The 115343-nt window shown below is 35.7% G+C and carries 98 protein-coding genes and 4 pseudogenes (1 of these 102 cut by a window edge); 32 read left to right on the top strand and 70 right to left on the bottom strand.

Going from position 1 to position 115343, the window contains the following annotated elements:
• On the bottom strand, window positions 1-1024 hold the 5' portion of the coding sequence (locus ACM26V_RS03290; RefSeq protein ID WP_416150037.1) for a right-handed parallel beta-helix repeat-containing protein. Its footprint begins 899 nt before the window's first position; only the first 1024 of its 1923 coding nucleotides appear in the window; its start codon is at window positions 1022-1024; the stop codon falls past the left edge of the window.
• A 120-nt stretch (window positions 1025-1144) separates the two neighbouring features.
• Between ACM26V_RS03290 and ACM26V_RS03285 the strand changes: the two genes are divergently transcribed.
• Complete coding sequence (locus ACM26V_RS03285; protein WP_416150036.1) at window positions 1145-1897, top strand: helix-turn-helix domain-containing protein; 753 nt, start codon at window positions 1145-1147, stop codon at window positions 1895-1897.
• A 121-nt stretch (window positions 1898-2018) separates the two neighbouring features.
• Complete coding sequence (locus ACM26V_RS03280) at window positions 2019-2483, top strand: hypothetical protein (protein ID WP_416150035.1); 465 nt, start codon at window positions 2019-2021, stop codon at window positions 2481-2483.
• 386 nt (window positions 2484-2869) lie between these two features.
• On the opposite strand, the gene ACM26V_RS03275 is transcribed toward ACM26V_RS03280, so the two are convergent.
• Both ACM26V_RS03275 and ACM26V_RS03270 read right to left on the bottom strand, forming a co-directional pair.
• Window positions 2870-6979, bottom strand: a complete 4110-nt coding sequence (locus ACM26V_RS03275; RefSeq protein ID WP_416150034.1) for an endo-1,4-beta-xylanase — start codon at window positions 6977-6979, stop codon at window positions 2870-2872.
• A gap of 373 nt (window positions 6980-7352) precedes the next feature.
• Window positions 7353-11546, bottom strand: coding sequence for an endo-1,4-beta-xylanase (locus tag ACM26V_RS03270; RefSeq protein ID WP_416150033.1), 4194 nt, complete (start codon window positions 11544-11546; stop codon window positions 7353-7355).
• Window positions 11547-11972: 426 nt separating this feature from the next.
• Here ACM26V_RS03270 and ACM26V_RS03265 point away from each other — a divergent pair, with 426 nt between their 5' ends.
• Together ACM26V_RS03265 and ACM26V_RS03260 are read left to right on the top strand one after the other, a co-directional pair.
• On the top strand, window positions 11973-12674 hold the full coding sequence (locus tag ACM26V_RS03265; protein WP_416150032.1) for a DUF1287 domain-containing protein: 702 nt from the start codon (window positions 11973-11975) through the stop codon (window positions 12672-12674).
• Between the two features lie 161 nt (window positions 12675-12835).
• Window positions 12836-14017, top strand: a complete 1182-nt coding sequence (locus tag ACM26V_RS03260; protein ID WP_416150031.1) for a DUF4317 domain-containing protein — start codon at window positions 12836-12838, stop codon at window positions 14015-14017.
• 152 nt (window positions 14018-14169) lie between these two features.
• Here the strand turns inward: ACM26V_RS03260 and ACM26V_RS03255 are convergent, their stop codons facing one another.
• Window positions 14170-16125, bottom strand: coding sequence for a DUF1565 domain-containing protein (locus ACM26V_RS03255; RefSeq protein WP_416150030.1), 1956 nt, complete (start codon window positions 16123-16125; stop codon window positions 14170-14172).
• A gap of 168 nt (window positions 16126-16293) precedes the next feature.
• Here ACM26V_RS03255 and ACM26V_RS03250 point away from each other — a divergent pair, with 168 nt between their 5' ends.
• Window positions 16294-16857, top strand: coding sequence for a hypothetical protein (locus ACM26V_RS03250; protein WP_416150029.1), 564 nt, complete (start codon window positions 16294-16296; stop codon window positions 16855-16857).
• 258 nt (window positions 16858-17115) lie between these two features.
• On the opposite strand, the gene hpaB is transcribed toward ACM26V_RS03250, so the two are convergent.
• The 10 genes from hpaB to ACM26V_RS03200 form a co-directional block, all read right to left on the bottom strand.
• The gene (gene hpaB / locus ACM26V_RS03245) at window positions 17116-18552 is read right to left on the bottom strand and encodes a 4-hydroxyphenylacetate 3-monooxygenase, oxygenase component (RefSeq protein ID WP_416150028.1); all 1437 of its coding nucleotides are present in this window, start codon (window positions 18550-18552) and stop codon (window positions 17116-17118) included.
• Between the two features lie 177 nt (window positions 18553-18729).
• A complete protein-coding gene (locus ACM26V_RS03240; protein WP_416150027.1) occupies window positions 18730-19017 on the bottom strand; it encodes a hypothetical protein in 288 nt (95 codons plus the stop codon).
• Window positions 19018-19127: 110 nt separating this feature from the next.
• The gene (locus tag ACM26V_RS03235; RefSeq protein ID WP_416150026.1) at window positions 19128-19460 is read right to left on the bottom strand and encodes an antibiotic biosynthesis monooxygenase family protein; all 333 of its coding nucleotides are present in this window, start codon (window positions 19458-19460) and stop codon (window positions 19128-19130) included.
• An 88-nt stretch (window positions 19461-19548) separates the two neighbouring features.
• A complete protein-coding gene (locus ACM26V_RS03230; protein ID WP_416150025.1) occupies window positions 19549-19938 on the bottom strand; it encodes a tautomerase family protein in 390 nt (129 codons plus the stop codon).
• 165 nt (window positions 19939-20103) lie between these two features.
• Window positions 20104-20346, bottom strand: a complete 243-nt coding sequence (locus ACM26V_RS03225) for a hypothetical protein (protein WP_416150024.1) — start codon at window positions 20344-20346, stop codon at window positions 20104-20106.
• 20 nt (window positions 20347-20366) lie between these two features.
• Window positions 20367-20810, bottom strand: a complete 444-nt coding sequence (locus ACM26V_RS03220; protein WP_416150023.1) for a GNAT family N-acetyltransferase — start codon at window positions 20808-20810, stop codon at window positions 20367-20369.
• Between the two features lie 86 nt (window positions 20811-20896).
• A complete protein-coding gene (locus tag ACM26V_RS03215; protein WP_416150022.1) occupies window positions 20897-21352 on the bottom strand; it encodes an SRPBCC family protein in 456 nt (151 codons plus the stop codon).
• Window positions 21353-21436: 84 nt separating this feature from the next.
• On the bottom strand, window positions 21437-22267 hold the full coding sequence (locus ACM26V_RS03210) for a GNAT family N-acetyltransferase (RefSeq protein ID WP_416150021.1): 831 nt from the start codon (window positions 22265-22267) through the stop codon (window positions 21437-21439).
• A 3-nt stretch (window positions 22268-22270) separates the two neighbouring features.
• Window positions 22271-22480: a histidine kinase gene (locus tag ACM26V_RS03205; protein WP_416150020.1), complete on the bottom strand. Its 210-nt coding sequence runs from the start codon at window positions 22478-22480 to the stop codon at window positions 22271-22273.
• Window positions 22481-22815: 335 nt separating this feature from the next.
• On the bottom strand, window positions 22816-23538 hold the full coding sequence (locus tag ACM26V_RS03200) for a hypothetical protein (protein WP_416150019.1): 723 nt from the start codon (window positions 23536-23538) through the stop codon (window positions 22816-22818).
• 406 nt (window positions 23539-23944) lie between these two features.
• Here ACM26V_RS03200 and ACM26V_RS03195 point away from each other — a divergent pair.
• Window positions 23945-24310, top strand: a pseudogene (locus ACM26V_RS03195) (DUF1829 domain-containing protein).
• 186 nt (window positions 24311-24496) lie between these two features.
• Here ACM26V_RS03195 and ACM26V_RS03190 read toward each other — a convergent pair.
• The 15 genes from ACM26V_RS03190 to ACM26V_RS03120 all read right to left on the bottom strand — a co-directional run bounded on the left by ACM26V_RS03190 (window position 24497) and on the right by ACM26V_RS03120 (window position 45158).
• Window positions 24497-27403, bottom strand: coding sequence for a type 2 lanthipeptide synthetase LanM family protein (locus tag ACM26V_RS03190; RefSeq protein ID WP_416150018.1), 2907 nt, complete (start codon window positions 27401-27403; stop codon window positions 24497-24499).
• Window positions 27404-27468: 65 nt separating this feature from the next.
• Window positions 27469-27639 carry a class II lanthipeptide, LchA2/BrtA2 family gene (locus tag ACM26V_RS03185; RefSeq protein WP_416150017.1) on the bottom strand — a complete coding sequence of 57 codons (171 nt, stop codon included), beginning with the start codon at window positions 27637-27639 and terminating at the stop codon, window positions 27469-27471.
• Window positions 27640-27684: 45 nt separating this feature from the next.
• On the bottom strand, window positions 27685-29814 hold the full coding sequence (locus ACM26V_RS03180) for a peptidase domain-containing ABC transporter (protein ID WP_416150016.1): 2130 nt from the start codon (window positions 29812-29814) through the stop codon (window positions 27685-27687).
• Between the two features lie 16 nt (window positions 29815-29830).
• The gene (locus ACM26V_RS03175) at window positions 29831-32989 is read right to left on the bottom strand and encodes a type 2 lanthipeptide synthetase LanM family protein (RefSeq protein ID WP_416150015.1); all 3159 of its coding nucleotides are present in this window, start codon (window positions 32987-32989) and stop codon (window positions 29831-29833) included.
• Between the two features lie 107 nt (window positions 32990-33096).
• Complete coding sequence (locus ACM26V_RS03170) at window positions 33097-33273, bottom strand: plantaricin C family lantibiotic (RefSeq protein WP_416150014.1); 177 nt, start codon at window positions 33271-33273, stop codon at window positions 33097-33099.
• 279 nt (window positions 33274-33552) lie between these two features.
• The gene (locus tag ACM26V_RS03165) at window positions 33553-34215 is read right to left on the bottom strand and encodes a response regulator (RefSeq protein WP_416150013.1); all 663 of its coding nucleotides are present in this window, start codon (window positions 34213-34215) and stop codon (window positions 33553-33555) included.
• Between the two features lie 218 nt (window positions 34216-34433).
• A complete protein-coding gene (locus ACM26V_RS03160) occupies window positions 34434-34628 on the bottom strand; it encodes a hypothetical protein (protein ID WP_416150012.1) in 195 nt (64 codons plus the stop codon).
• A 48-nt stretch (window positions 34629-34676) separates the two neighbouring features.
• Window positions 34677-35408 carry an ABC transporter permease gene (locus ACM26V_RS03155; protein ID WP_416150011.1) on the bottom strand — a complete coding sequence of 244 codons (732 nt, stop codon included), beginning with the start codon at window positions 35406-35408 and terminating at the stop codon, window positions 34677-34679.
• A complete protein-coding gene (locus tag ACM26V_RS03150; RefSeq protein ID WP_416150010.1) occupies window positions 35392-36318 on the bottom strand; it encodes an ABC transporter ATP-binding protein in 927 nt (308 codons plus the stop codon). Before ACM26V_RS03150 ends, ACM26V_RS03155 begins: the two co-directional genes overlap by 17 nt.
• A gap of 225 nt (window positions 36319-36543) precedes the next feature.
• On the bottom strand, window positions 36544-37866 hold the full coding sequence (locus ACM26V_RS03145) for an ATP-binding protein (RefSeq protein WP_416150009.1): 1323 nt from the start codon (window positions 37864-37866) through the stop codon (window positions 36544-36546).
• A gap of 20 nt (window positions 37867-37886) precedes the next feature.
• Window positions 37887-38561: a response regulator transcription factor gene (locus ACM26V_RS03140; RefSeq protein WP_416150008.1), complete on the bottom strand. Its 675-nt coding sequence runs from the start codon at window positions 38559-38561 to the stop codon at window positions 37887-37889.
• 321 nt (window positions 38562-38882) lie between these two features.
• A complete protein-coding gene (locus ACM26V_RS03135; RefSeq protein WP_416150007.1) occupies window positions 38883-40814 on the bottom strand; it encodes a fructose-1,6-bisphosphatase in 1932 nt (643 codons plus the stop codon).
• A 275-nt stretch (window positions 40815-41089) separates the two neighbouring features.
• The gene (locus tag ACM26V_RS03130) at window positions 41090-42529 is read right to left on the bottom strand and encodes a glycoside hydrolase family 32 protein (RefSeq protein ID WP_416150006.1); all 1440 of its coding nucleotides are present in this window, start codon (window positions 42527-42529) and stop codon (window positions 41090-41092) included.
• Between the two features lie 73 nt (window positions 42530-42602).
• Window positions 42603-44006 (bottom strand): sucrose-specific PTS transporter subunit IIBC, encoded by a 1404-nt coding sequence (locus tag ACM26V_RS03125; protein WP_416150005.1) that lies wholly within the window; start codon window positions 44004-44006, stop codon window positions 42603-42605.
• Between the two features lie 162 nt (window positions 44007-44168).
• Window positions 44169-45158, bottom strand: coding sequence for a LacI family DNA-binding transcriptional regulator (locus tag ACM26V_RS03120; RefSeq protein ID WP_416150004.1), 990 nt, complete (start codon window positions 45156-45158; stop codon window positions 44169-44171).
• 252 nt (window positions 45159-45410) lie between these two features.
• On the opposite strand from ACM26V_RS03120, the gene ACM26V_RS03115 reads away from it, so the two are divergent.
• Window positions 45411-46289, top strand: a complete 879-nt coding sequence (locus tag ACM26V_RS03115; RefSeq protein ID WP_416150003.1) for a vanadium-dependent haloperoxidase — start codon at window positions 45411-45413, stop codon at window positions 46287-46289.
• Between the two features lie 674 nt (window positions 46290-46963).
• On the top strand, window positions 46964-47419 hold the full coding sequence (locus ACM26V_RS03110; protein ID WP_416150002.1) for a YaiI/YqxD family protein: 456 nt from the start codon (window positions 46964-46966) through the stop codon (window positions 47417-47419).
• Between the two features lie 223 nt (window positions 47420-47642).
• Here ACM26V_RS03110 and ACM26V_RS03105 read toward each other — a convergent pair whose 3' ends face one another.
• From ACM26V_RS03105 to ACM26V_RS03080, 6 genes are all read right to left on the bottom strand, one after another.
• A complete protein-coding gene (locus ACM26V_RS03105) occupies window positions 47643-47891 on the bottom strand; it encodes a hypothetical protein (protein WP_416150001.1) in 249 nt (82 codons plus the stop codon).
• A 29-nt stretch (window positions 47892-47920) separates the two neighbouring features.
• Window positions 47921-48061, bottom strand: a complete 141-nt coding sequence (locus ACM26V_RS03100) for a hypothetical protein (RefSeq protein WP_416150000.1) — start codon at window positions 48059-48061, stop codon at window positions 47921-47923.
• 279 nt (window positions 48062-48340) lie between these two features.
• Window positions 48341-48748: a YecA family protein gene (locus tag ACM26V_RS03095; RefSeq protein ID WP_416149999.1), complete on the bottom strand. Its 408-nt coding sequence runs from the start codon at window positions 48746-48748 to the stop codon at window positions 48341-48343.
• A gap of 57 nt (window positions 48749-48805) precedes the next feature.
• Complete coding sequence (locus ACM26V_RS03090; RefSeq protein WP_416147931.1) at window positions 48806-50161, bottom strand: IS1182 family transposase; 1356 nt, start codon at window positions 50159-50161, stop codon at window positions 48806-48808.
• A gap of 123 nt (window positions 50162-50284) precedes the next feature.
• Window positions 50285-50440 carry a hypothetical protein gene (locus ACM26V_RS03085; protein WP_416149998.1) on the bottom strand — a complete coding sequence of 52 codons (156 nt, stop codon included), beginning with the start codon at window positions 50438-50440 and terminating at the stop codon, window positions 50285-50287.
• A gap of 403 nt (window positions 50441-50843) precedes the next feature.
• Window positions 50844-51560 (bottom strand): DUF421 domain-containing protein, encoded by a 717-nt coding sequence (locus ACM26V_RS03080; RefSeq protein WP_416149997.1) that lies wholly within the window; start codon window positions 51558-51560, stop codon window positions 50844-50846.
• A 222-nt stretch (window positions 51561-51782) separates the two neighbouring features.
• Between ACM26V_RS03080 and ACM26V_RS03075 the strand changes: the two genes are divergently transcribed.
• Entirely contained in the window at window positions 51783-52184 is a 402-nt protein-coding gene (locus ACM26V_RS03075; RefSeq protein WP_416149996.1) for a DoxX family protein, read from the top strand.
• Window positions 52185-52294: 110 nt separating this feature from the next.
• Here the strand turns inward: ACM26V_RS03075 and hprK are convergent, their stop codons facing one another.
• Together hprK and ACM26V_RS03065 are read right to left on the bottom strand one after the other, a co-directional pair.
• Window positions 52295-53218 (bottom strand): HPr(Ser) kinase/phosphatase, encoded by a 924-nt coding sequence (gene hprK, locus ACM26V_RS03070; protein WP_416149995.1) that lies wholly within the window; start codon window positions 53216-53218, stop codon window positions 52295-52297.
• A 593-nt stretch (window positions 53219-53811) separates the two neighbouring features.
• Window positions 53812-55317: a phytoene desaturase family protein gene (locus ACM26V_RS03065; RefSeq protein WP_416149994.1), complete on the bottom strand. Its 1506-nt coding sequence runs from the start codon at window positions 55315-55317 to the stop codon at window positions 53812-53814.
• 202 nt (window positions 55318-55519) lie between these two features.
• On the opposite strand from ACM26V_RS03065, the gene ACM26V_RS03060 reads away from it, so the two are divergent.
• Window positions 55520-56083 carry a PadR family transcriptional regulator gene (locus tag ACM26V_RS03060; protein ID WP_416149993.1) on the top strand — a complete coding sequence of 188 codons (564 nt, stop codon included), beginning with the start codon at window positions 55520-55522 and terminating at the stop codon, window positions 56081-56083.
• 123 nt (window positions 56084-56206) lie between these two features.
• Here ACM26V_RS03060 and ACM26V_RS03055 read toward each other — a convergent pair whose 3' ends face one another.
• The 3 genes from ACM26V_RS03055 to ACM26V_RS03045 form a co-directional block, all read right to left on the bottom strand.
• Entirely contained in the window at window positions 56207-57199 is a 993-nt protein-coding gene (locus ACM26V_RS03055; protein WP_416149992.1) for an LLM class flavin-dependent oxidoreductase, read from the bottom strand.
• A 123-nt stretch (window positions 57200-57322) separates the two neighbouring features.
• A complete protein-coding gene (locus ACM26V_RS03050) occupies window positions 57323-57913 on the bottom strand; it encodes a sugar O-acetyltransferase (protein ID WP_416149991.1) in 591 nt (196 codons plus the stop codon).
• A gap of 40 nt (window positions 57914-57953) precedes the next feature.
• Window positions 57954-58154: a YqaE/Pmp3 family membrane protein gene (locus tag ACM26V_RS03045; RefSeq protein WP_416149990.1), complete on the bottom strand. Its 201-nt coding sequence runs from the start codon at window positions 58152-58154 to the stop codon at window positions 57954-57956.
• Between the two features lie 244 nt (window positions 58155-58398).
• Here ACM26V_RS03045 and ACM26V_RS03040 point away from each other — a divergent pair, with 244 nt between their 5' ends.
• The 8 genes from ACM26V_RS03040 to spo0A all read left to right on the top strand — a co-directional run bounded on the left by ACM26V_RS03040 (window position 58399) and on the right by spo0A (window position 64016).
• Window positions 58399-58566 carry a hypothetical protein gene (locus ACM26V_RS03040; protein ID WP_416149989.1) on the top strand — a complete coding sequence of 56 codons (168 nt, stop codon included), beginning with the start codon at window positions 58399-58401 and terminating at the stop codon, window positions 58564-58566.
• Window positions 58567-58738: 172 nt separating this feature from the next.
• Window positions 58739-59926: an N-acetylglucosamine-6-phosphate deacetylase gene (gene nagA, locus ACM26V_RS03035; RefSeq protein WP_416149988.1), complete on the top strand. Its 1188-nt coding sequence runs from the start codon at window positions 58739-58741 to the stop codon at window positions 59924-59926.
• Between the two features lie 3 nt (window positions 59927-59929).
• Window positions 59930-60679: a glucosamine-6-phosphate deaminase gene (gene nagB, locus ACM26V_RS03030; protein WP_416149987.1), complete on the top strand. Its 750-nt coding sequence runs from the start codon at window positions 59930-59932 to the stop codon at window positions 60677-60679.
• Between the two features lie 45 nt (window positions 60680-60724).
• Window positions 60725-61450: a GntR family transcriptional regulator gene (locus ACM26V_RS03025; protein ID WP_416149986.1), complete on the top strand. Its 726-nt coding sequence runs from the start codon at window positions 60725-60727 to the stop codon at window positions 61448-61450.
• A gap of 22 nt (window positions 61451-61472) precedes the next feature.
• Window positions 61473-61994, top strand: coding sequence for an N-acetylmuramic acid 6-phosphate etherase (locus tag ACM26V_RS03020; RefSeq protein WP_416149985.1), 522 nt, complete (start codon window positions 61473-61475; stop codon window positions 61992-61994).
• A gap of 35 nt (window positions 61995-62029) precedes the next feature.
• Window positions 62030-62380 carry a hypothetical protein gene (locus tag ACM26V_RS03015; RefSeq protein ID WP_416149984.1) on the top strand — a complete coding sequence of 117 codons (351 nt, stop codon included), beginning with the start codon at window positions 62030-62032 and terminating at the stop codon, window positions 62378-62380.
• 318 nt (window positions 62381-62698) lie between these two features.
• A complete protein-coding gene (locus ACM26V_RS03010; protein WP_416149983.1) occupies window positions 62699-62902 on the top strand; it encodes a small, acid-soluble spore protein, alpha/beta type in 204 nt (67 codons plus the stop codon).
• A 322-nt stretch (window positions 62903-63224) separates the two neighbouring features.
• Window positions 63225-64016 (top strand): sporulation transcription factor Spo0A, encoded by a 792-nt coding sequence (spo0A, locus tag ACM26V_RS03005; protein ID WP_416151777.1) that lies wholly within the window; start codon window positions 63225-63227, stop codon window positions 64014-64016.
• Here spo0A and ACM26V_RS03000 read toward each other — a convergent pair.
• From ACM26V_RS03000 to ACM26V_RS02950, 11 genes and pseudogenes are all read right to left on the bottom strand, one after another.
• Window positions 64013-64156: a hypothetical protein gene (locus ACM26V_RS03000; RefSeq protein WP_416149982.1), complete on the bottom strand. Its 144-nt coding sequence runs from the start codon at window positions 64154-64156 to the stop codon at window positions 64013-64015. The genes spo0A and ACM26V_RS03000 overlap by 4 nt on opposite strands.
• A 28-nt stretch (window positions 64157-64184) precedes the next feature.
• Complete coding sequence (locus ACM26V_RS02995; RefSeq protein WP_416149981.1) at window positions 64185-65102, bottom strand: diguanylate cyclase domain-containing protein; 918 nt, start codon at window positions 65100-65102, stop codon at window positions 64185-64187.
• Between the two features lie 319 nt (window positions 65103-65421).
• Window positions 65422-66103: pseudogene (locus tag ACM26V_RS02990) on the bottom strand (ThuA domain-containing protein).
• Window positions 66104-66193: 90 nt separating this feature from the next.
• The gene (locus ACM26V_RS02985) at window positions 66194-67336 is read right to left on the bottom strand and encodes a glycerate kinase (RefSeq protein WP_416149980.1); all 1143 of its coding nucleotides are present in this window, start codon (window positions 67334-67336) and stop codon (window positions 66194-66196) included.
• 188 nt (window positions 67337-67524) lie between these two features.
• A complete protein-coding gene (locus ACM26V_RS02980) occupies window positions 67525-68409 on the bottom strand; it encodes an SGNH/GDSL hydrolase family protein (protein ID WP_416149979.1) in 885 nt (294 codons plus the stop codon).
• Between the two features lie 262 nt (window positions 68410-68671).
• Window positions 68672-72655: a glycosyl hydrolase 53 family protein gene (locus ACM26V_RS02975; RefSeq protein WP_416149978.1), complete on the bottom strand. Its 3984-nt coding sequence runs from the start codon at window positions 72653-72655 to the stop codon at window positions 68672-68674.
• 1044 nt (window positions 72656-73699) lie between these two features.
• Complete coding sequence (locus ACM26V_RS02970) at window positions 73700-74293, bottom strand: 3-dehydroquinate synthase II (RefSeq protein WP_416149977.1); 594 nt, start codon at window positions 74291-74293, stop codon at window positions 73700-73702.
• Window positions 74294-74608: 315 nt separating this feature from the next.
• Window positions 74609-75886, bottom strand: coding sequence for an MBL fold metallo-hydrolase (locus ACM26V_RS02965; protein ID WP_416149976.1), 1278 nt, complete (start codon window positions 75884-75886; stop codon window positions 74609-74611).
• A 27-nt stretch (window positions 75887-75913) separates the two neighbouring features.
• Window positions 75914-77557 (bottom strand): ABC transporter permease, encoded by a 1644-nt coding sequence (locus ACM26V_RS02960; RefSeq protein ID WP_416149975.1) that lies wholly within the window; start codon window positions 77555-77557, stop codon window positions 75914-75916.
• 24 nt (window positions 77558-77581) lie between these two features.
• Window positions 77582-78619, bottom strand: coding sequence for an ABC transporter substrate-binding protein (locus ACM26V_RS02955; protein WP_416149974.1), 1038 nt, complete (start codon window positions 78617-78619; stop codon window positions 77582-77584).
• On the bottom strand, window positions 78606-79742 hold the full coding sequence (locus ACM26V_RS02950) for an ABC transporter ATP-binding protein (RefSeq protein WP_416149973.1): 1137 nt from the start codon (window positions 79740-79742) through the stop codon (window positions 78606-78608). Before ACM26V_RS02950 ends, ACM26V_RS02955 begins: the two co-directional genes overlap by 14 nt.
• A 164-nt stretch (window positions 79743-79906) precedes the next feature.
• On the opposite strand from ACM26V_RS02950, the gene ACM26V_RS02945 reads away from it, so the two are divergent.
• Window positions 79907-80794 (top strand): LysR substrate-binding domain-containing protein, encoded by an 888-nt coding sequence (locus ACM26V_RS02945; protein WP_416149972.1) that lies wholly within the window; start codon window positions 79907-79909, stop codon window positions 80792-80794.
• 94 nt (window positions 80795-80888) lie between these two features.
• A complete protein-coding gene (locus tag ACM26V_RS02940) occupies window positions 80889-81404 on the top strand; it encodes a short-chain dehydrogenase (RefSeq protein WP_416149971.1) in 516 nt (171 codons plus the stop codon).
• Window positions 81405-81580: 176 nt separating this feature from the next.
• Here the strand turns inward: ACM26V_RS02940 and ACM26V_RS02935 are convergent, their stop codons facing one another.
• The gene (locus ACM26V_RS02935; RefSeq protein ID WP_416149970.1) at window positions 81581-82168 is read right to left on the bottom strand and encodes a GNAT family N-acetyltransferase; all 588 of its coding nucleotides are present in this window, start codon (window positions 82166-82168) and stop codon (window positions 81581-81583) included.
• Between the two features lie 258 nt (window positions 82169-82426).
• Here ACM26V_RS02935 and ACM26V_RS02930 point away from each other — a divergent pair.
• Window positions 82427-82567 (top strand): annotated as a pseudogene (locus ACM26V_RS02930) (IS5/IS1182 family transposase); the annotation flags it as partial.
• A gap of 463 nt (window positions 82568-83030) precedes the next feature.
• Here the strand turns inward: ACM26V_RS02930 and ACM26V_RS02925 are convergent.
• The 7 genes from ACM26V_RS02925 to ACM26V_RS02895 all read right to left on the bottom strand — a co-directional run bounded on the left by ACM26V_RS02925 (window position 83031) and on the right by ACM26V_RS02895 (window position 91723).
• Window positions 83031-83534, bottom strand: a complete 504-nt coding sequence (locus ACM26V_RS02925; protein ID WP_416149969.1) for a DsbA family oxidoreductase — start codon at window positions 83532-83534, stop codon at window positions 83031-83033.
• Window positions 83535-83751: 217 nt separating this feature from the next.
• Entirely contained in the window at window positions 83752-84633 is an 882-nt protein-coding gene (locus ACM26V_RS02920) for a YusW family protein (RefSeq protein ID WP_416149968.1), read from the bottom strand.
• 242 nt (window positions 84634-84875) lie between these two features.
• Window positions 84876-85700 carry a carbohydrate ABC transporter permease gene (locus ACM26V_RS02915; RefSeq protein WP_416149967.1) on the bottom strand — a complete coding sequence of 275 codons (825 nt, stop codon included), beginning with the start codon at window positions 85698-85700 and terminating at the stop codon, window positions 84876-84878.
• A complete protein-coding gene (locus ACM26V_RS02910; protein WP_416151776.1) occupies window positions 85693-86625 on the bottom strand; it encodes a carbohydrate ABC transporter permease in 933 nt (310 codons plus the stop codon). Before ACM26V_RS02910 ends, ACM26V_RS02915 begins: the two co-directional genes overlap by 8 nt.
• A 174-nt stretch (window positions 86626-86799) precedes the next feature.
• Complete coding sequence (locus ACM26V_RS02905; protein ID WP_416149966.1) at window positions 86800-88182, bottom strand: ABC transporter substrate-binding protein; 1383 nt, start codon at window positions 88180-88182, stop codon at window positions 86800-86802.
• A 189-nt stretch (window positions 88183-88371) separates the two neighbouring features.
• Window positions 88372-90159 (bottom strand): sensor histidine kinase, encoded by a 1788-nt coding sequence (locus ACM26V_RS02900; protein ID WP_416151775.1) that lies wholly within the window; start codon window positions 90157-90159, stop codon window positions 88372-88374.
• Between the two features lie 16 nt (window positions 90160-90175).
• Window positions 90176-91723: a response regulator transcription factor gene (locus ACM26V_RS02895; protein WP_416149965.1), complete on the bottom strand. Its 1548-nt coding sequence runs from the start codon at window positions 91721-91723 to the stop codon at window positions 90176-90178.
• Window positions 91724-91934: 211 nt separating this feature from the next.
• Here ACM26V_RS02895 and ACM26V_RS02890 point away from each other — a divergent pair, with 211 nt between their 5' ends.
• Both ACM26V_RS02890 and infC read left to right on the top strand, forming a co-directional pair.
• A complete protein-coding gene (locus ACM26V_RS02890; RefSeq protein WP_416149964.1) occupies window positions 91935-93266 on the top strand; it encodes an MFS transporter in 1332 nt (443 codons plus the stop codon).
• A 56-nt stretch (window positions 93267-93322) separates the two neighbouring features.
• Complete coding sequence (gene infC / locus ACM26V_RS02885) at window positions 93323-93796, top strand: translation initiation factor IF-3 (protein ID WP_416149963.1); 474 nt, start codon at window positions 93323-93325, stop codon at window positions 93794-93796.
• Window positions 93797-93975: 179 nt separating this feature from the next.
• Here the strand turns inward: infC and ACM26V_RS02880 are convergent, their stop codons facing one another.
• Window positions 93976-95487, bottom strand: coding sequence for a UDP-N-acetylmuramoyl-L-alanyl-D-glutamate--2,6-diaminopimelate ligase (locus tag ACM26V_RS02880; RefSeq protein WP_416149962.1), 1512 nt, complete (start codon window positions 95485-95487; stop codon window positions 93976-93978).
• Between the two features lie 195 nt (window positions 95488-95682).
• On the opposite strand from ACM26V_RS02880, the gene ACM26V_RS02875 reads away from it, so the two are divergent.
• On the top strand, window positions 95683-96924 hold the full coding sequence (locus tag ACM26V_RS02875; RefSeq protein ID WP_416149961.1) for a hemolysin family protein: 1242 nt from the start codon (window positions 95683-95685) through the stop codon (window positions 96922-96924).
• Between the two features lie 118 nt (window positions 96925-97042).
• Window positions 97043-97469 (top strand): annotated as a pseudogene (locus tag ACM26V_RS02870) (SDR family oxidoreductase); the annotation flags it as partial.
• An 81-nt stretch (window positions 97470-97550) separates the two neighbouring features.
• Here the strand turns inward: ACM26V_RS02870 and srtB are convergent.
• From srtB to isdC, 6 genes are all read right to left on the bottom strand, one after another.
• Entirely contained in the window at window positions 97551-98324 is a 774-nt protein-coding gene (srtB, locus tag ACM26V_RS02865) for a class B sortase (protein ID WP_416149960.1), read from the bottom strand.
• 14 nt (window positions 98325-98338) lie between these two features.
• Complete coding sequence (locus ACM26V_RS02860) at window positions 98339-99109, bottom strand: ABC transporter ATP-binding protein (RefSeq protein ID WP_416149959.1); 771 nt, start codon at window positions 99107-99109, stop codon at window positions 98339-98341.
• Entirely contained in the window at window positions 99099-100082 is a 984-nt protein-coding gene (locus tag ACM26V_RS02855; RefSeq protein ID WP_416149958.1) for a FecCD family ABC transporter permease, read from the bottom strand. Before ACM26V_RS02855 ends, ACM26V_RS02860 begins: the two co-directional genes overlap by 11 nt.
• Window positions 100083-100104: 22 nt before the next feature.
• Window positions 100105-101070 (bottom strand): heme ABC transporter substrate-binding protein IsdE, encoded by a 966-nt coding sequence (gene isdE, locus ACM26V_RS02850; protein WP_416149957.1) that lies wholly within the window; start codon window positions 101068-101070, stop codon window positions 100105-100107.
• Window positions 101071-101155: 85 nt separating this feature from the next.
• Window positions 101156-103273, bottom strand: coding sequence for an NEAT domain-containing protein (locus ACM26V_RS02845; RefSeq protein ID WP_416149956.1), 2118 nt, complete (start codon window positions 103271-103273; stop codon window positions 101156-101158).
• A gap of 40 nt (window positions 103274-103313) precedes the next feature.
• Window positions 103314-104039 (bottom strand): heme uptake protein IsdC, encoded by a 726-nt coding sequence (isdC, locus tag ACM26V_RS02840; protein ID WP_416149955.1) that lies wholly within the window; start codon window positions 104037-104039, stop codon window positions 103314-103316.
• 563 nt (window positions 104040-104602) lie between these two features.
• Between isdC and ACM26V_RS02835 the strand changes: the two genes are divergently transcribed.
• The 4 genes from ACM26V_RS02835 to isdG all read left to right on the top strand — a co-directional run bounded on the left by ACM26V_RS02835 (window position 104603) and on the right by isdG (window position 107814).
• Complete coding sequence (locus ACM26V_RS02835) at window positions 104603-105589, top strand: ABC transporter substrate-binding protein (RefSeq protein ID WP_416149954.1); 987 nt, start codon at window positions 104603-104605, stop codon at window positions 105587-105589.
• A 6-nt stretch (window positions 105590-105595) separates the two neighbouring features.
• The gene (locus ACM26V_RS02830; RefSeq protein WP_416149953.1) at window positions 105596-106594 is read left to right on the top strand and encodes a FecCD family ABC transporter permease; all 999 of its coding nucleotides are present in this window, start codon (window positions 105596-105598) and stop codon (window positions 106592-106594) included.
• Window positions 106594-107418 (top strand): ABC transporter ATP-binding protein, encoded by an 825-nt coding sequence (locus tag ACM26V_RS02825; protein WP_416149952.1) that lies wholly within the window; start codon window positions 106594-106596, stop codon window positions 107416-107418. Before ACM26V_RS02830 ends, ACM26V_RS02825 begins: the two co-directional genes overlap by 1 nt.
• 72 nt (window positions 107419-107490) lie before the next feature.
• Window positions 107491-107814: a heme oxygenase gene (gene isdG / locus ACM26V_RS02820; RefSeq protein WP_416149951.1), complete on the top strand. Its 324-nt coding sequence runs from the start codon at window positions 107491-107493 to the stop codon at window positions 107812-107814.
• 143 nt (window positions 107815-107957) lie between these two features.
• On the opposite strand, the gene ACM26V_RS02815 is transcribed toward isdG, so the two are convergent.
• On the bottom strand, window positions 107958-108800 hold the full coding sequence (locus ACM26V_RS02815; RefSeq protein ID WP_416149950.1) for a SurA N-terminal domain-containing protein: 843 nt from the start codon (window positions 108798-108800) through the stop codon (window positions 107958-107960).
• 514 nt (window positions 108801-109314) lie between these two features.
• Between ACM26V_RS02815 and ACM26V_RS02810 the strand changes: the two genes are divergently transcribed.
• Window positions 109315-110724 (top strand): sodium/glutamate symporter, encoded by a 1410-nt coding sequence (locus ACM26V_RS02810; protein WP_416149949.1) that lies wholly within the window; start codon window positions 109315-109317, stop codon window positions 110722-110724.
• A gap of 194 nt (window positions 110725-110918) precedes the next feature.
• Here ACM26V_RS02810 and ACM26V_RS02805 read toward each other — a convergent pair whose 3' ends face one another.
• Window positions 110919-111581: a ThuA domain-containing protein gene (locus ACM26V_RS02805; protein WP_416149948.1), complete on the bottom strand. Its 663-nt coding sequence runs from the start codon at window positions 111579-111581 to the stop codon at window positions 110919-110921.
• Between the two features lie 196 nt (window positions 111582-111777).
• On the opposite strand from ACM26V_RS02805, the gene ACM26V_RS02800 reads away from it, so the two are divergent.
• Window positions 111778-112227, top strand: a complete 450-nt coding sequence (locus ACM26V_RS02800; RefSeq protein ID WP_416149947.1) for a cupredoxin domain-containing protein — start codon at window positions 111778-111780, stop codon at window positions 112225-112227.
• Window positions 112228-112259: 32 nt separating this feature from the next.
• On the opposite strand, the gene gnd is transcribed toward ACM26V_RS02800, so the two are convergent.
• The gene (gnd, locus tag ACM26V_RS02795) at window positions 112260-113159 is read right to left on the bottom strand and encodes a phosphogluconate dehydrogenase (NAD(+)-dependent, decarboxylating) (RefSeq protein ID WP_416149946.1); all 900 of its coding nucleotides are present in this window, start codon (window positions 113157-113159) and stop codon (window positions 112260-112262) included.
• A 160-nt stretch (window positions 113160-113319) separates the two neighbouring features.
• Here gnd and ACM26V_RS02790 point away from each other — a divergent pair, with 160 nt between their 5' ends.
• Window positions 113320-114177, top strand: coding sequence for a MurR/RpiR family transcriptional regulator (locus ACM26V_RS02790; RefSeq protein ID WP_416149945.1), 858 nt, complete (start codon window positions 113320-113322; stop codon window positions 114175-114177).
• Between the two features lie 155 nt (window positions 114178-114332).
• Here the strand turns inward: ACM26V_RS02790 and ACM26V_RS02785 are convergent, their stop codons facing one another.
• Window positions 114333-115181, bottom strand: a complete 849-nt coding sequence (locus tag ACM26V_RS02785; RefSeq protein WP_416149944.1) for a SurA N-terminal domain-containing protein — start codon at window positions 115179-115181, stop codon at window positions 114333-114335.
• Window positions 115182-115343: the final 162 nt, after the last annotated feature.

The raw sequence follows: 115343 nt of genomic DNA, 5'->3' as shown, positions 1-115343 counted from the left end.
AAATGTGATTTTGATAGATTTCACTAAAAACACAGCCTAAATGACCGACAATCCCATTTTGCCCACAATCATAAATCTTATTGTTCCGAATAATATGAGAACCAATTTTTTCTTTCGTCCAACCAGCCTGTTTGGCAAGGAACACCGATTCCAATTGGTATTGATAGCCGGGCTTATCTTTCCGTTTCGTCCGGTAATTATCTCCCGTCGAAGCTTCCTTACCAATACTAATCGCACTACATTTGGAGTCATGAATAATATTATCCTCAATAATCCAACCTTTACTCCAATGAGGTCCAATTAATCCCGGCTGATCCGCTGTCGGAGGTGTCCATGGTGTTGCCGCTTGTGCCATTTCAAATCCTCTCACTGTCAGATAATTTATCCCAGTTTCTTCTGGATAAAACACACATTTACGGACATTTATTTCAACTAATTCTTCATTTGGATTAGTTCCCTGAAAATTAGCATAGATCGTTGTCTTTGATTCATCCACTTCAGCATACCAGACATATATAGATTGTTCTGGATTATGAGCAGGGACAACCTTTCTCGTCCAATGATCGAGAACTTCCGTTTGTCTAGTAGGGTTTAGTAATTGTTCAAATGTTTCTGCTTCATAAAACGACTTACCATTTAAATAAACATCGCCTAAATGTCTTCCTGGATTATGAACAACCCAATCTCCAAAAATTTCTTCTTTATATGGGTTATAGTCTCCGAAAAAATCGTTAGGCAATACCGTTTTCCACACAGTCCCTTCCACTTTCTGCCACTCTTCTATTTGTTCGGAACCTTTAATCACTACTTTTTCATTTTCTGCAGATTGATAAGTAATCCGTCTTATGTTGCTTAATCCCGTATGCTTCGGTTTTACCCATTCGCGATACTCCCCTTCATGGACAATAATCGTATCTCCTGCTACGGCGATAGACGCTGCCTGGTTAATCGTTAAAAACGGATGTTGTTTTGAACCTTCTCCTTGATCTGAGCCAGTTTTTGCTACGTGATATTCATAAGGCATATTACTTCCTCCTTCATACTTGAATCTATCTTCATTATAGGAGTTAATAATGGACCATTTCTATTCAAAATATAGTATAATTTAAGACAATATTCGTGTTTTTTATAGGAGGAGAAGCTTGTGGTATTTTTCGAACATCACGGAGTAGAAGAAAAAGAATCTTTTCACTATTTCACCTCAGTTAATAACAATTTTCCTCTTCATTTTCACCGAGCTTATGAACTGATTATTGTTAATGAAGGAGATTTATACATAACCATTGACCAAAAAGAATATGTCCTGACTAAACATGATGTGGCTTTTATTTTTAATAATCAAATACATGAATTTAAAACGATCGATCAATCCAATATTACCATTGTGCTTTTTTCACCTGAATTAATTGGCCATTTTTTTATGAACTATAAAGGCTATATCCCAGACAATAATGTTTTCCAATTAACTCATTTCCCCAACATGGATGCACTTGACGCTATTTATAAACAAAAGAGCTTTCTTTATGATATGTGTAGTCTCTTAGTCGATCATACTCAATTCAATCCAGTCGAGTACTCCACAAAAACAAAAGCTTTACATAACATCCTACTTTATGTCGATGGAAATTATGGTGATGATTGCTCGTTAAAAACTGTCGCAAAACATTTACAATACGATTACGCCTATTTATCAAAGGTTTTTGTGCAAATGGCTAACATGACCTTCACTGAATACCTGATACACTATCGCATTTCACAAGCATGTTATCAATTAAAAAATAGCCAGCAATCCATTGGCGAAATAGCACTGAATTGTGGCTATAATAACCTCCGATCGTTCAACCGTAATTTCAAAAGTATCACTAGCCACTCACCTAGTAAATATAGAAAGTTTTAGTGGGAGAGGTCCCTTGTCCCTCACTATCGACACAATTTTTTGAAACATTTCTATTCGACCAATCGTAACTTAGTTACACAAACGATCAGTGATTAGTAAAATTATAATGGAGATGGTACTTATGGCTGGGAAGCGTTACGAAGAGATCATGGAAATCATAAACGAATTGAAGAAAAACGATGATAAGAAACTTTCAAAGAAGTTGAATTTATATAAATGTGAACGCCTTATAAAAAGGTTAGATTCTTTTGCGACAGAGTGTAAAAAATGCGAATCCTATTTAATTGAATGTGAACAGCATTTTTTCCAGTTAAAAAATACGATGCATCAGCTTGAAACCTCACACATAAAACAACATAATCTGAAAATAAATCAAATCGTTACCCACTTACAGAAAGGACACAAATTAGTTGAGGAAGGGACTCACCTCAGCATTTATATGTCAATAGGAATGAGTCTAGGTGTGGTTTTTGGATTAACTCTTTTCGATAACATAGGAATTGGAATAGCATTTGGAATTAGTATTGGGGTAGCTATCGGAGCTGGATTAGACGCAGATGCGAAGAAAAAAGGACTAACAATTTAACTTTTCGATATGATCATAGAGCACATGACAATTAGTTCAACCATTACCTCCCAATGTTACTAACTTTAAATACGTCATCGGGTAAAGAATATTATTATCAATATAATTGCTATCCCTAACCACATGATAATAGATATATAACTCCTTTTTTTCGATTATTAATATTTTGAAACGATAAATTTAGTTACTCCACCAAAAAGGAAAGACATAATCATAATTGTCTAACCGTTCATTTCCGAACCTCCTCTTTATTACACTTTATAGAGAAACAATCACTGATAAACAAGTAGGGACAAGGGGCCTCCCCACGTCCCTTGTCCCTATTATTTGTCCCTAAAAGAAAAAGCTTCTAAAGCCAAATTTGGCCTTAGAAGCTTTTCTTTAGATTAATTCATTAGATGTTTACGACGATAAACTACTGCAAAAATGATAGCTCCAGCAAGTAGAGTGAGTAAACCAATCAACAGCATAGTAAAGTTATTTGTCGCTGTATCAGGTAGTGTTTCTCCACCCTTCTCGTAAGAAGCATCTCCAGTTCCGTCACCATTTCCAACGGGATCTGATGGCTCTGGATCTGTTGGATCTGTTGAATCTGGCTCTGATGGATCCACTTCAAATACTCCATATGTTGAGAACCCTGAAACAGTGATGCGAATAACCTCGTCATCAACGTCTCCAACAACTAATTCCCAACCATCAGCAGTATGGTAGTAAATATCTGGATTCTCAGCGTCATCATTAATGCCGAGCTCTAGAATAAATTCACCTTTATATTCTTCTTCGCCTTCTGGGAAATTCATAGTGACTGTGATTGCTTCACCAGCAGGAGTTAAAGCTTTACCATTTTTATCTTTCTCATCATTCGGTGTATAAGTTTCGACCATTATGTCAGTACCTGGTGGGATATCAGCCGGTATACCAATTGATGCTTTCAAACCTTCGATAACCAGTTTTGTCTCACCATAAAGCGTTACCCATTCACCAAGACTAACAACTGTTTCTCCATTAGTATCACTACCGTCTCCGGTTCCGGTTCCGTCATTTCCTGTCAATTCTCCAATTTGTGCGTTTAAGTCTTCAATATCACTAATTAACTCATTAATTTTATCTTGAAGATCTGCAAGCGTTGCACCTTGACCTTCTAATACTAATTCAAGATCTGCAATCTGTTGTTCTAATGAATCTACTTGTTCTTGGAGAGTTCCATTCTCTTCATGAAGTTCAGCAATTCTCTGATTTAATTCATCTACTAATTCTTGTAATTCACGAATTTGTCTCTGTTCCTCTGTTTCTGGATCAAGATCACTAACTAGTGTTAATTCCCCAAACACTGAAGGATCAGAGAAACCTTGACCTGAAAGATCGTTCCAAGCCATTACGCCACGTCGTTCGCCATTTTCCGCATCATTCACTTGGAAGTCAAAGCCAATTACATCTCCATCAACGGGTTCAATAGCGTACAATGGAATCTTCATTTCTACTGTATAATTTGTCCCGTTAACTGTAGTCGCAGATTCAACTCCGTCATAAGGACCGCCTGAACCTTCTGAAAATAAATTATTGAAGTTAACACGATATTGACCAAAGCCCTCATTAGTGGCATAACTTGCTTGTTTTGTATTGTTTTGGTCGAGGAACACTTCTACTGAGTCATGTTCCCATGGGTTAGCATTTGTATCATCTAGCTCAGAAGCTCCTACTTCAAGTAACACGTACAAAAACTCTTCATCCCACAAGACATGAGTATCTGCTGTTGCCGTTTGCCAAGCTTGTTGTGCACGGTTACCAGTCATAACAACTGCATCGTCCCAAACTGAATCAATTGCACCGTCAATAGTTGGTGCTTGATCGGTATATACTGCTTGACTCTGTCTTGCTGGGACATCCGTTTCTTCATAATCTTCTAGGTAACCAGGAGGATCGATCACTCCATAAAACGCTGGTTTAGCTTGAAGACGGCTATCAAAGATTAATGGGTTTTGTTCACTTCTCCAACTTTGCCCATCATCAAGACCCCAGAAGGTAACCCGGGAAATATGTTCGCTACGTTCTTTGTATATTTCAAAAACACTTGCATAAATATATGCTTGTCTATTTGCTTCTTCTTCTGTTAAAACATAGTTACTTCCAGCCATTACATCAAGTTCAGTCACCCCAATATCAACACCTAAACTAATAAAGCGATCCATTGATTGTTCAACATTAGCTGGATTCAAATTATTGTTATAGTGTGACTGCATACCAATACCTTCGATTAATAATTCATCTGTGTTGTTTTCAGTCTGATAAGTTTCATTAATATCTTTCACCATATAATACATGATTTGTGCTTTGTCTTGTAAATGATCATTATAATCATTATAGAACAAGGTGAAGTCAAGCCCCAAATCATCTCTTACTTCTTTTGCTTTCTCAAAAATAATTTGAATATAATCGTCGCCAATTACCTCAAGAGCACGCGTGCTACGTAAATGGTCTTTCCAATCTTCATAAGGCGCTCCTCTTACGACAATTGCTTCATTCAAAATATCCCAAGAAACAATATCATCGCCAAATTGCGCATAATTGGTAATAGCTGCTTCAATATATGTTTCTAGGCTATCAATTGCATCTTCTCGACTAATACCTTCCGGGAATAAAATATCATAGTTTGATTGAGAGTGCCAAGTGATCGCATGACCGTGAACCTTAAAGCCAGCATCAATTGAAGCTTGAACAAACTCATTTTGACCATCAAAGTTCAAGTTACCATCAGCATCATGAACATACTGAGGTTTCATTGCATTTTCAGCAGTTACTAAATTAAAGTGCTTTTGTAGTAACTCTAGTCGAACACCTTCTAATTCCCCCATTGTTATCGCATTACCAATTAAGAAATCACCTTCATAAACATCCTTAATTGATGGCAAATCTGGTTGAATGTTAATAGGTGCTGAATCTGTTCTCACAAAACTAAAATCATCAATATAAAAAGACTCGTTAGCATTGTCTGATTCTAAATAAACTGCTAAGTTACCACCACCAGAGCTACTAAAGTTGTAAGTCCCACTTAAATTAACCCACTCATCACTAGTAACTGTGCCCGAAGCAATATCCGGATAACTCGCACCATCACCAGATCCGATTTGCGCTTTTAATTGAACGTTTGCACTTGCTGGTTCTTTCATTCTCACCCATACAGAAACCTCATACTCACTTCCTAAATCAACATAGTCAAATACGTTAATCATAGGTCCATTCCATTCTTCAGTACGATTTTCTGTTAACAATGAATAGTTTCCATCTTCCGTGCGGTTAACACCTTCAACAATCGATAATTCTTCTTCACCGCCTCTTGCCTCGAAACCATTGAAATCTTCATGTAACGAAGTATCTTCAAAATCAATCATTTCGAAATTCTCAGCAGGTTCTGAATCATCTACGTCCTCGGGAGGTGCAATCATTTCGAACTTAATATTATCAAGGTAAAACTCAGAAGCAACCTTGCTAGACTCGAAATAAACGGCGATTTGTTCTTCCCCTATTCTTGCTTGATATTCCCCAGTGAATTCTGTCCATTCATCAGAAGTAATATCAACCTGGGCAAAGGTTGTATAATCCCCATTGTCTACTGTTGCTTTAAACACTTCGTTATCGTCAAAGTTCGCTGCTTTGGCATATCCTGTAACTCGGTATGTTGCTGTTGGATAAATAGATTCAGTTAATGTAACTCTGGCACCATGCCAATCTGCAGTTCGTCCTGTTACACTTAAACTATAATCCCCTGAATGACTTGCATCAGTTGTTCTTAAAATTGACGCGTCCCCATTAGAAGAAAAACCATCTGCATTATCTTCAAAATCAAAGAAAGCTATCTCATTAGGATCTAAATCTCCTACAGGCTCCTCTGGTTCAGGAGTTTCATCCACTTCATGTTTAGTAACTTTGAAGTTATCAATATAGAAGTCTGGTGCATCACCCTCGCCATCTGACTCAATATAGATAATTAGTTCAGTTGTCTCTTCATCATAAACGAAATTTTCATTTTCAAAAGTTGTCCAACCATCCGAACCAACTTCTTGATTTCCAATTATCCAAGGGTATTCATTATCAGTACCAGTATAAACATATTTAGAAGCAAGGCGAAGCATATCTAACCCTTCGCTCATTTGAACATCAAAGCTAAGTGTGTACGATTCTCCTCCTACCAATTGATCAGTTAAGTTCAGCGCTAAATTGGAGTTTCTATCATCACGATTAAAGAACTTAAGGGATTGTTCCCCAGTTGATGCTGCTTCATCTGTTGTTTCCACATCCGCTGCTGACGTCCAACCTAATGGTTCCCAGCCATTTGTATCTTCTGTTTCGAAATCATGATGTATAACAATATTCTCACTTACATCTGAATTCCCTTCTTCCGCAGCAGCACTTGCTGAGAAATTAATCAACCCAGGGGGTAACACCAACATCAAAACTAGTAATTTAATAATCGTTGACTTGAAACGCTTACTTTTCATGAAATAAATACCCTCCCTATTAATTATTATTCTGTTACTAAAAGTAAAACTACCTCCTTTTTAATAGTTTAACTGTACAATTTTAATATTATAAAACGCTTTCAATTTGCGGAACCCGACTTTCTTTATATTTACCCCTACAAACTATATTATTTAAAACGCTTTCACTACTTTTTTGTTTAATAGTCCCTCTATTAATAGAAATACTAAATTAAATATATCTATTTAACATCCTATTATTGATAATTTAAGTAAATTAATTCTATATTTAGAATATGATTGAAAGAGACGGAGGGACAGGTACCTTGTCCCTCCGTCCCACCAAAAAAGCTTCTAAAGCCAAATTGGCCTTAGAAGCTTTCTTTACATTACATTAGTTCATAAGTTTTTTGCGGCGATAAACTACTGCAAAGATGATAGCTCCAGCAAGTAGAGTGAGTAAACCAATCAACAGCATAGTAAAGTTATTTGTCGCTGTATTAGGTAGTGTTTCTCCACCATTCTCGTCAGAAGCAGATGTAGTATCACTACCCTCTCCAGTAGTGTCACTACCTTCTCCAGTAGTATCACTACCCTCTCCAGTAGTATCACTACCTTCTCCAGTAGTATCACTACCTTCTCCAGTAGTATCACTACCTTCTCCAGTAGTATCACTACCTTCTCCAGTAGTGTCACTGTCTTCTCCATTTTCAATATTGTTTATTTCTGTTTCAAGTTCTTCAATTAATTGCTGAAGAACTGCAACTTGTTCACTTAATTCTATACTATAATCTTCAAGGAATTGTAGTTGACTTTCTAACTCAGAAACCCTAGATCTTAATTCTTCCAATTCAGCTTCTGAAGCTGTTTCCAACTCTTGAATTCTCTCTTCTAATTCGTTAATTATTTGTTCAAGTTCTTCGATTAAGTCTAATGTATCTACTTCAAATACTCCATAAGTTGAGAATCCTGAAACAAGTACGCGAATAACTTCGCCATCAATGTCTCCACCAACAAAATCCCAAGCATCATCATTAAGGTAGAAAATACCTGGATTCTCAGCACCATCATTAATGCCGAGCTCTAGAACAAATTCGCCTTCATATTCTTCTTCTCCTTCTGGGAAGTTCATGGTGACTGTGATCAATTCACCAGCCGGAGTTAAAACTTTACCCGATGTATCTTTTTCTTCATTCGGTGTATAAGTTTCGACGATTACTTCAGTACCTGGTGGAATGTCAGCTGGTATACGAATTGATGCTTGCAAGCTTTCGATAACCAGTTTTGTCTCATCATTAAGCGTTACCGGTTCACCTAGATCTACCTCTGTTTCTTCGAAAATTTCTTCTTGTTCACTAACAAGAATCAATTCCCCAAACACTGAAGGATCAGAGAAACCTTGACCTGAAAGATCGCTCCAAGCCATTGCCCCGCGACGTGCACCATCTTCTGCATCGTTTACTTGGAAATCAAAGCCAAGGACATGACCGTCAACTGGTTCTATCGCATAGAGTGGAATCTTCATCTCTACTATATAATTTGTACCATTAACTGTAGTGGCACTTTCAACATCATCATAAGGACCACCAGCACCTGTTGTAAAGACATTATCGAAGTTAACTCGATATTGTCCAAAGCCTTCGTTTGTGGCATAACTTGTTTGTTTTGTATTCTGTTGATCTAAGAATACTTCTACCGAATCTTGTTCCCAAGGATCTTCATTCGTATTATCAAGCTCTGAAGGTGATACTTCAAAGAGTAGATAAAGGAATTCATCATCCCATAAAGAACGTGTGTTTGCTACAGCAGTTTGCCAAGCTTGTTGAGCACGATTCCCAGTCATAACAACTGCATCATCCCACACTGGATCAATTTCACCGTCAATTGTTGGTGCTTGATCGGTATATACTGCTTGACTCTGTCTTGCTGGAACATCCTCTTCTTCATAATTTTCTAGAAATCCAGAAGGATCGACAACAGCATAGTAAGCTTCTTTAGCTTGAAGACGATTATCAAAGATTAGTGGATTTTGATCACTTCTCCAACTTTGCCCATCATCTAGACCCCAGAACGTTACTCTTGAAATATGCTCGCTTCGTTCTTTGTATATTTCAAAAACACTAGCGTAAATATAAGCTTGTCTCATTTCTTCTTCTTCAGTTAAAACATAATCATCGCCAGCCATTACATCAAGTTCAGTCACCCCAATATCAACACCTAAACTAATAAAGCGATCCATTGATTGTTCAACATTAGCCGGGTTCAGATTATTGTTATAATGCGACTGCATTCCAACACCTTCGATTAATAATTCATCTGTGTTGTTTTCACTCTGATAAGTTTCATTAATATCTTTCACCATATAATACATGATTTGTGCTTTGTCTTGTAAATGATCATTGTAATCATTATAGAACATGGTGAAATCAAGACCCAAATCATCTCTTACTTCTTTTGCTTTCTCAAAAATAATTTGAATGTAATCCTCACCAATTACCTCAAGAGCTCGCGTATCACGTAAATGTTCTGTCCAATCTTCGTAAGATCCACCTCTTACCACAATTGCTTCATTTAATATATCCCAAGAAACAATATCATCGCCAAATTGTGCATAATTTGTGATAGCTGCTTCAATATATGTTTCTAAGCTATCAATAGCATCTTCTCGACTAATACCTTCCGGGAATAAAATATCATAGTTTGATTGTGAATGCCAAGTGATTGCATGACCGTGAACCTTAAAGCCAGCATCAATTGAAGTTTGAACAAACTCATTTTGACTATCAAAGTTCAAGTTACCTTCATCATCATAAAGATATTCTGGTTTCATTGCATTTTCAGCAGTTACTAAATTAAAGTGCTTTTGTAGTAACTCTAATCTAACACCTTCTAATTCATTCATAGTAATCGCATTACCAATTAAGAAATCATCCGCATAAACATCCTTAATTGGATCTAGATCATGTTGTATTTCAATTGCTGCTGATTCAGTATTCACAAAGCTAAAGTCATCGATGTAGAAAGATGCGGTTTCATCATCACTTTCTACATAAACAGATAAGTTACCCCCACCCATACTTGAATAGCGATACGTTCCGCTTAACTCTACCCAGTCTTCGTCTGTAACGGTTGCAGTTGCATTAGCAATGTTGTTATAACTTGCACCATCGCCATCACCTATTTGTGTTGAGAGTGATAACTCAGCACTGCTTGGTTCATCCATTTTCACCCAAACAGAAACCTCATATTCAGTACCTTGATCAACATAGTCAACCACATCAAGAGTTGGCCCATGCCAAGTATCTGCACGATTTTCAATTAATAATGAGTGGTTACCACCTTCAGTGTGATTCTCTCCATCTACAACAGTTAATTCCTCATCACCATTACGACCAGTAAAACCATTAAGTTCGCCGTTTTCAAAATCGATCGTTTCCATTACTTGAGCAGGATCTTCTGAATCTACTTCTTCATCAGGTGCTCCATTTTCATCGGCATCATCTGATGTCAGCTCAGCGATTGTCACATCTAGTAAATAATATGACAGTTCTACAGCTTCACCTGATGTTTGAAAACGAAGATGTTTATCAAGTTCGTCTCCAATTGTGCCTTCAGCAGTTACTGTAACTACTTCTTGATCAGCAATTGTACCTGCCTCATCAAAAGTATCATAGGCCTCATCAGCAATTTGATATGAACCCGCTACGTTAGCAGAATCATCGGTATAGAAATTTGCAGTTATTTCGTATGTTTTACCACTTTCTAAGTTTGCTGTTTCATATGGTAACGTTGGTGAGTTCCATTCACCAGTACGATCAGTTATATAAAATGCGTATAACTCATCACCGTCAATTGTTACATTTTCCACACTACCAGTTCCACCAGCTTGTGTTTCAAAACCATGGTCTTCATTTGAAAAGTCTGTTTCATAAACAACGTTATTTACTTCTTCATCAGATTCTTCATTTGATTCTTCGTTAGCTTCTTCATTTGATTCTTCAGTTTCTTCTGGTGTTTCTACATCTTCAGGTGTAACATCTTCAATTGTAATCCCAGTAACGTAAAATGATACTTCTTCACCCTCATCGTTTGATTGAATACGGATCGCATGATTTACATCTGTGTCTACGGTGAAGTCATCTGACACTGACGCTGTTTCTCCTGCAACCATATTAGCATTTAAATACAATTCATCATAACTATCAATATCTTGAACTAAATGAAGTGAACCTTCTGGAACATCTTCATCTTCATCGACGTATAGGTCCACACTTATATTATAAGTTCGACCGTTTTCCATGCCTGCTTCATCAAATGATAAATCAGCTGCATAATAAGTCTCAACACGGTCTGACACTTTGTATGCATTTACGTCTTCTCCATCAATATCAACAGTTGTTCTCTCACCTGTTCCATTATCAACAGTAAGATTGTGGTCATCATCACTAAAATCAGTATGATAGACAACGTTATCAGTTTCCCCATCTTCCGCAGCAGCAGTTGTTGAGAAATTCAACAACCCAGCGGGGAACACCAACATTAAAACTAGTAATTTAATAATAAATCCCTTTAATTGTTTCTTTTTCATAAAATAAATACCCTCCTATTAATTGTTATCCTGTTTTCCACTGAAAAAACTACCTCCTTTTCATTAATTTAACGATACAACTTCCACTATATAAAACGCTTTCACATAACATAACCCGACTTTCTTTAGATTCTCCCCCTATAAACTATACTAATTTAAGCGCTTTCAATTTTTTTGATTATTCATTTTACTATAAAATCATAGATTCCTAGACTCATAGATTTTGATCAAAAGTCCCTCTACCAATAGATTTCTCACATGAGATCTAGCTATAAAATAACCGATTATTGTTAATTATAATGTGGGTATTTTTTCTTTAGAGTGTAATGAGTTTATAAACGAAATTAAGTTAGATTTTATTGTAGTTTTGCCATATACTTTTCTTATAGTTGGAAAATACTTCAATTGACAGAAGGAGATATTTATATGAAACATAAAACTCGTTATATTTTCCTTATTTTATTCACTTTCGTTTTAGCATTTTTGTTTTTCTTTAAAGACGGAATTATCCTTGATTCTGTAGGAATTCATTTAGAAACACCTCTTGGGAAAACAGTTGAAGTTCCAAATACTTATTCCTTAGTAGACCAAAATCAAAACGGCATTCCGGATCCAATTGATATTGTCAATGCTGCTAGGCTCGAATCAGAACAGAAAACCAAATATAAAAGCGCCTACTACGCTGGTGGCTATCCTCCTGAGAACGAAGGGGTTTGTACGGATGTTATTTGGCGAGGTCTAACGAGTGCAGGCATTTCTTTGAAAGAGTTAATGGATGAGGATATTCATGCGAACACAGACTTGTATCCAAGAGTAAATGGGCAGCCGGACACTAATATTGATTTCCGACGCGTGCCAAATCAATATGTCTATTTTGAACGTTTTGCAGAGTCGTTAACGAAAGAATTAATCCCTGGTGACGTGGAGAATCTTAAAGAATGGCAACCTGGTGATATTGTTCTTTATTTGGATGGCTTCCATCACGTCGGTATTATTTCTGATAAGCGCGCGAAAGATGGTACGCCTTATTTGATTCACAATACCCGTCCATTTGCATCGGAAATTAAACTAACTTCCATAAGTACTCCAATTGCTGGTCATTACCGGTGGGACTATGACAGGAAATAGTAGATTAACCCTTTACCCTCTTTTTCCCTTGAAAAAATCCAGTTTCAATATATATTTGTAAGACAAAAATTTCAAAGTTTTTCTAACCACCCTTATGTTAAAATAAAAGAATCGTGCAAAAAATGACGGGAAATCAGTACAGCTTAAGGGTGGGAACAGAGATGAACAAAAAAGACATTGCACACTTCCGAAGACAATTTAAAGTAGATAATGAATTACTTAAAATTAAAGAAATATTTAATGTATATATTATGAAAGAATCTAGTGAAATTTATCATCATCAAAGTCAATACTTTGAAATGCTTGACCAAGACCAACAAGAGTTGTTTATGAATAATTTCAAGAAAATGCTTGGTGGTCAATTAGATGAGAAATTATTTAATTTAAAGTTTAAACGAGATGCTGAGAATAGCAGTCAACTTATTCTACATCAAGGACTACTTAGCGATGATGTGGACGGATGGAAAGAGTACATGCTTCAAATCGTTGAAAAAATTCTCCAGAACAAAGAATATGAGATGGATATTGTTATTACATTTATTCGTGGCGAATATAATAAGCCGATGAAACGACAAAGTGAAGGTTCTGAGGAGAGTGAACTAGATTCCGTTTATACGCATCCGTTTATTCTATCTAGTATTAATAAAACTGAGGATCCAAAGAAGGAATTACTTTTTGATTATGTAGAAAAAGAGTTTAAATATAATATTGTTGTAGATCCTGTTATCAATCTCCATGCTCCGGTCGGTGGGTTTCTGTTTCCTTGCTTTATTGATAATGCGGCAAATGTTAACCATATTCTCTATTCAGCAGGCAAGGCCAATGAACCTGATCACGGATTTATTGATGAAGTATTAAATGGCGAGGAAACGATGACAGCTATGGATGATAAAATTGTTTTTGAAGAAATCGTAAAAAATGTCACAGGGAATCAGCTTAATACTTCGACCCTCTCGAATGTCTATGAAGAAATTAACCGAGTGATCGAAGAAAATGAAGAGGAAGAATCACCAAAATTAGACTATAAAGACGTCGAACAGGTGTTAAAAGTGAGCGGCGTTAAAGATATCGATACGGAAAAGGTAGAGACGGCTTTCCAGCAAGTCATCGATGACGATAAGTATGAGATTAAAGCAAGTAGCATCATGCCGAAGTATAAATCAAAATCAATCAAAATTGACACGAAAGTAGCGAAGATAGCGATTAGTCCGCAAGATTTAAGTTACGTGCGACAAATAAACTATAGCGGCAAACGTTACCTTATGATTCAAGTGGAAGAAGATACGATGATTGATGGATTCACGATGATTGCTGAAGCTTTCGGCGAAGATAACGATCAATAGAAAAGATAACTGCCAGTATAATTAATATGGTCTTCAAATTTACGGGAGACCGTAGTAATTTCCAAGGCTATTTTGATTAATAATCACACACAAAGACTGTCGTGAGTGCACGACAGTCTAATGTATTATTTATGATTCTATTTCGAATGTTATTACCAAACTTTTATACGGTTTTTCCCTTTTTGTAAATCAACCAATGGCCCCAATGCACTTTTTTCTTCCTTTTGTTTTCCTAAGTAATCGACATCAACGGTCACTTCGCTCCCATCTGGATTTTCAAAGTTTGCATCAACTATTCGAACTCTCTCCAAGGATTGAGTCGAATGGATTTCTCCAAATAATTCTGCAAATTCTTCCGGAAGTACACAAGAAAGGTACACCTCATTTCCTTCCTCTATTATACGGAATTTCGGATTAAATTGATCCGCTATGATCTTTTCATTCTCTCGTTCAAAGGGTTCTGCCCCATTCAAGTAAGCATTATTGCTAATATAAACAGGTTGATCAGTATTTAAGTATATTTCTACATCGCCTGGTTTTTGATGTACTTTCTCCATGTATTCCTCTAATGAGGTTGTATAACCGTTGAAATGAGCAGTACCAACTCCTTCCTTCGAGTCATTTCGACCAGGAACAACCCCTTTTATCGATTCATCACCAATAAAAATATTATTGTAAAAGCGATCATCTCCCCCATGAACGACAGCAAATCCAGCTATCTGCGTGCTATGTGGCACATGATATGGTGTTGATCGATTAAGTACTTTACGATGTACCATTTTTCCAGAGATTAAATTGTTAATATACGCTCCTCCTTGAGCATAATTATCTAACGCATACTCAGAAGCTAATATGTTGTGATCTACAATATAAGGACCATGACTTACTTCTATATACATATCACGATTATTTCGATAATACAGATTTCTACTAATTCTTGTTCCTTGTGTCTGCCAATCCAACCATGTTCCTAATGAACAATCATGAACTCGATTATTGTTTATTTGCATATCAATTGCTGCGTGCAGCTTGATACCTGCTATCTCATGACCGTAGAACTCTCGTTTTAATGCAATATTATAAATATGATTATCACTTATTTCGCTAAAAATACAGCCCAGGTGACCGACAATCCCATTTTGACCACAATCATATATTGTATTTTTTCGGACAATATGTGACCCTACTTTTTCTTTACTCCAACCGGCTTGTTGAGCAAGAAAAACAGATTCTATCTGATAATGATATCCTGGCTTATCTTTTCGTTTTGTACTAAAGTTATTTCCAGTCGAAGCCTCTTTACCAATACTAATTCCACTGCATTTGGAGTCATGGATACAATTATTTTCAATGATCCATCCCTTACTCCAATGAGGCCCTAGTAATCCAGGCTGATCGGCTGTAGGTGGGGTCCATGGGGTTGCAGCCTGTGCCATCTCAAATCCTTTGACAGTAATATAATTAACCCCAGTTTCTTCTGGATAAAAACAACATTTGCGGACATTTATTTCTACTAATTCTTCATTTGGAATAGCTTCTTGAAAATTAGCATAAATCGTTGTCTTTGATTCATCCACTTCCGCAAACCAGACGTATTGTGTTTGTTCTGGACTATTTACAGGTACAATCTTTTTTGTCCAATTATCCAATACTTCCGTTTGTATATTAGGCTGTCGCAACTGTTCAAAATCTCCAACTTCATAAAAGGACATACCATTTAAATAAACATCTCCCAAATGCTTCTTATCTTTTGAGCTAAAAAGCCAATCGCCAAAAATTTCTTCTTTATAAGGATTAAAGTTTCCGAAAAATTCATTATGTAATACGATTTTCCATATGCTTTCTTCAACCGGTTTCCAGTCTTGAATGCGCTCAGAGCCTTTAATGACTACGTTTTCTCCTAAAGCTGCTTGATAAGTAATCCTTCTAGTATTGCTAAACCCTCCATTTTTAGGTTTCACCCATTCTCGATACTCACCCTCGTGGACTACAATCGCATCACCTGCTTCAGCAATTAAAGCTGCCTTGTTAATTGTTAAGAACGGACTATGTTTCGTCCCATCTCCAAAATCCGAACCAGTTTTTGCTACATGATATTCAACAGCCATTCTACTTCCTCCTAACAAAAGATCTGTCCTAATTATATTGGTAATCAACACTATTTTCCAATCAATTAATATCAATAATTCTTATCTAGATACGATATAGCGCATAAATAATAGCTTTATTCCGCAAAATATATATTGTAAACAGGTTTACTTTAGGAGGTTTTTTTTATGGATTATAACAAGTATTGGGAACTAATTTTTAATAAAAATGAAGAGTTAAATAATCTCTTCTCTTCTTACTGGCATGATTATTCTAATCTCGGTACTTGGCAATTTTGGACCGTTGTCTTTTTAATGATTTTCCCACTAATTCTACTTTACTTTACTGTTGACCGTAGTCGAATTTTCGAAGTGTTTTTCTTTGGATATACAGTACATATTCTGTGGAGTTATACAGATCTTGTTTTAGCGCGTCAAGGTTATTTTGTACATACTTATTTTCTTACGCCACTCTTGCCTTACGCATTAAACATGACCGCATCCGCATTACCGGTTGCTTTTTTACTTGTATATCAATATACTTCGAACACTAAGAAAAACTTCTATTTAATTATGCTAATATTATGTGCTGTGTTTGCATTTGGAATTGCAACTCTTGAGGAGTTTGTAGGACTGCTTAAGTTTGATAAAGGAATGAATCAATTTCACCTTTTCATGATTGATATAGCCATAGCTTTTGCAGCTTATTGGATGACAAAATTAGTTAAAAGCTATCGAGTACTGCATAGGTAATTGGTAATTGTAGGATAGGAAGAGATATAAAAAGTACCTGTCGCATAGCATATCAAATTGCTGCGCTTCAGGTACCATAAATTCTTGCATCATTTCACTAAAATATCAAGAATTAACTATATCTTTTTTTCTCAAATAAATACTGCACTCCGTATAATAAAACACTTGCACCTGCAATAGTATTAAGAAACAGAAACTTTGGAAAGTTTCCGTACGAATATTTAAGTAACTATATGAAAAAATACGCTACTTTCTCAGTTAATTTTGCTTAAGGAAATTCTTCACCAAGTTTACAGAACTCCCTCTTTCATAGCCGGTATATAAATCATTTGCAAGTCGAACAGGATCACCAAAAAAGAATCTTTCATATAATTTTTGTCGTGAACCAAAGGCACTCATTGATAAATCCCATGCCAATCGAAATAATTTCACCCTTTCATAACCACCCTGCTTTGCGGATCGTAAATGCTTATTTAAATCATCCTTTATCTCTGCTTGGAAGTCCCTTTCATTCGGAATAGCCACTAACCCACTTGCACTCATTAACTGAATAATTTCTATAAAACGCGGGTATATTCTTGGATAATAATTTACCGCTGCATACAACGGGTTAGGGTCTGGCTTCATACTTCCCCATTGATTTATTTTCGCGTTCCTTTCTGATTGGTACAAAAAGCCCTTCATTGCCTCTAATGCAATCGCCACTTCAGAGAATTTTTCTTTAATATGCTGGTATTCACTAATATTAATACTATTGATAATTAATTGTATCGTCCCAAGAATAAACTCCGTTTTGATGACATTTTTTGAAACAACTTGATGTGCTACATGTTCGAAAAAATAGCTTTGGCTATATAAAAAATTATTCACTAACAAATTACCATGCAAAAACACTCGATCCCATGGGACAAGTACATCTTCAAAAATTGCAATCCCATCCATTTCATCAAATCTAGAACCAAGTGGGTGATCATAATGAGAATTATTATAGACAAAAGATTCGCGACAAATAAATGTTAATCCTGGGGTATCACAAGGAATAGCAAATGCATAGGCAAAAGTATCATCACTTATGTTCGTACCGACTGGATAGACAAGAATCTCATCCGTCATCCCTGCTTGGGTTGCTAATATACGTGAACCATTTATAATTATTCCTTCGTTCGTTTCTTTAGTCATGCGTGCTGCTACGTTTTCACTATCCTCATCTTTTTTAGAACGGTCATTTTGGGGCTTCACAAAAACATGAGTTAAAGATAAATCATTTTCTCTAATGTATTCGAAATAGTTTTTTAGGTTTTCTGCACACTGATCATCTTCAACAGTAAAAATTTCAGATGCTGCATTAAGGAGCATCAAAATAGTATTCATATAATCTGGAGATCTCCCCATCATTCCAGCATGAGCTTTGGCCCATTCTTGAATCATCAGCCTTCTTTTCTCCAAATCTTCCTTGGTTTTCGGATCTAGAAAGGAGGTGCCGACACGATTTCCTGACTTCGGGGACAAGAAAGTCATCATATCTTTTAATTCTGGTTTATGTTGAAGGTCATATAGCTTAGCTTGGCTAGCCATTACACCTTTAAAAGCAGGGTGATCTGAAATATTTCCAGTTATGCGGTTCCCATCCAGCCAAATATTTGTATTTAATTTATTTATCCGCTCGATGTATTGCTTCCCAGTTGAAATACCCATAATATAAATTCTCCTTTTTCTAGAAAATTTCTATTATATATAAGTATGAGCCGAAAATAATTGTGTGCTTTTTCTATTTACAGCACTAACAAATTAGAAAAAATTGCCTCATCTAAAAACAATAAAAAGCTTTGTCCCCTAAAGACAAAACTTTTCTACAAACATCAACTTATTCGTTTAAATATTATCCATCCAATGAGCAATATCAGCTGATTCCGTATTGGTATAACGATTCGGCTGATCCGTAATGTTCACTAAAAAATAACTATCTTTTTTCTCGAAACAACTTGCTAAATACTTTACCAAAATGCTCATATCGTCGTCAGTCTTAATTAATTGAACGGAATTATGAATGAATTTAACATCATAAAGTTTAGCTAGTCTTTCATTTATACAATGAACTGTCTCCTCACTTACATTAGAACTGTATGAAAACAAATAAATTTTCCCTGTCAAACGTATCATCTCCTTTACTGCGACAACCTTGTTTCCGTACCATTTCGCTTTGCATCGAATGAAACTCTGACCAACATACTACTAACATACCCTTTTATTTATAAAATCAATAGTTTATTTTATGAAAACATTTCAAAAGAGTATTCACTTTCAACTTTACAAATCCGAACATTATAATTTTCATACCATTCTTTTCTTCCCTTATCTTGCGCTACTTTGTGGGCTGAATTTTTCTTCCAGCTTTTAATGTCATCTACAGATTTCCAATATGAAATAGTAATACCTAGCTGATTATCTCTTGAACTTTCAATACCTAAAAAACCTTGTTGTTTTGAAGCTAACTCTACCATTGCTTGTGCCATGTTTCCATATCCATTGTCGTCTTCCGTCCTTTGCGAAGTAAATATGACGGCGTAATATGGTGGCTGCGTTTTGTTTGCAATATCGTTCATTTACTAACCCCCCTAATTAATTTCTTCTCACTATTGCAACTCCGTTTGTTGAATAAACTAAAAAGGCGGTTTAATAACCGCCTCTTACTCATACATTAACTTTATAATTTAGGGCTAACTCATCCCCAGGGAATCCCCTTATTCCCCAATTATGTTTTGGCGTTTCAAAAATTGTAATTTCAACATCTTGAGGGGGTATATTCAATTCACTATTTATACGATCGAATAATAACTTCAGTAATTGTTTTTTAGCTTCAACTGTTCGACCTTCAAACATACTAATCTCAATTATGGTATATGCTTCTGTTCTTCCACTTGCAAAATAAAAATTTTCTTTGTCCATAGGGAAAAACCGATGAAATTTCTTTTCCAAGGGAAATTCAAGTGCTTCGACCATACACGAATGAATAACATTCGATAATGTTTCCTTAATTGGATTCAAACTATCCTTAACCCCATAAATTTTAATTTGTCCCAATCTCATCTCACCTTCCTCAACTAAACTAAACTCGGCTAACAATATACAATATTCTATAAAAAGATAATAATTCCTTCTTCGAGTCTTCTTCTCGTTAGCACAATAATATTTAGTATTCATATTAACAGAATTATCGAATAAAAGAGTAGGCGAAAATTCAATAAATTACAGTAAACCGAATAATACAATGTATAAACCATACTTAAAGGGAAATTCCACTGGATTTTTATTAAATCTTTCTTTTTTTATATCAAAACTAATTACAAAACATAAGGAACATATAAGAGAGAAAGTTATTATTTCTTTAATAGATAATAATTTGCTTATTATCCCTATGATAAGAACAATTATTACTAAAAGTCCTAAAATGTTTGCGATATAATACGGCTTAAACTTATATTGTTCCATGTTAACTCCTCCCTCTATATCTATCTATGTAAAATCATCTGGTCAGTTTCTACAAACCCTATTGATTGGTACAGCTTTTTTGCATTATTACTAGCTAATATCCGAATCGTATGAATTTCTTGTTTAGAAAACCAATCTAACACTTCTTCTGTTAACTTTCGTGCATGTCCTTGATTTCTAAATCTTGACTCGACGTACACATCACCAATAAATCCGTACTGTGTTTCTTTATAAAAACAGTATGGGATATCTTCTTTGATAAATCCCCCAGCACACGCAACAATGTCATTGTTGTGTTCAATGACGTAATGAATAGCTTTTCCTGTTTCGTACAAATCTTTGTAGGTATTCTCAACTTCCTGAATAAAATCTTCTCTTAAATTGTTTTCCATTCCAACCCCTTCGAACATCTTTAGTTTAAGTAAAGTTATTGCAGGAATATCTATTAAAGTCGCAGCTCGCATAAATTTACTCTCCTTCAAACCAGTTATAAATTTCTTTAATGTTCCTTTATTGCTAAAGAAAGCTGTTGTCAGTTCTTCCACTAATGCTATTCTTTATTTTCAGCAATTATTTTTAGTTCTTTAGCACGAGAAACTATAAACCTTCTCATGTATTTCTCCAAAAATAATTTGTCTGCCATCATTCCCAAAACGCCAAAAGGAGATTTGTATTTAAAAGTATCTATCATTAGCGTCCCTTCTGTATCTTCAACAAATTGATGTACATGAGTGAAAGAATTGAAAGCACCTTTCAGCATTATATCTACAAACTCGTTTGGCTTGTTCATATGTGTCACTTTAGCTGTAAGTCTTTGTTTAATGCCGAGATGAGTCGCTTCCCAAGTGACAATATCACCTTCTTCTAACAACCCTTCAGTAACCCCACCCACAGCTTTTTCATTAGTTTCAGCCGTAGTTTTAGTATGTATATCAACGTTCCTTGCAAGGTCAAAACAAACTTCCACAGGTGCTTTGACTAATTGCGTGTGTTTAATAGTAGGCATCTACATTCCCCTTTATTCAGAACGTATTTCATTATTTCTATATTTAAGTATCCTGCCATTACCACAATAAGATTGAAGTCAAAATTATTTAAACTTAAAGTCATACCCCTTATAATTAAATACATTTCTTAATCCAATTTTTTCTGCAACCGCAATTGATGGCTTATTAGACTCCATACAATCCCAATAAGGAATAAGATTGTCTTCCACACAATCTTCGACAAAAGTTAAGGCTACTTTTTGTGCTAACTTTTTTCCTTGATGCTCTTCTAAAGTTTCAATATCCATACAGTGAACATTATCAACTACAAAACTCGAAAAACAGACACTTACTATTTCATTTTCATAAACTACACAGTAACCAATGCCTTTATTAAAAAACATCTCAGGTGAAGACCAAAACTCCAATATCTTGGAACGTAAAAAATCAATATTCTTTATTGATTTATCTCTGTTTTCATAAAGTATTTCACTAAATTTGACAATATTATATTCTTCTGCAGTTGAATGTTCTAAGTTAGCTTTATAATCTTGTCTCTGCAATGTATAAACCTTCTGATTCCAACTTCCTAAATTACGGTTTTCAAAGACCTCTTTAATGGTCTCATCCCACTTATTGTGATAACCAATACCCTCAAACCAAGTTAATCCTACTTTTCTTGCTTCTGGTATGATTACTGTATCAATAAAAGAATTTAATTCGACATTGAACTCTTCGTTCCTTTCATTTCCAATAAAGAAAAAACCATCGTTATTACCTAACCAAATAACCCCCGAAGTAGGTGACTCAATATCATCTACAAAAATACGACCAGGATTTACCCCTTTGACTATTGCTTTCACTTCTAAATGACCTTGCTCATATAATAAATATGAACATTTATGGAATTCAGACTGTTTTAATTCTGAGATCATAAGCTAGCTCCTTCTCTGCTTAAATAAGATAGATAGTCCAATAACTGCTCCTATATCTGGGGCATACCTTTTGTTACCTTTTCTCTTTTCTAATACTGTAATCATCTTCCCAAGTATGACTAATATAATTAATGTGTTTACTACTATATTACTAAAGACGGAACTATTTGGATCATCAGTCATCATAACAATTAGCATTGGTATAAGTACCAAAAATACAGCGCTAAAATATAAAACCCATTTAAATTTAACCAATTTTATAGTTTCCCCCTCTAACAATTTCAGCTCTTCTAACTAGTTAGCGAAATGACAGTTTGTTCAATTTCCATTTAGTTAAACCCTACGAATATCCCCTAAAATATATTCCACTGAATCCTACAGCAGCATTATAACAGAAGCAACACTTCTACCATTAAAAATAATTAACTTCGTTTAATAATTTTTGCAACCACTAACACTATTAGAACTAATACAACTAATATCAATATTGAAATAATAATATTTCGAGTTAGTTTCGCCTCTCGAAAAGTTCATAACAATGATTAGTTCTATTTATTAAATCGATATGTAAAAACAATCCAGCAAATTAGCAAAATTGGTTCACTTTCATCGCTTACTTCACTAGAATGAAAACTTAACGAACGAATTCCCCCGATAAGGTCTCGGTCAACTTCTCCTATGGGTTCACCGTTTTTGACCAATTCTATACGCGATTGAATCGTTCTTGCACGAAATTCATAAACATTTCCACCGATTTCTATTAGCGTTTGCTCCAGTAACTTTTTTACATGTTCTGATTTTAGATCACTTCTGATTTCTGCTACATTTTTATCTTTTTCCCAAATTGTGTAACGTGCATTACCTTTCCAATTCTCATTACTAGTAACAGTAAAAGTACGCCCGTTTTTGAAATGAAACGTTAATTGCAAAAACCAAAGTCCTGGTGTATTCATTAAATCAGCGACAATTTTGTGATATTTTCTCGTGTAAAATCTGTTGTATGTAGCTACTAATTCCTCTCTTTGATAGATTCTTTTTTCTCCAGTGAACCATTTATCACTAAGTGACGTTGTCCATTGTTCTTTTGAATGTATTGGAGTATAAGCACCATCTTTACGTTTTTGGCTTATACTAATCCAAAGAAAAACTACTGAAGCTACCAAGAAGATATATGTAAGTTGAAGCTGATAGGATTCATATTCCCCTAGAATTAACCTTCTAAGAGCAATTCCAATTAATGCTACAAGGAAGAAAGCTATCATTTTTGTCATATTATTCCCCCATCCCTTAAAGTCCTTCTTGAGCTTTTCCTAACATAAGTTAAACAATCTATGTATTTTTTGGTTTTTTGATTTAAAGTAGTTTTTATTAATCACGCCTTTAATATCACTATATCTCCACCTCTATTTTAACATAAATATCCAAATTCCTTTACATATTAATTCCACTTCACATATTAAATCACAGTGAATTCAAATCGTTACTAAAAAAGGTGCAAGACTCCCAGTGTGGTAACGGAGCACTGGGGATCAGCACCTTGAATACGAATATTTCATTTTTTGTTGAAATATATGGAAAGGGAGGTGTTTTAAATGCCAAACCATGTCCATAATGTCACGAAAAACACGCCATGCTTCAAGCCATGCTTACAGTAGATGATATGTTTTTAACAATGAAATTAGGTATATAGATATCGTTACTTTTACTGGTAAAGGTGGTTTTAATTACAACTTTGATTTTGTTATTCCTAAATTTAAAGTTCACCCTGAAAGAATCATTAAATCCATCAACAGTCTCACTAGAGAAAAATCAGAATTGATAGTGTTTGCTTGGTAAGATACGAGAGATACAAGAAAATCAAACTCTATATTATATGCATTGATTAATGACTCGGAAAAGAAAGTGAGTAGAAATATTATCAGGACATTTTCTGAGTACCAAGTAAAACCTGTATTGTGTTCCGAGTGTAATCAATATTGTCTGCGTGATATCCAGTGCTTCGGTGTAACAAGTGCAGATATTTTCCTAATCAATTGTGAATAGCACACAAATTGTGCGCTATTCTTTTATGACCAAAACGATCTAGCTCCGTGTAATAGTACGATGCTTATGAAGATACTGGCTATAAAAGAGAATATTACCCATATCTTAGAGGGGGATATAATAATTCTTTTCTATTAGAACCCCTCCAAAAAACGGAAAATTACTCATATATCACCAATTTATTATTTAATCTAACAACATAACAGATGGAATAGTTCTATTCTTCAATCTTAATAATGTATATAATTGACCGGTTTTTCCTAGCATAAATCCTACACTAGAAAAGTCATTTTTAACGCCATTATTCCATCCTTTAGTTGTCATACTTTCAGTGTAATTAGTTAACCAATTACTGATCGTATGATTAATTTCATCCTGTCTTTCAACTAAAAAAGGTGCTTTTTTTACTTCATTTAAAATATCTATGTTTCCCATCGTTCCGTGACAAAGAGAGTTTCCTTGCATGTGGTCTTCCCCTTGTTGGATAGTTGTAATAAGTGCGTCGTGGATGTAGTTCACCTCACACAATGCTCCCATGTTTTGAAGAATTTTAACTCTTCCTAATAATATTCCGGCAGCACCATGACACCAAAAAGGCGTGGAAAAATTATTCGTGTTATTTCTATTGTCTGTCCAATTTTTTTCACTCTTAACAAAGAAAGTATCTTCAAAGTGGAGTGTCTTAGTAATAACATTTGCTATTTCAAATTTAACTTCCTCCGATGAAATCGTAGAATACTCGGACAGAGCATAACAAATTCCAGTAAGTCCATGAGAAAACCCAGCTAAAGCAGTATCTTCTAAGGAATCTGAATACCAAAATATATCATTATTTTGCATATTACTTTTTTTAATTAATGACTGATAGACTAAATAAGCTGTCTGCTTTATTATTAACAATCCATGCCTTTTATAAAGCATAGTAAGCACTTTTAAAACTCCCGCAAGTCCACCAATGAAATCTACCGTTTGCATACTCTCAAGGTTTTTAACTATTTTGTTGCAAAAGTCATCATAAATTACTAAAGCATCTTCCAAAGTAATCATATTTAATTCTCTTAGTTTTTCTGTATAGTATACATACGATCCCAGACCATAAAAAGCGGAAAAACTATTTTTCAAGGTACTATTATCTACTAGATTCTCAATGGACTGTTTCATATAGGTAATTTCATTATAAGGAACTTCATCAGATTCATAATAAAAGTAAGTTGCTAAATATAATACAATGCCTGCAAGACCATCATATAATCCGTAACTTAATGGGCCAGAAACCATTTGTCCAACTGGGCTGATTGATAATGAAATCCACTGAACATTATGGCCATAATGCAAACGTTCACTATAAATTTTCTCACTTTCTTTTATAATTAGATCATTCATATCTTTAACTAGTAATGAATTTTTATACTGCGAAGAAATTTCTGTTTTTACAAAACTATCATTATTAGTATTTGATGCTGATAATGACATATTAATTAAATTAATTTGATAAGTTAGATCTTTATTTGAAAGGTTTGAAATACGATCTTTTATTTCTTCTATTGGGCTTTTATCCAACAACTTACAATCAATAATTTCATTTTTACTATTATACAATTCTATTCCCTGAAAGAATGAATAAAAATATGGTATATCCCCTTTGTATAGATCTTCAATTTCATGTGGTACAAGTTCTCTAAAAGCATGAAATTCTCTGTAGGAATCACTAAAAAAAGAAAGTATTCTTTCTCTTTCTGAAGATAATTCTAGATACTTTGGGTGTAGTAAAGATTCTAAAAAACATGAATAAATATAAGTTGGCCTCATAACTATTCTCACAGGAAAATCTGGAAATCCATTCATTTCATTAATTACCTTTTGATAATTAACCTTAAAAAATTTGTATACATACTCAAAACCTTCAATAAAGTCTTTTTCAAAACCATGGATCCGCAAAATTTCTTTGTTATAAACGGGTAAGTTCGATCCTCTTTTCATTTTTGAACTTACTTTTTTAATTGAAAGAAAGTCTGTCTTTTCATTTAGTACTTTTTCTTTATCGTACGATTGTCCCTCTACATTTGAAAGAGCATATAAACTCATCATATTAGCTTCTTCTGGATACGTAGTGTGATTTAAGAAAAGTGATTTATAAACAGTACGGTTTAATGCATCCAAAAAATGTTTAGGTTGATTTTTTCCAGCACCTTGTTGGAAACTAAGATTTGGTTGGAATAATGTCTCTAGGTCAATTAAAATTGGATGTTTCCCATTCGCAATAATATTTTCGTAATGAAAATCGGACCCATGAAACATATATACAAATCCAAGATGCATTCCTAACTCCTTATAAAATCCTGGCCCTTCACATTTCCGTTCAAGAGGTAATGGCTTTATACATTCTTGCCAACCATAATCGCCATTGTCTATAGTTTTCGCTGCCTTCAACTCAGTGGAGCATTTTTCATTAAATAATAAAAGAATACTCTCATAAATACAATCTGCTGTTAAGGATCTTGGTTTATATACAATTTCACCTTTTTCACACGTAACAAACGCAACAGATTTACCATCACAATGTGTATCTCCCATGTCTATTGTTATTGCTACTAAATCCCCTAATTCATAACCTAATTTTTTTTCAATTAGTTGACTGTCTGCCTGGTAACTTAAAATTATTTTTATATGGTTAAAGAGATAATTTTCCTCAATAGAATCAATCAGTTGTTTTAATACAGGATATTTTAATAGGATATTCTGAATGTAGTCGGTCTCAGTTAGCCTGTCATTAAAAATATGATAATATTTTGAGTTATCAAAAGCATCATATTTATCAAATGTTTGATGGAATTCATATATTATAACTTTTGAACTTATCTCAACTATTTTATCTTTATAGTTTCTCAAGATCGACCCTAAGATAGTTTGTTTTTGAAGCATTTCATTGGAAACCATGTTTAATTCTCTATTGATTCGTTTTTTTAATTTAGAAACAAAGTAAGAAAAAAAGGGGATAAAAAAATCATCTTCATTAAACACATCAAGATCTGTTTGAACGTCCAATAGTGTCATTTCTTTACTTTTTCCTCGTACGAATCCTTTCACCTTCATTTTCTCCTCCTAAAAAAATAATCGGGTGTGAAATAAGCACACCCGATATTAAGTATTCTTCTGCTTTAGTCGTTACATGGTTTTACAATAGATGCACATCGGGTTGTAGGACACATAGCTGCAGAAATTGGGATTGTTACAGTCCAAGTAGCAGGTTTTACTTCATCTGCACCACCAGCAAGGTCCTTCAATTCAGTTTCAGATACTTCTTCAATTCCCTTGTTCATTTTCATCATTCTCACCCCCTTTCAGTAAATATTTTTTAGATTTATAGTAAGAATTCATATTAATTGTCTATTATTTGATGATTTTATTTGTAATAACATACCCTTTTTTAATTCATAGATTGATTCATAATCACTAATTGAATCTGTTCGATGTGTAATGGAAACTATTGTCATATCTCTTTTATACAAATTGACTAAAATTTCTTTTTCTGTTGCTTTGTCTAGATTGCTCGTCCCTTCATCTATTAAAAGAATCTTCGGCTCTTTTGCCAGTACTCTTGCTATAGCAATCCTCTGTCGTTGCCCTCCTGAAAGACTTACACCATTTTCACCAATCATAGTGTGATATCCCATTGGGAGTCGCTGAATATCTTCGTGAATACAAGAATCTTTAGCTGCTTGAATCGCGCATTCATCAGATATAGACTCATTATAATATTTTATATTATTCAAAATTGTTTCATTAAATAGGCTCAAGTCCTGAACGATGAAACCAATGTTTTCTCTTACCTGCATTAAATTAATATTCTCGATGTGATGGGTACCAAAGTAAAGAGATCCATTAGTGGCTGGGTAAAGACCTGCTATCAGTTTGAACAAGGTTGATTTACCACTTCCAGTTTTACCTATTAACGATATTTTCTCTTTAGGATGTATAACTAAATTAATATTCGAAAGAATATCCTCTCCATTGTCATAGCTAAAATGAACATGTTCGAAAGTAATATTATCAATTTCAGGATCAAAGAATGCGTTACTTTCAACGTTATTCTGTTCATCATCTTCTTGAAGAACATATTCAACACGGTCTACCATTTCTTCTACCATTTTGACAGATTCTAAGCTTCCTATAATTGACCCTAGAGGTGTCATAAATCGTCCCGCAATTGTCGCAAAAGCAACAATTGCACCAATTGTAAGGCCATTTTGTATTCCGATCCCTATACCAACAATGAGAACAAATAAAGGTAAAGACAAATTAATTGAATTAGACACACCACCTAGTAAAGATGATGTATTCATTCTTTTTGAAAAATGGCCAATTTGATCCTCAAATACCTGATTCATTTTAGTTTCAATAGATTTTGTGTCTCCCACTGTTTTTATAAATGTCATCGATCTTAGAATTTCAACTAACTGACTTTGGAAATTAGCTTGACTATTTACTTCTTGTTTTGTAAACACTTCGATTCTAGGTAACAAATACAATGTAAAAATTATTTGTAATCCAGCACCAATAAAAACAAGTAATGATAAAAGAGGAGAATAATAGAGCATAACTCCACAAAAAACAATTAATAAACTAATATCTAGAATCAAAGTAGAAGCTAGTCGTGAAATAATTTCTCTTATTACTGCTATATTATTAATCCTCGTTGCAATATCTCCTGAAGCATTTACTTCAAAAAATTTCATGGGCAAAGAAAATATTTTGTTAATAAATTGATTCGTTAAACTCTTGTTAATAAATACTTGTAATTTAATGATCCAAAACATTCTTAAAATTGATAGACCAAAAAATAGAAATGTAACAACTCCTCCTAATATAGCTAATAAATCTAACCTAATATTAGTCTGCTTATCTTCCATAAAGGAATCAATAACATATTGTGTGAGAAAAGGTGTAATTAAATTTAATAGTTGAAAAATGAATGATAATAGTACAATATATAAAAGTATTTTCTTTTCCTTTAATAGATACTTACCGATCTTATTTACTAAAGTGTCACTTTTTAATTTGGTAAGATCAATTTTTTCATTTTCTTTTTCTAATTTTATAGCAACTCCGCTATAGTCTCTTTCAAAATCAATAGCCACTATAGTTTTTCTTCCCGAAGCTGGATCAATTATTGTTATTGTTTCACCTTTTACTTTTTCAAGGATAACAAAATGATTTTTTTTCCAATGGACAATTAATGGACATTCTAGAGAGTTTTCTTCCATTTCCCTCAATAAATTAGGAATTTTATAAGCTTTAAGGCTGTATCCGTGAATGTCAACCATCTCTTTCAAGTAAAGTAAATTAGTACCTTCGCGTCCAATATGTTTTTTATCTTTTTTTAGCTTACTAGGATCAATTCTACAGCCTTCAATCCAACTCATGACCATAGCAACACAGATTAAGCCACAATCATAATTACTTTTTTGAAGCATCACTGGTATTTTTTGTTTTAACAATTTCATAATTTGCACCCTTTGCTTAAACTATTTTATCGAGTTTCAAACTTAAAATATTCGGCACTCGCTCGTCACACGCAAACAGCACTCCATAGATAATACCTGCCATCCCAACCATCATATTGGGGGTTTCAACTTCTCTACCTACACCACATTTGTAACCTGTTTTCTCTCCTTTTTGCAAACTCTCTAGTATTAAGTTTTGAGCAATTTCTATTACTTCAAATTGTTTTGTTTCACGTCCATATTCTATAAGAATAGCTGCATTTCCTATATCACCATGGCATAGACTGTGTTCTCTACCAAATCCATCATAAAATATATTTGCCTTAGCCATGTTTACATCTATTCCAGCTTGCCGAGAAATTTGCTTCTCATGAGAGCGTAAAAGTCCTAAACGACTGAGCAAAATTCCTGGTGATCCGTGACACCAGGCGGATGTTGCTACTTCATCAATGGGTTTTCTTCGATCAATCCAATTGTCCTTGATCATTTGATTATTCTCGTATTTCATTCCTTTTATTATGGCATCTGAAATTCTTCTATCCCTCAAATAGTCATTAATTAAAGAAAGAGAATATATAATTCCTGCATTTCCATGAGAAAAACCGGTTAATGGTTGTTCAGCAACACCAACCCACGATATTTCATCTTCATTAATGGTAATGGCATGATTCAAAATATGTTGACTACATATAGTTGCTGCTTTTAAAAAAGATTCATCTTCGGTCCATTTATAACAACTTATTAGAACTGCTATTGCTCCAGCTGAGCCTCCAATAATGTCAAATTCTTTGTCCTGTTCAATTAAATCTATAATTTTTTCGGTTAATTCTAAAGAAAGCTCTTTGTATTTTTTATGTTCTGTAACAATATAGAAATTCATAAGAACATAAATGATAGAAGACACACCTGAAAATGCTCCTATCGAAATTCTATTTTTCAAATCACCTGATAAATCTAAATTCTTGAATCTTACACTAATATCTTCTACTATTTCTGTCGCTATCTTAAAGTAGTTTTCCTTTTTAGTAACAATCCATAGAGAAAGATAAGTCATCCCCATGCCTGCTAAACCATCGTACAATGTATCTCCCATAGGCGTGAGGTTCCATTTAATCTCCTCGATTCCTACTGGAGTAGAATTCAGCCACGAATAATTGGGTCTCCCATCATTAGTACCTTTATAAGATTGAGAGTAAATACGATCAGCTAATTTTTCCGCAATTTCTATAAAATATTGTTTTGATTGAAAAGGTTTAATATAATCAATAGGGTTTTTAATTTTAAATTTTTTTAATTCCTTTTGTCTCTCATCTCCTGTTGATAACATTGACAAATCAATCACTTCGAGTTGGAAATCTAACTCTTCTCGACTCAACCCATTAATTTTATTTCGTACTAGTTCTAATGGAGAATCTTTAAAGTAATTGATTATTTCTTTATTTCTAGAAGTAGTCAAGTCATTAGAACAAATAGATAATTTAAAATAAGGGATATCATCATTTATCAAATCTTTGTATTCGTGTTTCGCTAATGGTTTATATCGCTCATTTGCTTTTATTTCATCCCAAATTTTGGCTAAGTAAATTTCTCGATCAATTGCATTATGGAGGAAGCGTGGATGTAAACTTAACTCAAGAAAAGATGAGTACTTAACAGTAGGTTTAGGAATAAATCGCACAATTACTGAATCTGCCCTATCATTAATAATTTTTATTATTTCATTAGAATAATTAGTAATAGCTTCAAATATCTGAGTGAAACCATCCTTAATTTCACTAACATAATCTTGCGCATAAACATATTTCCCGTTACACTTTGGATGATTCGATGAAGATTCCATGTCAACATATTCTCTTTCAATTTTCATAAAATCCGTATTTGGATTTTTTATTTGGGGAAGTTTTATAAATGATTGAACTTCCCCTTTACGCCCTATCCCACTAATATCCACATTTTTATCTCCAAAGAAAAATGGAAGTAACCCTAAGGTTCTTACAGATGAATTTAATTTTTGTTCAGCCTTTACATACGCGCTTTCTGTTTTAATCTTTAAATTCTCATAGGGAATATGGAATAAAGACTCTAAGTCTACCAAAACTGGATAACTACCGTTAGCAATAATATTTTCTGAGTGAAAATCTACAGCATTTAGTGCGTATAACAGCGCTATTTGTCCACCAATTCTCCGATAGAAATTTTTTATATCATCATTATTTTTACATTCTTTAAAATAGATAAATTCAACCCATCCATACTCTTTCCTACTTATTACTTTCGGAGAAATTATCCTATATTCACTATTACTAATTTTTCTATTTATTAAATCAACAATCTCATGATATAGAATATCAATATTTAGATTACGAGGTTTATAAATTAGTACAGTTTTTTCTAATATTACTTTCGCTACTTTCCTTCCATCAGAATGCGCGTCTCCTAATCCCATCTCTATTGTTTCAATTTTCTCCATCTCAAAATTATCCGCAATGGAATGCAAAATATCTTCTTTATCTTGGTCGTATCTAGTTAGTAATTCATTAATATTTTTTTTGAATTTTCTTGTTTCATTTGCAATTACTCGCAACAGTCCTGGATAGTAATTAAAGAAGCGATTTAAATAAGCAGGATCATTTAATAGGATTTGATTATAATGTTGAAACTTTTCTTCTTTTGTGTCTCCTTGTAAAGTTTTATTTTCACGATTTACATTTAAATCTAACACTAGTGTTCTATACGACATTTTTAAAATTTGTTTTTGAAATTGACTGGACACATCATTTAAAAAATTTGATTCATCTTTTATATTGTGTTTATTTGATTGGTAGGCTTTTGAAGAAGTGAGTTTCTTAATAAAATAAGACGAGGTTTTCAATGCAAAAGTATGAAAAAGAATGTCCTCTGATCGTTTCAGATGATTTATTTCTTGCAGTGAAATTTGTTGCTTTATATGTTGAAAAACACTTAGTTTAAAAGCATTATTATGTAAATTAGTAATATAAAGACGACGCACACTTTCAAGGGAGTTGATAGATAATACATTTTTCAAACTATCTTGTGCGAGTTTTATATCACCCTGATAAACAATGTTGATATTACGATCTAACAGAGTTGCTGCAACTTCTCTATTACCTTCTTTTTTTTCCGCACACCTTAAGATCTTTGTCATATTATCCATATATATCACTCCTTTTAGTTAGAAGTGGGGAGGATCTCCCCACTTAGTCTTTACTATTACTCGAAAGAGGTTGGTTATAATGTGTAAGAACATATACCTAATGCTTTCTAACACCAACACGTATGAGTTGGACAGATGCTACATTCCCAAGTAATCGTACAATATTTTCCATCATTACCTTGGGATATTCCTTGTGCTTCAGCTCCACCACTAACAAAATTCAAGGAGATTTCTTCCATTTCCTGTGTTACATCTCCAGCTATTGAATATAGTTTCTCTTCCATTTTCATCACCTCCTTTTAATATTTTCATTATTTTATATTTTATGTTAATTTAATAGTATTATAATTATAAAAACATGTCTCCGAAAAGGTTGTTTCGTTTTCCCGCAAATTTAACCGTAAATAACGAATTTTTTTGCGTGATGATATATTCTACCGATTTTTCACATAAATTATTGAAGAATAAATCATTGGTGGATTACATTAAACAACAAAAACAGCTTGATTTCGAAATTTCAAAATCAAGCTGTTTTAATGTATTTGTAACTTCCTGTTTTCTTACTAATAGCTAGGGATTTCTTGTAACGTAATTAATGCATACTTTTTAGCCTTACTCAAAGCTTCAGCTCTAGATCTCACTTCTAATTTACTGTAAATATCCGTTAGTGTATATTCTACTGATCGTTGACTAACTAGAAGTTTTTCTGCTATTTCATGGTTCGTTAACCCATCAGAAATAGATAAAATAATTCTTTGCTCTTTTTCACTTAATGTAATATCTCGTAAACCACTTCTTGTATTTAGTTTAACTTTTGGCTCCGTCCGTCTTAGTTGCTTAAATAACACTGTTGGAATTACTGTCTCTCCGCGTACAACACACTCAATAGTATTGACAAAAGATTCATAAGAAGCTTCTTTACTAATGAATCCACATACACCAGTTTCTATTAGCAAATTAAAGTGTATAGATATATCACCTTCAATGAATATTAATATTTTTTTATTTGGGTACTTCTTTAAAACTTGCTTTGATAACTCAAGACCATTTAAGTATGGCATGAATAGATTAAATATTATAACATCGGAATCATCTTCATCAATTCTCTCAATAACATTTCTACTGTCAGTCGTAATCTCTACTGACATTGTTTGATTTTTCTCCAATAGTAACTTTAGCCCTTCCACGACACATATTTGATTATTTACCAAAAGCACCTTAATCATGATATATTTCTCCTCATTTCCTATTGACTCAGTTTTAAATTACTGAAATCTATTAAATATAAGGTAAATACATTAAAATACATTTAACAAATATATTACAAAGGCTCTTCGGCGTTGGTAAAACATGACCTATTAGGACGGATAGCCCACCTACTAGTGTTTACACATCAAGAGTAATGATCATCACTCAATGTTCATTTTATATTTGACCTACGCTTCTAATCGCTGCCAATAAAGATAAATAGCGCAAAGCTAATAACATATACTATAAACAATCCGCCTACCCATTTTGATGATTTCCGTTTTTTATTCATCACACCTTCTTTTAAACCATAATTTAAAAGATTTGCAACAAACACAGCTAGTGCTCCTCCTAATGAAGCAATTGCAATGATAAACATGACTTTTTCCATAATAATCTCCCTTTCATTTATAATTTTTGTATTGCAAATCAGCAACTGTTAATTCATTCTCGTATTTCGCGAATATTTATATAGACCTAATAATGAGATAATGATATAAGCAAATAAGATGATAAAACCCCATACTTCAAGGTTCATGCTGTCATAGCCCATCGATGCATCATAAAATTGGATGCTTAATCGATAAATAAACGAAAAAGGGAATGCAATCGAAAAATCTGCTCCAAGCAATATCGTTGTAATGAAAATAAACGCCACACCTGCTATTACAACGCTAAGAATATTTCTAGTCATAAACACCAGTAACGCTGCTACTGGAATAATCAATAATGTTAAAGACGAGAAGAGGAATGATGTGAAAAATTTAGCAGGAATCATCATTTCTGCTTCGTTTCTAAATACTAAAATGAGTGTGACTAAATGAATGAAATGGTTCAATATTGATGTCCCAATCAGTAAAATAAAAGCAGCAATCATTTTAGCACCAATTAATTTAAAATTATCGAATGGGTAAGACATCCAGTTTAACGTCGTCCTGTTTTGAAATTCCGTGTAGAAAAAAAATCCAGTAAAAATAAAAACTAACGTAGGAAAAAGAATCGCATATTGATTAAATACAAAATAATAGTATTTATCTGCATTCATGTCACCTGACACGATGAGTGCTCCACCTGTGTTGATGACATATGGTAAAAGACTTACTATTAAAATGACATATACCATTTTCAATCGCTTTAATTTTATTAATTCATTTTTAAGAAGTAATTTCATAATCTTCCCTCTTTTCATCCAACAACTTCAAATACAAATCCTCTAAAGAAAGCTCGAAAACTTCCAATGTTACAATTGGAAGTTGCTGCTGATTTAGTAATTTTTTCATTTCGCTCGGTTGAGTGGAAGACACCAATTCAACTAAATCGTTTTCTTGATATATCTTTTGAGCGCTCAACTGTTTCAACTGTTCGCTTTTCAATGAAAAAGGTGTTATTAACTTATACAAGTAATGTGTTTCTTCTTTTGCATTCATCATCGTTTCAAAAATGATTTCACCGTTATTCATAAAGATAATGTCATCTGCCATCAACTCTATCTCATTAAGTAAATGACTGGAGATAATCACTGTCGTTCCTTTTTTATTTACTTCATTGATTAGCATTTCTCTTACTTCCTTTATTCCATGTGGATCTAACCCATTTGTAGGTTCATCTAGCAACAGAAGTTTTGGTTGATGTGATATCGCTCTAGCTACACCTAATCGTTGCTTCATGCCTAACGAAGTTTCTGAGAATAGTTTATCCTTATGCTTGAAAAGACCCACTGTTTTTAATAAAGAGTGTATATTTTCTCCTGATACATCTTCTTGTAAATATCTCATGTGAAGACGTAAATTTTCTGTTAACGTCAGGTTATCGTAAAAACCTGGAAATTCGATAATACTTCCAATTGAACGGATTAATTCTTTATCGGGATTGTTATATAAATTCTGATCTTCAAAAATGATTGACCCTGAATTGGGCTGAAACACTCCTAACATTACTTTAAGTAACGTGGTTTTACCGGCACCATTAGGTCCTAACAGACCATATATTTTCCCTTTTTTAATGGAGATATTTACATCGTTAATCACGCGTTTCTTTTTTATTTGCACATTAATATCTTTGACATGTACTATCGTATTCATGTCCCCTCACCTTCCCTTCAAGTGATTTCAATGTATTAAGTGTAAACAGACAAGGTTAAAACCAATGCTAATTCAAGGTTAAAATTAGGTTAAAAAATACATTCATGACGTTTGTCCAATTCGAACGAATCTGAATTACAAAAAGGACTTACCCAAAGAGTCGAAACTAATAACTCTTTGAATAAGCCCATAAATTCATTTTATTTTATAATAAAATACTTCACATTAATCTTCCATTGGAAAAATAGTAATTGTCGTACCTTTCAAATCATTCGTTACAGTTTTTTTCAAATTCATTTGCTTCAACATCATCTCTACGATTGACAAACCAATCTTTGCTCCAGTTCGCTTCGAATTCTTTATCATACCTGAACCATGATCGTGGATTTTCAATACAGTTAATCCGTTCTCTTTACACGTTTCAATCAATATATACTTCCCATCTCTGGCATGTCGCTGAACATTTTGAAACAGATTATCGAGGATTCTTCGTAACCATATTTCATCTATGTCCCAGTGGATGGGTTCGTTTAGCTGAACGTCGATTTCAAATTCCAATTCTTCAAATATCGAATACCAAGCTATGAATGAAGATCTCACCACAGCGACCACATCTGTTGTTTGCTTATTTAACGGGAGTTTCCCTTCACTAAGGACGGTATAGGAGGTTAAATTATCAATAAGTTCAGCCATGAAATCAACTTTTTGATTTATCACAATTACTGATTTTTTCGCCTCTTCGGTGAGCTGTAGTTGAATTAATTTATGGGTGTGACCGTTTATAATTGAAAGCGGTGTCCTTAAATCATGAGATAAACTAGAAATTAAGTTTTTTCGAATCGCTTCTTCACTTTTTTCTTTTTTATGACTTTCGTTTAATTGATCTACCATCTTGTTAAACGAATCTTCTAGTTGCCCAATTTCATCGTTTATTTGCACACTCATCTTGGAAGGAATCAATTGATTTTCATTTATTTCCATATTCATTTGTATTTTTACTAGTCTTTTTCGTAATTTATTGAAAAATACCCAGGAAATGAATACAAACAAAAACCAGATTAACCCCAAAGCAAAAAACCATACGAATGAATACCTTTCGCGAAGTACTTCCCACTCTGTGCCCATATATGATTGTGGTATTTGCAGCATCGCATATCCACTATTTTCACTTCCCTCTAAATATGAAAGCGTTGTGAAATACTGTTTCTTCTGGTTATTAGCACGCATATAGTCAATCGTTTCTGAAACGTTCCATTTCTCGTTTAGAGCTTCATTTTGGCCAATATAGGTAAGTACTTCTCCTTCATCACTTATCCAACGTACATGTGCTTCAGGATACTCGTCTATATTTTTCAAATAGGAACTAACATCATTAGTTGTCCGTCCTTCTATGGAATTGACGATGATTTCCCATTCTTCTTCTATCTCATCAGGATTATAAAACTCTTCCGACGTAAAGTTACCTACATGCGTAATCAACGAGTAATAGAGAAAATTAACTCCTAAGTATGACACCGGGAAAATAAAAATCGACAATAGAATAATCATAATATATTTCGTTGATAGTTTCACAGTTTCACCCTGTAACCCAGTCCACGAATCGTTTGAATAATTTTAGGCTCTTGAGGATTTTTCTCAATTTTTTGCCTTAAATAACGTATATGTACACTTATAGTTTTATCACCTTCAATATAAGGCTGATCCCAAACACTCGAATAAATTTGTTCTTTTGTTAAAATTTGATTTGCGTTTCTTAGTAAATAATGAAATATTTTATATTGCTTCTCTGTTAACATTATTTCTTGATTCGTTTCAGAATTGTAAATTTGATTAGCTTTTAGATCAATTTTTAAATGCTCAATACTAACTGTATTCATAGCTATTTTATCAAATCTTCGAAGCAAAATATCAACTCTAATTACCAGTTCTTGCGGGTGAAAAGGCTTCGTTAAATAATCATCAGCAAATTCTAATCCCTTTAGTTTATCCTCGATTGCCGTTCTAGCAGTTAAAATTAATATAGGAATACTGTTATTCTTTTCTTTGATTCTTTGTCCAACGGTAAATCCGTCCAGCCCTGGAAGCATAATATCAAGAATTACCATTTCCACTTCATTTAGATACTGATCAAATTGATTACCTGATTTTAACCAAGTCATTTTATAACCACAATCGAGCAAGTTTTGCTTCACTAACTGTCCAACCTCTTCGTCATCTTCAATATACAGAATATGGTTATTCAAACGATTACCTCCTACAATTCAAAGCAATTTGTTTAATTTTTGAATAGATTTATTGTTAGTTTTATCCAAATTATATAGGTAAATCGATAAAAAGGAAAGATTGGAATTACGGAAGCCTAACTCCCGTAAAGTAATTTCAACATGAATCTTGTATCTAAAAACATTAGCTCTGTTTGGGACAAAACAATGATCTAAGTAAAAGCAGAAAAGACCCCTGAATCCTAGAGGACATCTAGGTTAAAAGGCTTTTTCTATGCTTGGTCAAGGTTATTCGTCTTCATCTCGATTTTTCCCGAAAAGGCTTCGACCTTTGTTTGTGCTTTATTTCATGTAGCGATATTCCATCAGGTTTTTTAGCATGGCTACTTCCTGTAATAATTCTTCTCCGACGTTGGTTTCTAGTACTTTCTTTCTGACGAGTTCTTTATCTACTAATCTTTTTACGGATAAGACATCTGTTCCGTGTTGTAGCACGTCTTCTTTAGAGTGGAAATGTTGATGGGCGACGAGTTGCATGCCGTAAGAATTATATAAGAGAGTGTATCCGGCTATGCCTGTTGATGATTGATATGCTTTGGAGAAGCTTCCATCAATGACGATCATTTTGCCATTTGCTTTGATTGGATTTTCTCCGTTTATTTCTTGGATCGGTGTGTGGCCGTTTATGATGTGACCTTGATCTGGATTTAGATCAAATTCTGTTAGGATGTTGCGGCAGGTTTCTTCCTTTTCGCGTAAATGGTAGTATGGGTTCTTTCTCTCTTCATGGGCTTGTTTGTCTTTGATGAAGTACCTTTCAAAGGTTGTCATTTCTCTTTTACCAAAGAGGGAGGAATATTCTCCTGTCCATAGGTACCAGACCATATCAGTTGCGAGATCGTCTGTCTCTTCTGGCTTCGCAAAGGATTGGCGTAAATAATGTTCGAAAATATCAAATAAGTCACGGCCTGCATAAGTTTTATTTTCAATCTCCATTTTTTCCATTTTTCCATTCTCATCTATTGGGATGCAGCCATGTATTAATAAGTTCCCGTTATATTTTAAATAAAGATTGCCTTTTTTCATGAGAAAATTCATATGTCTGGCTAACTTTTCTGAATGTTGGACAGAAAATAACAGTTTGTCTATAACTTTCTGTTCTTCGTCTAATAATTGATCGGGGTGTATCGGATCAACTGTTGCAAAGCACGTATTTTCTAATTTGTATGTCTTACCTTTAATTGTTATTTCATTTTTGTCGTGATCGACTTTCTCAAGCAACAGCCTGCCTGACATATTAAAGTATGGTCGTCTCTTAATAATTGGGCTTTCTAGTTTGAACTGAATTATTGCAATCGCTTGATGAATTTTCGTGATTTGATCATATTCGTTATCTGATACGGAATCGTGTGATTGACTTTTTGGCATGAAAGCGGGATTGCTCTGATAATATTTCTCCGCGAGATTGAGAAGTGGTCGTAGATTTATGCCATATACATCTTCAATAATATCAAGGTTATCGTACCTTGCGCAGATACGGATAATATTTGCTAGACATACTTTAGATCCCGCAAAGGCACCTAACCATAATACATCATGATTTCCCCATTGAATATCTACGGAATGATAATTGATGAGAGCATCCATAATTTTGTCTGGTTCGGGTCCGCGATCATAAATATCCCCGACGACATGGAGGTGGTCAACAACCAATCGTTGTGTCGTATAACTTAGACCGATAATGAGTTTATCAGCTTGGCCGAGGGAAATGAGTTGCTGGACTATTTTTGAATAATACTGCTTTTTATTTGTAAATTCCTCCGTTTTGTAGAGGAGTTCTTCGACAATATATACGAATTGTTTCGGCAATGCTTTTCGTAATTTCGAGCGAGAATATTTGAAGGAAGCAAAGGATACCAACTTTATCATCTGTTCAATGATCTCTGAATACCATTCGTTTAGTTCTTGCTTACTATTAAAACTATTTTTGATTAACTGTAATTTTTCTTCTGGATAATACACTAAAGTAGCGAATTCCGTTATTTCTTTTTCAGAGAATTCGTCTATAAAAAGGTCTTTGATTTTCTCTTTTACATTGCCTGAACCATTTCTTAGAACATGTTGAAAGGATTGATATTCTCCGTGTAAGTCGCTGACAAAATGTTCTGTTCCCTTTGGGAGATTGAGGATTGCTTCAAGATTAATAATTTCCGTTGCAACTTCTTCTTCACTATCATACTTTTGAGCGAGTATATCTAACAGTTTTGTGTTCAAAGTGGTAGAATCCCCTTTCTGGCTCAGGTTATATTATTTGATAATTCTAAAGGTTCTAGTCTGTTTTCATGAATAAGAGATAAATTCGCGGAATTTTCTTTTAACTATTACAATAATATTAACATAAATCCTAACTGTTTTTAGAGCCCTCTGAAAATACATTAGATAGTTTCAATTCTATCCTGATGTGATACGGAAATTTGCGCACTTCTTACTTATAAAATACGTAAAAGGCACTCTAAGAAAATAGAGTGCCTTTCCATGAGAGATGAAGTTTAAAAGCAGATAGATTGACTGATTTCCCATTTTTTAATATTGAGAGATACTTCTCCTTTAGAGTGAAACAAGATCTCCCCATCATTTTTCTCTGAGAAAAATCGGGAACTGAATACCTCTTCTCCTCCATTGATAAATATTTCTACCGTAGATAAGTCGATAAATATATTCAACGAATAAATATCTTCTAATTTACATTTTCGAACTTCATCTGATTGAGTTTGAAAGTTCTTTCTAGTTAAAGAGAATATCTTTGTTTTTGAATCGAAATCAATTTGAATCGCATTGGAAATTCTCATGCTAAATACATCAGACTTATTCGTTAAAATATCTATTATCAATTCAATCGATTGTCCTGAGACACCTTTAAAATCCCGTGAATTATTGAAGATAGAAACGTGTTCATAGTGAACCTCATTTGTTCTTAATTTTTCCAATTCTTTTACTGGTTTTTGATATAACTTCCCTTCAAATAACGTCAATTCTCTAGGGAGTGTCATCGCATGAATCCAGCCATCATGTATCGTTGGATGATGTTCTTCACTTTCATCAGGCATTCCCATCCATGCGATTAATATCCTTTGTCCATTCGCACCAATGGTAGTCTGGGGAGCATAAAATTCAAACCCTCTATCGAGCTCTCTAAAATCACCATGGCAATACTGTTTCGTTTGATAATCCATTTCTCCAATGAAATAGCCGGACTGAAATAAATTATGATAGTCATCGCCTTTTGGCTCAAGACCTTGGGGCGAGACAATTAAGACATCTTTTCCACTTAACGAAAAGAGATCCGGACACTCCCACATATAGCCAAAATCCCCCAATCCGTTCATATGGGATCCAGCAATTGCTCCGTGGTGTTCCCAATCTGTTAGATTTGTAGAACTGAATAAAGCAACTTTTCCTGTTTTCGTTTCACTTTGCGCACCAACGACCATATACCACGTATCTTCTTTCTTCCAGACTTTAGGGTCTCTAAAATGTGCTGTATATCCTGCTGGGAGATGCAAAACCGGCCCTTTTTTATCAAATGTCATACCATCTTTTGATATTGCCATACACTGATACGTTTCTCTATCTCCGATTTCATTTAAAACATTTCCAGTATACAACACAATTAAATTGCCTTCGTGCTCAATTGCACTGCCTGAATAGCAACCATTGCAATCAAACCAATCTTCAGGAGCAAGAACGGCGTTTTCATGCTTCCATTCAAATAAGTTTTCTGAAGTGAAATGTCCCCAATATTTCGTCGCATGTACTGTTTTATTCGGATTCCATTGATAGAATGTGTGGTACTTCCCTACATAGTATATAAATCCATTCGGATCATTCATCAATCCAAATGGAGGTGTCATGTGGAACTTCGGTCTAAATCGATCTACTGGCTTTCCGTTTGCTTTATCATGATTGTTTTGTGGCATATCACCATTCATACTAAAACCCTTTCCGTTGTAAAGTGACATGTGGAATGATCCGATTACCTGGATCATTCCACATGGTTACATTTTATTTTTTAGCCTTTACTTTATCATTGTCGTTATAGCCAAACATCCACGTTAATGAAAACGCAACAGCAACGGCAATGAGATTTACTAGAATGTACAAGAATAGCTGTTCATTCAAATAAAGTAATGTTCCTGGAATCACTGTAATCGCCATCCCGGTTCCAGAAAGATTCATGATCGAAGCGAAGAATCCACCGACTCCCCCACCTATTAGTCCCATAATAAAAGGTTTTCCGTAGCGGAGATTTACACCAAAGATAGCTGGTTCCGTAATGCCTAGAAATGCGGATAGGGAAGAAGGTAATGCTAAAGCTTTTAATTTCTTTGACTTTGTTTTTAATCCTACCGCTAAAGCAGCTCCCCCTTGCGCAGCAACAGATGCTGTAATAATCGCATTATAAGGGTTAGAGCCAAATGATTCCAAAAGTCGAATTTCCATCATGCTAAATACATGATGCACACCTGTAATGACAATAATCTGATTGAAGAAACCTATTAAAAGTCCGGCTAAACCTAGTGGCCAGTCAAGTACAGTAACTGTACCTGTTAAGATCATATTTTCAACACCTTGTAGAATTGGACCTAGCACAAAGAGAGCGAGTGAGATCATAATTAATAGTGTTAATAAAGGTGTTACGATTAAATCCAATGCTTCAGGCACTTTATTTCTAATCCATTTCTCGACTTTAGCACCGATGAGCCCTGCGATAAATGCAGGTAGGACGGAACCTTGATAGCCCAAAACAGGCAATATACCAAAGAACATTAACGGTTCCGCATCCCCACCTGCGATATCCCATGCATTTGGTAATGCCGGGCTTACTAGCATCAAGCCTAATACAAGTCCAATAATCGGACTGCCACCAAAAACTCGGAAGGCTGACCAGGCAACTAATGCTGGTAGAAAGACAAAGGCCGTATCTGTTAAAACTTCAGTAAAAAGTAAAAAATTACTTGAAATATCATCTGGCGTCATGCCAAAGATCGCTAGGATCCTTTCTTGCATAACCAATCCTCTTAAACCCATGAATAAACCTGTGGCAACTAACGCTGGAATAATCGGCACAAACACATCTCCGAATGTACGGATCGCCCGTTGAAACTTACTCCCCTGTTTTTTTCCTTCTTCCTTTAGTTCTTCTTTAGAAGATTCAGAAGCCCCCAAATTTACCATTTCCGCAAAAATTTTGTTTACGGTTCCAGTACCCAAGATGATCTGGTACTGTCCGGAGTTATAAAATGCTCCTTTGACTTTTTCTGTATCTTCTACTCGTTCTTGGTCAACCTTTTCCTTATCTTTGACCATTATTCGAAGCCTCGTAGCACAATGAGCAACGGAACTAATGTTTTCTTCGCCACCTACTGCCTCAATGAGTTCTTTTGCAATTTGTGAATTAACTGACAATATAATCCATCCTTTCTGTTCTCTGTAATCCATTACAGATAATTAAAAATAAAAACCTTATTTAACAATGTTTTATATCAGTAATCGATTACAGATATTGTGTAAAAAAATAAAGCTATTAGGGCTTTAAGTTTTTCTGTAATCGATTACAATGTATTTTTATCATACACTATCTCTTTCAATTAATCTATAGTTTAAGATAATTTTATTATTTTCTATATTTTTATTTTTTATTTTGTTAATGATTAATTGAGCTGCTTCTCTTCCTGCTTCTTCATTGTTGAAATCGACAGTAGTTAAACTTGGTTCCACAAATTCCCCCAATTCAGACGCACCTATGCCGACAATTGCTAAATCTTTAGGAATGGAATAATTATTTTTCTTTAAATACCTCATCGCTCCAATAGCGAGTCTATCAGTCACTGCAAAGACAGCTGTTGGCTTTGATAAGGAATGATTCATAATAGATTTCATGGCTTCATCACCAAATGTCATGTCAAAAGATCCTGTTTTTATCCAATTTTCATCAATAGGAAGTGAGAATTCTTTCATCGTATCAAGGTAGCCTTTTTTCCTCTCATAACCTACAGCAACGTCTTTTTCATCGACACCTATAAATGCTATTTTTTTGTGTCCTTTATTGATTAGATATGAGGTAAGTCCTTTCGCGACTTCATAATTATGATAAGTAACAAAAGATTCGTCTGGAAATTTTTGCCCAATTGCAACAAAAGGAATAGTTAATTTTTTTACTTCCTCTAACAATTCCGTACTAGTATTTGTTGCATTTAGTATTATTCCTTCGACTTGACGACTTTTAAATAATTTTAGAAATTTAATTTCATTTAATAGGTTTAAATCACTCGTCGCTAATATGATCTGATAACCTGAAGATGCTAGCGTTTCATTGATTCCATTTACTATTCTACTGGCCGTTTCTGTACTAATTTTGGGTAAGATAACCCCTATGACTTTTGATTGTTTTGTTCTTAAAGCTTTTGCGTGTTCGCTAGGAACATATTGATGTTCATCAACGATTTTCATCACTTTTTCTCTAACTTCATCACTTACATATTCCGCATTATTTATCACTCGTGAAACAGTAGCACCTGATACATTAGCTAATTTCGCAATTTCCTTTATTGTTATCATAGAAAACTCTCCTAAGATCGATTATTTATTGTAGAGCTTCGATGTAGTTATTTCCTTACTTCATTAATAGATTTACACTCATTTTATACTAAAACACTTAAGTAATAAATGAAAATGGGTTTGAGTTTTAGAAAATCACTATATTTTTATGGAAAAAGCGACTCTTTTCCTCTTTCTACTTCAAATTGTCCAATTATTGAACCATGCCGCAGTTGTTAACATATAATAATTAAAAACTGGAGGTTGGAGACATTGAAAAGGGATTATTTAAAATGGTCTAAAACTATTTCTGCTGGTGAGTCCTATCCACCGAAAAATCCGGTTTCACCTTTTGCAGGTTCTTGGTCATTATTTTTCCTTAAGCGTGACAATGATGGTGCTTTTACTGACCCTAAAGGGAAGAAATTGCGATTTCCGATTAAGAACCCTCGTACAATTAATTTTGAAAAGGAATTAACAATAGTCCAACATGCACTTGAAAATCTTACTCCTATACAAAAAAAGATTGCAATTTACTATGGTACAGGTGTCCCAACGAAACAGTGGAGTCCTGTTATTGATCGTTTAATTGACACGTATGGAGTGAATCCTCCCTACAGTGCACGAATATTAGCCAATGTTCAAGGTGCTATAAATGATACGATGGTTGTCGTTTGGCATTTTAAATACCTTTGGGATGTAGCGAGACCGAATCAATACGATCAGTCCCTCAGAACTTTGATCTGTACACCGAATTTCCCATCATATCCATCTGGTCACGCATCGATGTCAGCTTGTGCAGAAGTTATTTTAAGTTACTATTTCCCAAAGGAAGCTAAAAAGCTTAGAAAAATATCAAAGGATGATGCGAATGGGCGTTTATATAGTGGCGTTCACTTTCCAATAGACAATCGATCAGGAGCTGAACTTGGGTGGTACATTGGAAATGTCATTGTTCAACATTTGAATACACAAGAAGATTGTAACAAAGATCGAATCGATAAAGCTCAAAGTACTTTTTTAAATGCGGATATTTTCCCGAATAATTACGAACAATTTATTCCTTACAACTTCACAGGAAAATGCCCTTCTCTTTTGTTAGAAGATACCAAGGAATCAAATAATGTTCCTAAGCCTTTACTACTTCTTTAGCAAGCCTGATTTTAGGATAAGTTTGACATCGTTCTCCTTCAAGACTTGTCGGCGAAATGGAGTGGCTGGATAGTTTATATGTGGAAGAAAATTAGGTGAATAGATGTTATAATAAAACTCTGAATCTAATTAGGATACAGAGTTTTTGGCTACTTAATGAGTACCCCCTTTTGTTCAGAAAGTAGCTTGTATAACGTATTTTCGGATACTTATAGCATTGGAGATAAGCTAGAATCGTTAAATCTTATAAATTCTTTTGTCAGAGGGTGATAACATAATGCCTTGTGATCTGTCTGCCCTCTAAATTGAAGTGACACACCAAAGCAAATAATTTGAATAAAATAAAACGTCTTATAATCGAGCTGCAAGTCATATCCTCCTTTGTATCATTATATTCTCGTAAAACTGGTTCCCGATACGATTTGTTTTATTACACATGTTAAAATTGTTTTAGAAGCAGTCTTAAATACATATGTCTAATTTAACCATAATAAAGCTAATTCTTACAATCACTGTTGATGTGTTATAGGTTTTTTCAACCATAGAGTTCTCAATATACATAAAATAGGAAGCAGAAGAACCTTCCCTCTGCTTCTAATTTTGATAAAAATTAGCGGATCAAATACAATAAGGTTAAAGTTCGGAATCATTCTAGGTTGAGGTGGGGTATGGTTATGAAGATTTACGTTGATGCTGATGCATGTCCTGTTAAGGATATTGCTATAGCTGTCGCAAAGGATGCTGGAATTCCTCTGTTTCTTGTGAAGAGTTATGCTCATTTTTCTATTGCTGATGAGCCGGAGGGAGTGAAAACTGTATACGTTGATACGGGAGCAGAGGCTGCCGATTATAAAATTATCCAGATGGCCCGAAGTGGCGATATGATCATTACACAAGACTATGGGCTAGCTTCACTTGGGTTAGCCAAAGGATGTCGGGTAATCCATCATACTGGGTTTGCGTATACGAGTGAAAACATCGATCAGCTTCTCGATTCAAGGTACCTGAGTGCAATGGCGAGAAAAAGTGGCCAACGAACGAAAGGACCAAAAGCTTTTACACAAGAGGAAAAAGAGATATTCGAAAAACTTATGAGAGAAGTTGTTGAGAAGGATAGTTCATCTATTTGATAAATTCTACATATTGCAAAAAGGAAGTAGATGTATTCTAACGGGGGTGATTGATAGTGAGAAATCTATCATTCACAAACGGTATCGCATCTTCTTTAACAAACATTTCGTCATTAATTTAACTTAAAAAGTAGCAACTGAATTAGTCAGTTGCTACTTTTAGACTTTTTCAATGTTTTATGACATTAAAAGTCCAGACGTTAAATTCTGCACTTTGTTCTTCCTATTGCCAGCTTGATTTATAATAATATTCGTTAAAATTGGAATTAGTCGGACATAATGCAACGATAGGCAAATCATTTATCGTTTTTAGCATATTTGTTAATAACCCTTGACCACGATACATTTCGCTTATCGCAAATTGGTATAAAAACATTTTGTTTTGTACTAATTCACCGATTTTGTTGTGACCACAAGAAAAATTTTCTCTATCCACTTCCAACATTGTTTCTTTAAAATGGCTATTTTTCATTCGGTTCAAATATTTGCTCATCCACCTTGTTAAAACGTTTTTCCAGTAACATCTTCTATTAGTTGCTGCATGATACAAAAACCTGCATTAGAATAGTTGAATTCTTGACCGTCTTCTAGCAATGCGATACTTAAACCTAGCACATTATAAAATTTCATTCGTACTTCCATGTCGCTGTTCTTTAACTCCATATTATTTTCCCAATTAATAACATACATATAATTACACTCGAATGTATGTTCTGTTGTGCGTATTTAGATAAAATAAACATGATGAAGTTCACTTAATTAATTAAGTATAACCATAGAGAGTTTTATTTTCTTTTTAAAAAATTAGTTCGCTTGATATTAAGCGAGCTTCCATTACTAGTGAGTATATTATTGTATATAAATAGGTGATTATTTGGAAATGGAAGCAAAGGAACTGTCTCTGCGCTTCTTTGCTTCCTGTTATTTTTTTAGGCAACATTTTTTGTATTTTATACCGCTGCCGCATGAGCATGGGGCGTTACGGCCTATTTTTTTATAATTGCTCATATTTACCACATTAGATTCTTGTCTGTCAGTTTTATAATGCTTCTCGCTTAATGGCAGTAAATGTTTCTTTTCTTCCTCGAAAACTACTTTAGGTGTATGTCCTTTCAATATCCACATATGCGTGTTATTTTGCAGGTTTGTTACCTCTGCCATTAATTCTTCTACAAATTTCTTTGATGGGAACTCCACAATACTTTGCAAGTAGTTCAAGATCATTGTCGGCGGCGAACCCATCACAATAATCCCTACACAAGACTGTGAAATGTCGTCTACTTCATTTTTTGTTAAATCATAATGATATGAATCAATTTCATAATTCACCTTTTTAAAAATTCAAAGACCTGCAGAATTTTAATAATGTCGTTTTTAAAAATTTCTTTAAGCAGCTTGTTGCTGATTTAACAGTAAATTGATACGATCACTTGCTAATTTTGATGCATTATAAATAAGCGTGACGATGTCAAAATGAACTTTTGCGCGTTTTCCCGTTCGATAACGTACATTGTCTAGTTGATAATATTCCTTTAGATAAGCATTGACGCGTTCTACTGCTGAGCGGCGTTTGGATAGATGTTTCCATGCTTTTGAACCACGTGCTGGTGCTGTATATTTTCGGAGGTCTGTCGTGATTTTTACTTTATAAACCTTTTGGCAAATGCCTTCGTTAGCTAAAGGACAGTCGCTACATTCTTTTGGACTTGTGTATTTCAACGTTTCATACTTGGCATCAAAACTATCATAACGATAGGAATGTTCCCTAAAACAGGTTGGGGCAAAGTGTTTATCAAACCCGATGGGTTCTGCTTCATTTTTCTTATTATAAGCAATCACAGATTGGTTTCCCATTCGATGAACTTGTTCATAAATAGGGGCGTAGTCATAGCCTGCGTCCATTGTCTGGTAGGCCAAAGAAGGCAAGGATAGGCATTCATCCACTCCCTTTAATAAAGGAATAGCTGCTTTTCCATCATTCAAACTGCCAGAAGAAAAAAGGGACTGTAAAATGTATTGACTGGATGTACCAACAGCTAAGTGACCTTTGTAGCCGTACCAAAAGACATTTTTTCCTTCGCTGTTCTTCTTTACACCCCATTTAGGGTCTTGAGGAACTTCCGAACGTAACTCATGTAAAGGAACATCCAACTGAGCTTCTATTTTCTTTTCGAAAAGTGGAAGATTTGCTTCCTTTTCTGCTTGTTCCATCAGCCATTGTTCTCGCTCGTCTTTACGTTTGCGCCCACGCTTGTTAGGTTCTGCTTTTGGCTTTTCTTCTTTTGGTGGTGCTTGATCACGTGCTTCAAAATGGGTGGCGTCAATAGCGACCGTGTCATCCATAATAAAGCCTTCCGCCATGGCTTGAAGAACAACTTTCTCTTGTGATTCCTCTAAAACAATAGAGTCATCCAGTTTCGTTATAAGTCGTGAATAGGCAGCTTCAGAGGGAGTATTGTCAGACACAAGAAAACCACAATTCAACTTAAATATAAAGTCATCATTCAAACGTTTTATTAAGTCCTTCATCGTTGGAATGCGCTCAACGATTCGTACAAACATAGAAATAACCATTGCCGCATAATTCAGCTCTACGGGTGCACCAAGTCGGGATTTTTTGGTTATTTCATCGTGGATCGCATCTAAATCTATCGCTGAAATAATCGATTCATAACGTTGGGTAGGTTCCATCTCATATAAGTCTTGAATGCTAAATAAGCTCGTTTGTCGTATAATGGCCATAGGGAGTATTTCCTCCAGTCTTTTTGGTTGTTTTGGTCAACCACCATTATACAGGACTTGGGGAGGTACTTCCTTTTTTGTGTCTCAAACTCCTTGGGACGCAAGGGCTCTAAATTATGAAATTCACTCATATTGAAGAAAATTTATGAATTTATTTAAAGCTGGAGTTTTCTCAATATAACCTTCGACCCCAGCTCGTAGTAGCTGTTTTCTTGTGAAATGACGATACTCGATGTCTTTTCTGCTTCTTTGATCATCAACAAGTTTCTGCTTCTCCATCAAAATCCTTAAAGAAAGTTCCGTTGCCAATTCTGCTTTTTTTAGCGAGCTAATTCCATTAACTCATGTTTTGTCAGTTTGGTAAGGATAGTGGATAAATTGCATGGAAGGTCCGTTTTTTCCATGCCTACTTCTCTGTATTTTCTTGCATTCGCCGACTATCTTCCTTTACTTGATCTAGAACATACAGAAGTGTTCTTTTCGTTTCATCATCCATTTTTGATAACCTCATTTCTACGTCCTATGTTCATTCCTTTTCATAATATAATATGTTTGGTCAATCAGAAACATGTTAGTTTTTGTTACTAATTGTTACCTTACGAAGATTTAGAACCTGAGAACAGTGGGTAATACTCGCAATAAATTAGACTTTTCTAGGATTGCCGAACCCCTTTGCTACTTTTCAAAGGGCACTTACGTCGAAGTGTTTAACGAATGGATGATGATAAAGGTGAACATATAGCGGTGCTCCACTGGTCCATTCTGCAAATAATAAGTGTGTGACATCGAGACCCTGATCGTTTAAAAAAGTTTGTAACTTTTCCTTTGATACAGGTGTTTGTTGAATATTTTCTTCTACCCATTCACCATCCGTAATGATTGTCATTGGTAATGTCACATCTGTTGGGAGTTTATTTAAGTCTCTTTTATTAACGGATTGATAGATGCTTTTTTTCAATACGTTCACGGTCCCATTTGCTTCAAGAATCGCATACTCGACTTCTTGCATGGAAAATACATTTTTGTCTCGTAATAAATGTTGCAATTGATCGAGATCTAGTTTTGTTTTCTTTAATTGATTACGGTCAATAATGCCTCCTCGAATAACAATAGACGGAGTACCTTCTAGTATACCTCTACTTTTCTTAAATTTCTGTGTGATCACCTCAATAATCATGATCAACGTGCCCCACACAAATACCGCATACAATACGTAATTCAAGCCTATTTCTTTGTCATAAATAGCATTTCCAACTAATTCGCCAAGCACGAGTCCTGAAATAAAATCAAACGGTGTTAGTTGGGTTATCTGCGTTTTTCCTAGGAGTTTAGTTAATACCAATAAAGCAATAAATCCAATAAGAAGTTCGCTTGTTAACGCATAAAAATCTGTATTCATTGTATTACCTACCTTCCAATCAGCTATAGTAGGTAGGTTTCTCTGATTGGAGATAATTATTAATGTAGATTAATGAACTTTATTTCGACGCTGGTGACACCTCTTCACCAAATATTCATTATAAATAGAAGCATGAGATGCCTCCGCTTGCTTTTTTGGTATATTTTCGTTGGATATGTGCAGAATGGAGATGATTTTATCGTTAGCAGGGAGGTTGTTTAGATGAGAAAAACTGAAGTTGGTTTGTTTATTGTTCGAGTCGTATTAGGGATGACGTTTTTATTTCATGGGTTGAATAAATTTCAAAATGGCCTTGGTAACATTGCAGACTATTTTGTTAGTCTTGGTCTACCTGGATTTTTAGCATACGTCGTTTGTGTAATTGAGTTTTTCGGTGGAATTGCTATGGTTATTGGGATAGGAACAAGAGTTGTTAGTGTGCTATTTTCAATAGTCATGTTGGGAGCTATTTTCACAGTGAAAATATCACAGGGGTTTATAGGTGGACTTGAATTAGATGTGATTTTACTAGCTGTTTCAATCCAATTAGCGTTAAGCGGTAGTACTTTTTTATCGCTAAATCAATATATCATCGATTCGAAAAAATCAATGTTCAGTGCTTAGAATCCCATTAAGACAGGCATTAACACAATATAAAAAGTGAGACACAAATAGTTTGTTCTTGTGCTTCCGTCGCTTGTGAATGGAAGCACAAGAACCGTCCCTCTGCTTCTTTATTCGGGGTCTAGGTTTTCGATTCTACTCATGAATTCTTCTGCTGCGCTGTAACCTTGCATTTTTAGAATCCAATTATGTACGGCTGCTTCAATTAAGCCCGCGATATCTCGTCCTGCTTGGACTTGTATTTCAATCGTAGGTATCCGAACACCACTGTACTCTGTATACTGTAGTTCATGTTCCAACTCGTTATTTAAGTCATCTTTTTCCCATTTCGTCAAATTAATATCGAGTGCAATTCGTGTTTCATCTTGAAATGCTTTTCTCCCGTATAGGCGAACAACATTCAACAATCCGATACTACGGAGAGCGAGAAATTCCTTTGTCTTTTCATCATGAGTACCTAGAAGCGTATTTGGACTGAGTTTCTTTAAGACAACAACATCGTCAGCAACTAAACGATGCCCTCGACCTATTAATGTATGGGCCGTTTCGCTTTTTCCTACTCCTGAATCCCCACGAACCAAGATTCCGATGCCAGATACATTAAGACAAACACCATGAACTGAAATTTCCGGTGCTAATTTTTTTGACAAAAAAGAACTTAACTTTGTAATAAATTCTGAAGTCGGTTCCTTTTTGTTTGTAATTAACAGTGGGATTTTTTCTTCAATACAATAGTGCGTTAAGTATGTAAGCCCTTCTTCTTCAGCTGTTACGATAAAACAAGGCGGGTGATAATGGACAATATTCCCAATTCTTGTTTCACGTTCTTCTTTATCTAACTTATGTAAATATGTAATTTCTTTTGTTCCTAATATTTGCACACGCTCCGTCGGGAAAAAATCAAAATACCCAACAAATTCAAGACCCGGTCGATGTACTTTTGATTGCGATATTGTTTTGTTTAAGTGGTCTTCCCCAGCCAATACTTTCAATGAAAATTTTTGCACGATGTTTTCTACTGTAATATTTTTCACTTTTATCTACCTTTCATTTTTCCATATTTAAAATTCACCAATACATTTTATGATAGCGCATTCATTTTAATATCTTCTATAGTTCGAAATATTTCAATCTGACTATTGTCGACTCAAATAAATCAACCTACTTAACATAGATTAACATACATTAAGACGTTTGGGTTTTTTCTTGATAAAAAAGGCAGTTTACTAAAAATATTTAGTTCTGATCATGGGTAAGAGCAAAATTAACTATAAATTAGAGGATAAAGACTCTGAATCAGAAGCGCTAAACAAGCGTGTGTTTAAATTAGAATCATCTTATGAATAATTAATTAATCGTTAAAGTCTTTGCTGGATATCTTATAATGTGATCTGACTCGAAAGCTAAAGAAAACAGCAGTCAAGATAATTATCGATTATTACCATTTATATTTATGAGAACACTCCAGGAAAATGTAATGGACAAAATTGAAGGTTGACTCAAGAAAAGAGTTTCTTTCTTGAGTCAACCTTTTATATGTTCAGTTTACATTAGTTCCGCTCCTGCAAGTTTTGTAGATTTATAACAATTTCTATCCGGCCTCTTATAATTTAAAGTTGGATTTCACTTACAGTTTTCGGATCTTCTTGTTGATTCGATTGGCTTCTATCACCCCTGATGTAGCTACACCTTGAAATCCTCCTCCAGGTTGTGTCCATGCCCCGACAAGTGATAAGTGGTCAATGGTTGTATCGTTAGCAAGTCGATTTCGTCCTGCTTGTTCGACGGTTTGCGCGAAACCGTATACGGCTCCTTTTGGGTTCTTTGTATACTTTTCCATCGTATATGGTGTGCCGAGTTCGGTTACTTCAATAACGTTCTTTAATCCTGGGTAATAGTTTTCTAGACGGTTTATGAGCATCGCTGTTACGTCGCGCTTTTGTTGTTCGTAAGCTTCTTTATCCGCTGGCCAGTTGTCGATAAAATCAATAAATGTCATGCAAAGGACGCCTTTATCCTGCTTATTTAAGCTAGCATCCATAGCGGAGTAGTTTGTTATACCAATGTTTACAGCATCAAATTTTCCCTGTTGAATGTTTTCGTAATCTTTGAGGTGATCCATCTCTTCTACTATGATGATATCTTCGTCCTCCATTCCAACTTGACTTGGAAGGACTTTAAGTCCTATATAGAGTTGTGTAAGGGATGATCCTATATCTAATCCATCTATTTTTTCTAGCATCTCATCAACTTTTCGACTCTTTTTCATTAACTTTCTGAATGTTACATCGGGACTTGCATTAGAAATTATCCAGTTCGCTTTATAATCTCCTTTTGTCGTACTTAAGCCGACAGCCTTATTCTTAGCAACGATAATTTCATTCACGTTCGTATTTACAACTATCTTACCTCCTGATTTTGTGATCTTTTCTGCTAGGGAATCGGAAAGGGCTTGAGCACCACCTTTAATGTAATAAGTCCCTTCGAGGTGAAAACCAATCCAGGGGATAAAAAAATAAAGTGCGGAAAGTTTTTCTGAGGGTAAACCATAGTATGGCCATAATGTAGTGAAAAATTGAATGAATTGCTCATTTTGAACATGATTGGCGATAATTTCTTTTGTTGTTTTGCTTGACCATTGTATATATTTCCCTATCTTAAAAGGGAACATCAAAGCTTTTTTCCAAGAAGGGATGGATTGGTTTTGCAGAAATGACATTGTCTTTTCAAATGTATTGATTTCATTAAACATTAGTTTAATACCCCTCTCTTCATCTGGGAACATCGCTATTAACATAGTTTGATATTCGTTGACATCTTGGGGAATATGAATTTTCTCACCGTTCCAAATCACTGTGTATGGATGATCTTTTTTAAGTGGAACGATGGAATCTTCCACGCCGGTGTTTATCAGCAGTTGATGAAAAGTGCCCCCATCCTCTATACCTCCAACTCCATGAAGGGAGACATCAAATGTAAATGGACCCTTTCGATGATAATTCGTCGCATAGCCGCCAGGACGGTTATGTTGCTCAAACACGGCAACCTTATATCCCAATGAAGACAACCTCGCACCACTAAAAAGACCTCCAAGTCCTGCACCAACAATAAGTACGTCATACTTCGTAGTCATTCCTTCCACTCCTTTTATATATTTAAAAAATATATATTTAATTAATATATTAATGCGTTATAATAATAAAATCAAGGATTTAATTGGATAACATTTGAATTTTTAGCCAATTACCCTCTAAATATCAAGATTTTTTGACAATCACGAAGAAAAACATATATTATTAAAATATATAAAGTTATAAAATAGAAGGTGATGGGAAATGGCAAAGGATAATCGTAGCTTATACGCACTACTTGGCTTTTTAACACTTGGACCAAATTCAGGTTATGATATAAAAAAAACAATTGAGGAAAGTATAGGTTATTTTTGGAATGAAAATTATGGTCAGATTTATCCGAATTTCAAGTTATTATATGAACAAGGGCTCGTAACAATGGAGCTGGAGGAACAAGATGGAAAACCTGATCGAAAAGTGTACTCGATTACGGAAGATGGAAAAGACAAACTTGTAGCGTGGCTATCTGAACCTGTGGATTATCCCCAAAATGAACGGAAGAATGAGTTACTTTTAAAGCTCTTCTTTGGTCGAAGTGTAGCGGTTGATACGAACATTGCTCATCTAAAAACATATAAAAACCGTATGCAGTCATTGCTAGAGATCTACCAAGAGGTCGAAAAAAACATTCATTCAAAATATGAAGATGAACCAAATAAAACCTATTGGCTTATCACTTTAAGTAATGGCAAGCATTGGGCGCGCAGTATGATCGATTGGTCCAACGAATCGATTGTGACATTAACCAATGAAATGGAGCAAGATTAAAGAAGTCCTAAGGATTTATTTCAAAACAACAAAAGACGACATGAACTTGATAAATTCAAGTTCATGTCGCCTTTATTTTTTAAGATTATGGCAGGAAAGTATAGTGTTTCACTCTAATTAGTCTTAAAATAATTCCCGTGCTAATAAGCGGTACACATTTAAGCGTTTCTCTTGTGTATGGGGAATGCTACAAATCATCGCTTCATCAAATCCATATTGTTCCTGTTCTTCGCGTAACAACGTGGCTACTTCTTTTGCGGATCCGACTAAATGAAGCTTACGATTTTCTTTGATCCTCATACGGTCCATTTCTGTTAAGGAATAATCTTGTGCCTCTTCCGGCGAGATAAGTTTGCCTATCTGTCCTTTCATTAAAAGTAAACGCGAAATGTCTTGCGGGAGTGCTTCAAATTCTGCTTCTTCTTTTGTTTCAGCAGTTGTCACCATAAACGACACATTAATTTGCGGCTTTTCCATTAATGATGTTGGTTGAAAATTATCTTTGTATTTATCTAATATTTCTTTCGTCATTTCCCCATTGAAAAACTGTGCAAATGAGTAACCTACACCCATACGCCCAGCTTTAACAGCACTGTTCCCACTTGATCCTAATAGCCAAGCTTCTGGTAAAACAATTTGTGAAGGAGTTGCCTGCGTTTTGTTATACAAGCTATCTTCTGGTACTTCATCACTAATCAACTTCATAGCTGTATCAAATTTCTCATACATATTATTTAGCATCGGCTGGCGACCTTCGGATAAGGCATAAATCGTATGATTATCGCCTCCCGGAGCACGTCCGACGCCAAAGTCAATCCTTCCAGGAGAAAATGCACTTAACGTTTTAAACACTTCGGCTAATTTTAACAGCGAATAATGCATCATCATCACGCCGCCAGTACCAAGCCGGATTTTTTTTGTTTTTGCCGCCAAATGAGCTACTGTCACTTCTGGTGCGGAACTTGCAAAAGCATCTGTTCCATGGTGCTCTGCCATCCACATTCGATGGTAGCCCAATTCATCTGTTAAAACCGCTAATTCTTCAGCATTTTTTAAAGCAGTTGCTGCAGTATTTCCTTTAGTAACAGGTGCTTGATCTAGCACACTTAATTTCATAATATGTAACTTCCCTTCCTTAAACAATAAAGATAATAGGATGTTTCGACACCCGACATATTATCCTTATGCTAAGGTTTATTACTTATTATCGTCAATATTTATGCTTATACGGAATTTGGGTCACTCATCATATCCTGTCTGATCGTCAACTGTTATTTCTCGAATAACTTTGCATGGGACACCCGCGGCTATCACATTTGCAGGCATACTCTTCGTCACGACACTTCCTGCCCCAATAACCGTGTTATCTCCGATCGATACGCCTTGATTGATATGCACGCCTGCCCCTAGCCACACATGATTACCAATGGACACCGGCTTTGCATAACATCCGCCAGCGACTCTTTCTTTCGGATCAATGGCGTGATTAGACGTATAAATTCCAACACGAGGTCCGAATAAAACGTTGTTTCCGATCGTAATTTCTCCGCCATCTAACATGACGCAATCAAAATTAGCATAGAAATCATCACCAATCGTAATATTAAAGCCAAATTCACATCGAAAAGACGATTCGAAATGAGGGTTTTTACCTGTTTTTTTTAAGAAAGATCGTAAAATTTCTTCTCTTTCATTTTGTGGTCTTCCGAAGCTTTGATTGTATTCATTCGTATGTAAAACGGTTTTTTCCCGCTCTTTAATTAGTTCTGGTGTTAAATCATTGTACATTTTTGCTGATAACATGTTTTGTTTTTGCTCTTCTAAAGTCATAAGATTCCCCTTAGATACTTATTTACGTCCAATGTCCCTGTTATTTTTTATTATTTTTCCGCTTTTCTTGTCTTTCCATTCGCTCTTCATTTTTCTTATCGTTAACAACTAGGATTGCATGCATCGCTCCCGGTGACCATAAAAGTAATGTAAGTAGAATATTAAGATAACCTTGTGAACGTGTTCCCAACTTAAATACTGCCACTGGTGGTAAAAATAGTGCTAATAAATATATCTTCATGTGTCATTCCCCTCATCTCTCTTCCTCTAGTTTACCAAAAAGAGCATTCTTTCTGCAAAGAAATCAGCAAAGGAACCTCGTTGGTAACGATAACCTTGTTTAATCCAAATAGTAAAGCTAAAACTAATGAATGTTTGAAGTGATCATTTGTCATTTCGAATATTTTTACAAACTTCGTCGCTGGGATTAACTGAATCATTCAGGGTTCTATTTTCGATTACAAATATTTAAAGGTGGTGTTCATATGATGGGTATGAAAAGAAAAAATAAGGGAAATGGAAATACTGTCATGATGTCAATGGTTGGCTTAGGTGTGGGAGCCGCTGCATACGGACTCATGAGGGGACGTAATAATAACGGGAATAATATGATGAATTCCGCTCAAAAAGCTTTTAACCAGATGAGGGATTAAGTAACGATTGCGGAGTTTAAGGACAGCTTATCTTGTGGATAAGCTGTCCTTTTTTAAAAAGCTACATCTTCAACTGGACTAGACAACTATATTTATTAATGCTATTATATGTGCATGAAGCTGATTTCCTTTTTATTTCATATGAGTACTTATACAGAGGTGGTCTTAACCAATGACAGAAAATAATTTGATAATTACAAATGCGTCGATATATACAGAAGATCGCATTATTGATAAAGCGTATATAAAAACTTCAAATGGATTTATATCTGATATAGGTTATGTAAATGACCTTTCCTCGCTCGATGGATTTCACCATATAGATCTACCAGACAATCACAAAATTATTCCTGGTATGATCGATATTCACACACATGGAGCAAATGGTGCGGATACGATGGATGCAACAATAGAAGCTTTGCAAACAATGGCTTCGTCTGTTGCAAAAGAAGGAACGACTAGCTTTTTAGCTACAACGATGACACAAAAGCAAGACTGTATTGAAAAAGCATTGAGTAATGCCAGTAATTATATAAAAAATCACCAACAACGAGGTCAAGCAGAGATTGTCGGGATACATTTAGAAGGACCATTTTTGAACAGAGCAAAAGCCGGAGCTCAACCAATAAATCAGATCGTTGAACCTAGCCTAGAGCTGTTTAAAAAATGGCAAGCCTTGGCTAATAATCATATCAAATTGGTGACATTAGCACCTGAACAGCCGGGCGCTACGCAGCTTATCAACTATCTAAAAGTAAACAACATTATTGCTTCAATAGGCCATTCAAATGCAACATTTGAACAAGTAGAAGTCGCTATTGCCAAAGGTCTTTCTCATGTTACTCACTTATATAACCAAATGAGAGAACTGCATCATCGTGAGATAGGCGTAGTTGGTGCTGCATTGCTGAAAGATGAGTTGATGGTAGAAATTATTAGCGACGGAATTCACACAAGCCCTGAAGCAGTAAACTTAGCATTTCGTTCAAAAACATCCGAAAGGCTTGTGTTAATTACGGACTCTATGCGAGCAAAATGTTTAAAGAATGGTACATACGATTTAGGTGGTCAGCAAGTATCTGTTAAGGATGGGAAAGCCATTCTCAAAGACGGTACATTAGCTGGGAGCTTATTAACGATGGGAGATGCATTTAAAAACATCATCGAATTCACTAATTGCTCAATAGAAGATGCGATTAATATGTCTTCTTCAAATCCAGCGAAAGAATTAGGAGTTTATGATCGAAAAGGAAGTCTTGCGATTGGGAAAGATGCCGATGTTGTCGTTTTAGATAAGTTCAATAATATAACGCACACAATATGTCAAGGACAACTTGCCTTCCAGAAAGGGGGAAATTGAAAATTGAAAATTATAACTGCGAAAAATTATAAAGATATGAGCCATCTTGTTGCAAATATTATCATTCAACGTATACGCGATCATTCCGAATTAACACTTGGGTTAGCAACTGGTGGCACCCCTATTGAAACATACAAGTATTTAATAGAAGATCATCAGCAAAACAACACATCTTACCAAAACGTATGTACATTTAATTTAGACGAATACATTGGGATTGAACCAACTGATCATAACAGCTACCATTTTTATATGCAGTCTAACCTTTTTGATCATATAGATATACCAACAAGACAAACTCATATCCCTAATGGAAAAGCCAAGGGTATAATCGCAGAGTGCGAAGCATACGAAGCCAAGATACAAAGCAAAGATGGGATTGATTTACAACTACTTGGTATCGGTACAAATGGTCATATAGGATTCAATGAACCTGGCACATCATTTGATACGTCGACACAAGTCGTTCAATTAGCAGATGCTACCCGCCAAGCAAATGCGAGGTATTTTAAAAGTGTAGAAAAAGTACCAAAAAAAGCAATTACAATGGGAATCGGTACGATAATGAAAAGTAAAGAAATATTACTTTTAGTATCAGGGAAAAACAAAAGAAAAGCGTTAGAGAGATTAATCAATGGTGAAATTGATCCGATTTTTCCTGCTTCTATTCTCAATCACCATCCAAGCGTTACAGTTGTTGCAGATCATGATGCACTACAAAATACAGTTGTACCATCATCAATCCTTCTATAAAATAAATAATAAAGATGTTTTGAATAGTGGAAGGAGAAAAATAATATGATTGATAAAAAATCCCCTATACCTATATATCATCAGTTAGAAGAATATATTAAGCAATTAATTGAAAGTGGCCAATTAATTCCTGGTGATGTTCTTCCTTCTGAACGAGAATATTCAGAAATGTATGGGATTAGTAGGATGACCGTCAGGCAAGCAATGACAAACCTTGTAAATGACCGCTTCCTTTTTCGAGTAAAAGGTAAAGGTACTTTCGTTATGGAGAAAAAGATCGAACAAGATCTTCAAGGGTTAACAAGCTTCTCAGAGGAAATGAATGCTAGAGGAATGAAAGCAAGCAGTAAATTAATTTCGTTTAATATAATGCCCGCCCCTCTCAAACTCGCAAATTTATTAGGTATCAAAGAACATGATCAGATCTATGAAGTAGTAAGAATTCGTATAGCTGAAGAAATTCCTATGGCACTAGAGAGAACTTATATCTCAGTTAATTTAGTACAAGGGTTAACGAATGAAATTGTTCAGAATTCGTTGTATAAATATATAGAAGATACACTTCAAATGAAGATTGCTGATGCAACACAAGTAATTGAAGCATCTATTGCAAACGAACAAGAAATTAAATACCTTGAAATTCCTGAACAGTCGCCAATTATGATTATGGAGCGGAGTTCACGGTTAGAAAATCAAACGGTATTTGAAGTGGTGAGATCATCATATCGTGCAGACAGATACAAGTTCATGATTGATCTAAAAAGATTTTAATCTCTTTAATTGGAGCTGAAAAATGTCTAAATCCAATATTACAGAATCCGTCAACCTAAATAGCTTAGCAATTGATGAAATGGAATCAATCAATATTGTCTCTCTCATGTTAGAAGAAGATAAAGCTATTCATCATGCTATCAAGCAAGCGTTACCTTATATCGCTGAAGCAGTTGATTTGATTGTTGAACAGTGGAAATTAGGCGCACGAGTATTTGTAGTAGGTGCAGGGACAAGTGGCAGAATTGGTGTACTCGATTCAATCGAATTAGGGCCTACATTTTCTATTGCGGAGAACCGATGGATAGGCTTAGTTGCCGGTGGGAATGAAGCAATGAGTCGTCCTCTAGAGCAACACGAGGACGATAAAAATCTGGTAATAAATGAATTAAGAAGCTATTCTTTCAATGAAAAAGATGTCGTTATTGGTGTTAGCGCAAGTGGTACAACCCCTTATTCCGTATCAGCAATCACGTATGCAAAAGAGTTAGGTGCTACTACGATCTCACTCAGTTGTAACCCCGATACTATTTCTTACAATTAAGTGATTGTGGGATCGAGATTGTCACAGGTCCTGAAGTGATTCGAGGATCGACTAGATTAAAAGCAGGCACAGCGCAAAAAATCACAATTAATATGATATCCACGGCCACCATGGTCCGATTAGGAAAGGTTTATCAAAACGAAATGGTGAATATGCAATTGATTAATAAGAAACTAGTAAAGCGTGCTGAACAAACTTTAATGGACATTGTTAACATATCAAGTGATGAAGCAAAAGAATTAATGACTAAAAGCAATCATGATTTAAAGGTAGCTATTTTCATAAGTGTCACACAAGCAGAACTCACTCAAGCGATAAGCTATCTTGAGGAAAAAGAGGGACACTTAAAAAAAGCAATTGCAGCTTACTTTAAGGACAATAGTTAGTTTGTTGTATTGTAGAATTGTAATGTGTAGTGATTCATGTATTGCCTTCATTTTTAAAAAACGTGCCGAATATTCTACTGACTGTCTTTCCTATTCCCCTACCTCGAGAAAATTATCTCTATAAAATTTCTAACTAATTGCAGGTTTACATCATTGAAAGGTAAAATTTTCTGTATCAAATTTTATTTTCAGACATGATATTAAGGGACAAGTTATGGTAGCTTTATCATGTAAAACATGGAAGTAACTTTTTTGCACATATTCCTGTTTGTTTTAACTCAAGATATGGGTTACTACAGAGAAAAGGAGGTTATAGAAATGGCTAACAACAATAGCTCGAACCAATTAGTAGTTCCAGGTGTACAACAGGCTTTGGATCAAATGAAGTATGAAATAGCACAAGAATTTGGTGTTGAATTAAGCGCCGATGCAACATCTCGTTCAAATGGATCTGTTGGCGGCGAGATTACAAAACGATTAGTTCAAATGGCTGAGCAACAAATGAGTGGCGTTCAAAAATAATTGTAAAATCACCTCCATGAAATAAATAACTTGGCTTAGAAGCGAGATATTGTCTCGCTTCTTTATTTTTCATAGCCTTCAACCTGTTCGAATTACGGTTTCTATACTGACAACCCACCCCAACATTCTCAAATATTCGTTTTATTTAAATTATCTAATCGAATTAAGTCGAAATATAGAGTATTATCGACTAATCAATAGATATCTAAAGTTAATATCAAATAAATCATCAATATAGAAGGTATTCATGATTCACTGTCGAATAAGACAAAGAGAAAGGCTTACTATACTATTTCTAATGATGATAGGGGAGAAAATGATGTTGGAAAAATTGAGAGTATGTATTGCAGATGATAATCGGGAACTGGTGGATTTAGTTGGAGATATAATTGAAACTCAAGTTGACATGGATGTGGTTGGAAAGGCGTTTAATGGACAAGAGTGTTTGCAATTAGTGGAAGATGTTCAACCAGATGTCCTTATCCTTGATATTATCATGCCTCGGCTAGATGGACTCGCCGTTTTAGAAAAATTAAATGAACTAAAATTAAAAACGAAGCCTAATATTATTATGCTAACGGCTTTTGAGCAAGAAACGATTACGCAAAAGGCGATGGATTTAGGGGCTTCATATTATTTGTTAAAACCATTTGATATGGATACATTAATGAACAAAGTTCGAGATGTATCTGGTCATTCGAAACCTTATATCAGAAGTCATTCGATATCGGCTACCAATAAGAAAGAAAATCACCTGATGAACCTTGATGCTAGTATTACAAGTATCATTCAAGAGATTGGTATTCCACCTCATATAAAAGGATATATGTACTTAAGAGAGGGAATTATGCAAGTGTATAAAGATATTGAATTGCTAGGGGCGATTACGAAGGTACTTTATCCACAAATAGCAAAGCACTTTAATACCACAGCAAGCAGAGTAGAACGGGCTATTCGTCATGCAATAGAAGTAGCGTGGAGCAGAGGGAACATTGATGCGATATCCAAAATGTTTGGATACACAGTAAGTGTGTCCAAATCGAAACCTACCAATTCAGAATTTATTGCGCTGATAGCAGATAAATTACGGATTGAGCATGAGGTTACAATTTAGTTAATAAGCGTTCCTCCAAGTTTTCCAAAAATATATTTCAACGTATCATTAAGAAAGAAAGCCGTAAAAAACTGCTTCTGAATTAAGTCTTCAGAGGCAGTTTTTTTACGGACAAGGACCATCAAATAGCCACGTTGCATAATTTAAATTTGTTCCTTCATAATAAGACTAATCTTCTATAGATGTAAAGCAAAATCTATTCTTCCCAAGTTTCTTTGCCTGATACATAGCTATATCTGCTTCCCTTAATAATGATGAAAGATCTGATTGAGAATATGAATAATTCGTAACCCCTATGCTCGCTGAAATACTTACTTCATTATTAAAGTTATCCCAATTGGCCAAACTCTTTAAAAGATCAGTTACTTTCCCTTCTATCTTTTTATTGTTTGTTAAATGAGGATAAATCAAAACAAATTCATCACCACCTAATCGAAAGGCAACATCATCTGTTTCAAGGTTTCTTTTAATTTTTAGCGCAACTTCTTTAAGAAGATTGTCCCCTACTTGATGTCCATATTTGTCATTCACTTTTTTAAATCCATCTAAATCCAACAATACTAAAGTTCCTTCTTCGTCGATATCTTCAAAACAATCAAATAAGTAACTTCTGCTATATAACTCTGTCAGGGAATCCATTTTCACTTTTCTTTCCAATTCCAGAACATAAGAGTATAGATTTGCGAACTTTTCAAGCTCGTTAATATCTTTTTGATTAAAATTCCTTACCTTATTATCCAATGCACATAATGTTCCATACATTTCTCCATTTTGATAAAAAATAGGAACTCCTATATAAGCATGAATGTTTAAATCCTTTGTAAGCGGTAATAAACAAGTAAACGGATGGTTAGTCGTATCATTAATAATTAATGGTTCTTGCTTACCAAAAAATATTTGCTGGCAGTAGGATTCATTTATATCCATTGATTTACCTTCTGAAAATTGAAGGTCTAGCCCATTATCCAATGTATTTATTAACGAAAAACTGCTTTCTGTTGTTTTTGCTATGAACATAAATTTACTTTTTAGGATTAAATTCATTAATTCCAGTAAGTCATTCCCTGCTGTGAATATTTTACTCATGATAATCTCCACCTTCTTATAATAATTATACTACAGTTATCATTTCACATCACTGGAAGCGCAGGGACGGTTCTTGTGCTTCCTTGTATCCAGATCGTGAAACTTTGTCTATTATACTGCAGTCTACCATAAATACAAAAGAAGAAAGGTGGATGAACAATGAATCCTAGCGAAGCACAACTACAAAGAACTGACGAGCCATGTGAACACAGTCTATTAGTAGATATCGCGAGAGTATCAGCTTAATCTTCAGTTTCAAAAACACTATTACAGTGAAAAGAAGCAAGAAGAACCGATACGGTTACCTTGTCCCCTATTTTCATTTCTGTTTAATCTCTTCTAAAGGTTCTGCATTTCCATAAACGGGATAGTCCCCCATCACTGGCGCCACCCATTTAATCCCAGTAGTTATCACGCGCTGAATTTCCGGGTTATAGTAGGTGGGATACGTTTCATGTCCTGGGCGGAAGTAAAAAACTTTTCCATTTCCTCGGAAATAGGTACAGCCACTTCTGAACACTTCTCCCCCTTCGAACCAACTTAGAAATACGAGCTGATCTGGTGCTGGAATGTCAAAGTGTTCACCATACATTTCTTCTTTTTCCAACGTAATATACTCACCCAAACCTTCTGCAATCAGATGTGTTGGATCAACCACCCAAAGTCGTTCTTTTTCATCTGCTTCACGCCACTTTAAGTCACATGAAGTTCCCATTAACTTTTTGAAAATTTTAGAGAAGTGGCCAGAATGGAGGATAATTAAACCCATCCTTTCCGACACTCGCTTATGTACTTTTTCAACAATGAGATCCTCTACTTCATCATGAGCCTGATGTCCCCACCAAAGCAGAACATCTGTTGATGCTAACACGTCATCTGTCAGGCCATGCTGCGGTTCATCCAAAGTAGCCGTTCTCACTTCATATTCCTTCAGGGTACACCTCTCTAACCTTTTCGTCAGTTTGCTCATGCCTATTTTCATTCCATACCGTTACTTTCATTTCATCACATCCTACTCGGAATTATTTATCTAGTTGATCGGAAACTCCTAATACTTAGTTTAAACTATCTTGAAGCTTTATCATATTTGCTTACTTCTTTATGTCCTTCCTTAAATTTATAGCAAGTAAACACCCTACATAATAAGAAGTTTGTTCCAACCATTTTTCCGTGTTCACCATGGCTTCATCTACCATCACCGGTCTTTCAATGATTGAGAAAAATGCGTCGAAATACGGGGATAAGGTTTGATAATTTTCTGCGAGGCTACCTGATATGATAATGACAGGTTTGTTATATTTCTTTGCAATCTTTGCAAGATAGACGGGTGCTTTTCCGTGAATTGTTTGCTCGTCTGTTTTTCCTTCGCCAGTAATAAGGACATCGCAGTTCTGAATACTTTTTTCAATTTGAAGTGAATCAGCAATGATTTCAGCACCTGATTGTAGTTCAGCCCCTAATAGTAATAAACCAAATCCAAGCCCACCAGCTGCCCCAGACCCTTCGCTATTTTTAAGGTGCTCTCCATGTGCAAACAGAGATGCAAAGTACTCTAGGGAATGATCTAGTTTTAATGCCATTTCTTGTGTCGCGCCTTTTTGCGGACCAAAAACAACAGATGCTCCCCTTGGGCCACATAAAGGGTTATCAACGTCAGAAGCAATAATGATCGTGGTGTCTTTCAATCGATGATCTAGTGATGCTAATTTTACTTCTAAGATTGATTGCATATCTTTCACCGTGGCTTGATTTATCTGTTTATTCCGTGAGAGGAGGAATTCGGCCCCTAGTGCTTCGAGCATACCTAACCCTGCATCGTTAGTAGCGCTCCCTCCAAGACCAATAATGAATTTTCGTACTCCTTGATTTAGTCCATATAAGATCGCTTGTCCCAATCCATAACTTGATGTGTTCATTGGATTTTTCTCATCAGCGGTCAGTAATGGTAAACCGATCATAGCGGCGCTTTCAATAATCGCTAAGTTCTCCTCTTTAACAATCGCCATTTCTGCCTGGCGATTACGAAGCAGTGGGTCTTTAGCGGTGATCTTATGAATGTCTCCCTTCAGTCGATAAAGGAAGGCATCCATTGTTCCCTCCCCTCCATCTGCCATAGGAAAAACAGTTGTTTTTACGCATGGAATAGCCTGAGTGATACCTTTATTAATTATTTCTCCTACATGAATCGAACTAAGGCTTCCTTTGTATGAGTCAGGTGCTATGACAATATTCATCAATAAACCACTCCTTATTTCTCCGTAAAAATTGTGAAATCCCAGGTAATAACCTACTAGGTTCAGAGTGCAGTTTCTAGCACTATGATGATTGTCTACAATCCATTTATTTCATAAAATAAATACCGCTTTTTTTATGATACGAACTAATAAACGGAAGCACAAGAACCGTCCCTCTGCTTCCGTTTTTATTCTGGTATTTGGACGTAGTAACTGTTTTGTGGTTCTGGTTTGCTTAAAAAATCGGAGAGGTTAGTATGAGATACCACAATAGCTTTTTCCATCGCGTGCCCTCTTAATTCTCTTTGTTTATACGTCTCTAATGCTTCAAGTCCTATATCTGCAAGCTTTCTCTGTCCCGCTAATGTTGGATGGATGTCTGGGTTATTTCCTCCATCAATCACATAGTTTGCTTGATTTGTACCGAATGCTTGATAAGCGTCAGCAAGAAGGATATTCTTTTCTGTTACATTTAACTCTGCAACATACTCATTAAAAATCTGGTTGATGCCTGGCAGAACATCGATTGCTACATCATGGATTGGATTAGTTTTCTGGAACGGGTTATAAATATTATAAATAATAACCGGCGCATCTGTTTGATCTCGAATTTTCAAAATTATACCTTTAATATTAGCAAATACATCATTCTCTTCTACTTCTTCATAAAAATAATCCTCAAATGATTTATTATCATCAATTAATGTTAATATCCATGCTGAAAATAATGAATCAATCAAATCGTTACTTCCAATATTAAGCGTAATATAATCTGCATTTCCAATTGCCTGACTGTATTTATCACTTTCAAGGGCAGCCAGCATATCTTCTGTTTTCCAACCTGGAACTGTGAGGTTTGGGACTCGAATATCCGCATCTAATCCTATGAGCGATGGATAGGCATATCCAGATGGCGAAAGATTATCATCACCAAGGTTGAAGCCATATGGAATAGAATCACCTAAAGCTACAAGTACCTCCCTTGTATTTTCATTCTCATAATTGCCTGATACATTTGCAGAAAATATTGTTACTGCTAATAATAAAATGGAAGATCGGAAAAGTAGTTTCATACCTTGCACTTCCTTTATTTTTAATTCTAAGCTTGGTGATTTATAAGAACATGGAAACACGGATGGAATTTGTCTTCTATAATACATTCAATAAAGTGTTTGTTTATTCCTTTAATTAGAAAAGATTCCTGGTGTATTTTTACAGGAAGAAAAGTCGCAGTTTCTTTCTTTTATTTAATTCAGATCGACTGAATTAATGCAGCAAAACAATTAAAAACCCATTAGCCGGTTAATCTGGCTAATGGATTTAATTTTATAAATTTTAATTTAATTGAGCTTTCTTTCTACGGATCATGATGAAACTACCAACTATCCCAATAACTAGTAATAAAGCTCCTGCAATTAACCAGTTAAATTGATTTGTTGCAGTATCTGGTAATTTCTCACCGCCCGATTCTTCTTCGTCAGACTTTCCATCTGTTTCTTGGTCGGTTTTTTCGTCTGTCTCGTTGATTGTTTCTCCTTCAAATTCTTCCCCATTAGGAGTTTCTGGTGAAGAAGGCGTATCTGAATCCACTACTTCCAGAGCATCAATTGCCGCTTGCAAGGATAATATAGCTTCTGTTAAATTTTCATCTGAATCAAGTGATGCTAACGCCTCTTCTGCTGCTTTAAGTGCTGCTTGCAATTCTTCAAAAGACGATTCAGTAAGTCCATCACTAGATATCTCTTTCCCTTTTTCGATTAAATCTTCTAATTCCTTCTTATCAATCACTTCAGGATCGGGATCCTCTGGAGTAATTTCATCTTCAGAAGCAATTTCAAAAACGCCATAGATACTGAAATGGCTGACTTCCGCTACTACCTCACCCGTTTCTTTATCGTATGAGATAGGAGTAATTCGATCTCGTTTTACTCCATCACTATCTATAAATACTACTTTTAAATCATTCCAATTTGAAATCTCTGTAGGATCAACCATAAAAGTTAGTGTTACTGGTGTTCCAAATTGAATATTCTCACCATTTGAAGTAAAAGTAATGTCGTATAATTCACTTAAACTATCAGGTAGAGAGGATGAAATGGATTCTGAAACATCGCCAAAATTAATAGTAATATCTGAATCTGTTTTTAAATTCGAGACTGGAATTACCATTTTTACATTGTTACGCTTTAATTCTAAAGAAGACCCGTCTTTTAATTGATCAAGTACTTCTTTTTTTAGAACAGTAGTCTTTATATCTTTTTTAGTTTTGTACAAGTTGTCTACTAATTCTAATTCAACTATATCACTTACTACCGTTTCTTCGGGTGATTCATAATCACCTACACGATATAAATAAAAATCATCTAACGTACCCCAGGCACCTGGACTAGCTGTGATATTCGCACCTATCGTAATCGTTCCATCTAGAATTAGAACGTCTTCTATTGTAGGGTTGTTCCATTCTGTCCAACCTCTTACTGAAGTGTCTACTCTATAGTAATCTTCATTGGTTTCAGCATGAAGATACATGTCTGACTCACCTGCATCCCCACCTTGAAGGAACATAGACACGTTATAATATCCCGGTTCTAAGTCCGTAATCGTCTGCTGGACGTTGAAATCAACTCCGACACCTGAGTAAAAGTGTAGTGAATAATCACCTGTTCGTGAATCCGCACGATTTTGCACTACCGATGCATGATCCGCTCCACGAGTGATCTCCCACATACTTGTATCACTTTCTTCAAAACTTGGATTTTTCACAAAATTTTCAGATTCAATTGAAAGGTTTGCTGTTACAGTGTGTTCTCCTTCAACCTCACCAATGATTTGATATGTTCCTTCGCCGGATTCTATCGCTTGTTGAAGTGCTGCGTCATCCCATGTGACTGACACGTCCGCTTCACTTCGATCATTGAAAATTGCTGTAACCGTATCAGGTAAAGTAATTTCTTCACCAAGAGTAACACTTACAGACACATTATTAACTTGGTCGATTTTCACTTCTGAAGCAACAGCCCCTGTATCGACATAATTAAACACATTTAATGATGCTAATGGATATCCTTGAAAATCAAACAATGCTTGATTATCTACTGCAGTTCCTCCATACCACTCACCAGCATCTTCTGGATCGTATGCTGCTGCATAACTTGTTGCCCAACCAGATCCGAATTCTTCCCACATCTGCATTCTTTCTTCTTGCGTTTTGTCATAACCTACTGGAATCCAGGCCGGCTCCCAATAAAAGACACCAATTCCTGCATCACCAACATTTGCAACTGCTTCAAATGTATCTCTAACAGCATTAGCTTGACCTTGAACCGTGATCGGATAATTCAGCGTTTGACCTGAATCTTGCGGTGCTGTGTTTCCATGGCCATCACCATTTTCATCTGTATACGTGTAAGATACTTCTGCAACCATCACTTCTTTATCATACGTATCAGCTATATTTTTCAAAACTGACGTTAAATTATCTAATGTCCCATGCCAGAACGGATAATAAGAACTAGCAAATACATCGTAATCTACGTCGTAGTTATCTAAGTTTTCCGCAATAGTTGCATATCTTCCAGAAGATTCTGGATTCGTAAAATGCAAAGCAATTAATATATCTTCGTCTATCTCTCTTACTGCTCTACTTCCTTCACTAAATAATGCAGACATCCTTTCCCAACCACTTTCACCTGCCACCGCATTATTTGTTTCATTTCCTACCTGGACCATTCCCACGTCAACGCCAGCATTTATGATATCTTGTAAACTACTTTTCGTGAAGTCATATAAAGCATCTTGTTTTTCTTCAAGACTCAAACCTTCCCAAGCTTTTGGCGCTTGTTGTTTAGCCGGGTCTGCCCAAAAGTCGGAATAATGGTAGTTTACTAGCAGTTTCATTCCGTTTTCAGTCGCCCTTTCTCCCATTTTAATTGCTTTAGCGACATCGTTATTTCCACCACCATAACCATTTCCTTCTGCATCATAAGGGTCATTCCATACACGGGCACGAACATAATTAACTCCCGCATCTGCTAAAGTTTTAAAAATATCTTGTTCTTGTCCATCTTCATTATAAAAATTCACGCCGCTCTCTTCTAGAGAAATTATACTAGAAATATCAACACCTTTAATAAAATCTTCATCAAGTCCATCTACTCTTTGAACAAAAATATCAGATTCAATTGGTTCAGGTACTTCTACTTCCGGCTCGTCGACAGGTTCTTCCTCAGGCTCTTCCACCTCTGAACCATCCCGTGAAACTAAACGAAAGCTATCTAAATTACCCCAAGCACTTGGCTCACCAGTTACTGTTGCTCCTACTTGAAATTCGGATGCGTCTTCGTCAACAACAAACTGTAGGGTAATCGTTTGCCAATCTTCCCAACCAGTTGTTGCTACTGCTTCTGCGGTAGTTGATCCTGCAAATAATTCTACATTTCCTGCTTCACTATTTTCACCACCCATTGAGCTAGCAGTTAATTCGTAGCTTCCAGCAGGAAGTTCTGCAATTGTTTGAGTTAAGTTAAAGGATTGACTCTCACTTGCATCATCCTCAATAAAATAGTTAACAGAATAACTCCCCTCATAAGCATCTCCATGAGCTGAATTAATCGCAACCTGTTCATAATCTATGTCAGTAACTTCCCATGAGCCATCATCATAAAAATCTGTCTCAAATCCACCATTTGTCAAGAGATTCCCCTCTGATTCAACTGGTTCTGTTGGCTCTGTTGGTTCATCTGGTTCTACTGGTTCAGAATCATCTAGTTTTACTAAGCTAAAGCTATCTAAATAACCCCAAGCACCTGGCTCACCTGTTACTGTTGCTCCAACTTGAAATTCGGAAGTGTTTTCGTCAACAGCGAACTCTAGGCTAAGCTTTTCCCAATTTTCATCTCCTGTTGTCGCTATTACATCTGCGGTGTTTGATCCCGCAAATAGTTCCACATTTCCAGCTTCATCATCTGCCCCACCCATTGAACTAGCAGTTAATTCATAGCTGCCAGCAGGAAGTTCTGCAATTGTTTGAGTTACGTTGAATGATTGACTATCTTCCCCATTGTCGTCAATCCAATAATTTAAGGAATGACTACCTTCATTAGCCGCATTATCAGAATAATTTATCGAGACACTTTCCCAAACTACATCAGGAAAACCCCATGATTCATCTTCAAAAAAGTTAGTCTCAAATCCACCATTCGTCAGGAGATTATCCTCCGACTCGGCTGCCAAACTACTTCCATGATTGACATTAAATACACTAAAAATCATTGCAAAAGTTAATAGTAACGCTAAATACTTTCTAGATCTTTGCACCATCTCTCACCTCTTCTTTAAGTTTTATTAATCTTAAATGTAAGCGTTGCAACGGCTTGTCTATTAATTTACTATATTTCGAGTGAAAGTCAATCCTTATAAAATGTATATATTTTTATATTTTTATTAATATGACGTTAGTATTATTTTAAATTATCATTTTTCACAAAAGACATATTCTATCACAGATGCTTCCAAAACCTCTATAAAACAGTTTTATTTAGAGTTTATATAATTCTAAACAGTAAAATTACTTACACATTGTGCAAATACAAATATTTACTATTATGATATTTAAGTAGAATATTTTTATATTTTTTTATAAAATTAATTTAAATATGGAAGCATAGGGACGGTTCTTCTGCTTCCTCTCACTCCACTTTTTATTTTTTAAGGAAGTAAAAAAAGCACAGAAAATGACCGAAGTCATTGTTCTGAACTTTTTTCAATTCCAGGCTTTCAAAAGGTTCTTTTCACATCAATTTTATCTTTAAAAGAGGTGTAATTTCGGGATCTCTACCGGGTACTAGCTGTGTCCAATGGTAAAAAACCAAATTCTGCGGTAAGCAAGTACTTGAACTCCCTTCTCCTTCGAATGAAATCCAAAGCGTATTCGTGATGTAGCATTCTTTCCTGTGGATTGCGAAGTCATGAAAAATCACCTCTGCTGTTATTTTAGGAAAGTTTCTTTCTTAATTTCTGTTTTTCAATTAAGGACAATGTCCAGACAGAGCTATGACACAATCAATATCTATTAGAATTTAACTCACCACTGTAATAAATCGTTTCTGTAATGATTAGGAATTTCAGCTACGATTGGTCCACGCCAAATTCCGGGTACATTTAATCATTCTCAACAATATCTGGTACATAAACGTCCACTTTTTCATGGTATCTATTTCTGGAACTTATCACACAGGATTTTCTTAAAAATAACACTAGCTTTTAAGCAAGTAAAACTAACCTCAGAGCCCTCCTATCTAATGGAAATAGTTCTGAGGTAACTTTCGTAAAACTATAGACCGAACAGGCGGACGGACTTAATCACTATTTTTCAATAATTTCTTCCGTTATTTTCTCGCCTAGGTGTCGACCTGGGGTGTCTTCGATACATGCAATACGGTCGCCTAGTTTTAAGTCTAAAATCGGTGTTTCACCTTTGGTTTCTTCAACTAAGTGCACACTTGTTGATTTTTGCAGTGTTGCAGAAGTGATTGAATATCCATTTTTACACTCGATTCTTATAAAAGGTCTCTTTTCAATTTTGACTCGACCTACAGGGATATTTCTGTCGCTTTGCTCATCCGTGACGATTAATTTACTTCCTGGTTCAATTTCGTGTAAATACATCGTTTGGTCATTTTGGTGTAAATACTGATGGTAAGATCCACAATTTATTCGAAATGGTCGTGGAGGATAACCATCAGATTCACGGTTTTCTGAGAGTACTTTAATATAACCATGTCCAGTATTACCGACGTATAAACCGTCACTTTGATTTAGAATATCAACGAAATCTATACATACTCGCATGCCTTCGCCAATTTCCTTAATATCCGTTATTTCTAAAAATACCATTGACTGCTCTTTAGTTAATTGTGATTTATTTCCCATTTTATGTATCGTTTCCTTTCCGATCATTTTTACTAAACCTAGAATAACACATATCGACACGCGTAGAGATATTGTTATTTAAAATGTAAGATGATATGCGGAAAGGTTTGCTGCTGAACGAGGCAAAGAGGAAGCAGAAGAACCGTCCCTACGCTTCCTGCTTTTTCTCTCTGTTTGTTTTGACAGAAAAAAGCCAGGCCATCATTGATGGCCTGGTAAATCCGATATATATGTAATGAAAGGGGGGAATCACTACATTATGAAGCTGGAGTCTGTTATTTTGTTGGTATAGTTATACTATAAATGATGATTGTTAAGAGAGTTTGATAGTATTGTAAAGTTTCAATTACACTGATTATTTTTTCGAATATTATGCTCAAAGGACGGAACAGTAATCGTATCTCCTGTATTCATCAGTTTAATCTTTGTTACGTTATCAATAGCTTTTCTCATTGCTTTTATTTGTTTATTTAATCCGTGAGTAAACACGGTTATTTGTGGATGAAGCTTTTTTATCATCTGTTTCGATTCATACAAACTTGGGTGCACTTTATATCTTACTTGTTGATACGAAACGGAATCTAGCTTTTGAGATAATGCGATAATTTCTTTTTGTTTTGGACCCGTTGTGATGACTGTCACAGGTGTGTGATGTTGTTGATTCAACCAAGTAATAATTTGTTCTTCAGAACAGAACCCGATAAAAGGATCTGGTATCTCGATCCATTGATCGACATTTGTGACTCTAAAGTCAGATAAAACACGTTTCATGTTTTCCGCTGATTCGGGTCGGAGCCACTCGGTATTTCCCATCAAAACATTTGTGTGATTCATCAGTTCTTGATCAACAACTAGTCGAACTGCCACTTCTTTCTTAAATGCTTCCCCGATGAATTTCATTAAATCTTGCGTTTTCCCCGAAAGAGGCCCTTGAAAAATAACTGTCGTCTTTTGTTGCATCGCTTTTTGTACGGTTGTACGTATTGTGTGTAAATTGTCGGCTTGTGAGTGAGTTGAGTCGGCGTATGCTCCATCTAATATTGCCAAATCAATCGATAGATTTGGCGGTTCTTCGATCATTAGTAAGTCAGATTCATAGGAATAGTCTCCTGAAAAGAATACATGTTTGCTTTGAAAGCGAAATACATACCAAACGGAACCGACCGTGTGTCCGCTCATCCCAAACATGTAATCGAGGTTGTCTATTTCACGTGACGGGTTCCATGTTTTTCGGGAATCTTTAGTGATCGTCACAAACCTTAAATCATTTATATGGTGACGTTCATATGGGACGACTTGCTGGGTCTGCTTTTGAAAGTCAGTCCATTTTTCGATCGTTTGTATCGCCTGGTTAATTGTTTCTGTTGTTGCATAGATGTTACCTTTATAGCCTAATTTAGCTAACATCGGTAAAGCCGCTACATGATCTTCATGTGCATGGGTTATAAAAACGGCGTCAATTTTTTTAACTATCGCTTCCGTTAACATTGGGTACGTTTCATCTGTAGTCATCCCACTTTTCATGACGCCAGCATCGATCAAAATTGTTTGTTTTTCGAACTGTAGTAAGAAACAGGATCGACCATATTCACCTGCTCCTCCTAAAAATGTGACTTTCATAACATCAACCTCTATTATTATAAGTTTTCATCTTCGATATTTTTGTGAACGGTTTTTCATTTGCTCGACAACGATTAACACCATCGTCGTGAATCCGACTGAAACTAGTGCCATCGACATCCCTAGTGCAACCGTCCCTTGTTCAAATTCTGCGTAAATAAATGTTGCAGATGTATGCATATTCGGCGGTCTTAATATCAAAGATCCTACTAATTCCCGCATTGAAATTGTGAATGTCATAATCCATCCTGCTAAGATACCAGGAAGTATCAACGGGATCAATACTGTACGAACCATGTACGTTTGACTAGCTCCACTCATCTTTGCCGCTTGAAAAAGGGAGTCACCTAGCTGGCCATAGATAGCTTTAATATTCTGCACGGTGAACGGTAAATATAAAATGACATAGGTTAATACAAGCATCACCCATGTATTATAAACAGGTGCCGGGTTCCACCTTGAATTCCAAAATAAGATCAAACCTACGACCACGACAATTCCTGGTACCGTATTTGGCGCTAGACTTAAAAAGTCAATGCTTTGTTCTGTTTTACCTCGTTTTTTCTTGATGATAATTGACACCCAAATGCCTATAATTACAGCAACAGTTGCCGCTATTGCAGCTAGCCAAATGCTATTCCACAATGCTCCTCGTCCACTTCCACTAAATAGTTCGACCAGATGTTTCAACGTTAAATTCGAAAAAGCTAATCCATCTCCTTGAATGTTAAGAAAGGCCGTTAAGACAACAGAAAAATATGGAATACCAATCGCGAGTCCAAGGATAATTACTAAATATATCCAAGCAAATACTTTCTTTTTTCCTAAAGGGATAAATGCTTTCGTTTGACCTTTTCCTGAAACAACCTTATCGTGTCTGCGGCTAACAAACCATTGTTGGAGATACCAAATCATCATGCTGACACTTAACAGCATCGTAGATAAAATTGCTGCTGTTCCAAAGTCGATCGGCCACGTGGAGGCGTGTTTGTGAATTTCAGATGTTAGTACATAGTAACCAATTCGATTCCCCAAAGTTACTGGAGTGCCAAATTCCCCTAACGTTTTGACGAAAACGAGTAGTGCCCCCATGCTATACCCGGAGATAAATAATGGGATAACGATTCGCTTCATGCGATAATAAAAACTCCCACCGTGAATAATACCTGCTTCTTCTAACCTGCCACCGATGTTCGCCAAGTTGTTCTTCATAATCAAATAAATAAATGGGAATAGGTGGAGACTCATCACTAACACCATACCAAAATATGAAAAAAACAAAGGCGTCACGGGTGCTAAAAATGGAAATAGTTGTTCTGCATACCCATTTGGTTGCATGGATAATATCCACCCCATCGCACCGATATAAGGAGGGGTCATAAATGGAATGATTAACACAATGTCAATCCAACGATGCTTTCCCAGTTCTGTTCGAGCCATGAAAAAAGCAAGGGGCGCCGAGATCAACGACGATAATGTTACAACCCCTAGGCCTAATAAAATCGAATTCGTTAAAATTTCAATATTTTGTTCTTCAAGTAAGATTCGAAATGGTGCAAATCCTGCAAAACTTCCATCTGGAGAAACACTTCGTAAGATTACTAAAAATAGTGGGATAAAAACTAAAATACCTAATACGGCAAAAGCCGCCACTTTATTTAATGATGACATGGAAAACCGACGAATTTTCATGACTTATCGAACAATCTCCAAGAAACGTTCTAATATATCTTCATTGTGTTCTTCCAAGTAACTCCACTCGAAATCAAGTTGCGGAATATCTTCTACGCCAGCACGAATTTCATGAGGTTGTATATCTACACGAGAAGGCAATAAATAGGCATCAGCAACAATTTCTTGCCCTTGATCAGACAAAATGAAATCAATATATTGCTGAGCGGAATCAATATTTTCAGCACTTTCAAGAATAAATGCTGGTCTAGGTGTGATCATTGTTCCACTTTCAGGAAAAATCAAATCGACGGGCTCTCCTTGTTCCATATTGTTATAAACCATGTAATCGACTCCTGCCATCACCATCGTATTGGCACCTGTAATAACTGTTTGTAGTGCTGGATTATTTGCACCTTCAAGGGTCAATCCATTACCAGCTAATTGCTCAAGTAGTTCCCAGCCATCGTCCCCTTCTTGGTTAATAAATGCAGCGACAAAATCTCTAGCTGTTCCTGATTGCGTTGGATCTGGGACAGCTAATTGATCTGAGAAACGCGCTTCAGTTAAGTCACTCCAATCTTCTGGTAGATCCTCTAGAAGTTCAGTATTGTAACTCAACCCTAATGCGGAAGCACTAAACCCATAATAATGAAAGTCATCATCAAACCAACCGTCATGTAATGAATCGGCATACTCGGACTCATAAGCGAGTGTCATTCCTCTGTCTTTATACTCCAATGCGGGTGGAAGCGATGCAAGAACAACTACATCTGCAATCGGGTTATCTTCCTCTGCCTGAAGACGACCTAAAACGTCACCTGTCGTTCCTTGAAACATGTCCACTTCCACACCCGTTTCTTCCTCAAAAGCATCAACTAATTGTTCCGCCATTCCTCCTGGCCCTGATGAATAAATGGTCAACTCCCCTGTCTCTGCTTGATCGGTTTGATTATTTCCACTAGCTTCTGCCTCTTCTTCAGACTCTTGACCACATGCTGATAATAATAGTGCTATTGATATACCTGACATAACTAATCCTTTAGCTTTAAGCTGTTTCATGTTTTATTCCTCCTTGTTTTTGAGAAAACGTCGGTTTCGTGCTCCCTTGTTGATGTTGCGTTTGGATAATATGGATCGATCTTGTGTTGATTTCAAAATAGATTTCTTTTCCAATTTCCAAGCGATTCGGTGAATAAGCAAACAGCGATTCATCACTCCCATCTATCTTGAACGTCACTTCATATCGCTCTCCTAAAAAACTAACAGTTTCAATAAAGCCTTTTAATCCTGTCTCGATTTCATTTGTTGACAATTTAATTTGTTCCGGTCTTATGATCACTGTTATCCACTCATTTTCAAGAATCGATTCGGTTAATTGTGGTATAGGTAATTGAACGAGGTGATTCATTTTCAAATAACTTACATTTCTATATGTTTTGAATTGCCCATTTAATAACCTTCCTTTTCCAACAAACGAAGCAACGGTATCATTAATCGGTTCTGCGTAAACCTCCTCCGGTGTCGCTGCCTGCATCTTTTCTCCTGCATGCAATACAACGACCCGATCTGACATCGCCATTGCTTCATTTTGATCATGTGTGACATACAACGCAGTCATATTCAATTTTTTCACCAAGTGCTGTAATAGAATTCTCATCTCATCACGCAAGGACGCATCGAGTGCACTTAATGGTTCATCCAATAGAATAATAGATGGATCACTGGCAATTGCTCTTGCAATCGCAACACGCTGTTGCTGCCCTCCTGATAGTTGATGAGGATAGCGCTCCGCATGATCGGATAATTGCACATTTTCTAACGCTTCGATAACTTTTTCTTTTAATCCTCGCTTTTTACCTGTTGCCTTTAAGCTGTAAGCAACATTTTCAAATACGGTCATATGCGGCCAAAGCGCGAAGTCTTGGAAAACCATGCCGATATTCCTTTTTTGCGGTGCTTTATTAACATGATCTTTTTTAGAGAACACTACTTGATCCCCAAAGCTAATTTCACCCTGGTCAGGTTCTTCTAGACCAGCTATCATCCGTAGCAAGGTTGTTTTTCCACAACCAGAAGGACCTAGTAAACTAACAAATTCTCCAGCATGTATTGTGAAATCAAACGGATGCAAAGCTTTTAATTTTCCAAATGACTTTTCAATAGCGGTTATCACAATATTCAAGGCTCAACCTCCTCTCAATACTTATTACAGTTCTAACTTTAAAGCAGTAATGTTAAGCAAAAATTAAGCTAGAATTAACATTGCATCAATATTTTCTATGTATAATCAATATCGACATAGATTTTATCTATAATTGATGGGTACAATAGAGCAGGAGGAACGAGATGAATTTAAAACAACTCGAAATCTTTTATCATTATAGTGACAGTAGAAACGTCACAAAAGTAGCTGAAATATTAGGGCTTAAACAGCCTACTGTCTCGTTTCATTTGAAAAAATTAGAGACTTCCTTAGGAGTAAAACTCTATGAGAGGAAACGAGAAAAAATAGTTTTAACAGCAGCGGGTCAGACGTTAAATTATTATGCAACTGAAATTTTAGGTTTAATGTCAGAAACTAATAGAGTCATGAAAGATTACCAATCGTTCCATAAAGGAGAGCTATTGATCGGTGCGAGTAATGTACCAGCAAATTACTTGCTCCCAAAAGTGTTAACACCTTTTGTAAATGAGTTCCCTCAAGTACGTGTCGACTTACATATTGAAACAGCGCCAAAAGTAATTGAGTTGATTATACTGAAGGAAATTGATTTAGGAATTATTTCAGAACAAGGGTTTCAACATGAGCAAGTAAATGTCAAACGGCTAGTAAAAGATAATCTTGTTTTTGTTATGCCTAATCAAGGTGGGAATTCTAATATAAAAGAGGTGAGCGAAGAAAAACTGCAAAAAGAGCCACTTATTTTACACAAAAGAGGTTCAACGAGAGAAATGGTTGATAAGTGGGCGGAGGAGAATCATTTTTCACTTAACATCAAAATGGAGTTAACAAATATTGAGGCAATCAGAAGAATGGTCATCATGGGAACTGGATGCTCGATTTTATCGAAGAAAGCGATTGAAAATGAAATCGCACGTGAAGAATTGGTTTGTTTTGATATTCCTAGCTTAGAAAAAAATCGATGCCTATCTCTCATTTACAGAAAGGATCGACCAATCACTCCGTTATTACAGCATTTTATTACAAATTTATATACTTATATGAATGAATAAGTTATTCTAAAAATAAATATGGATGGTTAGAAGTAATATTTTCTTTTTAGGAGGTGATATTATCAAGCATGCATTAGTTATAGGTGGTACAGGCATGTTATCTAAGGTTTCATTATGGTTAGTGAATGAAGGCTATCACGTATCGGTCATTGGACGTACACCTGAACATATGAAACAATTAATAAGTGCTTCAAAAGAATCAGTTCGTATTACTCCATTGCTTGTAGATTACATAAAGGAAAGTGAATTGAGAGAACAACTGAAAATGACTATAGAAAAAAACGGTCCAGTTGATTTAGTTGTAGCTTGGATACATTCAGTTGGAAAGAACGTTTTAGCTGTGATCTCACAAGAGCTCTCATCTGATAATCTTCCATGGAAATTATTCCATGTGTTAGGTAGCAGTTCAAATTTAAAAGATATAAAGAATAAAGTAACTGTACCAAGCAACTGTCTCTATAGACAAGTGCAATTAGGATTCATTATTGAAAAAGATAATTCTAGATGGCTAACTCACGAAGAAATTTGTTATGGAGTTATTGAAGCGATCTCTAATGAAAGATTTGTGACCATTGTTGGAACGCTATTTCCATGGGGAAAACGACCATAAATCTAAAAGATAGGATTAAAATTATCAGGTTCACTTCGTGGAGAGGAAATGTGTAAAAATATAGATTAAATATAAAGTTAAAGTAGAGCTTTACTACTAAATATGCTTAAAAAAAGCGAGGATTCCCTTACTTTGTCATCTTGATATTGACTAAGGAATTTGGGGAAATACCTTGTTCAAATAAATTCTTTAAAAATATACTGCTTAATTGCGTGCCACTCTGAATGGATAATACTAAAGTATGCATCATCTCTACTTACTCCAAAAGCATCTATATAATTGGCTCTAAAAACACCTTCTTTTGTTGCACCTAACTTTTTGATTGCTTTTTGAGAGCGAATATTTCTGACATCTGCACTAAATTGAACTCTTCTAAATCCGATATCTTCAAAGGCGTATTTTAATAATTCGAATTTACAAGCCTTGTTTAAACCTTTTCCTCTAAAAGGCTCACCATACCATGTCCATCCAATTTCTAATCGTTTATTATTAAATTGAAGATTCCCGTACCTTGTTGAACCGGCTACTTCATTCGTTCTTTTATCAATTACTATAAAAGGATAGGAATTTTGCAAATTTCTTTGATTTGCAGTATCAATAAGGTAATTTTGAAATTCTTCCTCACTCTTACATTCGACTGTATAATATATTTCCTCATCGTAAATGATTTTTCTCAATTGCTCATCATACATCTCATCAAACGGAACCAGTTTTACAAGATGATTTTCTAATATGATGTTTTTATCATAAAATTCATCCTTCATTTTATTTCGCCCCTTTCTTCTCCCTCTACCATCATCTAATTACTTTTTTTCATTTATATCTGAGTCAATTTCATAATTCAGAGCCCTTGTGGCCCAATAGATTTAAGAGACAAAAAAAGGAGTACCTCCCCAACTGTCGAATTTAGTAAGTAGCGAACAAACTAATTTGACTGGAGGGAAGACTCCTATGTCCATTTTACGACAAGAGAGCCTACTAAGTATAGATGTTTTATACGATTTAAAACCTACCCAACGTTATTTCAACTAAACAATATACGATACCGAACAGGAGAAAGAGCGAAAGTTCATTTTGACTTTACTACACTTGTTTACAATGCCATGAAACTCGCAGGATTACGACTGAAAACAAAGAGAAGCCAAGGACAGAAAGCTGCTTAAAGGTATACAAAATTTTTGATCGTTGATGTTGAAAATCTGTGAGACGCCTGCAGGAAAAGCAATAGCTGAAGATCCATCGGGGCGGTTTCCCCCGATTAGCTGAAGCATTGCCTGCGGCAAGCGAGCAAGTTTTCAACTATCAACACTAGCTTTTAAAGTGACGATTTTTTAAAAGAGTACTCTTGATATTCTGCGCTTCTGACTTTATTCAGAAAATGCATTATGAAATTGACTCATCTATATCCCTTTTATGATTTTAACATATAATGACAAAAATAGTTTTGTTCTATTATCTGAAGTAAAATCGGTAGACCATACTATGCATTTATTTTAACTTGCATATTTCTTCTCATTTTATTTCACACAAATCACTATAAAAGTTGCAACCCAAACCAATCTAATAAATCTTTATTCAATAAAAAACATCTAACAAATGAACATGCATTTGTTAGACGTTTTTTATTTATGCTTCTTCGCCTATTAGTTTTAAAAGTGACTTATAGGTTTGCGCTCCCAATACTCCTTTTGTTCCTGAAATAAAGCAAGGAACAGCGGTAACACCATGGCGTTGAGCTTCTTCCATTTCACTTACTACTTGTTGTTCGTACTCTCGAGATTCTAATGCGGTTCTAAACGCTCGTGGGTCAAGACCGATATTCTCAGCAATTTTCACGAGGGTATCGATGTCATTGATCGTTTTCTCTTGTTGAAAGTGCGCCTTAAAAACAGCGTCATGGTATTCATTATCAAGCCCTTGCTTCTCAGCGAATTTCGCACCTTCTAATGCGTGTCGAGAATGCTTGCTTTTATCATTCCACTTCATTTCTAATCCATATTGTTCTGACATCCGTTTCACATTTGCTTTCGCTTGTTCGTAATATTCAGGTGAGTGAGACGGTGTCTCTACTCCCTCTGGTCTTAACTCAAAAGACTTCCACTCTACTTCGATATCATGATCCTTGGCCACCTGGTCAAGTGGGACTTTCCCGATGAAACAGAATGGTCACAAGAAATCTGAGTACACGGTGATTTTCTTTGTCATATTTATTTCCTCCTAGTCGAATTCGATCTTTGTCAACTTCCCATTATAATAGCATTATTTGAATTCACTTGAAAGAAATGAGCTCTTGCATCGATTGAAAATGGAAGCAGGAGAACCGTCCCCCTGCTTCCATTGCTTTTCACTATTCCACGTCATGCTTGAATTTTACTGTCTCTCCATTTTCATATTCTACGTCAATATCAAAGTCTTTCACATCGCTCTCGTCAATATCTAGTGCGAGTAGAACTTCTTGCTTCATCTCTTGAATCGAACGGTCCGTCGTGATAGAAATTTCACCTAGTAATGCTTCAATCTCTGATAATGCTTCTGAACCTTCGATCTCTATTCCATCTCCTCGTTCAATCTCTGCTTCTTGATCATCCGCATCATACTCATATTTCCAGTCATCTCCATTAAAGAAGTCGATATCGATATCTAACTCACGAACATTTCCTAAATCTCCGTTTCCGCCAGATTCATGGTCAAATTCTATCGCTTCTCCACTATCGTACTTCATTTCTAAATCAAAATCCTCTACTTCTTCGATTGATACATCAAGAACAGACAAGACTTCTTCCTTCATTTCCATCAATGGACGATCCTTTGTTATATTAATTTCTGTTAAGATTTCTTCAATTTCTAAACGAGCATCTGCTCCAAGGATTGCCTCTTCTCCATCACGTTCGATCTCCATGTCTTCTTCGTCATCACGCTCATATTCAAATTCCCATTCTTCTCCATTTAAAAATTCGACATGTAAATCAAATTCATACACATCACCTTGCATTGTTGTTTCCTCACTTGAATCATTTTGCGATTCAGATTCAGAGATCTGATTATCCGCATTGTCCTCATCATTGCCATCGTTATTCGACTCATCTTCCGGTAATTCATTTTGATTGTTACCATTTTCTGCTCCAGTATTGATTTCTGCTCCAGTATTGGAACTATTCTCGTTCATTTCACCTGCTCCACATGCTGATAAAAGCAAGATAGATGTTAATCCTATTACTATTCTTTTCATATTTATCATTCCTTTCTATTTCCTATAGTTACATATTACCCGCTTTAAATGAACCTAACATTAACATTAGATTAGAATTTGATGAGAATGGACGGTTCCTTTCTCCTACTTGATTTAATTGCTTTTGCAGTCATTCAATCAAGTTGATTACGTCTATGTTTGTCGGTAAGCTTGGGAAGCAGAAGAACCGTCCCCGCGCTTCTTAGGAAGCGCGGGGACGGTTCTTTTGCTTCTTAATTTTTTTACTTGATCGATCCCATCATTCCTGCAACAAAGTGCTTTTGCATCAAGAAAAAGATTAATGCAGTAGGTAACGTTGCGATAACGATTGCTGACATAATCACTCCGAAATCAGGAGTATAACTAGATCCTAAGTTTGAAATAAGCAATGGAATCGTTTGGTTCTCTGGTGACTGAAGAACGACTAACGGCCATAAATAATTGTTCCAACTGAGCATAAACGTTATAATTGCCGCTGCTGCATACGTCGTCTTCATCGTCGGTACGTAAATTCGAAGGAAAACTCCTAACTCCGTTAAACCGTCAATCCTGCCCGCTTCGATCATCTCCCTAGGAAACATTTTTGTGCTTTGCCTAAAGAAAAATATTAAGAAAGCCGTTGTCAATGTTGGGAAGATAACAGCTGGGATCGTATCAATGCCTATTCCAGGAAACACTTGAGAAATCTGCCCGAACATTCGAAATAACGGGACCATCAATGCAGCGAATGGAATCATCATCGATAAGAGCAAAATATTAAAGACAATATCTTTTGCTCTACTGCGGAAAATTTCAAAGCCATACCCTGCTAATGAAGCTATAAAAAGAGATAAGACAGTTGTCGTTATCGATATTTTTGCCGAATTCATCAAGGCAGGAACAAGGTCAACGGTTTCTAGTAACGTCTGAAAGTTTTCCCACAAATGCGTGCCCGGCAATAATCGTCCTTGCGTTACATCGACTGACTTGTTCGTAGCACTAATAACCATCCAGAAAAACGGAAAAATCGAAACGATCGAAATAATTGATAGGATGAGGTATATAAAAAATCGTTTCATCTTAGCCATTATTATCACCTGCCACTTTAAATTGAAGGATCGAAAAGAAGACGATTAAAATAACGATCGCATATGAAACAGTTGCTGCATACCCAAAGTCCGGCGTATATTGAAATGAAATGTTATAAATGTATTGAGAAATTGTTAACGTCGCATTCCCCGGTCCGCCACTAGTAATATTCATGACTTCATCAAACAACTGCAGGGTCCCGATCGTCGAAATGATCGATGTAAATAATATAATCGGCTTCAGCATAGGAATCGTAATTTTGAAAAATTGCTGTAAAGCCGAGGCACCATCAATTTTTGCCGCTTCATAAATCGAATAATCTATGTTTTGCAACGCGGATAGATAAAATATCATATTATATCCTGTCCAGCGCCAAGTTATTGCAATAATAATCGTGATTTTTGCCCAAAACGGATCTGTCAGCCACCCAATCGGGTTAGAAATAATCGAAAAATTCAACAGCATCAAGTTTATCAAGCCATCTGTGCCAAACATATATTTAAAAATGACGGCATAAGCAACTAAAGATGTCACACACGGTAAAAAGATGGCAGTTCGAAACCAACCTCTCATCTTCAACTTCTTATCATTCAAAAGCACGGATATAATTAAAGCGAGTACTATCATGACAGGTACTTGAACCAAAAGATATATAACTGTATTTTTTAAAGATGTTAAGAAAGTCGTATCACTAAATAAGCGTATATAGTTATCAATTCCAACATATTCGAGGTTTGTTCCAGCTCCAGATTGAAAAGACAAGATTAGAGCTTGAACCATTGGATAAAAATAAAAGATTGAAATTAACAAGACGGATAAGAGTACAAACGACCATCCAATAAGTCCATTTTTAACCCGATGATTCAACCTTGTTTTTTTCGGCTGATAGCTCTTGATTGGTTTTTCTGATTCAGTCTGTCCCATGTTCTTTGCTGTTTCCACCTGAAGACACTCCTTTCTATCTAAAAATAAAAGAGCTCGAGACCAACTCGTCAGCACCCGTCAGATCGTTTCCCTTCTGAGTTCAAGGCGAAGCGAGCATGTTCTCGAGGCTCCTTCATTTATAAGTTTGCAAAAAGATTGGTAGTATATTGATCGCTAGTTTACTTGTGCTTCCGCGTTCTGTTGAGCGTCTTCTAACACTTGATCAACTTCTTGCCCATTAAGATAATTTTGCATCGCTTCCACGAGAACGTCCTCAATGGCATACGTATGCAAACCGTAGTTTACTTGAGGTATTTCCTCATACCATTCTGCGAAATCAGCCAAGATTGTCTGACCGCCAAAGAACTCATCTTCAACTTGATACGCATCCCCTTCCGAAGCTGGTAAATACGTACCCATAGCTCCTATTTCAGTAATGAAGTCTTGATATAGATCCACATTAGATCCAAAAGTTTTTGCTAAGAAATCAGCCGCGTCTTCTTTCCCTTCGATGTCAAGAACGTACCAAGAACTCCCACCTAAGTTCGATGCATTCACAGAACCTTCCACACCAGGTAAAGTTGGGAGAGGTGCTACCGCCCAGTTTCCTGACTGAGATTCTTCCGCTTTTACAGAAGCTGTAATCCAGTTTCCTGTAGGTACTGATGCAACATCACCACTATTAAATCCTGCTAAGAATTGGCTCCAGTCAGAAACAACTCTTGCTAAGTCCTCATCGAGAAGTTCTTTGTATATTTCAAATGCAACATGAAGCGCTTCGTTGTTAGCTAGGTCAGGAGTAGTCCCATCCTCTTCAACGTACCAAGAACCACTCGTTTGTATCATTAAACGAATGATACCCAGGTCATTTGGATCCAAGGTGAGCATCTGATTTCCAGTCGCCTCTTTAACCTCTTTTCCAATCTCAATGTACTCGTTCCAATCAATATCTTGTAGGTCATCAATACTGTAGCCTGCTTCTTCTAAATAATCAGTTCTTACAAACAATCCTGTAACACCTGTATCAAATGGTAGTGCATAGTTTTCACCGTCTAAACTTGTTGGTGAAATTTTATAATCAGCAAAATCATCTACCTCAAACGAACCAGTTAATGGATAGAAAGATCCAGGGTAAGCCTGAAGAAAACTTTGCGCCCGATAATCTTCAATTAATACAATATTCGGTAAGCCACTCGTAGTACCTGAGCTTAAGCTCGTATTTAATTTTTGAATAATATCATCTTGAGCAAATTCATTAATATTAATCTCAAGATCTGGATTTTCAGAGGCATAAGCTTCTTTTGCTAAATCCATTGCTTTAATGTTAAAATTCGGGTCCCATGCCCAAACTGTAATTGCACCTGCCTCGCCTTCTTCAACAGCTTCATTTTCTTCATTGTTTTCTTCATCATTTACTTCCTCATTATCATTTTCACTTACATTGTCATTCTCATTATTGGATGCCTCTCCACTTGTCGAATCTGAATCATTTCCTGAAGAACATGCCGCTAACAACATGATGCATACTAAAAATAATGTTACCCACATTTTTTTCATTCTTAATTCCCCCTATTTTTAGTTTTTTGTAAGCGCTTTCTCTTACATCATCATGATATCACTTGCAGGCTTCATATCATTAGGATTATATTTTTGCAATTTTGTGATATTTCTATATCTTTTAATATAGAAGCTTTCTCTAACTAAGACTTTTTTTAGATTCTATAACGATTTTTATTATTCCAACACCTATTCCGAAAGAACACTTTGTTTTTTAGGGCTTGGGAGTGTCATACGAGCCTTAGTCCCTTCGCCAATTTTACTACTTATTTCTACACCATAATCTTCTCCATAGATTAACTGAATCCGTTCATGAACGTTCCGTATCCCTATTCCTGAAAACTGTTGTTTTTTCTGTTTCTTTTCAGGAAATTTCTTGTCATTTGAAACTTCCATTCCATCACCGTTATCCATCACTTCACAGACCAACCAATCCCCCTCTTTCCAGACCATCACATTAATTGACCCTTCTGGCTTTTGATTGAATCCATGAAAGAAAGCATTTTCTACAAATGGTTGCAAAATCAATTTAGGAACATGATACTCCTTGCATTCAGGTGCAACGAAATAATTCACTTTGATTCGATTGCCATAACGTTTCTGATTTATGAAGACATAGTTTTTTAAATTCTCGATCTCTTGCTTCATTGTGACCGTTTCTCTAACATTACCAATCGTATTTTGTAATAAAGAAATAAACGAATGAATCATATGCGCAGCATCCTCTTTTCCACCCTGCTGTACCATAAATTTGATCGATGTCAGTGTATTATATAGAAAGTGAGGATTAATTTGATGTTGCAGTGTCGCCAATTCAGCATTTCGTTTTTGCTTTTGTGATAACATCAGTTGTTCAACATATTCATGAAGCTCATCTAACATTGAATTAAAGGCATTACCTATTTGTCTCGTTTCATACGTTCCAGTAACCGAAACGTATTGATGAAAATCATGTTTTGGAGTATTTCCTATTTGTTTCACAAGCTTTGATAATGAACTTGTTATTTTTCTAGAAAATATAAAAACAATAATTAATGCGATGAAGACAATCCCCATTACAAGTAGCGCAATTTCTTTTTTATCAATAACACCTTCCGTTACAACTTCTCTATCAATCGTATTGATTAAGTACATATCAAAAAAAGGTAGATATTCACTTAATATAATATGATCCTTCCCCATGAATTCTCTATTTATATAATCTTGTGATTCTGTTTCAATTTCTTTTACATATGAAAATAGATCTGTTTCTGTCTCTCCAATTAAGTCTGTTCGGTTACTCGATACAATAACGCTAGACATATCCATTAAATACACATCATTTCCAGGACTTGTAAAGCTGTTGTAAAACTGTCTGAAATCCTCCTCTTTCATTGCAAAGTTTACCGTACCATAGACTTCACCAGAAATTCGTTCCATAAGCGCTTTAGAAGCAATAATTATCTGCTCCTCATCTTCGATTTCCGTTTGACTCGGCCGGTAATATTGATACATAAGTCTTCGAGGATCATCTAATGTGTTAGATGTTATTTCATGCTCAGACCAATCTTCATCAGACATCTGCCAATATGGACGTTGCGTTGAAAAACTAATTCCCTTCATTCCAACAAGCATAATTCCTGCCTCATAGGTATCAAGATTGGCCTTAATCGAATCGACATGATTATTTAAATGATAGTAAGCATTCATTAAATCAGCATTTGTATGTTCTCTCGTAAGAATTGTTCTAATTGTACTGTTTTGTTGCAGATGATTGGATGCACTCACAATGGAATAATTAAATGACTCGAAGTTACCTGTTATTTGATTCAAGACTTTTTCATTTGTAATACTAAATGTGTCGATGAAAAGACGCTCCGACATTCGAAGCGTTGTGAGTGTAATTGTTATCGATACTGCAACTATTATAATTAAAGTGAAGAAGAATAATTTTATAAATAAACCATTATGTTTTATCCTATCTCGTATAAATGCCATCATGTATTCCTTTCTATCATTTATATTGTTTTCTTCTGTACTGGCTTGGTGATAATCCAATTATTTTTTTGAAAACTTTACAAAAGTAACTGTGATCCGAATATCCGACCATGCCACTAATCTCAGAAATAGATGAAGAACTTGATCTAAGCAATTTTATCGCTTCTTCAATTCGAATTTTATTCAAGTATTCTATGAAACCTTCTTTATTATGCGCAGCAAAATAACTAGATAAATAAGAAGGATTAAAGTGAAAATGTTTTGCTATTTCTGATAAACTCATCGGCTCCATATAATGATCCGAAATATACTCTATAAGCATTTTCATATTGGGATTTTCAGCTTCGCTTTGCTGTTTAAAAATACAATGTCTTGATTCATCAACAAATTGATCCAATTGGTAGACAACTTCTTTCGCTGTCGACGCCTCATCAATCGATGTCATATAGGAATATTTCTTTTTCTCCAAATCCTTTACATTATAATCCATATTTCTTAGCAGAATCGTAATGGTGAAAATGATATTGTTAAAAAACGATTTATATTCAAATATATCCATACTTCGTATTTCAGTTATTAACTGAACATGTTTGTCTAAATAGCTAAAAGCAGCTTCAAAACGTTCCCGTTTCAATTCTTCTGTAAACCGTTCCAAATTAAAATGTACCAACTTTGCTGGAGCCTTTAGCATTTGCTCGTGTATCATAACAGTCCGTTCTGGATAATAAAATCTACATTTAATCAGTTTTGAAAGACTCTCATTGTAAACCTTCTCTAAATGGGAAAAATCAGTAAAAACATCACTTAATACATAGCTAACATTTGCTTTGATCACTTTAGAGATATAAACAACGATATTGTCCAATTCATTACTGTTTCTATTAATTAAGAAAAATAACGTATTCTGATGTGATTTAAAGAAATGAAAAACTGTTTGAAACTGATTGTTTTGCGATGCTAATTCGAATTTTTCCTTTATCTCATTTAATATTGGTAGACTTTGCTCAGACTTTAGGTTATTTATATCGATTCCTAATAAAAAATAGTTGCTGTAAGGCAAAAATTGTCTCATCTCTTCCTTATCAAAATTTACTTCAAACCCAGAAATTAATTTGTCGATAATCCGATCAACTGACATATCAACATTTCCATGTTTCTCTTTCATATTTAATCCGGTTACTCTACTAGCTGCTGTTTTTAATGCTTTAAGTAATGTGTCTGCTTCAAGTTTTGGTTTTAAAATATAATCAACGACACCACTTTGAAAGCTAGATCGCACGTAATCAAATTCCCCATAGCTACTTAAGATCAACACCTCAATATTTTGATACTTTTCCTTTACTATTTTTGTTAATTCTTCCCCATCCATAATCGGCATCACAATATCTGTAATAATAATATGTGGAGTCACAGATTCAACCAAATCTAGCGCCTCTTGCCCGTTCGATGCTTCACCAACAATCAGAAAACCTTCCTCTTCCCAATCGAAGTAATGTTTAATCCCTTGTCTAATTAGGGTTTCATCATCGACAATAACGACTCTGCAAAGTTCAGTATCAATCAAAATAACCCCTCCTATTAAAGATAACGCTTACATACTTTCATTTTATTATATACTTTTTATGCTAATTTATGGATGTTTATTTTTTATTTGAAATACGAAAGCAGCACTAAGAAACTCGGACGGGGGAAGCGCGGGGACGGTTCTCTTGCTTCCTGAGATATGTTGCATATAAAATTAGGCATATAAGTTTCATTGAGAGGCGGAGTTGATAATGACAGATACTTATACTGACAAATCAAGATCAATAGAAAAGCAACCTGAATGGTTACGAAAATACATTCATTCTCCTGAAAAACAAAAAAAATTATACAAACGAACATTAATAATTGTTATTTTTTCACAAATTTTTGGTGGAGCTGGACTTGCAGCAGGAATCACCGTGGGAGCGCTTCTTGCTCAAGAAATGCTAGGGACAGATAGTTTCGCTGGACTTCCGGTTGCGTTGTTCACGTTGGGTTCTGCTGGTGGAGCGTTTCTTATCGGAAAACTGTCGCAACGATTTGGACGACGTTTAGGACTATCATCAGGGTTTTTGGCAGGAGGAATTGGAGCCATCGGTGTTGTAATTTCTGGATTAACTGGTAGTGTTCTACTTCTGTTTGCTTCGCTATTAATCTATGGCGCTGGTACTGCGTCAAATTTACAGGCGCGTTATGCAGGTACCGACTTAGCAAATACTAGGCAACGAGCAACCGCAGTTAGTGTTGCATTGATGGCAACGACATTTGGTGCTGTTGCAGGTCCGAATTTAGTCGGTATCTTAGGTGACTTCGCGATGTCCATTGGATTCCCTGCTTTAACAGGCCCGTTTATGCTAGCAGCAACAGCGTATATTCTTGCAGGTTTGGTTCTACTCATTTTCCTTCGGCCAGATCCGTTTATCGTTGCAAAAGCCATTGCAAAAGTCAATGTCAAAAATGAAAGCAATCCTCCTGATGAGCTTTCCGATAAAACATCTCAACCTCAGCAATTCAACAAACGCGGTGTATTTCTTGGTGCTTCCGTGATGATTGTTACGCAAATTGTGATGGTTGCGATTATGACGATGACACCTGTACATATGGGACATCATGGACATGCATTGAGTGCCGTAGGATTAATCATTAGCATTCATGTCGCTGCGATGTATCTTCCTTCACTACTTACTGGAATGCTCGTTGACAAGATTGGCCGCATGCCCATGGCAGTTGCTGCTGGTGTTACTTTGCTAGCTTCAGGAGTTCTTGCCGCTGTCGCACCACCTGACTCAGTGCTAGTACTTACTATTTCGCTAGCTTTACTTGGACTAGGTTGGAACTTTGGTTTGATTAGCGGTACGGCGCTTCTCGTGGATGCAACAAATCCATCTAAGCGTGCAAAAACGCAAGGATCTGTCGATGTCTTCATTGCTTTGGCAGGTGCATCAGGCGGGGCACTATCTGGTGTAATCGTTGCGTACTCTAGTTTTTCAATGCTGTCACTTATCGGAGGAGTTCTTTCACTCTTGCTCATTCCTGTCGTGATCTGGTTCCGCAACAATCAACAAACAAAATCGCCATTTTAATAAATCCAATTTCGAAAAAATGGACATATACTATCTAAATATTGGAGGTTTTCATTATGATTAAAAACAATAAAATCAGGGCAGACGAGGTTCATCTCACAGGTATCGACGGAGAAGATCTAGGCATTATCAAAACTTATGATGCGCTAGCAATGGCGAAAAAACACAAGGTAGATTTGGTATGTACATCGATTACGTCTTCCCCTCCACCTTGCAAGCTGATTGGTTCAGGCGCTGTAAAACAAGAAAAACAAAAAGATAATAAGAAAAAAAATCGCAAACCTAAAGTGAAAGAGATCCGGCTTACGTCAAATATTGAAGAGCATGACTATGAAACGAAAAAAAGACGTGCAGAACAAATTCTACAGTCTGGTGATTCTGTTTCTTTCATTGTAAAAGGCAAAGAAAGTGCGAAGTCGAAACAGCTAATTGAAAACCTATTAAAAGATATCAGCTACATTGGCAATAAAAAGACAGGCATTCAAATGAGCGGGAAACAAACCTCTGTCCAAGTCGATCCTTTCGAATAAAAGCAAGAGAACCGTCCCCGCGCTTCCTCGGAAGCATGGGGACGGTTCTTTCGGTTGAAAGTTTGTGTTAGTATTTAGGAATTTATATCAATAAATCGATTTTAAGGATTTTTCAGAAGTCAATCTTTCTATTCCCAACAACAAAAACCTTTCCGCTGATTATTCAAGTAATTCTCGGCTTACTTACAAACAGATACCTCTTGAAGATATGTTTGTGAATTGCTACTGTCCAAAAATTCTTTAACATGATCATAATCATGATATGGAACTTTCTTCCCTTTAATAATTTGAAATTCTTCCATACATAGACCAGTTATTAATATCAGGTCTCCTTCTTTAGTAAGCTCCATTGCTTTCTTAATCGCTTCCCCTCGATTTAATACGGGATGAACGTTCTCTGTCATAAGCTCAAACCCAGCTATCACATCGTTAACAATAACTAATGGATCTTCATTTCCAGGATGATCAGCTGTTACAACAATCTCATCCGCTCTCCCCTCCACCGCTTTCGCTATCGGTGCCCGAAGAGATTTTTCTCTAATGCCAATTCCAGTAATCATAATGATTAAACGTTTGTAAGGAATGGGCTTTATTGTTTTAAGTAAATTATCTAACGCGTACGGAGTGTGAGAAAAATCAAATATCATTTTTCGATTAGGGAACTCAGCAATGAGTTCGAGTCTCCCTGGCGGACCTTCAAGTTTATGAAGAAGTGGCAGAATTTCTTTAATCGCTAAACCTTTTGCGAGACATACACAAAGGCTAGCAAGGAAATTATAAATGTTGTGTGTACCTAGTACTGGTATATAAATATTATACTGGTGATCTTTAATAAGCAAATCAAAGCAACTACCGTTCTCTGTAGGTTTCAAATTTTTCGCTTGAACGGTAGCGTTATGATGAATGCCGTATGTCCAAAGTTCCCCTTTGAACGTTGAAATAATATCCTTACTCATACCCACATCATCAGTATTTACTACTGCCACATTTGCATGTTCAAATAACCTTAATTTCGCTTTCTTATAATTATCAAACGTTCTGTGATAATCTAAATGTTCTGGATGAAGATTTGAATGCACTGCAATGTCGAAATGTAGCCCATACAGCCTTTCTTGATCAATACCTATCGATGTTGTTTCCATTACTACTGAAGAAATATCCTTTTTTCTCATTCGTCTTAAATGAGCGTGTAGGTCGGACGATTCTGGTGTTGTAGGTGTGCTTCTGTGGAGAGTAAGAGAACTATTGTTATCCCAAACACCAGCGGTACCTATAGATCCCGTTTTAATTTCTGAACTATTTAATAAGTTCCAAATATAAGCAGTAATAGTCGTCTTACCATATGTACCCGTTACCCCTATTAAAGACATCTCTTTATGAGCATGGTTTTGTAGATAAGAGGAATAAAGCGCAAGCGCTTTTTTAGGTTCTCTGACAAGAACAAATTGAACATCAGTATACCGCTTTGCATTCTCAATCATTACAACCTGCTTGTCCCCAATAATTTGAACTGCTCCTTGTAACACTGCCTTTTCTATATATAAATGACCATCTGTATTATCTCCTTTTATACAAACAAAACAGCCATTATTCGTTATTTTTCTAGAATCATAGTTTATATCAGTGATCTCTTTTGGAGCAGGACCGATGGTATATAGTAATTGTTCTTTTAAAATTTGAGGAAGATTCATGTTAGACTCCAATCATTAGTTATGCATAAGTTATACAAAAGTTATAAACATATATATTTATCTTATTGTACCCATTAAAACAAACCGCTAAACTAACATTATTAGGAAACAGGAAGCGCGGGGACGGTTCTCTTGCTTCCTTATGAATAATTTACGGACAATAGCTAGAAATTAATGATGGGGAGTGATAAAAGCATGGATGTTTCTTTGAGAGTTCTTTTATTTTTACTAATTCTTTTAATTTTATCTGCCTTTTTTTCTTCATCGGAAACGGCTTTTTCTAGTGTAAATGCGATTCGATTAAAGACAATGACTGAAGCTGGAGACAAAGGTGCTAAAAAAGCACTTCATATTACTAATAATTTTGACGAGGCCCTTTCGACAATCCTTGTCGGAAATAATCTTGTCAACATTGCTGCAGCAACTCTATCTGGACAACTGGCTGCCCAATTATTTGGTGCTAACTTAGGAGCAATTATTAGTACCATAGTTGTTACTGGATTTATTCTTATTTTCGGAGAAATCCTCCCTAAATCATTTGCGAAAGAATATGCTGAATTATTCACATCAAAAATTTCGGCGATTTTACTACTGTTAATGAAAATTATTTATCCTGTCAACTGGATTTTTCTCAAACTAAGAAAATTTGTTGGATCATTAGTAAATAAAAATACCACATCACCATCCATGACCGAAACAGAATTAAAAATGATGGTTCAGATCGGTGAAGATGAAGGAATCATAGGTGAAAATGAAAAACAGCTTGTTCATCGTTCATTTGAATTTAATGACATTGTCGTGGAAGAAATTTTCACGCCACGAACAAACATGGTTACTTGCAATATCAATGACAATGCTGAAAAGATTAAAAATATATTTTTTAGAGAGCGTTATTCTAGAATTCCAGTGTTTGAAGATCATATTGACAATATCATTGGGGTTTTATCTGAAAGGGATTTTTTAAAGGCTTTTATTCAACAATCAGAAATTAATTTGAAACAGTTAGTAAGAACTCCAATTTTCGTTGTAGAGTCGATGAAAATACATACGCTATTACCACAACTGCAAAATGTGAAATCACATATGGCAATCGTTATTGATGAGTATGGCGGAACGGCTGGTTTAATAACAATGGAGGATATGTTAGAAGAAATTGTCGGAGAAATTTATGATGAGCACGATGATGTTGTTAAAAGGTTTAAACAAATTGATACTTCGACTTTTCAGTTTCATGCAGATTATCCTCTTGATGATTTTGCTCGGCTTACAAATGTGGAATTACCTGATACGACTTATTTCACAATTGGTGGTTGGCTGCAAGAAGAATTCCAACGAATTCCTGTTCAAGGAAATAGCCTTAATTATGACCATTTAATTATCAAAATTAAGGAAGCTGATGAACGTAGAATCTATTCTGTCATAGTTCAACTCACCTAGAAAAATCTTAAACGTTCTGTATTGCCATCACACCTCCCACGTTTTTCTCTGAAGATGCTGGACAATTATTCACAAAGAGCATTTCGAGCAGGACAAATATCTGATGACGGATTTGTGGCTGATTGTAGAAATATTAGATAGACATTACCTGGTAAATGTTCCTGGAACAACATTATTGAGTAGTATATTTGCAAGTAAGATTTAATAAAAAATCGGGTAGAATAGTTAATATTTCTTCCGGACAGTTTAAAGGCCCATGCTTGGGGAGTTAGCATATGCTACAATAAAGGGAGCGTCGATGCTTTAACAATTACATTGTCGGCTGAGTTAGCGCCTTTAGGTATAACAGTCAATGCGATAAACCCATGGAATCTGATACTGGCTGGATGACATAGGAAATAAAAACACAATTAAAGTCGATGTTTCCTTTCGGTAGAATTGGTGAGCCGAAAGAGGTTGTAAAAACGATAAAATTTCTAATGAGTGATGAAGCAGATTGGATTACAGGTCAGGTTATTCTTTCAGAAGGTGGATATAAAAGATAGATCATACAAAAAGGCTCTCAACTTAGAGCCTTTTTTGTTTTAAGATAGAAACAGCCCCTCTGCTCCCTCTCTACTTAATACCTATCTCTCAACAATCCTAGCATGGACAACTAATCTTCCTTCTTCAGAATCCAAAGTAGAATCACATGTTGATAATGTTAAAATATTGTCTTCCGCTGTAAGATTTCTCTCGGTATCAAACTGTGATTTCTGTTGTATCTCTTGCAAAAAGTGAAGGTAATCATCATCCGTATCAAAATCTGTTTCGATATAATAAAAATCCGTTGTACTTAAATAAACAGAAATAATCTCGACATCATATTTTTCATATAATGTATCGTAGTAAAAGGTTTGATTAGCCAAAAAAAATTCTTCGTCTAAAAACTTATCTAGTTGTCCAAACATTGATCCATCCCTCATATTATGCCCATACACTATCGTGTTTCGTGGTATCTCTGAAGAATCATTTCGAAAATCCATGAACAAACTTCCTGCTCTAGTTTCTTCTTTCTTATAATTACGAAATAAATAATAGTCATTATCCTTTGCTTGCAGTACTGGGTAGTCCACGTTCGTATTATCTATCGTTATCCATCCGACAATATCCTGATTAATTTGTAGCAATTCTTCAAATTGAGAACGGATCTGCTTTTTATCATGTGTGACAATTTCATCTGGTACGCTACTATCGTAAATCGATTGCGCTTCAGCAAGGACCTCTCTATTAGTGTAGTATCCATAGAAAATATCAACTACTTTATAGGTAGAAAACAGGATGACCGAAAGAATAAGTAATGTCACCATTCTGTGGAAGAAGCTTTTTTTCTTACTAGTATTAAGTCGCTTTTTATCCATCTTCTTTCCCACCTTTATATTCCAATCGGGATAATATGTAATCCTGTATCTTTATCGTCTCGTAAAACGACATCAACACCGTAAATGTGCTTCATTGTTTCCTTTGTAATTACTTGCTTCGGCGTCCCCTTCATATAGACTTCTCCGTCTTTCATTACAATTATTTGATCGCTGTACTTTATTGCTTGATTAATATCGTGGAGAACCATTAAAATTGTCAATCCGTACGCCTTATTCAAACCCTTAATAAATTCTAATACTTCAAATTGATAATAAATATCTAAATAAGTCGTCGGTTCATCTAATAATAATAATGACGTTTTTTGCGCTAATGACATGGCAATCCAAACGCGTTGTTTTTCCCCACCAGATAACTTATCTATTGTTAATTTTCTTTTTTCGGTTAAATTTGTACATGATAGCGCCCATTCTACTGATTCTCTATCTTCATCTCTCGGTTGCTGGAAAATACTTTTGTATGGTAGCCGTCCAAAAGCAACGATATTTTCTACTGTCATATCAGATGGAGCTTCATTCTGTTGGTGAACGATCGCTAGTTTTTTAGCAAATTCCTTCGGTTTATAATGAACGGAATCTTTACCATCTAGCACAACCTGACCAGTTTCGGCAGTCAAGTGTCGGCATAACACGCCTAATAATGTTGATTTCCCACTGCCGTTTGGGCCAATAATCGTTGTGATTTCACCCTTTTCCACCGATGTATTAATTGATTTCAACAATTTCACTTTCTTGTCATACGAAAATGCTATATCTTTAATCTCCATAAATACCTCCACTCTTTCTTATTAAAAATATTAGAAAGGGTCCACCAATAATTGCCATAATGATTGAAGCTGGAATTTCATTCGGTGCAATGATCGTTCTTCCTAAAGTGTCAGCTGTCAATATGAGTAAGGCTCCACAAATAGCGGAAAAAGGGATAAGAACTTTATGGTTATTCCCAACTAAAATACGTGCTGAGTGTGGAATAAGTAACCCAACAAATGCTATAACTCCAGCTATTGCCGTTGAAACAGCCGCTAAATGAACAGCAACAATGGAAATAAGTATTCGTGCACGATGAACTCGAAACCCTAAATTTTTTGTTGTCTTATCTTGAAGCGCTAAAAGATTACACCAAGAAAATAGCAAAAATGAAAGAATAAGTCCAATGGAGCCATAAAGAACCATCACATCAACATCACTCCACGTCTTCATCGATAACGTAGAAGTCGTCGCTTGTGTAATGCTTGTGACTGCATAACTCCCACGATAATTAAATGATTCATTTAAACCTGAGAATATTGCATTTACAGCTACCCCAATTAATATGAGGCGAAGAGGACTGAGTCCAGACTTCCAAGAAAATGCATACACTAAAAAGCAGGCAAACGCTCCACCAAAAAATGCTAGTAACGGCGACCAAAAAAACAGATGTGGAAAAAACGAAAGTACGAAAATAGAAACAAAGTTTGCTCCTGAAGAAATCCCAATGATCCCCGCTTCCGCTAATGGATTTCTCATCACCGCCTGTAACAGTAACCCTGATACAGCCAAACAGGCGCCGACAAATAAAGAGATGATAATTCTCGGTAAGCGGAGATCTTTAATGATCTCTACTTTTTCATTTCCACCCATCAATAATCCATTAATAAGTTCTATACTAGTGACATCCAAACTCCCCATTGTGGCAGATTTCAAGATCACAAAAATCAGAAGGGTCGTAGCCACAATGAAGCTAATTACTATTTTTCTCATTGTTAACATCCTCTATATTGTCTTAGTTTTCTGGATAAAGCATATTCATTAATACGTCTAACGACTCTACAACTCGAATCGTTCCCGTTGTCGGAAACAGGAGTTCTTCTAAGTCATAAACACGATCATTTTGTACAGCATTAAAGTGCTTCCATATATCATTTGCTTTAAACTCTTCATCGAACATTTCAATGACTTCTTCAGGCATGCCATGGGCGGCTCTTAAAATAACATCTGGATTTGCTTGCTGTAAGTACTCCGTATTGGATGCAAGAAATTCGACAGATTCCCCTTCAACGATATTTTCCCCTCCGGCAATTTCCACTAGGTTCCCTATATAAGAGTTTTCTGTAGCAACCAAATAACTTCCAGGCACACCTAGTAATATCAAGACAGTCGGAGACTCTTTTCCTGCCACTTCTTTTTCTATTTCCGAGATTTTTGTGTCAAAAGTTGCAAGGAGCTCTTCAGCTTGCGTTTCACGATCGTATTTTTCTGCAAACCTGTCAATCTCCTTTTTCATTCCTTCGAGGCTCTGTAAATTTAAAAAGTGTATTTCCATATCCTGATCTTCAAAATATGGGGCAAGATCATATTCTAACGATGTCACAGAAAGAACTTCCGTTGGTTTCATTGACTTTAGCAATTCCATATCTGGCGTTTTTGCATTCCCAACAACTGTCGCGTCATCGTATCTTTCCGGTAAATCTTTATACGATTTCGGCACACCAATCAAGTCAATTTCTAACGCATCGGTTATTTCAGCAACGGCAACACTCGTCGAGACAACTCGATGTTCTGTGTCAATGTCATTTTGATTTTCATTTTCTTCGTTTTCTTGGTTTCCGAATTCTTCTAGATTCATATTTTCCGTATCCGAATCATCGTTAGAATGACCACTTCCTGCTGTGGAACTGCATCCAATTATTGTTATGGAAAGCAAGAGAACTATGAATAAAACAAATTGTGTATGCTTTTGTACGAACATGTTTACGCACGCCTCCAATTTTGAAAAGAATCAGTCATGGCGCCATAAGGTGCACCACAACTGATTCGTTCATTCTTTTAAAAAATTATAGTGTTCCTAAGCGATATTTTCTTACGATAAAACCAATAGATCCAATAAGCATGACGACGTAAAGTAGTAATCCCATCGTGTCACTTGTCTTTGAATTTGCAACTTTGTCTGTTGATTTATTCTTTTTCACATCAGTTATCTCATCACCGTTACGATCAAATTCTAAGCCCTCTTCATTTGAATCATTCTCATCTCCAGAAGTTCCTTCGCCATTGTCAGTTTCATCTGACGAGTTATCACCATTTGAAGTCTCTGGTGATTCTATTGAATTAACAGGCTCAGGAGTATATTCTCCTTGTAAACTTTCAATACTTTCAGGGTCAAATTGGAATTGAACTGTATAGTGATTGTCATAGTTTATATTAGGTACAGCAACATGTGTATAAGCATCCAATTTCATTGTTAAATCAGATACATGAAACCTTACAGTTCTTGTATCATCGGCTTCATTGGAACTTACAACTTCTGCATCTTCGTAGCTACCATTTTGGTTGACTTGTAAAAATTTAATCCAACTACTATTTGTGAGAGTGATATGAATATATGATTCACCATCTAAAACCTCTAAGAGTGCTGGCTTTAATGTGTAGTCATCCATCACAGATATGTCATCTGTACCATTCTTTAATACTGAAAAATCTATTGTATATTTTCCATCTTCAAACTCCACTTCATCTCCTGTTGTCGGCTCTGGTGTTGGTTCCGGAACTGGATTAGGCGTTGGTGTTGGTTCTGGTGTAGGATCATATTCATCCGCTGGTACGAGACTATCTAAGTCAAAACTTATATCGACATCGTACTCATTGTAATAATTTAGTGCTGCCCAATCTATTTTGACCCACCCATTAACAATAGAAGATAAGTCTTCCACTGGAAAACCTACGACTCTTCTATTCGCTTCTGCATCTTCACTTATAATTTCTGTTTCTACTAAGTCACCATCGACTTGTACTTTAAAACTCGTGATTTCTGCACTTTGTTTTAACGTTAAGGAAATAAATTTCTCGCCGTTCTCAACTAATAAACTTGCGGGTTTTACTGTGTAACCATCCATAACTGACGTTTCTTCCGTACCATCTTTTAGAAATGTAAAATCAAGCTTATATTCTCCATCTTCAAGGTCTACATCTTCAACTGGTTCTTCCGGTGTTGGCTGTGGTTCTGGTTCTGGTTCTGGTTCTGGTTCTGGTTCTGGTTCTGGTTCTGGTTCTGGTTCTGGCTCTGGTGTTGAAATTCCATCTACTGCTTCAACACTTGCTGTATTAAAGGAAATTCGGAACGGTCTTGTTGCACTATAAGTTCCTACTACCATCGATACTTCTGCATCAATGACTTCTGATAGATTGTTAATCTCAAATTTTACGCTTCGTGTATTTTCTTCTTCGTTTGTATTTACGACCTCTCCTGCAACAAACTCATCGCCTTGCTTTAACTCAAGTCCCGTAATTGTCGAACTATCATTTATTGTCAAGGTGACATACTTTGTCCCATCTTCCACTGTCAGATCTGCTGGGTTAATTAAATAATCTCCCATACTTGATGGATTATCATTATCGGCACGCAATGTCGTAAATGCCACCGTATAGTCTCCATCTTCTAAGTCAACATCTTCAACCGGTTCTTCTGGTGTTGGGTCTGAGTCTGAGTCTGGAACTCGTGGAAGATTATCTGTATCAAATTTCACATCAACATCATATTCGTTGTGATAATTGACTAATGGCCAATCTATTTTGACCCACGCTTGTTGAATCGACGATACGTCTTCTACTGGAAAACCTACGACTCTCGTATTCGCTTGTGCGTCTTCACTCACAACATCTGTGTCGACTAGTTCTCCGTCTACTTCTACTTTAAAACCAGTTATTTCTTCGCTCTGTCTCAAAGTTAAAGAGATGTACTGTTCACCATTCACTACCGATAAATTTGCCGGTTTTTCAGTGTAACCATCCATCACGGAGGCATCTCCTGTCCCTGCCTTTAAGAAAGTGAAATTAAGCGAATATTCACCATCTTCTATGTCGTCAGCTGCTTGAGCAACAATCGGTGTCGCTGTAGGTGAAAGTAATAAAACAATCATAAGAACGATAAATAGTTTTTGTATAAGATTCTTCACTATGACATTTCTCCTTTTTATCTATATTGGTACATCGTCTTTAAACTTCTTTAGTATTTAACTTCTTATGGACAATCAGTCCGCCAATGGATCCAATTAAAACTAAAATATATAAATAATAATTCGTCAAATCAGATGTTTGCGGATTGCTAACTACATTCTCATCACTTGAGGAGTTATTTCCATCTGATCCTGTACTTGAACTTGTTACCGTTTCATCACTTTCATCAGTGGAAGAGCTCGATTCATTCGTACTTGCTGTTTCCTGAGATTCATCGGATTCATCCGATTGAGTTTCTTCAGCCGCACTTGTCTGATTTAAACTGCTCATATCAAAAGAAAGCCGAACTGTATAATGGTTGTCATAGTCAATATCTGGAACAATGACATGAATTTTTGACTCTATTGGACTTGAAAGATCTGACGCCTGAAATTGAACAACTCTTGTGTCTGCTGTGCTATCAGAACTAATCACAGCTACATGATTCATAGCACCATTATTCATCACTTGAAATTCCTTAATCCAATCACTATGATTTAACTGCATTTGAACGGTTGTTACACCATCTTTCACATTCAGTGTAGCTGGTTTATCCCAATAATCATTTGCAATCGATGCTGAATCATCGCTAGCATGAAGAACAGTAAAACCAACCTTATATGTACCGTCAGATAGGGTTGTTTCTCCATACGCTTGCAGTGGTGATAGAAAGGCAACAAAGAACAACAGAGACAACATACTAAAAAAAACTTTATTTAATTTCACTCAAAACTCTCCTTTTTAATAATGATTATCATTCTCAATAGAAGATTTTAAAAAAATCCCTTACACGGATAGAAAGACTCCATTTTATTGATAATGATTATTATTATCAATTGTTTTTCACAAAAAAATTTGCTTCTTTTAACAAACCACATTTAGTGATAATCATTCTCAATACTTCTTGTAAAAAAAGACCTTTCTCCATCGATATTTATTTTGGCCACCCTATCCTCCCTCCAAAAGCCAACTTAATTGATAAAAACTACCAACTTCAAGCTTAATACTATAGTAACTATGAAAATAATGTCAAGTACAAATTTGTATATTTTTAGTATTTTTTTCTATCCTTTCACTTTCCTTTCCTATTATGTTTCTCAATATTTTTCTATATATATTAATTATATTTTTTGATTTTACTCCTATTTGCAATGTTTTCACAACCTAAATATCGTTTAGCTATTGACAATGTATAACTGCACCATATATGATTTATTTGTAATTGATAATGAATATCACTATCAATTGCCTAGGGTTTAAATTTTTTACTTCGTCATTCATTAAATAAATTGGAGGGAAATCTTATTGCGAAAAAAATCTTCGGGATCATTCCCATCACATTATTAATCCTAACTGGTTGCAGCGAATCAACAGTTAAAAGTTCAGAAAATACTGAAATAACAAAATCTTTAACCCAAGAAGCATCTGATTACGCAGCCGTCATTCATGACTTTGCTGACAGAGAAATTTCTTTTACTGACGCTCCTTCCAATATCGCAGCCTTAAGCAACGGCGATATGGATATTATTCATGCTTTAGGGGGCAATCTTGTTGGCCGACCTACTACTAACAGCCCCTTATATATTGATGAACTTCAAACCGTTGAAGAAATCGGAACAGTTCATGAAATTGATTTAGAAAAAATCACGTATGTTAAGCCTGATGTCGTTCTTGGAAATGATCCTATGAGTACAAAAGATATTCCAATCATTGAGGGAATTGGCGCTGAAATGGTCTTAACAAGTGCTAATTCTATTGATGAAATAAAAAGGCAAATTGAATTATATGGGCAACTTCTGGAAAAAGATGATTTGGCAAATGAGATAATATCCGACATAGATGATAAAATAACGTCATTTTCAGGTGATAGTTCCTCAGATTCTCCAAGAGTACTCGTCGTCTACGGTGCTCCTGGAACATACATGGCTGCATTGCCAAATTCTCTAAGCGGAGACATTCTAGAACATGCTGGCGGTATTAACATAGCTAGCGACTTTCCAAGTCTAGAAAATTATCCGCAATATGCTCAATTGAATGGTGAGCGAATAGTAGAAGCAAATCCTGACCTGATTCTCTTAATGACCCATGGGAACTCAGAAAGTGTCAGAGAGGGTTTTATCAGAGAGATGAAAGAAAACGGAGCATGGAATAATTTAGATGCTGTTATAAAAAATCACGTCGAAGTCTTACCATCAGACTTATTCGGTGCAAATCCTGGTACTAGAATCATAGAGGCTCTTGATTTACTCGATGACTTACTAGAGCCCGTGAGGTAATTATCTATGAATAAACCGTTAGAAAATAAATTTAAAAAAAGATGGGTAATCATTGCTACTCCAATATTTCTATTACTATCTGCTATATATGGATTAATTGAAGGTTCTGTTCCATTGTCCATTCCTGACATTTGGATGGTTTTCACTACAGATTTTCCGAGTGTCGAGAGAACGATCATTTTTGATTTACGGCTTCCTCGAATTTTAATAGGCATACTCGTTGGAGCCTGTTTAGCTGCGTCAGGCGCGCTCCTTCAAGGAGTGATGAAAAACCCACTTGCAGACCCAGGAATTATTGGGGTTACGGCTGGGGGGGGACTTGCCGCAATAATCTGTATGATTTTATTCCCGCAATTTAGTTATCTACTTCCTGCTTCTGCTTTTCTAGGTGCCTTAACAACATCCGTTATAATTTATGCATTAGCATGGGATCGCGGGGCATCACCTGTAAAAATTATTCTTGCAGGGGTTGCAATGAATTCTTTATTAGGGGCCGTCACGAATGGATTTATGGTGATTTATAGTGATCGCGTGCAAGCTGTTCTTCCATGGTTAGCTGGCGGCTTAAATGGTCGCAGTTGGCATCATCTAGAATTTATGGCTCCCTATACAATAATCGGGTTAATCTTAACCTTCTTTGCAATAAAACCATCTAACTTGCTATTACTAGGCGATGATTCAGCTAAATTGTTAGGAAATCATGTGGAACTGCAACGTTTTTTAATCATTATTTTAGCTGCTTTCTTAGCCGGAACCGCGGTTAGTGTTGCTGGATTAGTAGGGTTTGTAGGATTAGTTGTCCCCCATGTGTTTCGTATTTTAATAGGGAACGACTATCGCTTGCTACTTCCCTTATCCATTGTTGGCGGCGCGGGTCTCGTTGTCCTAGCAGACACGATTGCTCGCTCGTGGTTTGATCCAATCGAATTACCAGTAGGGATACTATTAGCTGCCCTTGGAGCACCTTTCTTTTTAATTTTATTAAGGAAACGAGGAATGCTGTGATGAAAGCTATGGAAACAGAACAGATTAGCTTGCAGAGGGGAAATTTTAAACTTGAGTCGATTTCATCTAGTTTCCCTAAAGGTCAAATCACAACAATCATTGGACCAAATGGTTCTGGGAAATCAACGTTACTAAATATTATCACTCGATTACAGCCTAGTGATACTGGTAATGTATCTATAAATGGCAAAGCATCTAAGCAGTATAAAACAAAAGAATTTGCCAAAACAGTCACGATGCTCCCCCAATCAAAAGATTTACTGCTTCATTTAACTGTGAAAGAGCTAGTTTCATATGGTCGTTCTCCTTACCAGAAAAAATTTGCACGCAACGTGTCATCCGACGATGAAGCGATTATTAATTGGGCAATGGAAGTAACAAGTACAAAACCACACGCAGATCAGATGTACCATACTCTATCAGGAGGTGAACAACAAAAAGCACGAATTGCGATGGCACTTGCTCAGAAAACAGATATTCTACTTTTAGACGAACCAACGACATTTTTAGATATTGCTCATCAGTTCGATGTATTGGAAATACTCCAGCAAATTAACAAGCAATACAACATCACGATTGTGATGGTATTACACGACCTACAACAAGCTGTATTTTTCAGTAACTATTTAATCGCAATGAAGAGCGGAAAGATTGTCACAACTGGATCTCCTGAAAGTGTTTTAACTTCTAGTTTTTTAAAAGAGGTATACGAAATTGATGCAAAAATAAAGTATGAAGATGATTACCCTATTATCATACCGGTAACAAATAAGAAAAAATCCGTACATGCACCGCAACAGAATCGTATTGAAAAGTATGTGTAGAAATTAATTTATGGTTAGTTAGATAGATAAAATGGCTTCGTTCCATTTATAAAAAATTAGGAGGAAATAAAAATGATTATTGTTACAAATACAGTACACGTAAAAACAGGTTTTTCAGAAAAGTTGATTGAGCGCTTCAATAAAGTTGGAATGGTTGAGAAAATGGACGGCTTCTTAGGTTTAGAAGTATTGCTTACGGAAAATACATCTGACTATGAAGAAGTAACGATTTATACGAAATGGAGTTCAAAAGAAGCATTCAAGGGGTGGACAGCTAGCGATGCATTTAAAGAATCTCACGCTCACCGTGGCGGACAACCTGACTTTATCCTTAAGAATAAAACAACTTTTTATGATGTAAAAGTTGTTAGAGAACCTATTGGCGCTTCTCACTAGAGTATGATCTAAAGATAATAAAAAGTGGAATCCAAAGACATTTCCGTCTTAGATTCCACCTTTCCTTTTAGTCACATTATTTCCTGAAGCAAAGAACCTTCCATGGTTCCGAAATTCTTTACTATCCACTAGCAATCATTCAATTATAGGTGAATGGTAACATCTGCCTCTTCACGCAAGGATTCAACATACGTTTGAGTAGCTTCTGCTTCTTTTTGACCTACTACCTGTTGTTCAAGTTCTGGTTCAACTTCTTCAAAGGATGGGATTTCCACTTCTTCTTCACTTGCTTCACCCATTTGCTCTTGCTGAGCGACTACCATATCATACATTTCTTGTAGCTCTTCATCTGTCGCTTCAATTTCACCAGCTTCAGCAGCAATTACTTTGTCAATTATTACTTCTGTTTCTACCTGAGACATAACCTCATCTTCTTCGACTCCTTGTTCTTGCATTGCATTCATAAATTCTTCTTCTGATTGAAGTCCACTTTGTGCTATTATTTCTTCTAGCGCTTGATCAACATCTTCTTGTGAAGCTTCAATATCACTGTTTTCTGCTTCCTGAACGAGAAGTTCTGTAAAAACAAGACTGTCAGCAACCTGTTCTTTTAATTGGTCTTGATTTACTTCCTCACCAGACATTTGTGATTGCATTGCAACTTGCTGAAATTGTGCTGTATATGTAGCTTCAAACTCTTCATTTGAAATTTCCTCTCCATTTACATCTGCAACAACATCAGGAATGTCATCTAAATCTGGTTCAGGCATTTCAGGTTGCTCAGCCATTCCCTCTTCGCCTAGTGCATCTTCCAATGAAGCTTCGTTATCTTCAGCAGATTCTTCCTCCTGCGTTTCTACTTCCTCATTGTTTCCATTGTTTCCTTCGTTTAATTCATTTACATTACCTTCCCCTTCATCAGAACAAGCAGCCATTACTGCGACTGCTGCTGCAAGGGATATAGTTAAAAACGATTTTTTATTCATTGTTAGTTCCCCTTTCTTAATATCTTGATTGCTATCCTAACATATCAAAAAAATTTGTAAAACGATTGCTAGCTATCGTTTTGCTATAGTTATCGGTATTCTCTATAACTATCAAAATTTTATACAGACCCTTTTCCATACATCTCTCTGTATCTCCATTAATCTCGTTATATATCACTCAATACATCCATGAAAAATCTAACCTTTGTTTAGGTTGTAAAAGTGTGTAATAGTATCTTTGATTATGGAAACACTCACATTATCGTTCAATAGGAATTATATGTTTATCCCGTTTTTCGATTAATAATTATGATGCTGCTTTTTCACTATGTACAAACGATCCCATTAATTAAATTTCCACGTTTTTCTAATTGACTTGCAGGGTATACTTTATTGGTATTGACGTTCCTTATATTACATACTAAGTCGCAGAAGAATTTTTAGATTTATAATGTTTTCAGATATTTTTAAAAACCACAATCATCTTGCTACTATTTAAGGAGGATTATTTCTTATGTCAGCAGAACTCGTTGGACTTGGATTTGTCGTTTTAGCAGTTTTTATAGTCATTGGCAAGTGGGTCAGAGTCTTTACCCCCATGCTGCAAAATATCTTTCTTCCATCATCAATTATTGCAGGGTTGATCGCACTTTTAGTTGGCCCCGAAGTGCTAGGGAGGATCGTATTAATTTTTACAGAAGAAGAATTTTTTCTATCGCAAGGATTCCTAACACCAGATATTCTCTCAGTTTGGTCTACGCTTCCTGGTCTATTTATTAATATCGTCTTTGCCTGCCTTTTCCTCGGAAAAGAATTACCAAGCTTAAAAAAAGTATGGGACATTGGTGGACCTCAAGTCGCGATGGGTCAGATGGTTTCATGGGGACAATATGTCGTTGGTTTATTGCTCGTTCTATTGATATTAACTCCATTTTACGGGGTCAATCCATTAGCCGGCACACTCATTGAAATTAGTTTTGTCGGTGGACACGGAACGGCAGCTGGTTTAAGTAATACCTTTGAAGAACTAGGCTTTGCAGAAGGCTACGATATGGCTATTGGTTTAGCAACAATCGGTATATTAAGTGGTGTCCTCATCGGAATAATTCTCATCAATTGGGGCGTGCGAACAGGTCGTGCAAAGGAGCTTGGTGGAAGTGATAAAGTAAAAGTTGATGGGCAGCATGGTATTATTGACTTTGATGAACGTGATTCAGGTGCAGACATAACAACCCGCCCCGAATCGATCGAACCGCTTTCGATACACCTTGCTTATGTAGGAGTCTCTATTGGAGTTGGGATTTTGCTTTTGGAAGGTCTAGTTTGGCTTGAATCAGTGTCATGGGGACCTTTAACAGACACATATTTAATGATTTATGTACCTTTATTTCCATTGGCGATGGCAGGAGGGATTATCGTTCAAGGTTTCTCTCAACGTTATGATACTTTTAAAATTATTGATAGAAAGTTGATTAACCGCATTGGTGGTCTTTCTTTAGATATTTTAATCGTCGCTGCCATCGGTACAATTTCGTTGCAAGTCATCGGAGACAACATCGTTGCCTTTGTTTCGTTAGCTATGGTTGGGCTAGTTTGGAATCTTTTTGCATTTTTAGTTTTAGCACCAAAAATGATCCCTTCTTATTGGTTTGAACGAGGTATAGGTGACTTCGGTCAGGCGACAGGAATTACGGCAACAGGCTTGCTTTTGATGAAAGTCGTCGATCCTGAAAACCGTACCCCTGCCCTTGAAGGATTTGGCTATAAACAAATTCTCTTTGAACCACTTGTTGGTGGTGGATTATTTACTGCAGCCGCGATGCCACTCGTTGCTCAGTTCGGCCCTGTTGCCATCCTAATTTTCTCCTTCATTGTGACTGTATTCTGGCTACTGCTTGGATTGTTTTACTTCGGGAAAAAATAGCGAAGTCGTAAGGGAGCACAAGTACATCGCAATCAACACTTCATTCGGAGAAAACCTAGAAAACCGATCAAAATCGCTTTGTTTAAACAAAAAACCTCTGTCCTTTTGAAAAATAAAAGTTCAGAGGTTTTTTATGATTGTTTTCGAAGGATTTCTTATACTTCTTTATTATGAGCAAGTATCTGAAAGCGTTCCTATCCCCGACACCATTTCAATGAATTGACAACCGTTCTTTGAAAGGCTGGATGTAATAAGCCTTCTTCAAGATGAGCTGGAGCAAGGCATACGACGCGACCTTTTCCATATTCATGAGCCCATCCACCAATCGATTCTCCATCAATCGACTTTGATTTAAGCAGGACATTCGTGTTCTCTTCATCGCATTCGACAAAATAATGTTCATCTAAAAAGCTGAACGTTTTATCTTCTACGATAAATTCCGCACCTGGCACAGCAGTATACTCAACGATTTGCATTGCAGGATGGTGGATAAACGATCCTCGTAACATGGTAAGGTAGTCTTGCGCATTTTCGAACTTCGCCATTCCTGAGTGCCACGCCAACCAACCACCCCCATTTTCAACGTAATAGGTAATGGCCGATTCTATTTCACTATCCATCCACGTCTCAACATGATCGTCTTCAGGATTTAAACGATTTTCTTTAAATAAAATCACTGCATCTGGTTTTGATGATTTTGACTTTAAATCGTCAATGAGATCACTCGGTAAAATATAGTTTATTTCAACTTCCTCATCTGCTTCTTTTAACAACTCAACCGTTCGTTCAATTGCTTTAAATGACACTTCTTTGTCATGATAAAAATCTCCATTAATTGCTGTTATTTTAAAAGACATGAAAGCTGTACCTCCTCTAAATTTGGAAGCGGAAGAACCGTCCCTGCGCTTCTTTTAAGTCGTGAGAAGTGTCCCTCTGCTTCTGTTCTCTTAATTACTTCTATACATTGGTCCAATTCTCCTTTTTTTAAAAAATGGACAAGTTTTCTTTTTACGTGCGTATACTCAATTAACGATAAGAGATTGGAGGAGACATATGAAGTTGATTACAGTTAAAAGAAGATGGATCATTGGTGCTTTGCTTGGATTATTTCTTGCAATTGGATTCTTTTTATTTAATCCATTAGCTCACCTAACTGGCGGAACGATGTCTGCGGATGACAATGAAACGTACCATATAAATATGGTAACTGGTGAATTCAAATCAGAAACTAAATCAGGAGAAGAAATCGAGTCATATCGCTGGGACCCTGGTACGATCCATATCCCTAAAGGAGAGCCGGTCACTCTTAGTATATTTGGAGTAAACGGTGAAGAACACCCATTTATTATTGAAGGTACAAACGTGAAAGGCACCGTAAAAAAAGGCGAAGAAACGTTATTAAATCTGCAATTCAATGAATCTGGGACGTACAAACTCATATGCACAGCACACGAAACGATGGATGATAATGGACCAATGATTGCTTACTTAATAGTTCAATAAAGTTAATATAATCTCCATGTAAGGTTTATCATTTACTCTTTTTTGTGAACTTCATGCCCGCCAAATTCATTTCTTAACGCAGCAACTACCTTTCCAGTAAATGTATCATCCTCGAGAGATCGATATCGCATCATGAGTGACAAGGCGATAACTGGTGCGGCAGTTTGTAAATCAAGTGCAGTCTCTACGGTCCATTTTCCTTCTCCCGATGAATTCATGATTCCACGAATATCATCTAGCTTTGGGTCTTTAGAGAATGCGCTTTCTGTAAGTTCCATAAGCCAAGAACGAATAACTGACCCGTGATTCCAAACTTTAGCAACTTTTTCATAATCATAGTCAAATGGACTTTTCTCTAAAATATCAAATCCCTCAGCAATCGATTGCATCATGCCATACTCGATTCCATTATGAATCATTTTCAAGAAGTGACCGCTACCTGTCTTTCCCGCATGATGATAGCCATTTTCAATCGTCGTATCTGTAAAAATTTTCTCCAATCTTTGCACGGCTTTTATAGGTCCACCGACCATCATACATGCTCCGTGTCGTGCCCCTTCAATTCCACCACTCGTTCCAACATCGATTAAGTCAATTCCCTTTTCCTTGAGGAATTCTGCTCTTCTAAGAGAATCTTTATAATTCGAGTTTCCTCCATCTAAAAGAATGTCTCCCTTGTCTAATAATTGAGACATTTTTTCCACAAGGTTCTCTGTAATTTTACCAGATGGTACCATAAGCCAGACTGCTCTAGGGCGTTGCAACTTTTCGACTACTTCTTCAACAGAGAAAGCTGAAACCGCACCCTTTTTAGCAATCTCGTCTACTTGATGAATATTAATATCATTCGCCACTACTTCGTGATGATGGTCTAACATATTCTCTGCCAAATTAAACCCCATTTTTCCAAGACCTATTAATCCAATTTGCATCTTTTCACACCTCTCTCAAAATTTAATGAAATTTTATTTCTCAATACCTCTCATTATAAGATGTATTATTTCTTTTTCAAGTTATTTTATGAAAAAAATTTTTTTATTGGCCGATTTCATTTATAATGAATGAAATCGCACGTTTAAAGGGGCACCTCAAATGACAGCAAATGAAAATACCCATTGCAAACATCGGATTCGCGCTTCCTATGGAGACTTCCGAGATAAAGAAAGAAAAATTGCCGATTATATTTTAGAGCATCCTGAAATAATTATTCATTCGACAATTAGCCAAGTAGCAGAAAACCTTAACGTAGCAGAAGCAACCGTGTTCCGCTTCTGTAAACGAATTGGTTTTAAGGGGTATCAAGCGATGAAAATTGCGCTTGCATCCGAAGTTGATAAAGGAATAAAAGACATCCATGAAGCAATTCAAGAAGGAGATGATGAACAGCTTGTAGCCGAGAAAGTGTTCCATTCTAATATTCATACGTTGGAAGAGACCTTATCTATTGTAACTGAGAACGATTTTAAAAAGGCCGTCAAATTGATCCTCGAAGCTAATCGTGTTGAGTTTTATGGAAATGGGGGCTCAGGTATCATTGCGATGGATGCCCATCACAAATTTATGCGCACTGGTATTCCAACTGCTTCTTATAGTGACTCTCACTTTCAAGTCATGTCTGCTTCTCAGCTCACTAAGAATGATGTCGTCGTACTAATCTCTCATACTGGCACGAATCAGGACATTCTCCAGGCCATGGAAATCGCCAAACAGCAAGGGACAAAAACAATTGGAATTACAACGCTAGCGAAATCTCCTTTAGCTGAAAACGTCGATGTTCCGCTTTATACTATCGCTGAAGAAACAGATTACCGTTCTGAAGCCCTCTCCTCTCGTATTGCACAATTAACTCTTATTGATTGTCTTTATGTCAATGTTAGTATCGGGCGAAAGGAATTAATGCAGAAATCATTGTCTAAAATAAGAAAAGCCATTAATACTAAACGGAAATAATGTTTTTCGCAACAATGGGGTGAGGATTGTATGTTTTAAGATGTATGTATCATACCAATCGATCCTAGCGAAACAGCGATAACGATTGTTACAAGCTTAGCACACCAAAAAAACCAGGTCCAAATGAATGGCACCTGGTTTTAATATAAATAAAATTAAAGATAAATCGTCACATCTGCATCTTCACGAAGTTCTGCAATAAGCGTTTGAAGTAATTCCGTTTCTTGTTGATCCTTCACATGTTGTACAAGATCATCTTTTACTTCTTCAAAAGATGGTATTTCTATTTCTTCTTCGGTCTCCCCAGCCATTTCTTCTTGTTGGGCAACCATCTGATCATAAAATTCTTGTAGTTCTTCATCTGTTGGCTCGTTATCCCCTAGCTCACTAGCAATAAGCTGCTCTACTTTTACTTCTGTCTCCAACTGAGACATGATTTCATCTTCATCCATGCCTTGGTCTCCTACAATGGAAAAAAACTCTTCCCTTGATTCAAGGCCATTTTGCGCAACTATTTCATCGAGCGTTTCATTTACTTCATCTTCTGTGGCTTCAAAACCATTTCTGTCTGCTTCTTGAATAAGGAGTTGCGTACCAATCATGTTTTCTGCAAGTTCTTGTTTCATTTGGTCTTCGTCAACTTCTGCTCCACCCATCATAGTAGCATACTGAAATTGCTGTTGGTAAATAGAAACAAATTCATCTCTCGGTATTTCATCTCCATTTACTTCTGCAACAACATCTGGGATACTTTCTAAATCTGGCTCAGGCATGTCCATTTCCGGTTGTTCAGCTAATTCCTCTTCTGCGAGTGCGTCTTCAAGAGCCACTTCCTCATTGACTTCATTATCTCCAACAGGTTCTTCCTCCTGCGTTTCTACTTCTTCATTATTTTCTTCGTTTACTTCAGCCACATTACCTTCATCTTCGTTACTGCAAGCAGCAATTACAGATACGGATAAGGCAAGGGTTAAACTTAATAAGTATTTTTTATTCAATGTCATTCTCCTCACTTAATATTGTCTTTTTGACTATTTTACCATATCAAAGTTACTAGTAAACCTCTGACAAAGTGTCCTTTCTTTTATTCTTACAAATATCATCTTTCTGAACATGAGAAAGCTCAATATACTTCGTTATATCTCTATTTGTTCCTATCTTTCATT

Origin of the sequence: Salipaludibacillus sp. HK11 (assembly GCF_047795645.1) — a bacterium.
In the GTDB taxonomy this organism is placed as follows: Bacteria; Bacillota; Bacilli; order Bacillales; family Salisediminibacteriaceae; genus Salipaludibacillus.
The sequence above is the reverse complement of the archived record's forward strand: the minus strand, read 5'-3'. Positions and strand labels throughout refer to the sequence as shown.

Coding starts and splice junctions, on each gene's coding strand:
- ACM26V_RS03280 (WP_416150035.1), top strand. CDS start 2,019: ATGGCTGGGAAGCGTTACGAAGAGATCATGGAAATCATAAACGAATTG.
- ACM26V_RS03275 (WP_416150034.1), bottom strand. CDS start 6,979: ATGAAAAGTAAGCGTTTCAAGTCAACGATTATTAAATTACTAGTTTTG.
- ACM26V_RS03270 (WP_416150033.1), bottom strand. CDS start 11,546: ATGAAAAAGAAACAATTAAAGGGATTTATTATTAAATTACTAGTTTTA.
- ACM26V_RS03265 (WP_416150032.1), top strand. CDS start 11,973: ATGAAACATAAAACTCGTTATATTTTCCTTATTTTATTCACTTTCGTT.
- ACM26V_RS03260 (WP_416150031.1), top strand. CDS start 12,836: ATGAACAAAAAAGACATTGCACACTTCCGAAGACAATTTAAAGTAGAT.
- ACM26V_RS03255 (WP_416150030.1), bottom strand. CDS start 16,125: ATGGCTGTTGAATATCATGTAGCAAAAACTGGTTCGGATTTTGGAGAT.
- ACM26V_RS03250 (WP_416150029.1), top strand. CDS start 16,294: ATGGATTATAACAAGTATTGGGAACTAATTTTTAATAAAAATGAAGAG.
- hpaB (WP_416150028.1), bottom strand. CDS start 18,552: ATGGGTATTTCAACTGGGAAGCAATACATCGAGCGGATAAATAAATTA.
- ACM26V_RS03240 (WP_416150027.1), bottom strand. CDS start 19,017: ATGATACGTTTGACAGGGAAAATTTATTTGTTTTCATACAGTTCTAAT.
- ACM26V_RS03235 (WP_416150026.1), bottom strand. CDS start 19,460: ATGAACGATATTGCAAACAAAACGCAGCCACCATATTACGCCGTCATA.
- ACM26V_RS03225 (WP_416150024.1), bottom strand. CDS start 20,346: ATGGAACAATATAAGTTTAAGCCGTATTATATCGCAAACATTTTAGGA.
- ACM26V_RS03220 (WP_416150023.1), bottom strand. CDS start 20,810: ATGCGAGCTGCGACTTTAATAGATATTCCTGCAATAACTTTACTTAAA.
- ACM26V_RS03215 (WP_416150022.1), bottom strand. CDS start 21,352: ATGCCTACTATTAAACACACGCAATTAGTCAAAGCACCTGTGGAAGTT.
- ACM26V_RS03210 (WP_416150021.1), bottom strand. CDS start 22,267: ATGATCTCAGAATTAAAACAGTCTGAATTCCATAAATGTTCATATTTA.
- ACM26V_RS03200 (WP_416150019.1), bottom strand. CDS start 23,538: ATGACAAAAATGATAGCTTTCTTCCTTGTAGCATTAATTGGAATTGCT.
- ACM26V_RS03190 (WP_416150018.1), bottom strand. CDS start 27,403: ATGAAGGTGAAAGGATTCGTACGAGGAAAAAGTAAAGAAATGACACTA.
- ACM26V_RS03185 (WP_416150017.1), bottom strand. CDS start 27,639: ATGATGAAAATGAACAAGGGAATTGAAGAAGTATCTGAAACTGAATTG.
- ACM26V_RS03180 (WP_416150016.1), bottom strand. CDS start 29,814: ATGAAATTGTTAAAACAAAAAATACCAGTGATGCTTCAAAAAAGTAAT.
- ACM26V_RS03175 (WP_416150015.1), bottom strand. CDS start 32,989: ATGGATAATATGACAAAGATCTTAAGGTGTGCGGAAAAAAAAGAAGGT.
- ACM26V_RS03170 (WP_416150014.1), bottom strand. CDS start 33,273: ATGGAAGAGAAACTATATTCAATAGCTGGAGATGTAACACAGGAAATG.
- ACM26V_RS03165 (WP_416150013.1), bottom strand. CDS start 34,215: ATGATTAAGGTGCTTTTGGTAAATAATCAAATATGTGTCGTGGAAGGG.
- ACM26V_RS03160 (WP_416150012.1), bottom strand. CDS start 34,628: ATGGAAAAAGTCATGTTTATCATTGCAATTGCTTCATTAGGAGGAGCA.
- ACM26V_RS03155 (WP_416150011.1), bottom strand. CDS start 35,408: ATGAAATTACTTCTTAAAAATGAATTAATAAAATTAAAGCGATTGAAA.
- ACM26V_RS03150 (WP_416150010.1), bottom strand. CDS start 36,318: ATGAATACGATAGTACATGTCAAAGATATTAATGTGCAAATAAAAAAG.
- ACM26V_RS03145 (WP_416150009.1), bottom strand. CDS start 37,866: ATGATTATTCTATTGTCGATTTTTATTTTCCCGGTGTCATACTTAGGA.
- ACM26V_RS03130 (WP_416150006.1), bottom strand. CDS start 42,529: ATGAATGGTGATATGCCACAAAACAATCATGATAAAGCAAACGGAAAG.
- ACM26V_RS03120 (WP_416150004.1), bottom strand. CDS start 45,158: ATGATAACAATAAAGGAAATTGCGAAATTAGCTAATGTATCAGGTGCT.
- ACM26V_RS03110 (WP_416150002.1), top strand. CDS start 46,964: ATGAAGATTTACGTTGATGCTGATGCATGTCCTGTTAAGGATATTGCT.
- ACM26V_RS03105 (WP_416150001.1), bottom strand. CDS start 47,891: ATGAAAAATAGCCATTTTAAAGAAACAATGTTGGAAGTGGATAGAGAA.
- ACM26V_RS03100 (WP_416150000.1), bottom strand. CDS start 48,061: ATGGAAGTACGAATGAAATTTTATAATGTGCTAGGTTTAAGTATCGCA.
- ACM26V_RS03090 (WP_416147931.1), bottom strand. CDS start 50,161: ATGGCCATTATACGACAAACGAGCTTATTTAGCATTCAAGACTTATAT.
- ACM26V_RS03085 (WP_416149998.1), bottom strand. CDS start 50,440: ATGGAGAAGCAGAAACTTGTTGATGATCAAAGAAGCAGAAAAGACATC.
- ACM26V_RS03080 (WP_416149997.1), bottom strand. CDS start 51,560: ATGAATACAGATTTTTATGCGTTAACAAGCGAACTTCTTATTGGATTT.
- ACM26V_RS03075 (WP_416149996.1), top strand. CDS start 51,783: ATGAGAAAAACTGAAGTTGGTTTGTTTATTGTTCGAGTCGTATTAGGG.
- ACM26V_RS03065 (WP_416149994.1), bottom strand. CDS start 55,317: ATGACTACGAAGTATGACGTACTTATTGTTGGTGCAGGACTTGGAGGT.
- ACM26V_RS03060 (WP_416149993.1), top strand. CDS start 55,520: ATGGCAAAGGATAATCGTAGCTTATACGCACTACTTGGCTTTTTAACA.
- ACM26V_RS03055 (WP_416149992.1), bottom strand. CDS start 57,199: ATGAAATTAAGTGTGCTAGATCAAGCACCTGTTACTAAAGGAAATACT.
- ACM26V_RS03050 (WP_416149991.1), bottom strand. CDS start 57,913: ATGACTTTAGAAGAGCAAAAACAAAACATGTTATCAGCAAAAATGTAC.
- ACM26V_RS03045 (WP_416149990.1), bottom strand. CDS start 58,154: ATGAAGATATATTTATTAGCACTATTTTTACCACCAGTGGCAGTATTT.
- ACM26V_RS03040 (WP_416149989.1), top strand. CDS start 58,399: ATGATGGGTATGAAAAGAAAAAATAAGGGAAATGGAAATACTGTCATG.
- nagA (WP_416149988.1), top strand. CDS start 58,739: ATGACAGAAAATAATTTGATAATTACAAATGCGTCGATATATACAGAA.
- ACM26V_RS03025 (WP_416149986.1), top strand. CDS start 60,725: ATGATTGATAAAAAATCCCCTATACCTATATATCATCAGTTAGAAGAA.
- ACM26V_RS03020 (WP_416149985.1), top strand. CDS start 61,473: ATGTCTAAATCCAATATTACAGAATCCGTCAACCTAAATAGCTTAGCA.
- ACM26V_RS03010 (WP_416149983.1), top strand. CDS start 62,699: ATGGCTAACAACAATAGCTCGAACCAATTAGTAGTTCCAGGTGTACAA.
- ACM26V_RS03000 (WP_416149982.1), bottom strand. CDS start 64,156: ATGCAACGTGGCTATTTGATGGTCCTTGTCCGTAAAAAAACTGCCTCT.
- ACM26V_RS02995 (WP_416149981.1), bottom strand. CDS start 65,102: ATGAGTAAAATATTCACAGCAGGGAATGACTTACTGGAATTAATGAAT.
- ACM26V_RS02985 (WP_416149980.1), bottom strand. CDS start 67,336: ATGAATATTGTCATAGCACCTGACTCATACAAAGGAAGCCTTAGTTCG.
- ACM26V_RS02980 (WP_416149979.1), bottom strand. CDS start 68,409: ATGAAACTACTTTTCCGATCTTCCATTTTATTATTAGCAGTAACAATA.
- ACM26V_RS02975 (WP_416149978.1), bottom strand. CDS start 72,655: ATGGTGCAAAGATCTAGAAAGTATTTAGCGTTACTATTAACTTTTGCA.
- ACM26V_RS02970 (WP_416149977.1), bottom strand. CDS start 74,293: ATGATCGGAAAGGAAACGATACATAAAATGGGAAATAAATCACAATTA.
- ACM26V_RS02965 (WP_416149976.1), bottom strand. CDS start 75,886: ATGAAAGTCACATTTTTAGGAGGAGCAGGTGAATATGGTCGATCCTGT.
- ACM26V_RS02960 (WP_416149975.1), bottom strand. CDS start 77,557: ATGTCATCATTAAATAAAGTGGCGGCTTTTGCCGTATTAGGTATTTTA.
- ACM26V_RS02955 (WP_416149974.1), bottom strand. CDS start 78,619: ATGAAACAGCTTAAAGCTAAAGGATTAGTTATGTCAGGTATATCAATA.
- ACM26V_RS02945 (WP_416149972.1), top strand. CDS start 79,907: ATGAATTTAAAACAACTCGAAATCTTTTATCATTATAGTGACAGTAGA.
- ACM26V_RS02940 (WP_416149971.1), top strand. CDS start 80,889: ATGTTATCTAAGGTTTCATTATGGTTAGTGAATGAAGGCTATCACGTA.
- ACM26V_RS02935 (WP_416149970.1), bottom strand. CDS start 82,168: ATGAAGGATGAATTTTATGATAAAAACATCATATTAGAAAATCATCTT.
- ACM26V_RS02920 (WP_416149968.1), bottom strand. CDS start 84,633: ATGAAAAGAATAGTAATAGGATTAACATCTATCTTGCTTTTATCAGCA.
- ACM26V_RS02915 (WP_416149967.1), bottom strand. CDS start 85,700: ATGGCTAAGATGAAACGATTTTTTATATACCTCATCCTATCAATTATT.
- ACM26V_RS02910 (WP_416151776.1), bottom strand. CDS start 86,625: ATGGGACAGACTGAATCAGAAAAACCAATCAAGAGCTATCAGCCGAAA.
- ACM26V_RS02905 (WP_416149966.1), bottom strand. CDS start 88,182: ATGAAAAAAATGTGGGTAACATTATTTTTAGTATGCATCATGTTGTTA.
- ACM26V_RS02900 (WP_416151775.1), bottom strand. CDS start 90,159: ATGGCATTTATACGAGATAGGATAAAACATAATGGTTTATTTATAAAA.
- ACM26V_RS02890 (WP_416149964.1), top strand. CDS start 91,935: ATGACAGATACTTATACTGACAAATCAAGATCAATAGAAAAGCAACCT.
- infC (WP_416149963.1), top strand. CDS start 93,323: ATGATTAAAAACAATAAAATCAGGGCAGACGAGGTTCATCTCACAGGT.
- ACM26V_RS02880 (WP_416149962.1), bottom strand. CDS start 95,487: ATGAATCTTCCTCAAATTTTAAAAGAACAATTACTATATACCATCGGT.
- ACM26V_RS02875 (WP_416149961.1), top strand. CDS start 95,683: ATGGATGTTTCTTTGAGAGTTCTTTTATTTTTACTAATTCTTTTAATT.
- srtB (WP_416149960.1), bottom strand. CDS start 98,324: ATGGATAAAAAGCGACTTAATACTAGTAAGAAAAAAAGCTTCTTCCAC.
- ACM26V_RS02860 (WP_416149959.1), bottom strand. CDS start 99,109: ATGGAGATTAAAGATATAGCATTTTCGTATGACAAGAAAGTGAAATTG.
- ACM26V_RS02855 (WP_416149958.1), bottom strand. CDS start 100,082: ATGAGAAAAATAGTAATTAGCTTCATTGTGGCTACGACCCTTCTGATT.
- isdE (WP_416149957.1), bottom strand. CDS start 101,070: ATGTTCGTACAAAAGCATACACAATTTGTTTTATTCATAGTTCTCTTG.
- ACM26V_RS02830 (WP_416149953.1), top strand. CDS start 105,596: ATGAATAAACCGTTAGAAAATAAATTTAAAAAAAGATGGGTAATCATT.
- ACM26V_RS02825 (WP_416149952.1), top strand. CDS start 106,594: ATGAAAGCTATGGAAACAGAACAGATTAGCTTGCAGAGGGGAAATTTT.
- isdG (WP_416149951.1), top strand. CDS start 107,491: ATGATTATTGTTACAAATACAGTACACGTAAAAACAGGTTTTTCAGAA.
- ACM26V_RS02815 (WP_416149950.1), bottom strand. CDS start 108,800: ATGAATAAAAAATCGTTTTTAACTATATCCCTTGCAGCAGCAGTCGCA.
- ACM26V_RS02810 (WP_416149949.1), top strand. CDS start 109,315: ATGTCAGCAGAACTCGTTGGACTTGGATTTGTCGTTTTAGCAGTTTTT.
- ACM26V_RS02805 (WP_416149948.1), bottom strand. CDS start 111,581: ATGTCTTTTAAAATAACAGCAATTAATGGAGATTTTTATCATGACAAA.
- ACM26V_RS02800 (WP_416149947.1), top strand. CDS start 111,778: ATGAAGTTGATTACAGTTAAAAGAAGATGGATCATTGGTGCTTTGCTT.
- gnd (WP_416149946.1), bottom strand. CDS start 113,159: ATGCAAATTGGATTAATAGGTCTTGGAAAAATGGGGTTTAATTTGGCA.
- ACM26V_RS02790 (WP_416149945.1), top strand. CDS start 113,320: ATGACAGCAAATGAAAATACCCATTGCAAACATCGGATTCGCGCTTCC.
- ACM26V_RS02785 (WP_416149944.1), bottom strand. CDS start 115,181: ATGACATTGAATAAAAAATACTTATTAAGTTTAACCCTTGCCTTATCC.